This window comes from Rhodococcus huquni (assembly GCF_055231055.1).
The window spans coordinates 229,976-344,323 of sequence record NZ_JBUYWE010000001.1; the positions used below are offsets into that span (position 1 = coordinate 229,976).

Annotated in this window: 107 protein-coding genes, 1 tRNA gene, 1 other RNA gene and 1 pseudogene (2 of these 110 only partly in view); 56 read left to right on the top strand and 54 right to left on the bottom strand. The window is 64.8% G+C overall.

Features of this window, described 5'->3' with window-relative positions:
- Positions 1–242, top strand: partial view of a hypothetical protein gene (locus ACZI8R_RS01090; RefSeq protein WP_463377714.1) — the 3' portion only. 115 nt of this gene lie to the left of the window's left edge; only the last 242 of its 357 coding nucleotides appear in the window; the start codon falls outside the window, past its left edge; its stop codon occupies positions 240–242.
- 167 nt (positions 243–409) lie between these two features.
- Here the strand turns inward: ACZI8R_RS01090 and ACZI8R_RS01095 are convergent, their stop codons facing one another.
- From ACZI8R_RS01095 to aceE, 6 genes are all read right to left on the bottom strand, one after another.
- Entirely contained in the window at positions 410–1,843 is a 1,434-nt protein-coding gene (locus ACZI8R_RS01095) for an acyl-CoA carboxylase subunit beta (protein ID WP_463377715.1), read from the bottom strand.
- Between the two features lie 108 nt (positions 1,844–1,951).
- A complete protein-coding gene (locus ACZI8R_RS01100) occupies positions 1,952–3,199 on the bottom strand; it encodes a KasA/KasB family beta-ketoacyl-ACP synthase (protein WP_463377716.1) in 1,248 nt (415 codons plus the stop codon).
- Positions 3,200–3,207: 8 nt separating this feature from the next.
- Complete coding sequence (gene acpM / locus ACZI8R_RS01105) at positions 3,208–3,519, bottom strand: meromycolate extension acyl carrier protein AcpM (protein WP_463377717.1); 312 nt, start codon at positions 3,517–3,519, stop codon at positions 3,208–3,210.
- A 111-nt stretch (positions 3,520–3,630) separates the two neighbouring features.
- Positions 3,631–4,548 carry an ACP S-malonyltransferase gene (locus tag ACZI8R_RS01110; RefSeq protein ID WP_463377718.1) on the bottom strand — a complete coding sequence of 306 codons (918 nt, stop codon included), beginning with the start codon at positions 4,546–4,548 and terminating at the stop codon, positions 3,631–3,633.
- Between the two features lie 127 nt (positions 4,549–4,675).
- Positions 4,676–5,947: a PucR family transcriptional regulator gene (locus ACZI8R_RS01115; protein WP_463377719.1), complete on the bottom strand. Its 1,272-nt coding sequence runs from the start codon at positions 5,945–5,947 to the stop codon at positions 4,676–4,678.
- A 78-nt stretch (positions 5,948–6,025) separates the two neighbouring features.
- Positions 6,026–8,767, bottom strand: coding sequence for a pyruvate dehydrogenase (acetyl-transferring), homodimeric type (aceE, locus tag ACZI8R_RS01120; RefSeq protein WP_463378183.1), 2,742 nt, complete (start codon positions 8,765–8,767; stop codon positions 6,026–6,028).
- A 363-nt stretch (positions 8,768–9,130) separates the two neighbouring features.
- On the opposite strand from aceE, the gene ACZI8R_RS01125 reads away from it, so the two are divergent.
- From ACZI8R_RS01125 to ACZI8R_RS01140, 4 genes are all read left to right on the top strand, one after another.
- Positions 9,131–9,685 carry a hypothetical protein gene (locus ACZI8R_RS01125; RefSeq protein ID WP_463377720.1) on the top strand — a complete coding sequence of 185 codons (555 nt, stop codon included), beginning with the start codon at positions 9,131–9,133 and terminating at the stop codon, positions 9,683–9,685.
- 170 nt (positions 9,686–9,855) lie between these two features.
- On the top strand, positions 9,856–10,281 hold the full coding sequence (locus tag ACZI8R_RS01130; RefSeq protein ID WP_463377721.1) for a DUF3052 domain-containing protein: 426 nt from the start codon (positions 9,856–9,858) through the stop codon (positions 10,279–10,281).
- A gap of 29 nt (positions 10,282–10,310) precedes the next feature.
- Positions 10,311–10,775: a peroxiredoxin gene (locus ACZI8R_RS01135; RefSeq protein WP_463377722.1), complete on the top strand. Its 465-nt coding sequence runs from the start codon at positions 10,311–10,313 to the stop codon at positions 10,773–10,775.
- Positions 10,776–10,806: 31 nt separating this feature from the next.
- A tRNA-Val gene (locus ACZI8R_RS01140) sits at positions 10,807–10,881 on the top strand.
- A gap of 26 nt (positions 10,882–10,907) precedes the next feature.
- Here the strand turns inward: ACZI8R_RS01140 and ACZI8R_RS01145 are convergent.
- Positions 10,908–11,504 carry a dihydrofolate reductase family protein gene (locus tag ACZI8R_RS01145; protein ID WP_463377723.1) on the bottom strand — a complete coding sequence of 199 codons (597 nt, stop codon included), beginning with the start codon at positions 11,502–11,504 and terminating at the stop codon, positions 10,908–10,910.
- Positions 11,505–11,683: 179 nt separating this feature from the next.
- On the opposite strand from ACZI8R_RS01145, the gene ACZI8R_RS01150 reads away from it, so the two are divergent.
- From ACZI8R_RS01150 to ACZI8R_RS01160, 3 genes are all read left to right on the top strand, one after another.
- A complete protein-coding gene (locus ACZI8R_RS01150; protein ID WP_463377724.1) occupies positions 11,684–12,124 on the top strand; it encodes a VOC family protein in 441 nt (146 codons plus the stop codon).
- Positions 12,125–12,244: 120 nt separating this feature from the next.
- The gene (locus tag ACZI8R_RS01155) at positions 12,245–12,484 is read left to right on the top strand and encodes a hypothetical protein (protein ID WP_463377725.1); all 240 of its coding nucleotides are present in this window, start codon (positions 12,245–12,247) and stop codon (positions 12,482–12,484) included.
- Positions 12,485–12,582: 98 nt separating this feature from the next.
- Positions 12,583–13,587, top strand: coding sequence for a cobalamin biosynthesis protein (locus ACZI8R_RS01160; RefSeq protein WP_463377726.1), 1,005 nt, complete (start codon positions 12,583–12,585; stop codon positions 13,585–13,587).
- On the opposite strand, the gene ACZI8R_RS01165 is transcribed toward ACZI8R_RS01160, so the two are convergent.
- From ACZI8R_RS01165 to ACZI8R_RS01175, 3 genes are all read right to left on the bottom strand, one after another.
- Positions 13,504–14,409 carry an SURF1 family cytochrome oxidase biogenesis protein gene (locus ACZI8R_RS01165; protein ID WP_463377727.1) on the bottom strand — a complete coding sequence of 302 codons (906 nt, stop codon included), beginning with the start codon at positions 14,407–14,409 and terminating at the stop codon, positions 13,504–13,506. The two genes, ACZI8R_RS01160 and ACZI8R_RS01165, sit on opposite strands and share 84 nt — an antisense overlap.
- A 93-nt stretch (positions 14,410–14,502) precedes the next feature.
- Entirely contained in the window at positions 14,503–14,988 is a 486-nt protein-coding gene (locus ACZI8R_RS01170; protein WP_463377728.1) for a low molecular weight protein-tyrosine-phosphatase, read from the bottom strand.
- Positions 14,981–15,661, bottom strand: coding sequence for an HAD hydrolase-like protein (locus tag ACZI8R_RS01175; protein WP_463377729.1), 681 nt, complete (start codon positions 15,659–15,661; stop codon positions 14,981–14,983). The genes ACZI8R_RS01170 and ACZI8R_RS01175 overlap by 8 nt, the downstream gene beginning before the upstream one ends.
- Before the next feature lie 77 nt (positions 15,662–15,738).
- On the opposite strand from ACZI8R_RS01175, the gene cobC reads away from it, so the two are divergent.
- The 4 genes from cobC (at position 15,739) to ACZI8R_RS01195 (ending at position 19,835) form a co-directional block, all read left to right on the top strand.
- Entirely contained in the window at positions 15,739–16,788 is a 1,050-nt protein-coding gene (cobC, locus tag ACZI8R_RS01180; protein WP_463378184.1) for an Rv2231c family histidinol phosphate aminotransferase CobC, read from the top strand.
- Between the two features lie 11 nt (positions 16,789–16,799).
- Complete coding sequence (locus tag ACZI8R_RS01185) at positions 16,800–17,927, top strand: Nif3-like dinuclear metal center hexameric protein (RefSeq protein WP_463378185.1); 1,128 nt, start codon at positions 16,800–16,802, stop codon at positions 17,925–17,927.
- 76 nt (positions 17,928–18,003) lie between these two features.
- Positions 18,004–18,741 carry a zinc ribbon domain-containing protein gene (locus ACZI8R_RS01190; RefSeq protein WP_463377730.1) on the top strand — a complete coding sequence of 246 codons (738 nt, stop codon included), beginning with the start codon at positions 18,004–18,006 and terminating at the stop codon, positions 18,739–18,741.
- On the top strand, positions 18,738–19,835 hold the full coding sequence (locus ACZI8R_RS01195; protein WP_463377731.1) for a bifunctional RNase H/acid phosphatase: 1,098 nt from the start codon (positions 18,738–18,740) through the stop codon (positions 19,833–19,835). The genes ACZI8R_RS01190 and ACZI8R_RS01195 overlap by 4 nt, the downstream gene beginning before the upstream one ends.
- 11 nt (positions 19,836–19,846) lie before the next feature.
- On the opposite strand, the gene ACZI8R_RS01200 is transcribed toward ACZI8R_RS01195, so the two are convergent.
- The 3 genes from ACZI8R_RS01200 to ACZI8R_RS01210 are packed head-to-tail and all read right to left on the bottom strand — an operon-like array spanning position 19,847 to position 22,438.
- Positions 19,847–21,097 carry an SLC13 family permease gene (locus tag ACZI8R_RS01200; RefSeq protein ID WP_463377732.1) on the bottom strand — a complete coding sequence of 417 codons (1,251 nt, stop codon included), beginning with the start codon at positions 21,095–21,097 and terminating at the stop codon, positions 19,847–19,849.
- Positions 21,098–21,104: 7 nt separating this feature from the next.
- A complete protein-coding gene (locus ACZI8R_RS01205) occupies positions 21,105–21,632 on the bottom strand; it encodes a DUF1697 domain-containing protein (protein WP_463377733.1) in 528 nt (175 codons plus the stop codon).
- Between the two features lie 17 nt (positions 21,633–21,649).
- A complete protein-coding gene (locus tag ACZI8R_RS01210; protein WP_463377734.1) occupies positions 21,650–22,438 on the bottom strand; it encodes an alpha/beta hydrolase in 789 nt (262 codons plus the stop codon).
- A gap of 91 nt (positions 22,439–22,529) precedes the next feature.
- Between ACZI8R_RS01210 and rnpB the strand changes: the two genes are divergently transcribed.
- The 3 genes from rnpB to ACZI8R_RS01225 all read left to right on the top strand — a co-directional run bounded on the left by rnpB (position 22,530) and on the right by ACZI8R_RS01225 (position 24,859).
- Positions 22,530–22,951: RNase P RNA component class A (rnpB, locus tag ACZI8R_RS01215), an RNA gene on the top strand.
- A gap of 274 nt (positions 22,952–23,225) precedes the next feature.
- Complete coding sequence (locus ACZI8R_RS01220; protein WP_463377735.1) at positions 23,226–23,411, top strand: hypothetical protein; 186 nt, start codon at positions 23,226–23,228, stop codon at positions 23,409–23,411.
- 41 nt (positions 23,412–23,452) lie between these two features.
- The gene (locus tag ACZI8R_RS01225) at positions 23,453–24,859 is read left to right on the top strand and encodes an RNB domain-containing ribonuclease (protein WP_463377736.1); all 1,407 of its coding nucleotides are present in this window, start codon (positions 23,453–23,455) and stop codon (positions 24,857–24,859) included.
- 87 nt (positions 24,860–24,946) lie between these two features.
- Here ACZI8R_RS01225 and ACZI8R_RS01230 read toward each other — a convergent pair whose 3' ends face one another.
- Both ACZI8R_RS01230 and ACZI8R_RS01235 read right to left on the bottom strand, forming a co-directional pair.
- A complete protein-coding gene (locus tag ACZI8R_RS01230) occupies positions 24,947–25,486 on the bottom strand; it encodes an alkylhydroperoxidase, AhpD family (protein WP_463377737.1) in 540 nt (179 codons plus the stop codon).
- A gap of 3 nt (positions 25,487–25,489) precedes the next feature.
- Positions 25,490–26,077 carry a peroxiredoxin gene (locus ACZI8R_RS01235; protein ID WP_463377738.1) on the bottom strand — a complete coding sequence of 196 codons (588 nt, stop codon included), beginning with the start codon at positions 26,075–26,077 and terminating at the stop codon, positions 25,490–25,492.
- 194 nt (positions 26,078–26,271) lie between these two features.
- Between ACZI8R_RS01235 and ACZI8R_RS01240 the strand changes: the two genes are divergently transcribed.
- Entirely contained in the window at positions 26,272–27,186 is a 915-nt protein-coding gene (locus ACZI8R_RS01240) for a hydrogen peroxide-inducible genes activator (protein ID WP_463377739.1), read from the top strand.
- A 32-nt stretch (positions 27,187–27,218) separates the two neighbouring features.
- Here ACZI8R_RS01240 and ACZI8R_RS01245 read toward each other — a convergent pair whose 3' ends face one another.
- Positions 27,219–27,968, bottom strand: coding sequence for a LysR family substrate-binding domain-containing protein (locus tag ACZI8R_RS01245; protein ID WP_463377740.1), 750 nt, complete (start codon positions 27,966–27,968; stop codon positions 27,219–27,221).
- 57 nt (positions 27,969–28,025) lie between these two features.
- Between ACZI8R_RS01245 and ACZI8R_RS01250 the strand changes: the two genes are divergently transcribed.
- Both ACZI8R_RS01250 and ACZI8R_RS01255 read left to right on the top strand, forming a co-directional pair.
- Entirely contained in the window at positions 28,026–28,427 is a 402-nt protein-coding gene (locus ACZI8R_RS01250) for a DUF5997 family protein (protein WP_463377741.1), read from the top strand.
- A gap of 99 nt (positions 28,428–28,526) precedes the next feature.
- Positions 28,527–29,540, top strand: a complete 1,014-nt coding sequence (locus tag ACZI8R_RS01255) for a linear amide C-N hydrolase (protein ID WP_463377742.1) — start codon at positions 28,527–28,529, stop codon at positions 29,538–29,540.
- A gap of 21 nt (positions 29,541–29,561) precedes the next feature.
- Here ACZI8R_RS01255 and ACZI8R_RS01260 read toward each other — a convergent pair whose 3' ends face one another.
- From ACZI8R_RS01260 to ACZI8R_RS01270, 3 genes are all read right to left on the bottom strand, one after another.
- On the bottom strand, positions 29,562–32,066 hold the full coding sequence (locus ACZI8R_RS01260) for a DEAD/DEAH box helicase (RefSeq protein WP_463377743.1): 2,505 nt from the start codon (positions 32,064–32,066) through the stop codon (positions 29,562–29,564).
- 50 nt (positions 32,067–32,116) lie between these two features.
- Positions 32,117–33,154, bottom strand: coding sequence for an alpha/beta fold hydrolase (locus ACZI8R_RS01265; RefSeq protein ID WP_463377744.1), 1,038 nt, complete (start codon positions 33,152–33,154; stop codon positions 32,117–32,119).
- Positions 33,155–33,255: 101 nt separating this feature from the next.
- Positions 33,256–34,194: a proteasome assembly chaperone family protein gene (locus ACZI8R_RS01270; RefSeq protein WP_463377745.1), complete on the bottom strand. Its 939-nt coding sequence runs from the start codon at positions 34,192–34,194 to the stop codon at positions 33,256–33,258.
- 313 nt (positions 34,195–34,507) lie between these two features.
- On the opposite strand from ACZI8R_RS01270, the gene ACZI8R_RS01275 reads away from it, so the two are divergent.
- From ACZI8R_RS01275 to ACZI8R_RS01290, 4 genes are all read left to right on the top strand, one after another.
- Positions 34,508–35,593 (top strand): S-(hydroxymethyl)mycothiol dehydrogenase, encoded by a 1,086-nt coding sequence (locus tag ACZI8R_RS01275; protein WP_463377746.1) that lies wholly within the window; start codon positions 34,508–34,510, stop codon positions 35,591–35,593.
- Positions 35,590–36,216 (top strand): MBL fold metallo-hydrolase, encoded by a 627-nt coding sequence (locus ACZI8R_RS01280; RefSeq protein WP_463377747.1) that lies wholly within the window; start codon positions 35,590–35,592, stop codon positions 36,214–36,216. Before ACZI8R_RS01275 ends, ACZI8R_RS01280 begins: the two co-directional genes overlap by 4 nt.
- 50 nt (positions 36,217–36,266) lie before the next feature.
- Entirely contained in the window at positions 36,267–36,968 is a 702-nt protein-coding gene (locus ACZI8R_RS01285; RefSeq protein ID WP_463377748.1) for a DUF5642 family protein, read from the top strand.
- A 156-nt stretch (positions 36,969–37,124) separates the two neighbouring features.
- Positions 37,125–38,282 carry a DUF4192 domain-containing protein gene (locus ACZI8R_RS01290; protein WP_463377749.1) on the top strand — a complete coding sequence of 386 codons (1,158 nt, stop codon included), beginning with the start codon at positions 37,125–37,127 and terminating at the stop codon, positions 38,280–38,282.
- Here ACZI8R_RS01290 and galE read toward each other — a convergent pair whose 3' ends face one another.
- Both galE and ACZI8R_RS01300 read right to left on the bottom strand, forming a co-directional pair.
- Positions 38,283–39,278, bottom strand: coding sequence for a UDP-glucose 4-epimerase GalE (galE, locus tag ACZI8R_RS01295; protein ID WP_463377750.1), 996 nt, complete (start codon positions 39,276–39,278; stop codon positions 38,283–38,285).
- Positions 39,279–39,971, bottom strand: coding sequence for an iron-dependent transcriptional repressor DtxR (locus ACZI8R_RS01300; protein ID WP_463378186.1), 693 nt, complete (start codon positions 39,969–39,971; stop codon positions 39,279–39,281).
- A gap of 168 nt (positions 39,972–40,139) precedes the next feature.
- Here ACZI8R_RS01300 and ACZI8R_RS01305 point away from each other — a divergent pair, with 168 nt between their 5' ends.
- Both ACZI8R_RS01305 and ACZI8R_RS01310 read left to right on the top strand, forming a co-directional pair.
- Positions 40,140–41,411 (top strand): acetoin utilization protein AcuC, encoded by a 1,272-nt coding sequence (locus ACZI8R_RS01305; RefSeq protein ID WP_463377751.1) that lies wholly within the window; start codon positions 40,140–40,142, stop codon positions 41,409–41,411.
- A complete protein-coding gene (locus ACZI8R_RS01310) occupies positions 41,404–44,103 on the top strand; it encodes a bifunctional acetate--CoA ligase family protein/GNAT family N-acetyltransferase (RefSeq protein WP_463377752.1) in 2,700 nt (899 codons plus the stop codon). The genes ACZI8R_RS01305 and ACZI8R_RS01310 overlap by 8 nt, the downstream gene beginning before the upstream one ends.
- A gap of 102 nt (positions 44,104–44,205) precedes the next feature.
- Here ACZI8R_RS01310 and ACZI8R_RS01315 read toward each other — a convergent pair whose 3' ends face one another.
- The 3 genes from ACZI8R_RS01315 to ACZI8R_RS01325 all read right to left on the bottom strand — a co-directional run bounded on the left by ACZI8R_RS01315 (position 44,206) and on the right by ACZI8R_RS01325 (position 47,259).
- Positions 44,206–45,177: a sigma-70 family RNA polymerase sigma factor gene (locus tag ACZI8R_RS01315; RefSeq protein ID WP_463377753.1), complete on the bottom strand. Its 972-nt coding sequence runs from the start codon at positions 45,175–45,177 to the stop codon at positions 44,206–44,208.
- 171 nt (positions 45,178–45,348) lie between these two features.
- Positions 45,349–46,848, bottom strand: a complete 1,500-nt coding sequence (locus tag ACZI8R_RS01320; protein WP_463377754.1) for a DUF7782 domain-containing protein — start codon at positions 46,846–46,848, stop codon at positions 45,349–45,351.
- 51 nt (positions 46,849–46,899) lie between these two features.
- Entirely contained in the window at positions 46,900–47,259 is a 360-nt protein-coding gene (locus ACZI8R_RS01325) for a DUF3099 domain-containing protein (protein WP_463377755.1), read from the bottom strand.
- Between the two features lie 124 nt (positions 47,260–47,383).
- Between ACZI8R_RS01325 and ACZI8R_RS01330 the strand changes: the two genes are divergently transcribed.
- Complete coding sequence (locus ACZI8R_RS01330) at positions 47,384–47,626, top strand: DUF3039 domain-containing protein (RefSeq protein ID WP_463377756.1); 243 nt, start codon at positions 47,384–47,386, stop codon at positions 47,624–47,626.
- Here the strand turns inward: ACZI8R_RS01330 and ACZI8R_RS01335 are convergent.
- Entirely contained in the window at positions 47,593–48,738 is a 1,146-nt protein-coding gene (locus ACZI8R_RS01335) for a YihY/virulence factor BrkB family protein (protein ID WP_463377757.1), read from the bottom strand. The two genes, ACZI8R_RS01330 and ACZI8R_RS01335, sit on opposite strands and share 34 nt — an antisense overlap.
- A gap of 240 nt (positions 48,739–48,978) precedes the next feature.
- Between ACZI8R_RS01335 and ACZI8R_RS01340 the strand changes: the two genes are divergently transcribed.
- Complete coding sequence (locus ACZI8R_RS01340; RefSeq protein WP_463377758.1) at positions 48,979–50,721, top strand: DEAD/DEAH box helicase; 1,743 nt, start codon at positions 48,979–48,981, stop codon at positions 50,719–50,721.
- A gap of 142 nt (positions 50,722–50,863) precedes the next feature.
- On the opposite strand, the gene ACZI8R_RS01345 is transcribed toward ACZI8R_RS01340, so the two are convergent.
- Positions 50,864–51,058, bottom strand: a complete 195-nt coding sequence (locus ACZI8R_RS01345; protein ID WP_463377759.1) for a DUF7455 domain-containing protein — start codon at positions 51,056–51,058, stop codon at positions 50,864–50,866.
- Positions 51,059–51,288: 230 nt separating this feature from the next.
- On the opposite strand from ACZI8R_RS01345, the gene ACZI8R_RS01350 reads away from it, so the two are divergent.
- From ACZI8R_RS01350 to ACZI8R_RS01360, 3 genes are read left to right on the top strand one after another with little or no spacing between them, the layout of a single operon-like run.
- Positions 51,289–51,660, top strand: a complete 372-nt coding sequence (locus ACZI8R_RS01350) for a DUF952 domain-containing protein (RefSeq protein ID WP_463377760.1) — start codon at positions 51,289–51,291, stop codon at positions 51,658–51,660.
- A gap of 53 nt (positions 51,661–51,713) precedes the next feature.
- On the top strand, positions 51,714–52,196 hold the full coding sequence (locus ACZI8R_RS01355; RefSeq protein WP_463377761.1) for a cation:proton antiporter regulatory subunit: 483 nt from the start codon (positions 51,714–51,716) through the stop codon (positions 52,194–52,196).
- A gap of 6 nt (positions 52,197–52,202) precedes the next feature.
- Entirely contained in the window at positions 52,203–53,381 is a 1,179-nt protein-coding gene (locus ACZI8R_RS01360; RefSeq protein WP_463377762.1) for a cation:proton antiporter, read from the top strand.
- Positions 53,382–53,480: 99 nt separating this feature from the next.
- On the opposite strand, the gene ACZI8R_RS01365 is transcribed toward ACZI8R_RS01360, so the two are convergent.
- Positions 53,481–53,882: an aldo/keto reductase gene (locus ACZI8R_RS01365; RefSeq protein ID WP_463378187.1), complete on the bottom strand. Its 402-nt coding sequence runs from the start codon at positions 53,880–53,882 to the stop codon at positions 53,481–53,483.
- Positions 53,883–53,987: 105 nt separating this feature from the next.
- On the opposite strand from ACZI8R_RS01365, the pseudogene ACZI8R_RS01370 reads away from it, so the two are divergent.
- Positions 53,988–54,200 (top strand): annotated as a pseudogene (locus tag ACZI8R_RS01370) (hypothetical protein); the annotation flags it as partial.
- Here ACZI8R_RS01370 and ACZI8R_RS01375 read toward each other — a convergent pair.
- Entirely contained in the window at positions 54,184–54,861 is a 678-nt protein-coding gene (locus ACZI8R_RS01375) for a MerR family transcriptional regulator (protein ID WP_463377763.1), read from the bottom strand. The pseudogene ACZI8R_RS01370 and the gene ACZI8R_RS01375 sit on opposite strands and share 17 nt — an antisense overlap.
- Before the next feature lie 65 nt (positions 54,862–54,926).
- Between ACZI8R_RS01375 and ACZI8R_RS01380 the strand changes: the two genes are divergently transcribed.
- A complete protein-coding gene (locus tag ACZI8R_RS01380; RefSeq protein ID WP_463377764.1) occupies positions 54,927–56,126 on the top strand; it encodes an MFS transporter in 1,200 nt (399 codons plus the stop codon).
- Positions 56,127–56,483: 357 nt separating this feature from the next.
- On the opposite strand, the gene ACZI8R_RS01385 is transcribed toward ACZI8R_RS01380, so the two are convergent.
- Entirely contained in the window at positions 56,484–57,833 is a 1,350-nt protein-coding gene (locus ACZI8R_RS01385; protein WP_463377765.1) for an RNA polymerase sigma factor, read from the bottom strand.
- A 121-nt stretch (positions 57,834–57,954) separates the two neighbouring features.
- Complete coding sequence (gene ppgK, locus ACZI8R_RS01390) at positions 57,955–58,707, bottom strand: polyphosphate--glucose phosphotransferase (RefSeq protein WP_463377766.1); 753 nt, start codon at positions 58,705–58,707, stop codon at positions 57,955–57,957.
- 139 nt (positions 58,708–58,846) lie between these two features.
- Here ppgK and ACZI8R_RS01395 point away from each other — a divergent pair, with 139 nt between their 5' ends.
- A complete protein-coding gene (locus tag ACZI8R_RS01395; protein ID WP_463377767.1) occupies positions 58,847–59,734 on the top strand; it encodes an inositol monophosphatase family protein in 888 nt (295 codons plus the stop codon).
- A 14-nt stretch (positions 59,735–59,748) separates the two neighbouring features.
- Here the strand turns inward: ACZI8R_RS01395 and cei are convergent, their stop codons facing one another.
- The gene (cei, locus tag ACZI8R_RS01400) at positions 59,749–60,438 is read right to left on the bottom strand and encodes an envelope integrity protein Cei (protein WP_463377768.1); all 690 of its coding nucleotides are present in this window, start codon (positions 60,436–60,438) and stop codon (positions 59,749–59,751) included.
- Between the two features lie 498 nt (positions 60,439–60,936).
- On the opposite strand from cei, the gene ACZI8R_RS01405 reads away from it, so the two are divergent.
- The gene (locus ACZI8R_RS01405; protein ID WP_463377769.1) at positions 60,937–61,239 is read left to right on the top strand and encodes a DUF4193 domain-containing protein; all 303 of its coding nucleotides are present in this window, start codon (positions 60,937–60,939) and stop codon (positions 61,237–61,239) included.
- Between the two features lie 60 nt (positions 61,240–61,299).
- Here ACZI8R_RS01405 and ACZI8R_RS01410 read toward each other — a convergent pair whose 3' ends face one another.
- On the bottom strand, positions 61,300–61,797 hold the full coding sequence (locus ACZI8R_RS01410) for a DUF3093 domain-containing protein (RefSeq protein WP_463378188.1): 498 nt from the start codon (positions 61,795–61,797) through the stop codon (positions 61,300–61,302).
- A gap of 134 nt (positions 61,798–61,931) precedes the next feature.
- Here ACZI8R_RS01410 and dut point away from each other — a divergent pair, with 134 nt between their 5' ends.
- Both dut and ACZI8R_RS01420 read left to right on the top strand, forming a co-directional pair.
- Positions 61,932–62,402, top strand: coding sequence for a dUTP diphosphatase (dut, locus tag ACZI8R_RS01415; protein WP_463378189.1), 471 nt, complete (start codon positions 61,932–61,934; stop codon positions 62,400–62,402).
- Between the two features lie 2 nt (positions 62,403–62,404).
- Positions 62,405–63,316: a DUF3710 domain-containing protein gene (locus tag ACZI8R_RS01420; protein ID WP_463377770.1), complete on the top strand. Its 912-nt coding sequence runs from the start codon at positions 62,405–62,407 to the stop codon at positions 63,314–63,316.
- Here the strand turns inward: ACZI8R_RS01420 and ACZI8R_RS01425 are convergent, their stop codons facing one another.
- The gene (locus ACZI8R_RS01425; protein ID WP_463377771.1) at positions 63,317–64,024 is read right to left on the bottom strand and encodes an alpha/beta fold hydrolase; all 708 of its coding nucleotides are present in this window, start codon (positions 64,022–64,024) and stop codon (positions 63,317–63,319) included.
- 162 nt (positions 64,025–64,186) lie between these two features.
- Here ACZI8R_RS01425 and ACZI8R_RS01430 point away from each other — a divergent pair, with 162 nt between their 5' ends.
- Both ACZI8R_RS01430 and ACZI8R_RS01435 read left to right on the top strand, forming a co-directional pair.
- A complete protein-coding gene (locus ACZI8R_RS01430) occupies positions 64,187–64,564 on the top strand; it encodes a single stranded DNA-binding domain-containing protein (RefSeq protein WP_463377772.1) in 378 nt (125 codons plus the stop codon).
- 45 nt (positions 64,565–64,609) lie between these two features.
- Positions 64,610–65,299: a DUF3159 domain-containing protein gene (locus ACZI8R_RS01435; RefSeq protein ID WP_463377773.1), complete on the top strand. Its 690-nt coding sequence runs from the start codon at positions 64,610–64,612 to the stop codon at positions 65,297–65,299.
- Here ACZI8R_RS01435 and ACZI8R_RS01440 read toward each other — a convergent pair.
- Positions 65,273–65,932: a potassium channel family protein gene (locus ACZI8R_RS01440; RefSeq protein WP_463377774.1), complete on the bottom strand. Its 660-nt coding sequence runs from the start codon at positions 65,930–65,932 to the stop codon at positions 65,273–65,275. The two genes, ACZI8R_RS01435 and ACZI8R_RS01440, sit on opposite strands and share 27 nt — an antisense overlap.
- Before the next feature lie 67 nt (positions 65,933–65,999).
- A complete protein-coding gene (locus ACZI8R_RS01445) occupies positions 66,000–66,665 on the bottom strand; it encodes a potassium channel family protein (RefSeq protein WP_463377775.1) in 666 nt (221 codons plus the stop codon).
- A gap of 140 nt (positions 66,666–66,805) precedes the next feature.
- Here ACZI8R_RS01445 and ACZI8R_RS01450 point away from each other — a divergent pair, with 140 nt between their 5' ends.
- The 4 genes from ACZI8R_RS01450 to ACZI8R_RS01465 all read left to right on the top strand — a co-directional run bounded on the left by ACZI8R_RS01450 (position 66,806) and on the right by ACZI8R_RS01465 (position 72,310).
- Positions 66,806–68,800 (top strand): APC family permease, encoded by a 1,995-nt coding sequence (locus ACZI8R_RS01450; protein ID WP_463377776.1) that lies wholly within the window; start codon positions 66,806–66,808, stop codon positions 68,798–68,800.
- 14 nt (positions 68,801–68,814) lie between these two features.
- Entirely contained in the window at positions 68,815–70,083 is a 1,269-nt protein-coding gene (locus ACZI8R_RS01455; RefSeq protein WP_463378190.1) for a class I SAM-dependent RNA methyltransferase, read from the top strand.
- A 124-nt stretch (positions 70,084–70,207) separates the two neighbouring features.
- Entirely contained in the window at positions 70,208–70,684 is a 477-nt protein-coding gene (locus tag ACZI8R_RS01460; protein WP_463377777.1) for a MarR family winged helix-turn-helix transcriptional regulator, read from the top strand.
- A 69-nt stretch (positions 70,685–70,753) separates the two neighbouring features.
- A complete protein-coding gene (locus ACZI8R_RS01465) occupies positions 70,754–72,310 on the top strand; it encodes an MDR family MFS transporter (protein WP_463378191.1) in 1,557 nt (518 codons plus the stop codon).
- A 68-nt stretch (positions 72,311–72,378) separates the two neighbouring features.
- Here ACZI8R_RS01465 and ACZI8R_RS01470 read toward each other — a convergent pair whose 3' ends face one another.
- From ACZI8R_RS01470 to glsA, 3 genes are all read right to left on the bottom strand, one after another.
- Positions 72,379–73,218: an ABC transporter permease gene (locus ACZI8R_RS01470; protein WP_463377778.1), complete on the bottom strand. Its 840-nt coding sequence runs from the start codon at positions 73,216–73,218 to the stop codon at positions 72,379–72,381.
- A 2-nt stretch (positions 73,219–73,220) separates the two neighbouring features.
- A complete protein-coding gene (locus ACZI8R_RS01475; protein ID WP_463377779.1) occupies positions 73,221–74,177 on the bottom strand; it encodes an ATP-binding cassette domain-containing protein in 957 nt (318 codons plus the stop codon).
- A gap of 95 nt (positions 74,178–74,272) precedes the next feature.
- Entirely contained in the window at positions 74,273–76,102 is a 1,830-nt protein-coding gene (gene glsA, locus ACZI8R_RS01480; RefSeq protein ID WP_463377780.1) for a glutaminase A, read from the bottom strand.
- Positions 76,103–76,304: 202 nt separating this feature from the next.
- Here glsA and dxs point away from each other — a divergent pair, with 202 nt between their 5' ends.
- Complete coding sequence (gene dxs, locus ACZI8R_RS01485; RefSeq protein ID WP_463378192.1) at positions 76,305–78,239, top strand: 1-deoxy-D-xylulose-5-phosphate synthase; 1,935 nt, start codon at positions 76,305–76,307, stop codon at positions 78,237–78,239.
- On the opposite strand, the gene ACZI8R_RS01490 is transcribed toward dxs, so the two are convergent.
- Together ACZI8R_RS01490 and ACZI8R_RS01495 are read right to left on the bottom strand one after the other, a co-directional pair.
- Positions 78,240–79,679 carry a sugar porter family MFS transporter gene (locus ACZI8R_RS01490; RefSeq protein WP_463377781.1) on the bottom strand — a complete coding sequence of 480 codons (1,440 nt, stop codon included), beginning with the start codon at positions 79,677–79,679 and terminating at the stop codon, positions 78,240–78,242.
- Between the two features lie 114 nt (positions 79,680–79,793).
- Complete coding sequence (locus tag ACZI8R_RS01495; RefSeq protein ID WP_463377782.1) at positions 79,794–80,801, bottom strand: iron-siderophore ABC transporter substrate-binding protein; 1,008 nt, start codon at positions 80,799–80,801, stop codon at positions 79,794–79,796.
- A 307-nt stretch (positions 80,802–81,108) separates the two neighbouring features.
- On the opposite strand from ACZI8R_RS01495, the gene ACZI8R_RS01500 reads away from it, so the two are divergent.
- The 6 genes from ACZI8R_RS01500 to ACZI8R_RS01525 are packed head-to-tail and all read left to right on the top strand — an operon-like array spanning position 81,109 to position 87,884.
- Positions 81,109–81,888, top strand: coding sequence for a GntR family transcriptional regulator (locus tag ACZI8R_RS01500; RefSeq protein ID WP_463378193.1), 780 nt, complete (start codon positions 81,109–81,111; stop codon positions 81,886–81,888).
- Positions 81,888–82,115, top strand: a complete 228-nt coding sequence (locus ACZI8R_RS01505) for a 4Fe-4S dicluster domain-containing protein (RefSeq protein ID WP_463377783.1) — start codon at positions 81,888–81,890, stop codon at positions 82,113–82,115. The genes ACZI8R_RS01500 and ACZI8R_RS01505 overlap by 1 nt, the downstream gene beginning before the upstream one ends.
- A gap of 24 nt (positions 82,116–82,139) precedes the next feature.
- Positions 82,140–83,567: an ABC transporter substrate-binding protein gene (locus tag ACZI8R_RS01510; RefSeq protein WP_463377784.1), complete on the top strand. Its 1,428-nt coding sequence runs from the start codon at positions 82,140–82,142 to the stop codon at positions 83,565–83,567.
- Positions 83,564–84,418 carry an ABC transporter permease gene (locus ACZI8R_RS01515; RefSeq protein WP_463377785.1) on the top strand — a complete coding sequence of 285 codons (855 nt, stop codon included), beginning with the start codon at positions 83,564–83,566 and terminating at the stop codon, positions 84,416–84,418. The genes ACZI8R_RS01510 and ACZI8R_RS01515 overlap by 4 nt, the downstream gene beginning before the upstream one ends.
- Entirely contained in the window at positions 84,415–85,191 is a 777-nt protein-coding gene (locus ACZI8R_RS01520) for an ABC transporter ATP-binding protein (RefSeq protein ID WP_463377786.1), read from the top strand. The genes ACZI8R_RS01515 and ACZI8R_RS01520 overlap by 4 nt, the downstream gene beginning before the upstream one ends.
- Positions 85,191–87,884, top strand: a complete 2,694-nt coding sequence (locus ACZI8R_RS01525; RefSeq protein ID WP_463377787.1) for a fumarate reductase/succinate dehydrogenase flavoprotein subunit — start codon at positions 85,191–85,193, stop codon at positions 87,882–87,884. The genes ACZI8R_RS01520 and ACZI8R_RS01525 overlap by 1 nt, the downstream gene beginning before the upstream one ends.
- Positions 87,885–87,914: 30 nt before the next feature.
- On the opposite strand, the gene ACZI8R_RS01530 is transcribed toward ACZI8R_RS01525, so the two are convergent.
- Entirely contained in the window at positions 87,915–89,159 is a 1,245-nt protein-coding gene (locus ACZI8R_RS01530) for a KasA/KasB family beta-ketoacyl-ACP synthase (RefSeq protein ID WP_463377788.1), read from the bottom strand.
- A 39-nt stretch (positions 89,160–89,198) separates the two neighbouring features.
- Between ACZI8R_RS01530 and ACZI8R_RS01535 the strand changes: the two genes are divergently transcribed.
- Positions 89,199–89,777 (top strand): TetR family transcriptional regulator, encoded by a 579-nt coding sequence (locus ACZI8R_RS01535; RefSeq protein ID WP_463377789.1) that lies wholly within the window; start codon positions 89,199–89,201, stop codon positions 89,775–89,777.
- A gap of 6 nt (positions 89,778–89,783) precedes the next feature.
- Here the strand turns inward: ACZI8R_RS01535 and ACZI8R_RS01540 are convergent, their stop codons facing one another.
- The 5 genes from ACZI8R_RS01540 to ACZI8R_RS01560 form a co-directional block, all read right to left on the bottom strand.
- Complete coding sequence (locus tag ACZI8R_RS01540) at positions 89,784–91,418, bottom strand: hypothetical protein (RefSeq protein WP_463377790.1); 1,635 nt, start codon at positions 91,416–91,418, stop codon at positions 89,784–89,786.
- A 101-nt stretch (positions 91,419–91,519) separates the two neighbouring features.
- Positions 91,520–93,274 (bottom strand): molybdopterin-dependent oxidoreductase, encoded by a 1,755-nt coding sequence (locus ACZI8R_RS01545; RefSeq protein ID WP_463377791.1) that lies wholly within the window; start codon positions 93,272–93,274, stop codon positions 91,520–91,522.
- A gap of 124 nt (positions 93,275–93,398) precedes the next feature.
- Complete coding sequence (locus tag ACZI8R_RS01550) at positions 93,399–95,507, bottom strand: 3-hydroxyacyl-CoA dehydrogenase NAD-binding domain-containing protein (protein WP_463377792.1); 2,109 nt, start codon at positions 95,505–95,507, stop codon at positions 93,399–93,401.
- A gap of 2 nt (positions 95,508–95,509) precedes the next feature.
- Entirely contained in the window at positions 95,510–96,724 is a 1,215-nt protein-coding gene (locus ACZI8R_RS01555; RefSeq protein ID WP_463377793.1) for a thiolase family protein, read from the bottom strand.
- Positions 96,725–96,884: 160 nt separating this feature from the next.
- Positions 96,885–98,123, bottom strand: coding sequence for an HRDC domain-containing protein (locus ACZI8R_RS01560; protein WP_463377794.1), 1,239 nt, complete (start codon positions 98,121–98,123; stop codon positions 96,885–96,887).
- A gap of 136 nt (positions 98,124–98,259) precedes the next feature.
- On the opposite strand from ACZI8R_RS01560, the gene ACZI8R_RS01565 reads away from it, so the two are divergent.
- Positions 98,260–99,111 carry an alpha/beta fold hydrolase gene (locus tag ACZI8R_RS01565; RefSeq protein ID WP_463377795.1) on the top strand — a complete coding sequence of 284 codons (852 nt, stop codon included), beginning with the start codon at positions 98,260–98,262 and terminating at the stop codon, positions 99,109–99,111.
- On the opposite strand, the gene ACZI8R_RS01570 is transcribed toward ACZI8R_RS01565, so the two are convergent.
- Positions 99,059–100,459, bottom strand: a complete 1,401-nt coding sequence (locus tag ACZI8R_RS01570; protein WP_463377796.1) for a WS/DGAT/MGAT family O-acyltransferase — start codon at positions 100,457–100,459, stop codon at positions 99,059–99,061. The two genes, ACZI8R_RS01565 and ACZI8R_RS01570, sit on opposite strands and share 53 nt — an antisense overlap.
- An 82-nt stretch (positions 100,460–100,541) precedes the next feature.
- On the opposite strand from ACZI8R_RS01570, the gene ACZI8R_RS01575 reads away from it, so the two are divergent.
- Positions 100,542–101,801 (top strand): alpha/beta hydrolase fold domain-containing protein, encoded by a 1,260-nt coding sequence (locus ACZI8R_RS01575; protein WP_463377797.1) that lies wholly within the window; start codon positions 100,542–100,544, stop codon positions 101,799–101,801.
- Here the strand turns inward: ACZI8R_RS01575 and ACZI8R_RS01580 are convergent.
- On the bottom strand, positions 101,781–102,371 hold the full coding sequence (locus ACZI8R_RS01580; RefSeq protein ID WP_463377798.1) for a DUF3000 domain-containing protein: 591 nt from the start codon (positions 102,369–102,371) through the stop codon (positions 101,781–101,783). The genes ACZI8R_RS01575 and ACZI8R_RS01580 overlap by 21 nt on opposite strands.
- Positions 102,372–102,551: 180 nt before the next feature.
- Between ACZI8R_RS01580 and hemE the strand changes: the two genes are divergently transcribed.
- The 4 genes from hemE to ACZI8R_RS01600 are packed head-to-tail and all read left to right on the top strand — an operon-like array spanning position 102,552 to position 108,000.
- Complete coding sequence (hemE, locus tag ACZI8R_RS01585) at positions 102,552–103,619, top strand: uroporphyrinogen decarboxylase (RefSeq protein WP_463378194.1); 1,068 nt, start codon at positions 102,552–102,554, stop codon at positions 103,617–103,619.
- Entirely contained in the window at positions 103,616–104,968 is a 1,353-nt protein-coding gene (locus tag ACZI8R_RS01590) for a protoporphyrinogen oxidase (RefSeq protein ID WP_463377799.1), read from the top strand. The genes hemE and ACZI8R_RS01590 overlap by 4 nt, the downstream gene beginning before the upstream one ends.
- Positions 104,969–104,972: 4 nt before the next feature.
- A complete protein-coding gene (gene hemQ / locus ACZI8R_RS01595) occupies positions 104,973–105,668 on the top strand; it encodes a hydrogen peroxide-dependent heme synthase (RefSeq protein ID WP_463377800.1) in 696 nt (231 codons plus the stop codon).
- 7 nt (positions 105,669–105,675) lie between these two features.
- The gene (locus ACZI8R_RS01600; protein ID WP_463377801.1) at positions 105,676–108,000 is read left to right on the top strand and encodes a molybdopterin-dependent oxidoreductase; all 2,325 of its coding nucleotides are present in this window, start codon (positions 105,676–105,678) and stop codon (positions 107,998–108,000) included.
- On the opposite strand, the gene msrB is transcribed toward ACZI8R_RS01600, so the two are convergent.
- The 4 genes from msrB to ACZI8R_RS01620 all read right to left on the bottom strand — a co-directional run bounded on the left by msrB (position 107,997) and on the right by ACZI8R_RS01620 (position 112,248).
- Complete coding sequence (gene msrB, locus ACZI8R_RS01605) at positions 107,997–108,416, bottom strand: peptide-methionine (R)-S-oxide reductase MsrB (RefSeq protein WP_463377802.1); 420 nt, start codon at positions 108,414–108,416, stop codon at positions 107,997–107,999. The genes ACZI8R_RS01600 and msrB overlap by 4 nt on opposite strands.
- A gap of 21 nt (positions 108,417–108,437) precedes the next feature.
- The gene (locus ACZI8R_RS01610) at positions 108,438–109,751 is read right to left on the bottom strand and encodes a glycosyltransferase family 87 protein (protein ID WP_463377803.1); all 1,314 of its coding nucleotides are present in this window, start codon (positions 109,749–109,751) and stop codon (positions 108,438–108,440) included.
- Between the two features lie 61 nt (positions 109,752–109,812).
- Positions 109,813–111,366, bottom strand: coding sequence for an alpha/beta fold hydrolase (locus ACZI8R_RS01615; protein ID WP_463377804.1), 1,554 nt, complete (start codon positions 111,364–111,366; stop codon positions 109,813–109,815).
- A gap of 60 nt (positions 111,367–111,426) precedes the next feature.
- The gene (locus tag ACZI8R_RS01620; protein ID WP_463377805.1) at positions 111,427–112,248 is read right to left on the bottom strand and encodes a pyrimidine reductase family protein; all 822 of its coding nucleotides are present in this window, start codon (positions 112,246–112,248) and stop codon (positions 111,427–111,429) included.
- Between ACZI8R_RS01620 and zapE the strand changes: the two genes are divergently transcribed.
- Entirely contained in the window at positions 112,247–113,263 is a 1,017-nt protein-coding gene (zapE, locus tag ACZI8R_RS01625; RefSeq protein ID WP_463377806.1) for a cell division protein ZapE, read from the top strand. The genes ACZI8R_RS01620 and zapE overlap by 2 nt on opposite strands.
- Here zapE and ACZI8R_RS01630 read toward each other — a convergent pair.
- Complete coding sequence (locus ACZI8R_RS01630) at positions 113,260–113,817, bottom strand: GNAT family N-acetyltransferase (RefSeq protein ID WP_463377807.1); 558 nt, start codon at positions 113,815–113,817, stop codon at positions 113,260–113,262. The two genes, zapE and ACZI8R_RS01630, sit on opposite strands and share 4 nt — an antisense overlap.
- Positions 113,814–114,348 carry the 3' end of an MFS transporter gene (locus ACZI8R_RS01635; protein ID WP_463377808.1) on the bottom strand. Its footprint extends 773 nt past the window's final position, so 535 of the gene's 1,308 nt are visible here — the last part of the coding sequence; the start codon falls outside the window, past its right edge — the gene reads right to left on this strand; the stop codon is at positions 113,814–113,816. Before ACZI8R_RS01635 ends, ACZI8R_RS01630 begins: the two co-directional genes overlap by 4 nt.

Consider the following 114,348-nt stretch of genomic DNA (forward strand, 5'->3'; position numbering starts at 1 on the left):
TTCACGACTATCAGGACCGGACCGACTACCTGGTGACACCGTTGGATCCCGGAGCCATCATCGGTGACAAGACGACCCGCCCACTCGTCATCAGTCCGTACGGTCGGACGCAGAAGATCGAGTGCCGCGGTGACGGGCACTACGTGGGCATCACCGATTGTCGCCAGTACGACACTTCGGGGGTTGCGCACGATCTGAAGATGCTCAACGTCTTCGCTCGTGCCGTGTGGGTGTACGTCTGACGGTAGGTCCGACGCCTCAGCTGGCTTCGAAGGTTCCCCGAGGCCCCGGTATCAGGCCGAGGCGACTCCGGAGCCGGTTGCGAACAGGACCCCTGCAATGCAGGCGCTCGTAGCGAGACCTCCCATGACTGGCACTCGCTACCTCACTGCTCGCATCCGAAGTCCGGTCACAAGGGGATGTTCTTGTGGCTTCCTCGTGCGGGGGCGGCTGCAGCCAGTGCTGCTGCGACCACGCTGCGTGTCTTCGCGGGATCGATCTCCTCGTCCACGACGCCGATCTCGACCGCGCGGGCGACCCCGCCTGCGATGGCCTCGTGCTCGACCGCGAGACGGTCGTGCAGAGCTTCACGCTCTTCTTCCGGCGCGGCGGCGAGTGCTCGCTTGTGGAGGATGCCGACGGCAGCCTTAGCGCCCATCACGGCCACCTCGGCGCCGGGCCACGCGTACACGGCAGTGGCACCGAGCGCCCTGGAGTTCATGGCGATGTAGGCGCCGCCGTAGATCTTGCGGGTCACCACGGTGACGCGGGGGACGGTGGCCTCGGCGAAAGCGTGCAGCAACTTGGCGCCGCGACGGACCACGCCTTCCCACTCCATGCTGACGCCGGGGAGATACCCGGGAACATCGACGAGAACGACGAGTGGAATGCCGAACGCGTTGCACAGGCGGACGAATCGCGCCGACTTCTCGGCGCTCTCGGAGTTCAAGCACCCGCCGAGGCGAAGCGGGTTGTTGGCGATGACGCCCACGGTCCGACCGCCGAGACGACCGAAGCCGGTGACGATGCTGCGGGCGTAGTTTCCCTGCAGTTCTTCGAAGCTGGATTCGCCTTCGACGTTGTCGAGAAGCTCGTGCACGATCGGGCGCACGTCGTACGCGCGCTTGGCCGATTCGGGCATGAGGGCGCGGAGATCTGTGTCGCCGTGCTCGGCGGCAGTCTGGTCGAAGTCACCCTGTTCGGCGATCATCGTCACGAGACGCCGGGCACGATGCAGGGCGTCGTCCTCGTCACGGGCGGCGATGTGAGCGACACCGGACTTCTTGGTGTGCGTATCGGGTCCACCCAGCGAGACCATGTCGACCTGTTCGCCGGTCACGCTGCGAACCACGTCCGGGCCTGTCACGAAGACACGCCCTTCGGGCGCCATGATGACGATGTCGGTGAGCGCCGGCCCGTAGGCGGCGCCGCCCGCGGCGAAGCCGAGAACGACGGAAATCTGTGGGATGCGGCCGGATGCCCGCACCATGGCCTCGAAGACGAGCCCCACTGCGTGGAGCGCCTCGACGCCTTCGGCGAGACGAGCGCCGCCGGAGTGCCAGAGACCGACAATCGGCATCTCTTCGTCGAGTGCTGTGTCGATTGCCTTGACGATGTGCTTGCAGCCGTCGACGCCCATCGCGCCACCCATGACGGTGGCGTCGGAGCAGTACGCGACGCTGCGAACGCCGTCGATGGTGCCGGTCGCGGCGAGTACGCCGGACTTGTCGGGCTCGTGGAGTGTGGTGACAGTGCCGGCGTCGAAGAGACGCTCGAGGCGAGCCAGGGGATCGCGCGGATCGGTCGACTGATCAGATTTCGTCGACGGTGCCAAAATTGTCATCGCGTCCTCCTGTAGCGGGCCCTCACTTGGGCTGTCGATGAGTGGAGATTCCGCGTTACGCATCGTGCGGAATCTCCACCCGCGATCTAGCTGTTTCGAGCCGAGTTCTTATGCTCGGCCGAAGGCGAGCGCGACATTGTGCCCACCGAACCCGAACGAGTTGTTGAGCGCGAAATCGATCTGGCCGGTTCGGGCTTCGCCCTTGACGACATCGAGGTCGATTTCTGGATCCTGATTCTCGAGATTGAGCGTGGGCGGAATGATTCCGTCACGCACACTCAGGACCGTGAGCACCGATTCGAGTGCGCCGACGGCGCCGATCGAGTGCCCCAACGCGGACTTGGGTGCGTACACCGCGGCGTGATTGCCGACAGCAGAATTGATGGCGTTGGCCTCTGCAGTGTCGCCGATCGGAGTTGCCGTGGCGTGTGCGTTGATGTGCTGAATGTCCTGCTTCGTCAGCCCGGCCGTCTGGATGGCCCGTGTCATCGCCCGTGCAGCGCCGGCTCCCGAGGGATCCGGAGCGACGATGTGGAATCCGTCCGACGTGATACCCGCGCCCAGAAGACGAGCGTGGATGGTCGCGCCGCGAGCCTTGGCATGCTCTTCGGTCTCGAGGACCATGAGCGCGCCTGCCTCACCGAAGACGAATCCGTCGCGATCCTTGTCGAACGGACGCGAAGCACCCTTCGGGTTCTCGTTGTTGGTGCTCAGCGCACGCATCATCGCGAAGCTCGCGATCGGGACGGCGTCGAGGTATCCCTCGACACCACCGGCCACGATGATGTCTGCGTCGCCCATGATGAGCATCCGGTAGGCGTGAGCGATGGCCTCGGAACCGGAGGAGCACGCCGAGACCGGGGTGATCACACCGGCACGAGCTCCGAGTTCCAGCCCGACCGTTGCGGACGGGCCGTTCGGCATGACCATCTGGACGGAGAACGGAGACACCTTGCGGTAGCCACCGGTCTTCATCTTGTCCACGGCCTCGACGAGAGCTTCGCCGCCGCCGAGTCCCGTTCCGATGACGACACCGAGACGGTCCTTGTCGACCTCTGGACTGCCGGCCTCCGCCCAGACCTTGCGGCCGAGGACGATTGCCAAGCGCTCGACGAAGCTCATTCGCCGTAGTTCGACGCGGGAGAGCGACTCGTCGGGGGACACCTTGAGGTGCCCACCGATCTTCACCGGAAGATCGTTCTCTTCGATGAAGGCGTCGTGAAGGACGTCGATGCCGCTCTCGCCGGCGAGCAAGCCCTTCCACGTGCCATCCACATCTCCGGCGACCGACGTCGAAGCAGCAAGGCTCGTGACGACGACGTTGGGGAAATTCCCGTTACGGGTTGCGGAAGTCACGGTTGGGCTCATTCCTCGTCGTTCTTGGATGCTTCGAGCTTTGCCTTCACGGCCTCTGCCTCGGCGCCACCCTCGGCCTCGAGCTTCTGGATGTAGTTGACTGCGTCACCGACGGTGCGGAGGCTTGCGAGGTCCTCGTCGGGGATCTTGACGCCGTACTTGTCCTCGGTCTGGACGGCGATCTCGACCATGGACAGGGAGTCGATGTCGAGGTCGTCGACGAAGGACTTCTCGGTGGTCACCTCGGAGGGTTCGATGCCGGTGACCTCCTCGATGATCTGTCCGAGCTCGGCAACGATTTCTTCCTGGGTGAGTGCCACGGGGTGGCTCCCTTCTGGTTCGGTGTAGATGATCAATTTCCAGTTGTGCGGGTTCGAGCCGGTCGGCTCGGACCCGCGGGCCCGGCGCGCACCTGGGGTGCGCGCAGCAAACTAACCGACTTTGCTGAGCTCGGCCAGTGCGGGAATGTCCCCGGGGGTCTTGAGTGCCAACGTCGGCGTGCCACGCATTTCACGCTTGGCGATGCCGACGAGTGTTCCGGCCGGGGGAAGTTCCGCGATCGCGGAAATCTGGGCGTCACGCAGAGTTGCGGTGCACAGATCCCAACGCACAGGTTTGGTGACCTGCGCGGCCAGCTTAGTCAGAGCGTCGGAGCCGGACGCGACCGCCGCGCCGTCCGCGTTGGACAACAGGGTGCGAGTCGGCTCGGACGGGGTGATCTTGGCGGCGGCAGCGGTGACCGCTTCCTGCGCGGGCGCCATGAATCGAGTGTGGAAAGCGCCTGCGACCGGCAGGCTGCGCACGCGAGCCTTCTCCGGCGGGTTCGCGGCGAGTTCCTCGAGTGCTGTGAGGAGTCCCGCAGCGACGATCTGACCGGCAGCGTTGCGGTTGGCGGGTTCCAGTCCGAGTTCGTCGAGTCGGCTCAGGACAGCTTCCTCGTCGCCGCCCAATACCGCAGACATCCCAGTGGGTTCCAAGGCGCAGGCCTTGGCCATCTCGGCACCGCGAACGGCAGCGAGTGCGACCGCGTCATCGGCGGTGAGTACACCGGCAACCACGGCGGCTGCGAGTTCGCCGACGGAATGGCCTGCGGCGATCGTGTCCGCGGGAACGAGTCCCTGACGCTCGATCTCCTCGTAGGCGAGCAGGGCAGCTGCGACCACGAGAGGCTGAGTCACCGCAGTATCGGTGATCTCCTCCGCGGTTGCGGTGGTGCCGAGGCGAACGAGGTCGAGGCCGGCAGCCTTCGACCAGAGTTCGACTCGATCCTGTGTGCCGGGAAGCTCGAGCCAAGGGCTGAGCATCCCGGGTGTCTGAGAGCCCTGACCCGGGGCGAGCAACGAAATCACTACTCAAGAGAACACCGTGACACCTGTGATGCGAGATGTCGTAGGGAATGAACTCTGACGACCAGATTTGTAGGGTTTCCACAAATTCCCAAGTGGGAGCCCGACATCGCAAGTAGGGGTCCGGGCGTTACAGCACCACTTCTCCATATGTGAAGGGTGTGACTGCTGTTAAACGGGGGGTCGTTTCGTGATGGGATTGAGTCAAACGACCGACAGTGGCTGCAACCCTGAGCACGTACGCATCACGGGGATTCGTAGGTTCCCGGCCAGTAACTTCCGCGATTCTCTTGAGTCGATACCGGACAGTATTTGGATGAACAAACAGCTGCCGAGCGCACGTCTCGACGGCGCCACCGCAGTCGAGGTACGCGTCGAGCGTGTCGGTGAGGACGGAACCTGCGGCGGAAAGCGGCGCTACCAGGGTGTCGTTCAATGCAGCTACTGCCGCCGAGTCACCCAGCAACGCTCGTTCGGGAAGCAACTCGGCTGCGAAGACGGGGCGCGGGGCTCCGCGCCAACCCGACACGGCCTGCATTCCCGACAACGCCTCGACCGCGCTGAAGTGGGCAGCACCCAGAGTCGGCGTGGTCGGCCCGATGACCACCGGCTCGTCGGCGAACTTGGTGAGCAGATCGACCATGAAAGGTGAACGACCTGCAGGTTCGTGGAGTTCGCCGCTCACCACCATGACCAATCGCGAACCCTGAACCACGGCCAGGGCGGCCCGTTGATGTTTCTCGGCGATCGTGTGGACGGTCCCGACCACCGAGACGCGCTCGTCGGGCGGGGGAGTGCCGACTATAACGGTGGCCGGCGCGGTCGCGTCCCAATTCAGGGTCGCTGCTCGCGAGAGCATGTCGGAGCCGGTGTCGCCGCGAACCACGGCGTCGACGACCAATGCCTCGAGGCGCGTGTCCCAGGCGCCGCGCGACTCGGCGGCGCTCGCATAGACGGACGCGGCGGCGAACCCGAGTTCACGTCCGTATCGAAGTACCGCCTCGGTGAGAGCGACGAGCTGCTGGTCGTTCCGGGCGAGCGCGGGCAGCCACTGCTCGAAGAACTCCATGGCGACCCGGACCATGTCCACCGTCTGTCTCAAGGTGAGGCGGCGGGCGAGGTCTTGCGGAATCACCTGGAACGCGTCGAGGCTGAACCGAATGTCGTTCTCGGGGTCCTTGAGCCATTCGAGAAAGTTCACGACTGCGGTCTGTACGAGCAGTTGCACGTTGGCTCGCTGTGAGGCGTCGAGATCGTCGAAGAACGGGAGCTGGTCTTGCATCGTCGTGACGGCCTCGGTCGACAGACGCCCCGAGAACTGCTTGACCCGCCGCAGCAGTGCATCCGGCAAGGGGTCTCGCGTCTGCTTTCGGCGGGATACCAAAGGGCTCTGCTCTGCCATGATCACGAACCTACGCCCACCGCCGTGCGCTGATGAAGCAACACGGCGGTGGGCGTGATCGTTCGTACCTGCTACGAGTCAGGAGACCCCGGGGTCGCTCGTCTGCTCGGGTGCGGCATGCACGTCGTCGATTCGGTACCGACTCGCGGCTTCGACGGCCTTCGACGGTTCGATCGAACCGTCCTTCCCGAGCGCGACGAGAGTCGCGACCGCGATGGACTCTGCATCGACGTTGAACACCCGCCGCGCAGCGGGGCGGGTATCGGAGAAGCCGAATCCGTCCGTGCCCAGAGTGGTGTAGTCGCCCGGAACCCACTGGCGAATCTGATCAGCGACGGCGCGCATCCAATCCGATGCGGCGATGACGGGTCCCTCTGCGGACGACAGCGCCGTGGTCACGTACGGAACCGGCTCCTCCTGGCCGGCCGAGAGCAATGCGGTCTTCTCGCATTCGACTCCGTCGCGGCGCAGCTCACCCCACGACGTGACGGACCAGACGTCGGCCTGCACGCCCCAGTCGTCGGCCAGAAGCTGCTGCGCACGCAGTCCCTCGGGCATCGCGACGCCGGACACCAGAATTTGCGCCTTCGGTCCCGATCCGGTGGCTTCCTTGTATCGATAGATGCCCTTGAGAAGGCCCTCGACGTCGAGACCTTCAGGCTCTGCCGGCTGTACGTAGGGCTCGTTGTACAGCGTGATGTAGTAGAAGATGTTCTCGCCGCCGAACCCCTCGACGCCCTCGGTGCCGCCGTACATGCGCCGCAGACCGTCCTTGACGATGTGCGCGATTTCGTAGGAGAACGCGGGGTCGTAGGCGACAGCTGCAGGGTTGGTGGACGCCAGCAGCAGCGAGTGGCCGTCGGCGTGCTGCAAGCCTTCGCCTGTCAGCGTCGTGCGACCGGCAGTCGCACCGAGTACGAATCCTCTGGCCATCTGGTCCGCTGCAGCCCACAGGCCGTCGCCGGTGCGCTGGAAACCGAACATCGAGTAGAAGATGTACAGCGGGATCATCGGCTCGCCGTGCGTCGCGTAGGACGACCCCACTGCCGTGAACGACGCCGTGGACCCGGCCTCGTTGATGCCCTCGTGCAGGATCTGCCCGGTCTCGCTCTCCTTGTAGGCGAGCATCAGATCGGCATCCACGGCGGTGTAGAGCTGACCGTTGCGGTTGTAGATCTTCAGTGAGGGGAACCAGGAGTCCATCCCGAACGTGCGTGCCTCGTCCGGGATGATCGGCACGATTCGCTTCCCGATCTCCTTGTCACGCAACAGTTCTTTCATGATGCGCACCAACGCCATCGTGGTGGCAACCTGCTGTTTCCCGGAGCCCTTGCGGACGACGTCGTAGGTCTTGTCCGGTGGCATCGGCAGTGGGGCCGCGTTGGTGTTGCGGGACGGGAGGAAACCGCCGAGCGCGCGGCGGCGCTCGAGCATGTACTGAATCTCCGGTGCATCGTTGCCCGGGTGGTAGTACGGCGGCATCTTCGGGTTCTTCTCCAACTCTTCGTCGGAGATCGGAATGCGCTGCTGATCGCGGAAGTACTTCAGGTCTTCCAAGGTCAGCTTCTTCATTTGGTGCGTCGCATTGCGGCCCTCGAAGTGCTTACCGAGCGTGTAGCCCTTGATCGTCTTGGCGAGGATGACGGTCGGCTGACCCTTGTGCGCCATCGCGGCCGCGTAGGCGGCGTGGATCTTGCGGTAGTCGTGGCCACCGCGCTTGAGGTTCCAGATCTCGGCGTCGGACAGGTCCTTGACGAGGCTCTTCGTGCGCGGATCCCGGCCGAAGAAGTGGTCGCGAACGAAGGCGCCGTCATTTGCCTTGTACGTCTGGTAGTCGCCGTCCGGGGTCACGTTCATCAGGTTGACGAGAGCGCCGTCCCGGTCGGCGTGCAGCAGTGAGTCCCATTCGCGTCCCCACACGACCTTGATGACGTTCCAGCCGGCGCCGCGGAAGAAGGATTCGAGTTCCTGAATGATCTTGCCGTTGCCGCGGACGGGGCCGTCGAGGCGTTGCAGGTTGCAGTTGACCACGAAGGTCAGATTGTCGAGACCCTCGGTTGCCGCGACGTGCGCGAGGCCACGCGACTCGGGTTCGTCCATCTCGCCGTCGCCGAGGAAGGCCCACACGTGCTGCTCGGAGGTGTCCTTGATGCCTCGATCGTGCAGGTAGTGATTGAATCGCGCCTGGTAGATGGCGTTCATGGGGCCGAGCCCCATGGAGACTGTGGGGTACTCCCAGAAATCGGGCAGCAGCCGTGGGTGCGGGTAGGACGGCAGACCGCCGCCTTGATCCGCATGGCTGTGTTCCTGACGGAACCCGTCGAGTTGGTCGGCTTCGATTCGTCCTTCGAGGAAGGCGCGGGCATAGATACCGGGGGAGGCGTGTCCCTGGATGAAGATCTGGTCGCCGCCGCCGGGATGATCCTTGCCGCGGAAGAAGTGGTTGAAGCCCACCTCGTACAGGGCGGCAGAGGACGCGTACGTGGAAATGTGACCGCCTACGCCGACACCCGGACGCTGCGCCCGAGTGACCATGATCGCCGCATTCCACCGGATGAACGCCCGGTAGCGGCGCTCGACCTCCTCGTCACCGGGGAACCAGGGCTCGTTCTCGGTAGGAATGGTGTTCACGTAGTCCGTGGACGTCAATGCCGGCAGTGCGACGTGCTTCTCGCCCGCGCGCTCGAGCATGCGCAACATCAGATAGCGGGCCCGGGTCGGCCCGGAGCGGTCCAGCAGGCCGTCGAACGACTCGAGCCACTCGTGGGTCTCGTCCGGGTCGATGTCCGGCAGGTACGACGCAACACCCTCTCGGATCACGCGAACGCGTTCACCGTGTGGCGCGGGTGCGTCGCCACGACCGGCATTCTCGTTCTTCGCTCCGCCGGGTGTGTTGGCGTTCGAGTGCGAAGCGGGCTCCTGAATCAGGTCTGACAAGGTTGCTCCTCTTTGTGGTTGAACACCTGGTGCGGTGTCCGTTCCATGCGATCGGGCCTTGGTGGGCTCGATCCGTCGCCTCTTCGATAGGTATGGCGCATGCCTCATCTTTCCCCATTGCGTGAGCGTCGGCACGCCCCCCTTCGGTTACTCGCCGGTAGTGTTTGCGCTGGTAAGGATGAAGCTTGTTGAATCGGGCGGATGCCGTCGCACGGTGGCATGCCGCCGAGACAGGAGGGGAGATCGATGGGGAGCCACACACCACGTGGTCGCAGGGCGGGCACACCTCGCTTCGGCGTGGCGGCGTCGGCTGGTGCCGTGCTCGCAGGGTTCGCGCTGATTTCCGGATGTAGCACGGCCGTCGACGGTATGCCCCGCCAGAACGACGCCGACGCATCCGAATATGCGGCAGAGGCGACGTCGTCGTCCGCTGCTGCATCGTCGTCGAAGGCTGCAGCAGACGCCCAGGCAGTGGTGGACGATGCGTGCTCCGAGTTCTATGAACAGTCGAACACTGCGGTCGACCAATACAACCTCTTCATCGATGCTGCGAACGGCGATGCGCCCGACACCGATGCGAAGGCGTCGGAAGCGGCAGGTGCGCTGCGGTCCGCTGCCGATGTCGCTGGAGGGCAAGCCGCGAAGGTGCCGCCCGAGTTGGCTCGTTTGTTCACCGACTACGCGAACACCTATCGGGATCTGGCGGGTGCTGTCGACGGTGGACAGACCGGTGATGCGCTCAACGATCTGGCGCACCGCGGAGACGACATCAAGGACGCTATCGGTGCGGAATGTCCCTAGACGCCGCCCGACACCGTAGTGTCGAGACGAATGACGGTTTCGTGCATTTATGGAACTTTTCCGCGTGGTCGGCTTGCGCGAACGCCGTCGAGCATGTTCGCTTCACATATTGATCTTCACCCATACGGTGCCCGGATACTCGGCGCCATCGACAAAAGGAGGACCTCACCGTGGTCGCCGCGGCGGACGCCCAGAGCTATGTTCAGAAACTCGGAATCACTGCCGAAATGGTGGTACAGGAACTGGGCTGGGACGAGGACACCGACGACGACCTGCGTTCAGCGGTCGAGGAGTTGATCGGTGGCGAGATTCTGGAAGACGATTCAGACGAGGTGATCGACGTCGTGCTGCTGTGGTGGCGCGACGAAGACGGTGACCTGGTCGATGCCTTGATGGATGCCATCGGACCTTTGTCGGACGAGGGCTTCGTGTGGGTCCTCACCCCGAAGACAGGGCAGCCGGGGCACGTGGAACCGAGCGAGATTGCAGAATCCGCTCCCACGGCCGGCCTGACACAGACGTCGGCCGCCAACCTCGGTCAGTGGTCGGGTAGCCGATTGGTGCAGCCGAAGTCTCGGCCGTCCAACAAGCGCTGACCGACACCTTCTTCGATCAAGGATCTGACATGCCACTGGAAGTGGGCAGTGCTGCCCCGGATTTCACGCTCAAGGATCAGAACAACCAGGAAGTGACGCTCTCGGACTACCGAGGCGCGAAGAATGTTCTCCTGGTGTTCTATCCGCTGGCCTTCACCGGCACGTGCCAAGGTGAATTGTGCAAGGTTCGTGACGAACTGCCGAAGTTCGAGAACGACGACACTGCCATTCTGGCAATTTCGGTCGGAGCTTCGCCCACGCACAAGATCTGGTCGGCAGAGCAGGGATACACCTTCCCGTTGCTGTCGGACTTCTGGCCACACGGTGAAGTTGCGCAGGCCTACGGGGTCTTCAACGACAAACTCGGCTTCGCCAATCGCGGAACTTTCGTGATCGACAAAGAAGGCGTCGTTCGATTCTCCGAGATGAACGGTCCCGGAGAGCCCCGTGACCAGGGAGCTTGGGAGAAAGCGCTCGCCGCGCTAGAGTCCTGATGCGCGTTTCGGCGGATTCCGCCGGACGTTCGGGCGTGTAGCTCAGTGGTAGAGCTCTGGTTTTACACACCAGCGGTCGGGGGTTCGAAACCCTCCGCGCCCACCAAGTTCGAGAAGTAATGCAGGCTGCGCTCAGGCGTATTCGGGGCGGCCACCCACGCGGTAGGTCAGGGCGACGATGCCCGTGCTGAACACTCGGGAGTCGATCAGGTCGAGGCCGAAGTCGGTGCCCCGATCAGGGAACAGGCGGGTGCCTTCGCCGACGATGACCGGAAACTGGATCAGGTTCAGCTCGTCGACCAGTTCGTTTTCGAGCAGCCACCGAGCCAGGGCTGCGCTACCCACCACGAGAAGTTCGCCGTCGGTGTGCGCCACGAGCTCGCGCACGCGGGCCGCGACGTCGCCGGAGATGACCGTCGTCTGCTCCCAGGCCGGGTCGGTCACGGTGGTGGAAACCAGGTACTTCGGCTTCGAGCTGATCGCCTCGCCGAAGCTGCCATCGTCGCTGCGGGCACCCCAGAATGCTTCGAACAGAGAGTATGTCTTCCGGCCGAGCAGGAACGCGGCCGGTCGCCGCCAGGTGTCGAGGATGTATTGCACGGCCTCGCTGTCGTTGAGTGGGAGCGCCCAGCCGCCGCGAGTGAAACCGGGGTCCATCTCCTCGTTGTTGCCGCCGTTGGCCTGGATGACGCCATCGAGGGTGAGCTGCATGCTGATAGTGAGCTTCACGGCGAGTTCCCTTCGTGCACTCTGTTGTTCGCCACCCTATCGAGAGGACTCGGTGTGTGGTCGCACTTCCCGTCAGGCCGCGTGATCTGCTGACAAGCGTTCGATGTGATGTCGAGATCCCAGGCCGGGTTCCGTCCCAGAATCGACATCGTAAGTACGACAATTCGAAGATGGACCCCATGGCACACGTAAAACGCTTCGATCACATCGGCATCACCGTCGCAGACCTTGCTTCGGCTACGGCATTTTTCGTCGGATTGGGTCTCGAGGTGGAGGGCACCGGTTCGGTGGAAGGTGAGTTCGTCGAGACCGTCTGCGGTATCCCCGGCGCGCACTGCGAGATTGCCATGCTGCGGCCGCCCGACGGCGGTTCGCGGCTGGAGCTCTCGTCCTTCGTCAAGCCCGACCACGTGCCCGGGTCACCGGCGGCGATGGCCAACGAGTTGGGACTGCGCAACGTCTCCTTCGAGGTCGGTGATCTACAGGCGGCCGTCGACGCGGTGGCCGCAGACGGATACGGACTCGTCGGTGGGATCGGCGAGTACGAGAACAGCGTGCGGATGGCCTACGTGCGGGGGCCCGAGGGGATCATCGTGTCCCTGTTCGAGCAGATCGGCTGATACGCCCTGACGCGAACGCGATCAGGAAGCTGACAGCGTGATCGAAGAGTGGTGCCAGCGGGGGTGGGCATCGTGGGGTTCGTCGGCAGAAGCCGGCGCACACACCAGCAGGAGGATCCCATGAAATCCGTCGTCACCAAGGTCGTCGCCACCAGTGGTATCGCGTTGGCATCACTGGGTATAGGAGCTGGTGTTGCCAGTGCCGCCCCGGTCGATCACCAGCCCGCGCCGACTCAGCAGCAGCAACATCAGCCGACTCCGCAGCAGCAATATCAGCCGGCTCCGCAGCAGAACCATCAGCAGCAGGCTCCGCAGGGTCACGGTTTCTGGATCTTCGGCACGTGGGTGCCCCTGCCCTGAGGGGGTTGCCTCGAATTGGGTGGGTGCGGTTCGTCGGATTCTGCGAACGGCACCCACCTGTCGGGGAGCGACAGTCGCTCACACGGTAGAACTACGTGGTGTCCTGGAGAAATGACGGTGTCGCCCGCGCAGCGGGTCTGCTGATCGGATTCGCCGCCGACCGCGTTCTGGGCGACCCACTTCGATTTCATCCTGTGGCCGGATTCGGAACGGTCGCTGCGCAGCTGGAAACCAGAACCTACCGAGATTCGAAGCCGGCCGGAGTCGTGCACGTTCTTGCTCTTGTCGGCGGTGTCGCGGTGAGCGGCGCCGCTGTCGAGGCGATCGCGCGACGGGCCGGGTGCGGCGGCGGGGTCCTCGTCACCGCGCTCGCGACATGGTCCGTTCTCGGTGGCACGTCTTTGGCACGCACCGGCGACGATATGGCTGCGTTGCTCGAGTGCAACGACACGGTGGGAGCGCGAGAGTTGTTGCCGTCCTTGTGTGGACGTGATCCGAGCGGGTTGGGCAACGATGCGCTGGCGCGGGCCGCGCTCGAATCGGTCGCGGAGAACACCTCGGACGCGATGGTCGGCGCTGTTCTCTGGGGCGCCGTGTGCGGACTCCCCGGCCTCGTGGGCTATCGGGCTGCGAACACTCTGGACGCGATGATCGGTTACCGATCGCCGAAATACACGAACTTCGGGTGGGCGGCCGCTCGGTGGGATGATGTGGTGAACCTGGTGCCATCGCGGCTCACCGGCGCGCTCACGACAATATTTGCACCATCGGTGGGCGGTAGCGCCTCGGCAGCATTCCGGGCGTGGCGACGCGACGCCGCCGAGCATCCGAGTCCGAACGCGGGAGTCGCCGAGGCGACTGCCGCAGGAGCTTTGGGTGTCTCGCTGGGCGGACGAACCGAGTACTCCCACGGCGTGGAGATGAGGCCGACCCTGGGAAGAGGCGATTCGCCCACAGCGAGTGACCTTCGCCGCGGCGCCCGATTGTCGCGGGCCGTGCAGATCGGTGCAGCGGTGGGATCAGCGGCGCTTGCCGTAGCGATCGGCGAGCTTCGCCTCCGTCGTCGTGAGCGTGGAACCGGGTTCGGGGGCCGGCGCCGGTGACGAGGTCGCGTCGTTTGTGACAGCGTCGGGTTGCTCGTCCTTCGCCGGATCCTCGTTCGGACTCGGCGGCTCGGCCGCCGCGGCCTTCTCCTTGCGACGTTCGAGCCATTCCGCGCGAACGAAGTAGGCAAGGCCGAGTGGCGCCATGATCCCGAAGGCCAACCACTGCAGGCCGTAGGACAGATACGGTCCGGCATCGAGCTGGGGCATCGGAATGGTGCCGAGACCGCCCGGCTGATCGGGTTCGAGCTGGACGTACGCGTTCATGAGTTCGGTGCCGGTCAACACTGCGACCTGTCCGGCGTCGATGAAGTAGACCTGCTTCCGCCCGGCCTCCTCGAACGGCTCCTTGCCCGGCACAGTGCCTTCGGACATTCGGACGCGACCGTCGAGTGTGTGATTTCCGCTGGGCGCCGGGTCGATGGGGGGCGCTTCGGTTCCTTGGAGGGGACGCACGTAACCGCGGTTGACGAGGATGGTTCCACCGTCGTCGAGCCGGAACGGAGTGAGCACCTCGTACGCGGGTTGGGACTCGATGGCGCGCAGCCGGACGAGGACATCGCTGTCGGGCACATACGACCCCGTCGCGGTGATGCGCCGCCACTCCGAGTCGTCGTGGGGGGTTCCGTCGTCGAACAGCGACTCGATCGGGACGGGGTCCGCCTCCACCGAGTCCGCGATCTGCTGATTGCGTTGTTCGGTGGTGGTGTTCTTGCCGAGCTGCCACGGCGCGAGGACCGTGAAGCAGAGAAATGCGAAGGCGGCGACCACCAGAGCCAGTACCACCCAGCCCGGACGCAACAGGAACTTCAGTCTTCGCACGCCTCCACGTTAGCGGTCTCGCGGTCTGCGGCGTGTTCGTGGGGCCTGCAGGTGTGAGCCCGATCCCTGCGACAGTCGAGGTGGTCCATCGAATTACTCGAGGCGCTGTCGAATCCAGTTCAGCATGCCCGGGACAGCCGCAACGATCTCGTCGTGTACGCGCTCGAAGTCCTCGAGTTCGCCGTAGTAGGGGTCGGCCACCGACTCGGAGTCCGCATTCGCATCGAAACTGCGCAGCAGTCGTCGGCGCTCGGAGGGGACGCCGAGGGCCGCCAGACGCTGATCGTGGCCGGTTGCCATCGCGACGATCAGGTCGGCATCGAGGTGAAACGCCTCGACCTTCGCTGCGGTGTGACCTGTCGGGTAATCGTGCGCTTTCAGGACCATGTTCGTGCGTAGGTCGGCTTCCCGGCCCACGTGATAGCCGGTGGTTCCCGCGCTGCTCACCGTCACGACGTCGTCGAGGTGCTCGCGCCGAACATGCTCGGCGAAGATCTTCTCCGCCATCGGTGACCGACATATGTTGCCCGTGCACACGAAGGTGACGTGCAGGGGAGTGGCAGGGCTGCGGTCAGACATGATCGGCCAGGATCCTTCCGAGTTCGGTGGTGTCGGACACCGTCCAGCGCGCGCGCATCGACTCTTCGGGCGCGCCGTACCCCCATTCGACGAACACGGTCGGAATTCCCCAGCGCGCGGCCCCGTCGACGTCGTGATCGCGATCGCCCACCATCACCACATCGGGAGTCGCGCCCGCGACTGCTTCGGTGCCCAGCGCAGCGAGGGAATGGGCGATCACGTCCGACTTCGCACGGCGGCTGCCGTCCTCGCTGGCACCGCCGATGAACTCGAAGCGATCGGCGAGACCGAAGTGCTCCAGGATTCGCACCGCGATCTTCTCGTTCTTCGATGTCGCCACCGCGAGCCGCGCCGGCGATCGGCCGACCTCGTCGAGCAGATCGCCGATCCCCCCGAACACTGCGTTGTCCATCCACCCCGAAGAGTCGTAATGCTCGAAGTACGCGGCGATCGCCCGATCCACCGTCTCGTCGTCGAGACCGAACGATCGGAAGGTGTCGACCATCGGTGGCCCGACCACGCGGTCGAGCATCGCCTCGGTGGGCTCCGGCATCCCCACGGCGGCGAGCGCTCGTCGGAAGCCCTCGTGGATTCCCGGTGCCGAATCCGTGAGGGTTCCGTCGAGGTCGAAGAGCACGATGCGAGTGGGGGTGGGGGTCGATTCGTCAGGCACCACCGCATTGTCCTACACGGCGGGTCGGGCGGCAGAGGGTGTAGTTGGGCGGCGCTGACCTCAGGGGGTGTCCGGGCATCGTAGGCTCGGTTGTTGTGAGGACCCCCGCTGCCGACGTCGACGCACTGCGCCATCACGGCGATGTGGAGACGGCCCCGGATCTCTTGGACTTCGCCGTGAATGTTCGAGGCGCCGCCCCACCGGAGTGGTTGAAGCGCCGTCTCGTCTCCGCGTTGGACACGTTGGGTTCGTATCCTTCCGCCGCCGCCGATCGACGTGCTCGCGAGACCGTTGCGCGGAGGCACGGCAGGTCTCCCGACGAGGTTCTTCTGCTGTCCGGTGGCGCCGAGGGCTTCGCGATGTTGCCACGGCTCGAACCGAGCCTGGCGGCACTGATTCACCCGTCGTTCACGGAACCCGAGTGGATGCTTCGTGAGGCGGGAGTTCCCGTTGCTCGGGTGATTCTGGAACCTCCGTACCGGTTGGATGCGGACGTTCCTGCCGAAGCCGATCTCGTGGTCCTCGGCAACCCGACCAACCCCACGTCGGTGCTGCATTCGGCGGCAGACATCCACCGACTTCGACGGCAGGGGCGGATCGTCGTGGTCGACGAAGCCTTCGCGGACGCGGTCCCGGGAGAAGCCGAGTCGTTGGCGGGGGAAGCGCTTCCCGATGTCGTGGTGTTGCGAAGCCTCACCAAGACCTGGGCACTGGCAGGCTTGCGATGCGGGTACGCGCTCGGGCATCCCGACGTGCTTCGTCGGCTGCAGCACGGGCGAGCCCACTGGCCGCTCGGAAGCCTGCAGATCGAGGCGATCACGGCGTGCTGCGAACCGTTCGCGGTCGATCTGGCGCGCCGTCATGCCGAGGAGATCGGGACTCAGCGCAGCGAGATGGGCGCGCGCCTGACTTCACTCGGCGTCGACGTCCACACACCGGCCGCCGGCCCTTTTCTGCTGCTGAACGTGCCTCACGGCGGCGAGGTGCGGCGCGAATTGCGACAGCGGGGGATCGCTGTGAGACGTGGCGACACGTTCCCCGGGCTGGGCACCGATCATCTACGCGTGGCGGTCCGAGCCAGTCCCGAAACCGACGTTCTGTTCGAAGCGTTGAAGGAGATCTTGTGACGGAACAGCGAATGTTGCGAGTGGCGGATGTCATTGCCGAGCTCGAGCATGCGTACCCACCGGCGCTGGCCGAATCCTGGGACTCGGTAGGACTCGTGTGCGGTGATCCTGCCGATGCCGTGACGAAGGTGCTGTTCGCGGTGGACCCCACCGCCGCGATCGTCGACGAGGCGATCGAGTGGGGAGCGGAGTTGCTCGTCACGCATCACCCGCTTCTGCTCCGCGGTGTGGACACCGTGGGTGCACACACCCCCAAAGGGGCGTTGATTCACAAGTTGGTTCGGGCCGGCTGCGCGTTGTTCGCGGCTCACACCAACGCAGACTCCGCTGATCCGGGGGTGTCCGATGCTTTGGCTGCGGCCCTCGGGCTCACCGTCACCGGCCCCCTCGACCCGCAGCGCGGCGAGCCTCTCGACAAGTGGATGGTGACGGTTCCGAGTGAACACGCGTCGGAGGTTCGATCGGCCATGTTCGCGGCGGGGGCCGGCCGCGTCGGCAACTACGAGCAGTGCAGTTGGTCGACCGGGGGATACGGACAGTTTCTGCCGGTCGGGGCGGCGACCCCAGCGATCGGTGCCGTCGGTGAGCTCGAGAAGCTCCCCGAGGATCGCGTGGAAATGGTCGCACCCGGTCACCTGCGGTCGACGATCCTCTCCGCGTTGCGCGCAGCCCACCCGTACGAGGAGGTGGCGTTCGACGTGATCGAGATGGCGGCACTGCCGAGCACCCGTGGCCTCGGCAGAATCGGCGTTCTTCCTGCGCCCGTCTCGTTGCGCGAGTTCACGGAGACGGTGGCGACCGCATTGCCGAAGACGACATGGGGCGTGCGCGCCGCCGGTGACCCCGATCGACAGATTCGGACCGTGGCCGTGTGCGGGGGTGCTGGTGATTCGTTCCTCGACCGGGTAGGCAAGCTGGGTGTGGACGCATACGTCACCTCGGATCTGCGTCACCATCCGGCAGACGAACACCTGAGGACCGGAGGCCCCGCGTTGGTCGACGTTGCGCACTGGGCGAGTGAATTTCCGTGGTGTGGCCAGGCGAAAGATGTGCTCGACGACGCGTTCGGTGATGGGGCTGGACTGACGGTTCGCGTTTCCGGCGTTCGGACGGACCCGTGGACGCACAGCGCACGGTGACGGCCGATCAGCGGGGTACGGTTGCTACAACCGTCTTCGGATTCAAGTCAACAGCAGACAGCAGGAGTTACCACGCGTGAACGTCGAACCACAGGTGCAGTCCAAGCTTCTCGAACTCGCCGGCGTCGATGCAGAGCTGTCGAGGATCGGGCATCGACGCAAGACTCTCCCCGAACAGCAGGAAGTCGAGCGTCTCGAGGCCGAACGGGTGACGCGTAAGGACGCGGCCGTGGCCGTGGAGATCGTGCTGGACGACCTCGATCGAGACATTCGCAAGCTCGAGGGCGAAGTGGATGCCGTGCGGAAGCGTGAGGACCGCGATCGAAAGTTGCTCGAGAGTGGCACCGTGGGCGCGAAGCAACTGACGGAACTCGAACACGAACTCGGTAGCCTCGTGCGCCGCCAGGGTCTCCTCGAGGACGAGCTCCTCGAGGTCATGGAACGGCGTGAGGCATCGCAGGCGGACCACGAGCACGCGGGCGCGCAGCTGTCTCAGATCGAGGACGAGCTGATCGACGCCCGCCGTCGCCGCGACGACGCCGTGGCGGATCTGGATTCCACCGAGCAGTCGCGGACGGCCGATCGAGCGCGGCTGGCCGAGGGCTTCCCGGAGGAGCTCACTGCTGTGTACGAAAGGCAGCGGGCGTCCAACGGGATCGGCGCGGCGCTGCTGCAGGCGCGGCGATGTGGAGCCTGCCGGATCGAGCTCGATCGCGGTGAGATCGCGCGCATCGCCGGTACGGCTCCGGAAGCCGTCGTCCGATGCTCCGAGTGCGGCGCGATATTGGTGCGCACCAAGGAGTCCGGTCTGTGAGTTCGACCCGAGTCATCGTCGAGGCCGACGGCGGTTCGCGAGGAAATCCGGGACCGGCCGGCTATGGCGCGGTGGTGTTCGATGCAGACGACCGCAGTGTTCTTGCCGAACGGATGGAAGACCTCGGTATTGCGACCAACAACGTCGCCGAATACCGCGGTCTCGTTGCCGGCCTCACCGCGGCTGCCGAACTCGGAGCGGTGGACGTGACCGTCCGCATGGATTCCAAGCTGGTCGTGGAACAGATGTCCGGACGGTGGAAGGTCAAGCACCCGGACATGATTCCGCTGCAGCGCCGCGCCGCGGAGGTGGCAGCCGGGTTCGAACGCGTCACGTATACCTGGATTCCACGTGTCGAGAACGCGCACGCCGATCGCCTGGCGAACAAGGCGATGGACGGTGAATCTGCGCCCGTATCGTCAGAGCCGGACACGGCCGCGAAAAGCGCTCCCGCGTCGCCGGCATGGATGGGTGATGTCGGTACCCCCACCAGAATGCTGTTGCTACGACACGGACAAACACCGTTGTCGGTGGAACGCCGGTATTCCGGTCGCGGGAATCCTGACCTCACCGACCTGGGCCGCGCACAGGCGAAGGGTGCGGCGACGAGGTTGGCATCGCGCGGCGGGATCGACGCGATCGTGTCCTCACCCTTGGGTCGCGCGCGGCAGACGGCTGCGGCTGTCGCCAGCGCACTCGACCTTCCCGTGGTCGTTCACGACGGATTGACCGAAACCGATTTCGGCGCCTGGGAGGGACTCACCTTCGGTGAGGCGGCCGAGCAGTACCCCGAGGACCACCGGAAATGGTTGTCGGACACTGCGGTCCGCCCGCCTCGAGGGGAGAGCTTCGACGAGGTTCGTACCCGTATCGTGGCCGTTCGCGACGAACTGATCTCCGAGTATTCGGGTCGCACGATCCTGGTGGTCACCCACGTCACGCCCATCAAGACCCTGTTGCAGTTGGCCCTGGATGCGGGGCCGGCCCTGCTGTACCGGTTGCATCTCGACCTGGCGTCGTTGAGTATCGCGGAGTTCTACCGCGACGGCGGAGCATCCGTGCGGCTCGTGAACGACACGTCGCACCTGAGCTGAGCCGGATTCGGTCACACCACGATCCACAGGGCCGTGACGGCGGCAACCAGGGTGAGTGGTGTGGTCGTGAGCCCCAGCAGGGTGTAGGTGCGAAGGTCTGCCGGCGCCCCGGATCGGGCAGCCACTCGTCGCCAGAGCATCGTCGCCAGTGATCCCACATAGGTGAGGTTGGGGCCGAGGTTGACGCCGATGAGTAGGGCGAGAATCAGCGGTGCGGGCGCCTGAGGTCCGAGCGCGGCCAGGAGTAGCAGGGTGGCCGGGAGATTGTTGATCAGGTTCGAGGCGAGGGCCGCCACCACAGCGATTGTGAGCAGGGAAACGAAGTCGACCTGCGACGGTAGGAGATCGGCGACCTTGCTACCGATGGGGCCGTCGGCAACGCCCGCGACCACCACCCCCAGCAGAAGAACGAACCCGCAGAACCACAGATCCGCCGAATAGAGAATTCGACGAATCCTGGTGCGGCCGCTGCGTAGAGACGGGGTGGCCAGAATCATCGCGCCCACGAGGGCCGGCCAGAACGGTGAGAAACCGAAGACACCGCTGAGCCCGAATCCCACCAGGGTCGCCGAAATGACGACGAGGGCGAACACGGGTGTCGGCGCAGGAGGTATCTCCGAGAGAACTTCCGGGGGCGACCCGGCGTCCGTGCGAGATGAGGACAGTCGGCGGCGAAAGAAGAGCCGGAGCGCGGTGTACTCGACCCCGATCGTGACGAGCCATGGCAGCGCCATCAGTGCGGTGAAGTGCGCGAAGCCGAGTCCGGTGGCAGAGAACGCGATCAGGTTGGTGAGGTTGGACACCGGAAGCAGTGTGGAAGCGCTGTTGGCCAAGTGCGCCGTCGCATAGGAATGCGGCTCGACGTTCACCTTGGTGGAGCGTGCCGCCGCGATGACGGCGGGCGTCAGCAGAACAACGGTGGCATCGAGACTGAGAATCGCAGTGGTGGCCGCGGCGACCACGAAGACCCACGCGAGCAGTCGACGTGGCGAACCTCGCGAACGGCGCCCGAGTATCGAGGCCAACCAGGTGAACACTCCCATCGCATCGGCGAGGTGCCCGAGTACGAGAATGGCGACGAGGAAGGCAACTGTCGGTGCCATGTCGGTGATTTTGTGCCACGCGCGGTCCGGCGAGACGAGCCCGACAGCGACGGCGACAGCCGCTGCGGGTGCGGCCGCGACGATCTCCGGCAACTGTCGTGGCCGCACCACGGCGAACACGAGAACCGCTGCGACCAGCGCAACCGCCAGGATCGTCAACAGCGGGTCATTTCAGAAGTTTCCGAAGCGTCCGAATATTTCGGGTGGTGGTGACGGCCTTGAACTTGGATTTGCCCGACGTCTTCCCGAATCGACTCTTCAGCGTGTGCCCGCGTTCGACCTCCCAATACACGACACCGTCGCCACTCTGGACCTGTTCCTCGGCGGGGTCGAGGTCTGCGCTGCCTTCGAGGAGTTCGCGAAGAGGCTCGGCACCGTCCACGAACACCACGTACGCGTGCCAGCCTTCCCGGTCGGGTTCGAAAGGATATGCGGCCACGATGGTCTCGACCACTCGAACGTCGAGGACGAAAACCCATGCGTCGTATCCGAAGCGATCCGCCAAAGCCGATTCGATGGTTTCCTTCAACCCGCGACCGTCGGACGTGGGCGCGTCGAAAAGCACGTTGCCCGAGGCGAGCACTGTGCGCACCTCGGTGAATCCGAGACTCGAGAACACGTCGCGGAGGTCGGTCATCTTGATGTTGATGCCGCCCACGTTGATGCCTCGAAGAAGTGCGCTGTACCGGGCCATTCTCAGACGATAGACCTTCAGCCCGGCAGCTTCATCCGAGCGCGGGCGATGGACAGTGCGGCTCGGGTAGGTCCGCGTCGGTCGCTCCACCGAGGTAGTTCGACGGGTGTGCGGGTGGGATCGATCGTGCGAGCGTTCAGCAACCCGGGATCCGAATCCGTGCTCAGCGTGGTCGCGACGAATCGGCGCACCAACTCGTCCCAATCGCCGTGTCGCTCCAAGAGCGGATGCCCGTCGTCGTGGACCAGGAACTCGGCGGCCGTGATGCCCGACTCCCGAAGACGTCGAACGAACTCGGTCGTGGCGCGCGGGCTTGTGACGCTGTCGTGTTCGCCGTGGGCCGTGACGATCCACGTGTCCGAGGGCGATGTGGGGGTGGGGATCGGATCCGTGTCGGGCAGCCATGGTGCGAGCGCGAGGACGCCCCGCACTCGTGCGTCGTCCGCGCACTGTACGACGGTGCGACCGCCCATCGAATGCCCCACGAGAACGACTCGTCGCACGGAGGTGGGCAGACCGTCCAGTACTTGGCGAAGGTCTTCGAGTGGGTGCGAGGAATCGCCGTTCCACCCGCGGTACCGATATCGGATCAGTGCGACCGCGGATTCGGGTGCGCCTCGGTGTGCGGCACGAACGAAGGGCCACATTCGCAAAGCGGCCGGTCGACGTGAATGAGCCCGGGCGTACGAGTTCTCCTGACCGCCGTGCGCGAGGATCACCAGATCACTGTCGTCGCGATCACCGTGCAGGTAGTCGAGGCGCGGCAACGGCGACCGCGCCTGGTGGGGAGGAGGACTGGTCGGCACGGACCAATCCTACGAGCCCGATCGCGTACCGGCCGGTGTGTCACCTGCGTGCACGTGCACTGGAAGCCGACGAGTACGCTGTCCGGGCGGACGAGTTGGCTGGGCGGCCGCGGCTCGGGGAACCGGCACCCGCTTCGGCGACGTGTTCAGGCCCCGGATCGAGGAAAGTCCGGACTCCACAGAGCAGGGCGGTTGTTAACGGCAACCCGAGGCGACTCGCGGGACAGTGCCACAGAAAACAGACCGCCTGCCTTTCGGGGCAGGTCAGGGTGAAACGGTGCGGTAAGAGCGCACCAGCACCCCGGGTGACCGGGGTGGCTAGGTAAACCCCGCCCGGAGCAAGGTTGAAGATCGCACTCGCGAGAGTGCGGTTGCGCAGGTGATCGAGGGCTGCTCGCCCGAGCCTGCGGGTGAACCGCTCGAGGTACCCGGCGACGGTGTGCCCAGATGGATGGTCGCCACCCGGCGCGCGAGCGTCGGGGACAGGATCCGGCTTACACGCCGACTCGTCCGCCCACGACAAAGCCCCCGCCGAATCGGCGGGGGCTTTCGTGTGGTCTCCGTCAGACGGGGTTGACCATCAAAACCTGGGCCCAGTACGAGGCGGCGTCGGCGCCGAGGTACGGAAGTAGCTGATCGAAGATGATCGTGGACATGCTTGCTCCATTCTCTGTGCGGGCAGTAGAGAGAATAACAGCTGAGGCGCTGTTCACAACCTCGGCGACGCCGAGAGAAGTTTGTTCCCGCTTTCCGGGACGGGGCGCAGTTTGGTGGGAGACTGATCGGCATGAGTGATGAAGACGACCTTTGGTACTACAACGTCGAGGACGGCTCGGTGGCGCAGGGAAAAGCTGCTTCGTCGATGTCGCGTATGGGGCCGTACCCTGACCGGGCGTCCGCGGAGAAGGCTCTCCAGATCGCGGCGGAACGAAACAAGGAAGCCGATCGCGACGACGACGATTGGAAGAACTGACCGGCTCACCGTGACGGGGGCCGGGGAACGGAGTGAGCGGCGTGCCGTTTAGTCGGATTGTTGCGCGAGATATCGATTTCGAATCGATACGCACCGAGTTCGACCTGGTCGAGGATTTCTCGGAGGCGGCCACGGACGAGGCGCGCTCCGCCGTCGACCGGTTCGCCGGTGAGCGTGAGGACCGGACGGATCTGGCCCTCGTGACCATCGATCCGCCGGGGTCGATGGATCTCGATCAGGCGATGCACGTCGAACGCACGGAAAGCGGATTCGTCCTGCACTACGCCATCGCCGACGTGGGAGCGGTAGTTCGGCCGGGTGGGGTGCTCGACACCGAGACACGTCGGCGTGGGCAGACGTTCTACCTGCCCGACGGGTCGATTCCCCTGCATCCCCGTCAGTTGTCGGAAGATTCTGCGAGCCTGCTTCCCGATCGCGACCGCCCCGCGGTGCTCTGGCGTATCGAACTCGACGCGCGAGCGGAGCCGGTGTCGTGGTCGGTGTCGAGAGCGCTTGTCAGGTCGGTGGCGAGGCTGGACTATGCGACCGTTCAATCCGACGCCGACTGCGGACGGCTCCACCCGTCGATTGCGGCGCTGCCGGAGTTCGGTAAGCGTCGAATGGCAGCGGCGATCACTCGTGGCGCGATCGAGCTGAAGCTGCCCGAGCAGGAGGTGGCGAAGCGCGAGGACTCGTGGCGCATCGTCGCGGCGCCGCGCACCGAGGCCGACGACTGGAACGCCGAGGTGTCGTTGCTGACCGGTATGTGCGCTGCTCGGATGATGCTCGACGCGGGGATCGGACTGTTGCGGACGTTGCCGCCGCCCGAGAAGGGTGCACTCGACGCACTGCGTGACACCGCACTCGCCCTTGGTATCGCCTGGCCGGACCGCAAGGGTGCGGGCGAAGTTCTCGCCGGACTTGATCCCAACGAAGCCACCACACTTGCTCTCATGAGCGAGGCGCCGGCCCTTCTGCGCGGGGCCGACTACGTCGCCTTCGACGGGACGGCTCCGGAGTTGTCGGTCCACTCGGCGATCGGCGCCCCGTACGCGCACGTGACGGCCCCGCTGAGACGACTGTCCGACCGCTTCACGAACGAAGTATGTCTCGCGGTCGGCGCCGGCAACAGCGTCCCGGACTGGGCGCGCGAAGCCCTGCCGGCTCTCCCGAAGGTCATGTCGGCCTCGGATTCGGTGTCCAACAAGGTCGAGCGGGCATGTATCGATCTCACGGAGGCGATCATGCTGGCGGATCGCGTCGGTGAAGTGTTCGACGCGACCGTGCTGCGGTCCCGCGAGAAGAAGCGAGCGGCAGAGGTTTTCGTGCCGTCGGTGATGGTGATCGCGAAATGTGCGGGTGACCCCAGGGAGGGTGGGCAGGCCAAAGTGCGTCTCACGACGGCCGATGTCGCGGATCGCAAGGTGGAGTTCGCGTTTCCGGGCTGACCACTGGGCAGACGTAGCCGCTACCGGCACGAAGAAGGGCTACCCGCGATCGCGGGTAGCCCTTCTTCTTCGAACAGGTCGAACAGGTCAGACGGTCGCGCCGTCCAGCGTGCGACTGGTCTCGACGGCCTGTGCAACGCCGGCCACGATGGACGCGGCACGGATGGCCTCGAAGATGACCTCGCGTTCGATGCCCTCCTTGCGGAGAGTGGCCTCGTGCGCCTCGAGGCAATGGTTACAACCGTTGACAGCGGACACCGCCAGCGACCAGAGCTCGAAATCGGCCTTGTCGACGCCCGGGTTGCCGATGATGTTCATCCGCAGGCCCGCACGCAGGTCGTCGTACTTTCCGTCGAGGTAGCCCTTGGTGCGGTAGAACACATTGTTCATACCCATGATCGAGGCTGCTCCGAGTGCGGCGTTGTAGGCCTCGGCCGACAACGTGTCCGCTGCCTCCTCGGCGATTTCCTTCAACGTCGTCGCCGACTTGCTCGCCGCGGCGGTGGCCAGAAGGGTGCCCCACAGCTGCTGCTCGTTCAGGACGGTGGTCCGAGCCAGGGAGCTCAGGTTCAGCTTGAGATCCTTGGCGTATTCGGGGAGTGAGTTCTTCAGGTTTTCGACAGTCATGGTTTACACGCTCGCGTTCAGCAGTTCGCCTGCGTCGATCGTCGGGTCGCCCTTCTTCCAGTTGCATGCGCACAGCTCGTCGGACTGCAGTGCGTCGAGAACGCGCAGTACCTCTTCGACGTTGCGGCCGACGGAACCTGCGGTGACGGAGACGAACTGGACCTCGTTGTTGGGGTCGACGATGAAGGTGGCGCGATCGGCGACACCGTCTGCGTTGAGCACGCCCGTGGCCGAGGCCAGTTCACGCTTCAGATCCGAGAGCATGGGGAAGGGGAGGGTCTTCAGGTCCTCGTGCTGTGCACGCCACTGGAAGTGCACGAACTCGTTGTCCACGGAGGCGCCGAGCACCTGTGCGTCACGGTCGGCGAACTCCTCGTTCAGCTTTCCGAACGCGGCGATCTCGGTGGGGCACACGAAGGTGAAGTCCTTCGGCCAGAAGAAGACGACGCGCCACTTGCCTGCGTGATCATCGCTGGTGACGGTGGTGAAGTAGTCGTCGGGCTGCTGTGCGTCGACCTTGGAGAGGTCGCCGCCGATCACTGCCGTCAGATTGTATGCGGGGAACTGGTCGCCGATTGTGAGCAGAGCCATGTGTCTCTCGTCCTCCTGCTTGTCTTGTGAACATCCGTTGAACGCGCATGACCGCACGACTGCGATCACGATTGAATTGGGTACCGGAACGGGTCTGGTCGAATGATCTACCGACCTGCGTTTTCTGGTGTGACTCCATTCTGCCTCGAGGTAGGCAAAAGGTAAAGGCGATGGATTCCACTACACTGATAGGTATGTCTGATCAGACTTATCAGCCGACACTCTCACAGCTGCGTGCGTTCGTCGCCATCGCAGAATGCAGGCACTTCGGTACTGCCGCAGTGCGATTGGGTGTGAGTCAACCCACACTGTCGCAGGCGTTGGCGTCACTCGAAACGGGCCTCGGTGTGTCGCTCATCGAACGCAGCACGCGGCGAGTTCTGGTCACTGCAGCAGGCGAGCGACTACTGGGTCAGGCGAAGGTGACCCTGGACGCTGCCGAGGGATTCGTTGCCGCTGCTGCGGGCGTGGGAGACCGCCTCTCCGGGCCACTGCGAATCGGTCTCATCCCGACCGTTGCGCCGTACGTCCTGCCGTCGCTGTTGCCTGCTCTGCGTACCGAGTTGCCGACGCTCGTGCCACACGTAGTGGAGGACCAGACTGCGCGCCTCCTTGCCGCACTGCGAGAAGGTTCCCTCGATGTTGCGGTGTTGGCACTGCCCTCGGACTTTCCCGGACTTGTCGAAATCCCGCTCTACACGGAATCTTTCGTACTCGTCGTGCCCGCGTCGCATGCGCTCGCAGGTACCTCGGGACTCTCGCCCCGCGCGCTCGACGATCTGCCGTTGCTGCTTCTCGACGAAGGGCATTGCCTGCGTGACCAAACCCTCGATCTGTGTCGGTCTGTCGATGCACGTCCGAACCTCGGGGGCGACACCCGGGCAACGTCGTTGTCGACGGTCGTGCAGTGCGTTGCGGGCGACCTCGGGGTCACGCTCGTCCCCGAGTCGGCCGTAGCCGTCGAAACAGGCAGGGGGCCGCTGGCGACGGCGACGTTCGCAGATCCGCGGCCGGGGCGGACCATCGGTTTGGTGTTCAGGTCCTCGAGCGCGCACGCCGAAGGCTATGCGCAACTGGCGGAACTCATTTCCGCGGCGGCGAAGCAGTGAACCCTCATAAGCAGTGAGTTCGCACCGGTGAGTCAGCGACGCCCACGCGGTCGACTCTTGCCGCCCCGGCGGGGGTTCCCGGTTCGGCGGCCGGCCGAGGGCTTGTCCGGATGCTTGCCGACCGGGTTCTTGCGGACGGGCTTCCTCTTGGGGGTCTCCTTCTCGGTGGACGCTCGTCCACGGGAGCTGTTCACCGTCCGTCCACGCACGATGCCGATGAACTCCTCGACGAGTTCGGTCGTGTGGTCCTCGCGCCACGACAGGGCAATCCGGGACTCCGGGGCACCCGTGATCGGTCTGTAGGTGAGGTCTTTGCGGTGGTGCAATCGGGCGAGTGACTGGGGGAGTACCAGAACTCCGATGCCGGCCGCCACGAGTTCGACCGCATCGGCGGTGGACGAGGGGCGATCGGCGGCAGCGTTGCCGGGCGGCGCGGGCCAGACGAGACAGTCGTCGAGCGGGCTCAGGACGATTTCGTCGGCCAGATCGTGCACGCCGATCTCGTCCGCGGCGCAGAAGACGTGGTCCTTCGGTACGACCACCACGGTCGCTTCCGTGTAGAGCGGAATGGCGCTGAGGTCCGGTTCCCGTTCACCGAGCCGAACGAGCCCCACGTCGGCCGAACCGTCGATCAGACGGCCGTTCGCCTCGGCAGCGGGCACAGACGTGAACTCGAGCCGGGTATCCGTGATGCGTTCGTTCCAGACCCGTACCCACTTGGTCGGTGTCACGCCCGGAACGTACAGGAGTCGAAACGGGGTGCTCTCGGGCGTGTCGGTCACGTCGCCAGAGTACCGGGATGGTCGGAAGCGGTCCGCATCATCGTTATCCTTGAACACATGAGTCAGACCGACAACGCCCAGACGATGAAGCCTGCGACCGCAGCCAAGAAGCTGGGTGTGTACCTCGAAGCCACACCGGCGGAATTCCAGGAAGGTGTCGTTTCCCGGGCGGAGCTCTCCGTCCTGCAGAGCGATCCGCCCGAGTGGCTGACCGAACTGCGCGAGAAGGGGCCGCACCCACGCCCTGTCGTCGCCGCGAAGTTGGGCGTGTCGATCGCCGGCCTCGCGCGAGGCGGAGTGACCGAAGCCCTCACCACCGAGCAGATCGACGCACTTCTGGCAGATCGCCCGGAATGGTTGCAACAGGAGCGATCGACCCAGGCCGCGGTACGCCAGGAAAAGGTGCGGATCAAGGAGAAGGAAGCGTCGCGTCGCGACCAGCCTCGACGTCGTTCCTAGCCGAGCTCCCTGAAGCGGCCACTGGGCAGGTCACGGAGTTGTAAAGTCGATCTTGGTAATCCGGTCTCACGGCGGGGTGTCGGAAAGCGGTGATCGTGGATGTGCACCAGAGTCATCTGGCCTGACGCGGCGGGTTCGGTACTGGTCGGCCGCAACATGGACTTTCACAAAGACCTCATGACCAATCTCTGGAGTCTGCCCCGCGGCGTCGAACGGGACGACGGCGTGGCCGGGGAGCTGACCTGGACATCGAAGTACGGCAGCCTCGTGGTCGGTGCCTTCGACCTCATGTCGGTCGACGGACTCAACGAAGCCGGGCTGGCCGGTCACATCCTGTGGCTCGCCGAGTCGACCTACGGCGAGCGCGACGAGGCGCGTCCTGCATTGAGTCAGGCCGTCTGGCTGCAATATTTTCTCGACAACTTCGCCACGGTCACCGATGCCGTGGACTGGATACGTCGGACCGATGTTCAGGTCGTCCAGATGCCGGACCCGACCGGCGGTGATCCGCCGACCATTCACCTCGCACTCGACGATGCCGGCGGGGGTTCCGCCATCGTCGAGTACATCGACGGCGCTGCGCGGATCTATCACGATTCCTCGTATCGCGTCATGACGAACTCACCCACGTACGACCGACAGATCGAGTTGCTCGGTCACTGGGAGGGACTCGGCGGCGACCACCCGCTACCGGGGGATACCGACGCAGAGCATCGGATGGCCCGCGCCGCCTACTACTCGAGTCGGCTGCCGCAACCGGCGAGCGGAACCGAAGCCATCGCAAGCATGTTCAGCGTCATTCGTAATGCTGCACAGCCGTTTCGCATCCCCGACCCAGGAAAGCCCGATGCCTCCCAGACGATCTGGCAGACCGTCACCGACCTCACGAACAGAAGGTTCGTCTACGAGTCGACGACACGCCCCAACATCGTGTGGGTCGATCTCGACGATCTAGATTTCACCGACGGTGCACCCCAACTGAAGCTGGATCTTCAGAGCAAACTCGCGATCGAAGGTGGAATCGCCGGCGACGTCGGTGGTCAGTTCGAGGACAAGGGGCCGATGACGTTTCTGTCCTTCGATCTCCTGCGCGAGCTGGGAAAGTCGCACTAGCCCGACCGTCCCGACGACCGGCTAGCCCTCGACGATCGAGAGTTCGTCGAACACGATTTCGCCGGCAGCGTCGGATTCGGGCAGGTCCACGACCGCGACCAGTGCCCATCCGTGGTCGCCCTCGGGGTCGTCGAGTACCTGACGCACCCGCCAGAACTCGGAATCCGTCGACACCTGGAACAATTGCGGGCCGCGTGCCGACGGCACGGTTCCGATCGTGGCGTACTCCTCGAAGTACGGATCCAACTGCTCTGCCCACTCTGCGGCGTCGATTCCGTCGTCGAGCCCTTCGAGCTCGGCCCAGCGTCGACGTGCGGCGAGGTCGACGCGCCGGAACATCGCGTTGCGGATCATCACCCGGAATGCCCGGGTGTTGGCCGAAATCGGCCGTGGCGTGTCTGCTCCGAACGCGAGTTGTTGCTCGTCCGATTCCTTACCGGGATCAGTCAGGGATTCCCATTCGTCGAGCAGACTCGAATCCACCTGACGGATGAGTTCGCCCAGCCACTCGATGAATTCTTCGAGTTCCTCCGTACGTGCTTCCGTGGGAACAGTCTGGCGCAGTGCACGATACGCATCGGCGAGGTAGCGCAGAACCAATCCCTCGGACCGTGCGAGTCCGTAGTGGGACACCAATTCCGTGAAGGTCATGGCCTTCTCGACCATGTCGCGCACCACGGATTTGGGGGAGAGGGCGAACTCGGAGATCCACGGGTGCCCGTCGCGGTACGTTTCGAAGGCGGGAACGAGAAGATCTTCGAGTGGTTTCGGCCACGTCACCTCCTCGAGCAGCTCCATGCGTTCGTCGTACTCGATTCCGTCGGCCTTCATCTGCGCGACGGCCTCGCCGCGAGCGGCGTGCTGTTGGGCCATCAGGATCTGTCGTGGATCGTCCAACGTCGATTCGATGACGGATACGACGTCCAGCGCATAGGAATCGGATTCGACGTCCAGGAGTTCGAGCGCCGCGAGGGCAAAGGGCGACAGTGGCTGATTGAGGGCGAAATCGCGCTGTAGTTCCATCGTCAGGCGGGCCATCCGCCCGTCCTCGTCAGGTTCGTCGAGGCGTTGGACGATTCCTGCATCGACCAGGCCTCGATACAGCGACAGCGCCTTCAGGATGTGCTTGCGCTGCGCGGGGCGCGTCTCGTGATTGTCTTCGAGCAGATGTCGCATCGACTGGAAGCAATTGCCCGGACGGGCGATCACGTTCAGCAGCATCGAGTTGCTCACACCGAATCTGGAAACCAGTGGCTCCGGCGCTGCGGCCACGAGGCGATCGAAGGTGGGCTCTCCCCAGGACACGAAGCCTTCGGGGGCCTTCTTGCGTTGTACTTTTCGCTTCTTCTTCGGGTCGTCCCCGGCCTTCGCCAGAGCGCGAATGTTCTCGACCTCGTGTTCGGGCGCCTGAACGACGACAGTGCCGAGAGTGTCGTAGCCGGCGCGACCGGCGCGGCCGGCGATCTGATGGAACTCCCGAGCACGCAGGTGTCGGGTCCGAGTGCCGTCGTACTTGGTGAGCCCCGTCAGCAACACTGTTCTGATCGGCACGTTGATGCCCACTCCGAGAGTGTCGGTTCCGCAGATGACCTTGAGGAGGCCGTCCTGTGCCAGCCGCTCCACCAGCCGGCGATACTTCGGGAGCATGCCCGCGTGGTGGACGCCGATTCCGTGTCGGACCAAACGAGACAGAGTCTTGCCGAATCCGGTCGTGAACCGGAAACCGCCGAGCGCTTCGGCGATGGCATCCTTCTCGGCGCGAGAACAGAAGTTGACGCTCGTGAGGGCCTGGGCCCGCTCCAGGGCGGCCGCCTGTGTGAAGTGGACGACGTAGACGGGCGCCTGGTTGGTGGTCACCAACTCCTCGATGGTTTCACCGACGGGCGTGGTCGCATACGAAAACATCAGGGGTACAGGACGTTCGGTACCGGCCACCACCGTCGTGGGTCGACCGGTACGCCGGGTGAGGTCCTCCGAGAAGAAGCTCACGTCGCCGAGAGTCGCCGACATGAGAAGGAACTGGGCGTGGGGCAACTCGACGATCGGCACCTGCCATGCCCAGCCTCGATCGGGTTCTGAATAGAAGTGGAACTCGTCCATCACGACCTGACCGATGTCGGAGTTCGCACCCTCTCGCAACGCCAGATTCGCAACGATCTCGGCGGTCGCGCAAATGATGGGCGCCCGCGAGTTCACGGCGGCATCACCCGTCATCATTCCGACGTTGTCCGCGCCGAACACCTCGCACAGGGCGAAGAACTTCTCACTCACCAGCGCTTTGATCGGCGCCGTGTAGAACGTGCGTTTGCCCGCCGCCATCGCATAGGCGTGCGCACCTATCGCCACCAACGATTTTCCGGAACCGGTAGGTGTGGCCAGAATGACGTTGGCACCGGACACCAACTCCATCACGGCCTCTTCCTGGGCCGGGTACAGCGACAACCCGCGTTCCGTTGTCCAGGTGGTGAAGGCGTCGAAAACCGAATCCGGGTCGGTGTCGTCGGGCAGAAGGTCGGGAAGAAGCACCGATACAGGCTATCCCGCCGACGGACCCCGTCCGCACTGACCGCAGCGGATCAGGTGGCGCTGCGTTCGTCCGAGCCCATCGCATCGAGTACCGCCATGCGGGTGCTCGCGCTCCCACTGATAGCGGCCTCACCGATTCCGCCGAGCAGCATCTGCCGCCACCGATTCTCGTCGAACTCCGACGGCGTGGTGGCGTCGAGGAAGCTCTCGACCACCTCGAGGAAGCGCATGGGCTGGTCGCGGAACGGAAAGTGGCCCGAACCCCGAAAGATGTGGAGACGCGAGCTGGGCATCGCCGCATGGGCGAGATGAGCGTGCTCGACCGGGATCACGACGTCCTGATCGCCCCAGATGATCTGGACGGGCATGTTCTCGGTCATGTAACAGCGATCGAGCATCGTGACGACCTGGCCTCGCCAGTCGACCACGGCGCGAAGCGTACGAAGATACGCGGCGTGCGCGGTCGGGTCGGGGAGGTCGCCCAGGATCCGGACCAGGTCGGGAGTGTCGTGGAACAGCCCGCCGGGTCGCAACGGCGAACCGTTCAGCTGACTCAGCAGGTTCCCCGCCGTACGCAGCCCGGGCATGACCCCAGGCAGGCGGAGCAGCTTCATGGCCTCGTTGAGTACCGGAACGGACGCCATTCGCAGCAGAGGATGAACATCCTTCGTCACCCCGCCCGCCGAGACGAGAATCAGACGCTCGACCATCTGCGGATACTGGTACGCGAACTGCATGGCGACGCCGCCGCCCAGTGAATGGCCCACGACCGTGACGCGATCGATGCCGAGTGCGGTGAGTAGGTCACGCATTCCGTTCGCGTACGCCGCGACGGAATAGTCCGCGCGTGGTTTGTCCGAGCGACCGTGGCCGAGCAGGTCCGGGGCGATGACACGATGATTCTTGGCGAGATGGGGGATCACCTCGGACCACGTGGCCGAATTGTCACCGATGCCGTGCAGCAGGAGAAGGGCGGGACCCTCGCCGGCGATGCGGAAGGCGCGCCGGTATCCGTGAATCGTCCGAAATGCCATTCGCGCTTCTTCGTCGGGCACGGGTCTGAGTGGACGAAAGCGGGTGGTGTTCATCACGCCTCCTGTCACGCTTCCTGGTGGTCGACAGCAACAGGGTAAGCGAGTTCCATGACGATTGTTCGTTCGCGAGTGAACGTCCGGTTTCGGTGGGGGACTCAGTTCCCGTCGTCGGGGCGGTCGTCGCGTGCCTGCTCGGCGAGGAAACGCTCGAACTCCGCACCGAGTTCGTCGCCACTGGGCAAGTCCTCTTCTCTCGCCAGGAGCGTCGACTTCTGCTCCTGTGCGGTCACGAAGGCGTCGTACTGGCGCTCGAGGGCGTGAACCACAGTTTCGACTTCCTCGTTACCGGCGATGTGCTCGTCGATCTGCTCGCGGACGCGCGCGGCTGCCTCGCCGAGCGCACTCAGCGGCAGGTTCAGGTCGGCGATCTCCGCGACGTTCTCGAGGAGCGTCTCCGCCGCCGACGGAAAGTCGGTCTGCGCGAGGTAGTGAGGCACGTGCACGGAATACCCGATCGAGTCGTGCCCGTGCTGCGCCATCCGCAGTTCGATGAGGGAGGAGGCACTACCGGGGATCTGAAGCTCGCCCGCCCAGCGGTGTTGCTCCTGGATCAGATCCTTGTTCGTCGAGTGCGCGGTCAGGCCGAGAGGGCGTGTGTGCGGCACTGCCATCGGTATGGCACTCAGGCCGACCGTGCGGCGGACGTCGAGCTGTTCGGCCAGCAGCCGGACGGCGGTGGTGAACCGCTCCCAGCGCAGATCCGGCTCCAGGCCGGCCAGGAGGAGGAACGGCGTACCGTCCGTGTCCTTCACCGCGTACAGGTTCAGTTCGGGCTGCTCGTAATCCGAGAAGTGGTCCGCCTTGAACGTCATCGTCGGCCGCCTCGATCGGTAATCGATCAACTCGTCGATCGCGAACGACGCGACGAGTTCCGTCTCGAGGCTGTCACGGAGGTGTTTCGTGGCGAGACGCACGGCGTGGCCGGCATCGGAGAACCCCTCCAGGCCGTGGACCAGCACGGGACCCAATCCGTCCGCCGAGGACAGCTGCGGCGCCGGAAACTCCAGCTCGTACATCTTCGACTGCTCGGTCATCGCAGGCCCCTTATCTGTGCGTGTCTGCTCTCAGTGTCCCCCACATCGTCACCGGATCGAAAGTTCGGCCCCGCTTGCTACTGGTGGGTATGTCTGTACGGAACGTCCGCTCACACCCTGAAAATTCCCCCAGACCCCGCGACAGGTGTTCGCCCAGAGCGGATCGACGCCGTGCGCGACACCGACGAACGTATGCGTCGGTACTGATGGATTGTGGCAGGGTGGGGGCGCCGGTGATCGGCAGGACCGAGGGTGGCCCGCACACAATTCGCGAGCCCTGGTTCGCAAGGACAACGGAACGGCGGAGGTAGTCATGTCGCAGAGCGTTCGAGCAGTGGTTGCGAAGGCGAAGGGGGAACCCGTCACGATCGAGACCGTGATCGTACCGGACCCCGGGCCGGGCGAGGTCGTCGTCGACATCGCAGCGTGCGGCGTGTGCCACACCGACCTGCACTACCGCGAAGGCGGCATCAACGACGAATTTCCGTTCCTGCTCGGACACGAGGCCGCGGGCGTGGTGGAGCAGATCGGCCCGGGTGTCGATCACGTCGAGGTGGGGGACTTCGTCGTCCTGAACTGGCGAGCGGTGTGCGGCAATTGCCGCGCGTGCAAACGGGGTAGGACCGAGTACTGCTTCGACACGTTCAATGCCGACCAGAAGATGACCCTGACGGACGGAACGGAACTCACTCCCGCACTGGGAATCGGTGCATTCGCCGAGAAGACACTCGTTCACCAGGGGCAGTGCACCAAGGTGGCACCCGATGCGGATCCTGCGGTCGTCGGTCTGCTCGGCTGCGGCGTGATGGCCGGTCTCGGCGCGGCGATGAACACCGGAAAGGTCGGGCGCGGGGACTCCGTGGCCGTCATCGGTTGCGGCGGCGTCGGTGATGCCGCAATTGCCGGAGCCAGGCTCGCGGGTGCTGCCAAGATCATCGCGGTGGACACCGATGCCGGAAAACTGGAGTGGGCGAAGGATCTCGGTGCCACTCATGTCGTCGACGCCACGAAAGCGGATGTCGTCGAGGCCGTGCAGGAACTGACGGGCGGGTTCGGTGCCGATGTGGTGATCGACGCCGTCGGTCGTCCCGAAACATGGAAGCAAGCCTTCTACGCGCGAGATCTGGCCGGCACCGTCGTGCTCGTCGGAGTACCCACACCCGATATGACGCTGGACATGCCGCTCATCGACTTCTTCAGTCACGGTGGCTCACTCAAATCGTCCTGGTACGGCGACTGCCTACCCGAGCGTGACTTCCCCATGCTGGTCGACCTCTATCAGCAAGGCAGGCTGCCTCTCGACAAGTTCGTCACCGAACGGATCGGACTCGACGAGGTCGAGGCCGCGTTCGCGACGATGGGTGAAGGCAAGGTCCTTCGGTCGGTGGTGGTCCTGTGACGCTGCGCATCGACCACGTCGTCACATCCGGCACGTTCAGCCTGGACGGTGGCACCTGGGATGTGGACAACAACGTCTGGATCGTCGGCGACGACAACGAAGTCGTGATCGTCGACGCCGCGCACACAGCCCAGCCGATCATCGACGCAGTTGCCGGTCGTACCGTACGTGCCGTCGTGTGTACCCACGGCCACGACGATCATGTGACGGTGGCACCCGAACTGTCACAGGTTCTGGACGCACCGATCCTTCTGCACCCGGGCGACGACATGCTGTGGCGGCAAACGCATCCCGATGTCGAACACCGTGAACTCGACGAGGGACAGAGAATATCGGTGGCGGGCACCGATATTCAGGTGATCCACACTCCGGGGCACTCTCCGGGGTCCGTGTGCCTGTATCTGCCCGAAGCGGGTGACCTCTTCAGCGGGGACACCCTTTTCGAGGGAGGACCCGGGGCCACAGGCCGTTCCTATTCCGACTTCCCGACCATCGTGGACTCGATCCGACACCGCCTCCTCGAACTGCCAGGGGACACCGTCGTTCATACCGGCCACGGGCCGTCGACTCGAATCGGCGCGGAGTCCCCCCACCTGGAAGAGTGGATTGCCAGGGGGCACTGAACGGCTGGTCGGCTCCGAACGAGAAGTGACACCGAACAACAGGAGGCTCTGTGACGAGTAGGCGACGCACGAAGATCGTTGCGGTCTGCGCTGCGGCCGGTCTTTCCTCCGTCGCCCTTGCGTCGTGCGGAAGCGATGTGTCCGGTGTCGCCGAGCCGGTCCAGAGAGCGTCCGGCGGATCGTCCGAGCAGGAACTGTCGAAGCTCCTGCTCGAACCAGCCGAGTTTCCGGGAGGATTCGAAGCCGTGGTTCTGCCCCCGCAGGCAGTTTCCATGGCTGCACCCGACCTCACCGGTGTTCCACAGAATGCGAAGGTGGAACCTGCGAGATGTGTTCCACCAGAGCAGGAGTACGGGCCGACGAGTACCGCCATGGCAGTCGGGACCGACAACGCCACACGCGCCACGATCACTGTCGAACTGACCAGGGCCCAGGCGACGATCGACGAGTTGGAGGATCAGGCGACCGATTGCTCCAGCTTCACTGTCACCGCGAGTGGAGCGAAATCGACGGTGAAGACCGACGTCGTTCCGCCACCACCGATCGATGCGGACGACACCTCGGCGCTGCGCCGCTCGGTCTCCTCCGGCGAAGGAGGTGGTGAGGTCGTTCAGTCGATGACCACATTGATGGCGGAGGTGGGGGATGTGCGCATCTCGGCCACCATGATGTCGTTCGGGCCGGACAAGCCCGAGATGGGTCCCCTCGACGAGGCGTTCACCGCTGCAGTTCAGAAGGTCCGGCAGTCCTGATCGGGCGGTAACGCATGCCACCGACACGAAGTCGTCGGGCCCTGGCGTGCAGAAGCGAATTCTGCTGTTGCGCACAACGCGGCGCGATTTCCCCAACAGAGTTGTCGGACACGATTCGGGCGATATCGCGGCGGCGGCGCAGTGCACAGTTCGTGCATGACTTCTTCCGCGTTCTCCTACGACTCCACATCCGACGCCTCGAGTCCGTTCCACACACTCGCGCAGACCACCGTCCGGCTCTCGGAGCCAGGGGATCTGATCGCTGCGGTGCCCGCATTGCTCGGCTTCACTCCGACCCGTTCGATCATTGCGATCTGCCTCTCGGGCGAAACGCGACCCACCGTCGGTGCTGTGATGCGCCACGACCTCGTGGTCGACGAAGGCTGCCCGGGTCTTTCGTTCGAGATGAGAATGGTGGTCGAGCAGTTCGCGACGGTCTGTGGCCGCGAATGCGCTTCTGGAGTGTTGGTCGTGTTCGTAGACGACCGTTTCGACAGTTTCGGGGCGGATGCCGTCCGCCGCAGTTCGGTGGTCGATGTCGTCGAATCCCTCGAGGAGGCGGTGAACGTCCACGGGGTCGAACTCCTCGACGCATTCGTCACTTCGCGAATCTCCGAGGGTGTGGACTGGTTCAGCTTGCTGCCGGGCGGGGATAGCGGCTGCCAGTCGGATCCCGTTGCCTCTCACGTCGCGATGGCTCAGGTGCTGGGCGGCCGTGTGATTCGGTCCTCGCGGAAGGAACTGGAGGATGTGCTTGCCGTCGATCGATCACCGGAGCGGTCCAGAATCGGTACTTTGATCGACGCAGCCTTCGATTCGGCTACCGACTCACGCGAACTTCGGGGGGACCGCCGCGATCCATGTAGTGGCCATAGGCGGGAGTTGCGCTTCGTGCTTGAACAGATCGGGAGCGTCGGGTCCGGCGACGAGCCGTCGAGAGAGGTATGCGCGCAGTTGGCGTTGGCGCTTGCCAACGTGACGGTACGAGACTGCCTACTCGCGCTCGCCGTCGGAGAATTGGCCGATCGCGCGGAGCATCTGTGGACACTGCTGGCGCAGCGACTGCCCGATCCGCATCGATCCGCTCCCGCAGCACTCCTTGGCTTCAGTGCCTATGTGAGAGGCGACGGCCCGTTGGCCGGAATTGCTTTGAGTGCAGCGCTCGACGCCGATCCGGATCACAACTTGGCGCGAATGCTCGACGTCGCGCTTCAATCCGGACTTCGACCCGACATCGTTCGTGAACTTGCCGACGTCGGATTCGGATGCGCCGCCGAACTCGGCGTCGATCTGCCTGCACCGACGGATCGGTGATCAGCGCTGGGCAGAATGCGAGCGATCACCGAGGTCGCGCAGAAACGTCCATGCGTCGGCCACGATTTCATCGAGGTCCGTGTGGGTGGGCTGCCATCCCAACTCGGCGATCGCTCGATCACTCGACGCGATCAGGACGGCGGGATCGCCGGCTCGCCTGGGCGCATCTTCGACCGCAATGGGAAGGCCGGTGACACGTTCGCAGGCCGAGATGACCTGCCGGACACTGAAACCCGCACCGCTTCCCAGATTGTATATCCGGTGCCGCCCTGGAACCGAGGATTCCAGGGCAAGCAGGTGCGCCTCGGCGAGATCGAGAACGTGGATGTAGTCGCGAACCGCGGTTCCGTCCGACGTGGGCCAGTCGGTTCCAAAGATCGAAATCTTGTCACGCTGGCCCAGAGCTACCTGCAGAACCAAGGGGATGAGATGCGTTTCGACCACACGATTCTCGCCGGCTGCCTTGTAAGCCCCGGCAACGTTGAAGTACCGAAGGCTCGTTGCGGCCAACGAGTGTGCGACCGAGTAGGACGTGATCGCGTGGTCGATCGCAAGCTTGGTGGCGCCGTAGGGATTTGTGGGACGGGTCGGATCCGCCTCGGTGATGGGGGAGCTGTCCGGCTCCCCGTAGGTCGCAGCCGTCGACGAGAAGACGAGGCGTGGTGTGCCCGACTCTCGAATCGCCTCGAGCAGGCGAAGCGTGGTAACCACGTTGCCCTGCCAGTACTTTTCGGGCTTCTCGACGGATTCACCGACGAGCGATTGAGCCGCGAAATGGAGAACTCCGTCGAACCCCGCGGGATGCTCCGCCGAACCGAGGACAGAGCCTGCAAGGTCCGCTATGTCCCCTTCGATGAACTCGGCACCGGCGGGGACGGCATCGCGGTTTCCCGTCGACAGGTCGTCGACGACGACGACCTCGTGTCCGCGCTCGACAAGGACGGTGGCGCAGACGCTACCCACATAACCGGCACCGCCGGTGACCAGAAGTTTCATTTATCCCTGAACTCGCTTGACCTGTACGGCGTGTGCCATCTCTTCGGGCAGATCGACGGGATCGTGACCGGGCACGCTGATCGTGACCGCGCCGGGCTTCGTTTCCACCGTGACGCGTGCGTCGGGTACGACACCGGCGTCACGCAGCTGAGAAATGATCTCCGGGTCGGACTGAACGTGCTCGGCGAGACGACGAACCACAACGGCTGTGGGTGCGCCGGCGGGCACCTCGGTGAGCCGGATGAGGTTCTCGGTCTGAGCGGTGGACTGCGCGAGGCCGAGCTGATCGAGTCCGGGGATGGGGTTGCCGTACGGCGACGTGGTGGGGTTGTTGAGGACCTCGACGAGTCGACGCTCGACTTCCTCACTCATGACGTGTTCCCAGCGGCACGCCTCGGCGTGGACCTCTTCCCACTTGAGGCCGATCACGTCGACGAGCAAACGCTCGGCCAGTCGGTGCTTCCTCATCACAGACACGGCCAGCTCGCGGCCCTTGTCGGTCAGTTCGAGGTGACGGTCACCCGCCACCTGAAGCAGTCCGTCGCGCTCCATGCGCGCCACCGTCTGGCTGACAGTGGGACCGCTCTGTTCGAGTCGTTCGGCGATCCGAGCCCGGAGGGGCACGACGCCCTCTTCTTCCAGGTCGTAGATCGTCCGGAGATACATCTCCGTAGTGTCGACCAGATCCTTCACACTCACACCCCTTCGTCTTACGCGAGTCTACCGGTCGCGACCTGTTCACGGTGCTCCCCGTGAGAAGCGAGTGTCGGTGCGCTCGCAGGTACGAGCGGCAAGGGGGCCAGGCATCGGCGAAGTGTGGGGTAGGTCGCACCCGAACGTGCCGGACAGTAGCGTGAGCACATGACCGCGTCGTCCCGACCTGCCGAGGTCGAATCAGCGCACCGACCCGACCGTGTGGTGGTGTGGAGTCCCGACTATCTCGGATACCGCTGGAGCGCGGACCATCCGATGAACCCCGGTCGGCTCGACCTCACCATGGCCCTCGCCGAGAGCTTGGGGGTGTTGTCCGGGACCGAACTCGTGCGTCCGGCATCTGCGACGGACGCGGAACTACTGCGCATTCACACGTCCGACTACATCGAGGCGGTGAAGCGGGCCGGTCACTCGGGCCACCCCGGGGTCACCGAAGTGGACACGGCGCACGGACTCGGAACCGAGGACAACCCGGTCTTTCCCCAGATGCACGAGGCCAGCGCGACCCTTGCCGGGGGGTCGTTGGCGGCGGCCCGGGAGATTGCCGCCGGCCGCACGCTGCGGGCTGTGAGTATCGGCGGTGGCATGCACCACGCCATGCCGGACCGAGCGTCGGGATTCTGTGTGTACAACGACGTCGCCATTGCGATTTCGTGGTTGTTGGACAACGGTTTCGACCGTATCGCCTACATCGACGTGGACGCCCACCACGGTGACGGAGTGCAACACGCCTTTCTGCACGATCCCCGGGTGTTGACGGTGTCGTTGCATCAACATCCGGCGACGTTGTGGCCCAATACCGGTTGGGTTTCGGAAGTGGGCGAGGGCGCCGCAGAGGGCACCGCGGTGAATCTCCCGTTCTTGCCCGGGACCGTGGACAACCTGTGGCTGCGCGGGTTTCACGCCGTCGTGCCCGCGGCAGTGGCAGCCTTTCGTCCGCAGATCGTGGTGAGTCAGTGCGGCGTCGACAGCCACCGCGAGGATCCGCTGGCGGACCTTTCGCTCACCGTGGACGGCCAGCGCGCAGCGTTTCTTGCGATGCGGGATCTGGCCGACCGGTATGCAGAGGGACGCTGGCTGGCCGTAGGTGGTGGTGGTTACGGGCTTGCCCGTGTGGTGCCCAGGGCCTGGACACACTTGATCGCTGCCGCTCTCGATCGTGACGTGGCGCCCGGACGGACGATTCCGGCGGAATGGGCGGAACGGGCCCGTGCCGTGGTGCCTGGCACCGAGATGCCGACGACGATGGGCGACGGTGGCGATGTGGACTACGTGCACTGGGACGGGCCGGGTGGAGCGCCCGAAACCGGCGTCTCCGCAGTCGACCGGGCGATCACCCGCGTCGACGCTGCGATCATGGCAAGCCGCAGGGCTTGTTTCCCGCTGCTCGGTCTCGACCCGGAGGATCCACGTGACTGAACCGATCGATATTTCGCGACTACAGGAGCGCATCGGCGAAGGACCGCATCCGTTTCCGAGGGCCTGGGTGGCCGACATCCTCGCGTCCGACGGCGGCGCCGTCTCGCTGCGCCCGATCATGCCCGAGGATGCCGATCGGCTCATCGCGTTTCACGCCAAGCTCTCCGAACGCACCCGGTATCTGCGGTATTTCGGACCGTATCCGACGATGTCGAGGCGCGACGTCACCAACTTCACGACGGTGGACCATCGCAATCGTGTCGCTTTCGTGGTGGTGCTCGGCGACGAGATCATCGCGGTCGGCCGGTACGAGCGCCTACTCGACGTGGGTGATGGGAACTCGGCAGAAGTGGCGTTCGTGGTCGCCGATGCCCATCAGGGACGCGGATTGGGGCCGATCCTGCTCGAGCATCTGGCCGGCGCGGCGGCGGAGAACGGTTTGACGCACTTCGTAGCCGAAGTCCTCTCCGAGAATCGGAACATGGTGACGGTGTTCCGCGAAGCCGGATACCAGGTCAGCAGGACATACGAAGGGGGCGTCCTGCGCCTCGAGTTCGACATCGATCCCACCGAAGCCTTGGTATCGGTGCGCAATTCGCGCGAGCGCGCAGCAGAGGCGCGCAGCATGAAGAATGTGCTGAGCCCGCGTTCGGTTGCCGTCATCGGTGCTTCGGGTGACCGTTCGAAGGTCGGCAGCGCGGTACTCGTGAACTTGCTGCGCGGGGCGTTCACCGGCCCCGTCTACCCGGTGAACGCCGAGAGTCGATCCATTCGCGGTGTGCGGGCCTACCAGACCGTTCGCGACATTCCCGACGAAGTCGATCTCGCGGTGGTTGCGGTACCGGCAGAAGCGATCGACGCCGTGCTCGACGACTGTCTGGCCAAGGGTGTGAAAGCGCTCGTCGTGGTGTCCTCCGGATTCAGTGAGACCGGGGAGGAGGGGCGAAGGTCCGAGCGGCGCCTCGTGCACGCGGCGCGCAAACACGGGATGCGGCTGATCGGCCCGAACGCGCTCGGGGTTGCGAACAACGATCCGACCATCTCGCTTAACGCCACACTCGCCCCGGTGCTACCGGCCGCGGGAAACGTGGGCTTCTTCTGTCAGTCCGGTGCCCTGGGAATCGCCATTCTGGACGAGGCGGCTCGAAGTCGAATAGGACTGTCCGCGTTCGTTTCTGCAGGTAACCGAGCCGACGTGTCGGGTAACGATCTACTGCAGTACTGGGATTCGGATCCCACGACCGAAGTGGTCCTGCTCTATCTCGAGAGCTTCGGCAATCCGCGCAAGTTCTCCAGGATCGCGCGACGGGTCGCGCGGAACAAGCCGGTGGTGGCGGTGAAGAGCGGCCGCCACGCAGTTCCACCGGCATTGGCGACGGGCACCGAGATGGACGATTCCATCGTTCGGGCACTCTTCGAACAGTCCGGCGTGGTGCAGGTCGGCTCGATTTCCCAGTTGTTCGACAGCGCTCTGCTTTTCGCCTTCCAACCGCTGCCGGCGGGGCCCCGGGTTGCGGTCGTGGGCAATTCGACTGCGCTCGGCGTGCTGGCTGCCGACGCCGCTCGAAGTGAAGGATTGCAGGTCGGTGGGCCCGTCGACCTCGGACCGCAGGCCGGGCCCGCCGAGTTCGCGAACGGCGTGCGAACCGCAGTGGAGTCCTTCGACATCGATGCCGTCATCGCCGTATTCGTGCCACCTGTTGCGGTCGCGGTCGAACCGTTCGCCGCCGCGCTGAAGGACGCCGTCCGGGCGAGCGACAAGCCGGTTCTTTCGACCTTTCTTGCGGCGGAGGGTGTTCCGGATGCGCTCGCGGTTCGCGGTGCCGACGGAAACCCGATGCGCGGGTCGGTGCCGTCGTACCCTGGCCCGGAACGCGCTGCGATGGCCTTGGCTCGGGCCTGGCGGTACGCCCAGTGGCAGCGCAAACCCCCGTCGAAGGTGGTGCGCCCACCAGCGCTCGATACGGAGCGCGCCAAGGAGTTGGTGTTCGGGTGGTTGGCCGAACCAGCGGCGGCGGACGGCCGTTGGCTCACCGATGTGGAATCCGCACAGCTTCTTGCGTGCTACGGCGTGGCGATCATTCCGTTCCAGACCGTCGGGTCGGAGGAGGAGGCCGTCGCCGCTGCGGAACGATTGGGCTATCCCGTTGCGGTGAAGGCAACGGGTGAGCAGTGGCGCCATCGCCCGGATCTCGGTGGTGTGCGCCTCGATCTGGGCGGTCCGGACTCGGTACGGGCGGCATATCGGGACTTGGCAGCTGTATCCGGTGAACACCTGCTGCACGTACAGCGAATGGGTGCGAAAGGCATCGGATGCGTTGTGGGGGTGCAGGACGACCCGTCGTTCGGTTCCCTGATCTCGTTCGGTCTCGCGGGGGTCATTTCGGACCTGCTCGGCGATCGCGCGTACCGGGTACTACCGATCACCGAGGATGCCGCGGTCGAACTGATCGATGCGCCGAAGGCAGCGCCCTTGCTGTCCGGCTATCGAAGCTCGGTACCGGTCGACAAGGCTGCACTCGTCGATCTGGTGCAGCGGATCTCGGCATTGGCGGACGACCTTCCGGAGGTGCGCGAACTCGCGTGCGAGCCGGTTCTGGCGTCGGCGGCCGGTGCGCAGATCACCGATTCGCGGGTCCGGATCGGACCGGAACCCAACGCGGTCGATCTCGGACCCCGTCGTCTGCGCTGATCGGCAGGACCAGGTAGGGGCGTATCGGCAAAAAGATCCGCGGGCACGCTTCCAGAGGGGGAGGAAGCATGCCCGCGGAAATCTGTGCGGCGCCGAGAGGGGTCAGCTGGCGTAAGAGCGGAGACGCTCGGCGCGATCGCCCTGACGGAGCTTGCCCATAACCTCACGCTCGATCTGACGGACCCGCTCACGGGACAGCCCGAAGAGCTTGCCGATCTGGTCGAGAGTGCGCGGCTGACCGTCGTCCAGCCCGTAGCGAAGTCGAATGACCTGCTGCTCCCGCTCGTCCAGAGTGGACAGCACGCTGCGGACGTCGGTGTGAAGCAGGCCGGCGATGACGGCGCTCTCCGCCGAGGTGGCCTCGGCGTCCTCGATGAAATCGCCGAGCGGTGCCTCCTCGTCGCTGCCGACCGGCATGTCGAGGCTCACCGGGTCACGGCTGTGGTCGAGCAGATCGGCGATCTTGTGGGCGGGAATGCCCGACTCTTCCGCAAGCTCGTCGTCGGTGGCCTCCCGGCCGAGCTGCTGGTGCAGCTCGCGCTTGATACGGGCGAGCTTGTTCACCTGCTCCACGAGATGGACTGGCAGCCGGATGGTGCGGCTCTGGTCGGCCATTCCGCGGGTGATCGCCTGACGAATCCACCAGGTCGCGTAGGTGGAGAACTTGAAGCCCTTTGCGTAGTCGAACTTCTCCATCGCGCGGATCAGGCCGAGATTGCCTTCCTGAATGAGGTCCAGGAGGGGCATACCGCGCCCGGTGTAGCGCTTGGCCAGCGACACCACCAGTCGAAGGTTGGCCTCGAGGAGGTGCGCGCGAGCGGACTCGCCCTCACGGATCACGGTTGCCAGGTCACGCTTCTTCGCGGCGGTGAGTCGTTTGCCGGTTGCCATGACGTTCTTGGCGTAGAGCCCAGCCTCGATTCGCTTGGACAGTTCCACTTCCTCCGCGGCGGTGAGCAGCGCGGTGCGACCGATCCCGTTCAGGTAAACGCGGACCAGGTCGGCTGCGGGGCTCTGCGCGTCCATGTCGGCGGCACTGGGGCGAATGCGAGCGGTGGTGCTGGGGCTTGTCATGACTTGCCTCCTCATCGGTGGTGTCTCATAAGGATCAACGCACCGAGACCGCTGAAAAGTTCCCGAGGGGGCATCCGTGCAACTCGCTTGACCTGCGGTTCTTCGGCAGTCGTCCTGAGAAGTTGCTGAGAAGACGAGATTCGTGCTCGGTACGGGAACACCGAGTGGCGCTCAGATGCCGACCGGCGTGATCAACCCGTGACGAACGAGACCGTGGACCAGCTCCACCGCGGATCCGGACAGATCGGTCGGGTCCTCGTCGTGTGCGTACGCCAGCAGCTCGACGAGTTCGCCGAGGGGGAGCCCGTCCGGCCGCATGCCGGCGACGAGGGCGGCCGCCAGGTCGTCCACCTCGTGCTGCCACAGCGGGCCGTTTCCACGGTGGACGCGGGCGACCACCTGTTTCCACCCCTCTTCGCCGTGGAGGTGAACGCGTTCGAGGGCGGTGTGTTCGTCGACCTCGAATCGCGCATCCAGCACATCGTGGTCGCGCAGCCAGGCGACTCTGTCGAAATAGGCGAGCGCCTCGCGCCCGAGAGGGTCCTCGAACCCGTGGGTGAGGTCCTCGGCCAACAGGTCGGTGGGCGAGTCGGTGCGGCGCAGATAGACGAATCCGAATCCGATTCCGCGGACCCCGGCCTGCTCGAAGTGATCGAGCCAGCTCTCTGCTCGTTCCGCGGACTCCGGCCTGCTCGGATCGAGACCGCCGTCCCGCATCCAGGTGCCCACGTACAGCGTGGGGTCTGCCACATCACGCTGCACGACCCAGGCGTCGACGCCGTGTGCGGGAATCCACGAGGCGACCCGTGTCCGCCAGTCCTCGTCTTCCAGATGCAGCCACGAGGCGAGCAACACGGCAGTGCCGCCCGGTGCGAGGTGATCGACGATGCGCGACACCATCAGTTCGCTCGCACCGTCGAGATCCAGACCGGAGTCACGGTAAGTGTCGACCACCTTCGCCTCGCTGACCACGAAGGGTGGGTTCGCGACGATCTGGTCGAACTGTCGACCTTCGACGGGTGCGAACCAGGATCCCTCGATCAGCTCCATGTCGAGGCCGTTCAGTTCCAGCGTCGCGGCGGTGAGCTCGAGGGAACGCGGATTGATGTCGGTCGCGGTGATCCGGTCTGCGTAGGACGCTCCGTGAACCGCCTGCACGCCGCATCCGGTCCCGAGGTCGAGCAGGGTGCCCACCCGCTGCGTCGGGGTCGCCCTCAGTAAAGACAGAGATGCGTGACCGACTCCGATGACGTGATCTTTCGCCATCGGCCTGGGTCGCATGCTCCCGTCCAGGTCGGAGAATACCCAGCGAGTTCCCGATCCGGTATCGACGGGACGTAGGTCGACTGCCGCTCGAACGTGGGAGCCGCCGAGTTCGTCGTCGCGTTCCAAAAGTCCCGCGGCGAGCGCGTCGGCGACGGTGAGCGGGGCCAGCGCCTCGGCGACTTCGGATTCGGAGCACGCATCTGCCAGGAGGAACAAGCGGATCAGGGTTCCGAGGCCGCCGGCCGCCGCGCTGGCGCGACGCACCGGCACCGGCTCGTTTCGGCCCAACGCCGCGTGAGCCTGCGCCCCGAGCGTCTCGAGGAGAGTGTCGGTGTCGTAGCGGTTACGGATCAGAGCCTGCCCGAGTGGGGAACAGATCGAGGAGAGCGTTTCGCGGGTCGTCACCGGAGCATTGTCGCAGGGTCCGAGCCGGTCACTCCTCGACAGCTCGAACGGTCACTCCTCGACGGTGCGATTGGACGGGGGAGCAATGGCCGTCGCGTCACCGGGATGATGGTCGTATCGACTCGGCTCGTCTTTGCTGCGCGGCGGCCTGTCGTTCGCGATCAGTACCGCAATCCACGGAAGAGGGATGGAAACACCGATGATCGCCATCGAAATCCACGGGTTGCTCCACAGGCCGTATGCGACGGCCGAGAGGATGAGCGCCGGGAATCGCACCGACATGATCAACATGTATTTGCGCACCCGGGCACGGTGCTGTGCCTCGACGGAATCCGCAGCTTCCGTGATGACAAAGGGGTTTTCGGGGGATCCGGCTTCGTGACTGCCGCCGAATCCTGCACTTCGTGCCATACCTCCACTGTTCCACTGTGCGGGTCCGATTGCACATCTCCAGTTCGGCGGGGACGTGTACCGGTGGTTGGGCAGGGGTGCTCCGTTGATGCGATGTACGGGGTGCGTGCGGCATGATTGTCTCGTGAGTACTCAGATAAAGGAACGTCCCGACGTCAGCACCGACGAGACGACCGACGACGACACCCCCAAGGTCTTCCACTACGTGAAGAAGAACAAGATCGCCGAGAGCGCGGTCATGGGGACGCACGTGGTCGCGCTGTGCGGTGAAGTGTTTCCGGTCACCAAATCTGCCAAGCCCGGTTCTCCGGTGTGCCCGGATTGCAAGAAGGTCTACGAGGGCTTGCGCAAGGGCGGCGGCGACTGAATCGCTGTCTTCTCGGACTTCGCGTCAGTTCTCGACTCCGCTCGGGAGTCCGGTGACGCCTTGGGTTCGGTGCGCCCCCCGGTCGCCGTCCGGATGGGGCCGGTGGCGAGTCGGCGTGTGATCGTGGTGACCGGTCCGTTCGACGAGTCGTCGAGTGCAGCCTGCGCCGCGATCCACTCCCGCATCTGTTCCAGCCGAGTTGCTCGTGCGGGCCAGAATTCCTGAATGGTCGCATTGAACTCCGCTCCGATCACCACCGAGAATCCGAGGAAGAACGTGAAGAGCAGAAACGCGATCGGTGTTGCGAGCGCTCCGTAGGTGTAGCCGGTCTCGGTGACCCAGGAGAGATACCAGCGCAGGCCGGTGCTGGCCGCCAGGAAGAACCCGCCCGCGACGAACGCGCCGCCGAGCAGCCGATGCCAGGGCAGCGATTTGTAGAGCGCCACCTTGTAGAGCGTGGTCAGCCCCAGGATGAGCAGCAAGCCGACCGCTGGGTAGTAGAACGTGTCGACGATCTCGGCGCCGGTGGAGCGCCAGGACATCGGCAGGACCTTCCCGACCAGCGTGGGCCCGAGCGCCACCAGCGGCAATGTGAAGACCGCCATGACGAGAAACATCACGTAGAGCAGAAGTGCGAAGAACCGCTGCCAGACCGGATGGCGAGCGTCTTGTTGACCGTGCGCCTCCACGATGGAGTCGACGAATGTCGAGATGGCCGAAGAGCCGGCCCAGAGCGACAGGACGAAACTCAGTGACACGATCTCGGGTCGTCCACGTCGGAGAACGTCCTGCACCGTGGGCCGGATGATCTGGTCGACGACGCTGTCGCTGAAGATGCTTCCGCTGAAGCTGATGATCTTCGATTGAATGATGTCCACGGTGTCCGGACCGAACCATCCACCCACGTAGCCGAGCATCCCGAGGAGACCGAGCAGGAGCGGCGGCAGTGAAAGGGTCTGCCAGAAGGCTGCGGTCGCGGCCTTCGCGAAGATCGAATCGTCCCAAGCTTTGGAGAGAGTCCGGCCGAGCACGCGCAGCACGGTTCTCACTGGGCGTCGAGATTTCCGTACAGCGGTTGCGCCTCCCGGACTCTTTGCAGGCGATTCGCTCATGATGGTTCCAGCATCCCGTACGACACGCCCGGATGCCCACTGCGGGTGCCGCCGTGTCGCAAATCGTCTGCCAAGATCTGATGCGAATCGTGTCCGCGGCGGCGGTTAGGCTTCCTGCGTGAAGATCCCCGCCACACAGTCCGTGTCGGCGCCGGACCCGATACGCCACCAACATCCGATACCCGAACATCACGGACAGAGGAGCGCGGTACCAAGTGTCATCCCAGCGGAGGACTGCCTGTGAGTGCTGAAACAGCTTCTGCAGAGATCACACCCATCGCCGTCGGCGCCGGAAGTGGATCGTTGCGTGCGTGGCAGCGGCGCGCGCTCACGAAGTACCTCGCCACCGGCCCGAAGGACTTTCTCGCGGTCGCGACGCCCGGTGCAGGAAAGACCACCTTCGCTCTCAGGGTTGCGTCGGAGTTGCTCCGCGACAGGACCGTCGATCAGATCACCGTGATCGCGCCCACCGAGCACCTCAAACATCAGTGGGCGGAAGCAGCAGCACGTGTCGGAATGGCACTTGATTCGCGCTTCTCGAACTCCACGGGGCAAACCTCGAGCGACTTCCAGGGTGTGGTGTTGACATACGCGCAGGTGGCTTCGCACCCCTTCAAACACCGGGTGCGCACCGAGTCGCGGCGTACGTTGGTGATCCTCGACGAGATCCACCACGGCGGAGACGCGAAGAGCTGGGGCGAGGCCATCCGTGAGGCGTTCGACGGGGCGACTCGGCGACTGGCGCTCACCGGTACACCGTTCCGTAGCGACGACAGTGCCATCCCGTTCGTCAACTACGAGCCCGACCGCGAGGGGCTCATGCGTTCCAAGGCGGATCACTCCTACGGGTACTCGGACGCGCTCGCGGACGGCGTCGTGCGGCCCGTCGTGTTCTTGGCGTACTCGGGCGAAGCGCGCTGGCGGAACAACGCCGGCGAGGAATTCACCGCCCGGCTCGGCGAGCCGCTGAACGCCGAGCAGACCGCTCGCGCGTGGCGCACCGCTCTCGATCCCGCAGGGGAGTGGATTCCCGCTGTTCTCCACGCGGCGAACACGCGCCTCGGACAGCTGCGTGAGGGCGGCATGCCGGATGCCGCGGGACTGGTGATCGCGACCGATCAGACCGTCGCCAGGGACTACGCCCGGCTGCTCACCGCGGTGACGGGTGAAGAGCCGTGCGTGGTTCTGTCGGACGATCCGACCGCGTCCAAGCGCATTGCAGAGTTCGGTGCGAGCACCCAGAAGTGGATGGTCGCCGTTCGCATGGTGTCGGAAGGTGTGGACGTCCCGCGTCTCGCCGTGGGCGTCTATGCGACGAGTGCCTCCACCCCGTTGTACTTCGCCCAGGCGATCGGCCGTTTCGTGCGTGCCCGGCGTCCGGGCGAGACCGCGAGTGTGTTTCTGCCCTCGGTGCCGGTTCTGCTCGACCTCGCCAGCCAGCTGGAAACCCAGCGCGATCACATCCTCGGCAAACCGCATCGTGAGAAGGAAGGGTTCGACGACGACCTTCTTGCAGATGCGAACAAGCAGAAGGACGAGCTCGGCGAAGAAGAGAAGGCCTTCACCTCGATCGGAGCCGATGCCGAACTCGACCAGGTCATCTACGACGGGTCTTCGTTCGGGTCGGCCACTTTTTCGGGGAGCGACGAAGAAGCCGACTACCTGGGACTGCCCGGACTGCTCGATGCGGAGCAGATGCGCGCACTGCTGCGGCAGCGTCAGCAGGAGCAACTGGACAAGGAGCCGGCCGCACCGGCGGCACCCACTCCGCCCCCTCAGGTCGCCGAGCGTGCCGCTACCGCAGGGCAGCTGGCCACGCTGAGACGCGAACTGAACTCGCTGGTGGCAATGCACCACCACCGCACCGGCAAGGCGCACGGGATCATCCACGGCGAATTGCGAAGGATCTGCGGTGGGCCGCCGACGGCGATCGCCACGGTCGAACAGCTGACGGAGCGGATCGCGACGCTGCGTAAGTGGTGACGTCCTCCCGAGGGGCCTGACACGAAGAACGGCGGGTGAATCACCGAGGTGATTCACCCGCCGTTCTTGTTCGAGCTGTACTGCGTGTCGAGCTGTTAACGCATGTGGTGAGCCGCGAACGGGTTCACCCGGGCTGACGTCGTCAGACGGTCGCTTCGTCTTCCGAGACGATGGTTGCATTCATCTCGCGAAGTCGATCCGCGTGCTCGTTGGCGTGGTGATTGCAGAAGAGCAGTTCGCCTCCCGTGGGAAGTACTGCTCGTACGCGAGCTCCGGCTCCGCACCGGTCGCACCGGTCGGCTGCAGTCAACTGCGGGGTGGTCAGTGTTCCGGGCATGACTCCTCCGTACTGGCTCTGGGCTGTTGCCTGTTGCCTGGGGCCTTGGTCCGCCGCACCGGGACGGCGCGGTAGATCTACTCTGTCAGACGTTTGGGCTTTACGCGTTGTTCCCGTCGGCGTTTCTCTCTGTTGCCACCGATAGTAAACATGCAGGACAAGCGAAGATGCACCGAGGTGCGTTCGCTCACAGCTGATTTGCCGTGCGCTCCGGCACTAGCCTTGGGGGTGTGAACCGTCCCACAGCAGGTGACTGCCCGTCCGTTCTCGTCCACATCAGCACTCGCGAGGAGTGGGCCACCGCCCAGCAGCGAGGGCAGCACGTTCCCGAGGCCTTCGCTCGAGAAGGTTTCGTACATCTGTCCGCACCGTCTCAGGTCCACCTTCCTGCAAACCGGCTGTTCGCCGGTCGCACCGATCTGGTTCTGCTGAGAATCGACTCCACTCGGGTCGACGGCCCGCTCCGTTGGGAACCGGGTGTGCCCACCGACCCGGACTCGATGTTGTTCCCGCACCTGTATGGGCCGCTGCCGGTCCACTCGGTGCTCTCCGTCGTCGAGTACCTTCCTGGCGCCGACGGTCGCTTCGCACCGCACTCCTGATCTTCCCTGCGCGTCGTGCTCCTGCTTCTCGCACCAGGTCTACCGTTGAGGGCATGAACGTCGAAGTGACACCGCTGCCCGGTATCGGGGTCCGTAAGGACTTCGTTCTCGCGTCCGGTCGGCGGATCGGAGTCGTCACACATCGGGACGGCCGAACGGATCTCATCCTGTCCAAGGAGGGCGATCCCGACGCCTGCGTCGCATCACTTCCGCTGTCGCCCGAGGAAGCTGCTGCGCTCAGCAATCTGTTGGGGGCACCACAACTCGTCGCCCAACTGGAGGAGGAGCACCGGGACCTACCGGGCATCCGAACCCGACAGCTCTACGTCAAGGACGGCTCCCGGTACGACGGGCGCGCACTCGGCGAGGCGGCGATCCGAAGTCGAACAGGTGTCTCTATCGTCGCGGTGATGCGCGCCGGACAGATCGAGCCGTCTCCGACACCCGACTACATCCTCACCGGCGGTGACCTCCTGGTGGCAGTCGGTACCGCCGATGCCCTCGACAACGTGGCCAAGCTACTGCTCCACGGCTGATTCCAGGTGGACACGACGACCCTCTCGCTCATCGAACTGGGGGCGGTGTTCTTCGGGCTCGGCGTACTCGGTCGCCTGGCGACGAAGTTGGGCATCTCGCCGATCCCGTTCTATCTCCTCGGCGGCCTCTGCTTCGGATCCGGCGGGTTCCTCCGACTAGGCGACATCGACGAGTTCGGCCACCTCGCCGGCGAGATCGGCGTCGTACTCCTGCTGCTGTTGCTGGGGCTCGAATACACCGCCCCCGAGCTGATGACCGGGCTGCGTCGCACTCGGGTCGCCGGCGTTCTCGACATCGTGCTGAATGCCGCGCCGGGTGTCGTCGTCGCGCTGGTGCTGGGCTGGGGGCCGGTAGGAGCGACGGTGATGGGCGGCGTCACCTACATCTCGTCGTCGGGGATCATCGCCAAGGTTCTCGGTGATCTGGGCCAACTCGGCAACCGCGAAACCCCGGTGGTGTTGTCGATTCTCGTTTTCGAGGATCTGGCGATGGCGGTGTATCTGCCCATCCTCACCGCGCTTCTGGCAGGTGTGAGCCTCGTCGGTGGGCTGGAAGCCGTGGCAATCTCGCTTCTCGTCATCACCGTCGTGCTCGTGATCGCGCTGCGATACGGACGATACGTCTCCGCTCTGCTCGACAGCCCCGAGAACGAATCGCTGCTTCTCAAGCTGCTGGGTGCCGCCCTGCTCGTCGCGGGCATCAGCTCGGCCATGCAGGTGTCGGCCGCGGTGGGCGCCTTCCTGCTCGGCATTGCGATCTCCGGGTCCACCGCCGTGAACGCGAGTCGCGTCCTGGAGCCGCTGCGTGATCTGTTCGCCGCAATGTTCTTCGTGGTCTTCGGACTCAACACCGATCCGAGTTCCATCCCGCCGGTTCTCGGTTGGGCAGTTGTTCTCGCCGTCGTGACCACCGTGACGAAGGTGATCACCGGAGTGCTCGCAGCGAGATGGCAGGGGATCGCCAAGATGGGGCAGGCACGTGCGGGCGCGGCCCTGATCGCGCGTGGAGAGTTCTCGATAGTCATCGCCGGGCTGGCAGTGTCGGCAGGAGCGGTCGACGGTGAGCTCGCGGCGCTCGCGACCGCTTACGTCCTGTTGATGGCCGCGATCGGTCCCATCGCGCCGCGTGTCGTCGAGCCGGTGATGAGGATGTGGTCCCGGGCGTTCGCGTCGCGCGCTGCATGAGCGCGGTGTGATGGCGCAGTGTGAAGCTTGTCGGCATCGGTGCGTTGTAGCGCTCATTCGCTTCGAACAGGGTTTGCACGCCGCGGATGTTCGGCAGAGTCAGGCCTCGTCGATGACGATGCCGAAGCTCTCGAAGTCCAGCTCGTCGGGGATCATCGTGTCGCCGATGTGCAGCGAGTCGATCTGGGCCAACTCGTCCGTGGTGAGGGCGAAGTCGAAGACGTCGAAGTTCTCTGCAATGCGCTCTGGGTTCACGGACTTCGGGATCGCGGACCTGCCCTGCTGGATGTGCCAGCGCAGCATGACCTGGGCGGTGCTCTTGCCGTGGCGTTCCCCGATTGCGGTGATGGTGGGGTCGGTGAGCGGGGTGGTGGTCTCACCGGTGTAGTGGCGGATGCCGCCGATAGGCGACCAGGTCTGGGTGAGGATCCCGTGCTGTGCGTGGGCGGCCTGCAGTTCGGAGCGCGTGTTGTAGGGATGCAGCTCGATCTGGTTGTGGATCGGCCTGGAGGGGCTGCGGCCTCATGGGGAAGGGGCGCTGCCATTGCCGATTCCGCCTCTGACCACGGAACAGACACACACGCTGCTCGGGGCAGAGATCACGGCATGACAGGATCTCGTGACATCGAGGTGCGGGGTGCCCGCGTCCACAACTTGAAGAACATCGACGTCGATGTGCCTTTGCGCCAGCTCGTCGGCATCGCCGGCGTCTCCGGATCCGGCAAGTCCTCGCTGGCGATGGGTGTGCTGTACGCGGAGGTGCGACGGCACGCACAAGAAGCTGCAACGCCGCTAAGGGCAGTCAGGCGAGCCGGTGCATGAACGCTCGCTGCTGATCGTTCACGTGCCGTTCGGTCAGCTCGAGAAGAAGGTCGGCGTGTTCCTCCTGGCCCTCGGGCAGATAGGGGGTGAGCTCGTCCACGAGGTGCCTCAGGTCCTCCGCGAGTCGGTCGAGTTCCTCGGCGGCAGTGCCCTCGTCGATGGCGTCGAACCGTTCCTGGACCGTGTCCAGAGCTGACGTGATCTCGGGGCGCCGGAGGACCTCCGTGAGGCGGTCCGCGTGGTCCCCGCTGCTGTAGAGGTGGGCGAAGAGGGTGGACACCGGAACGTCCTCCGGCCTTCTGACCAGTGCTGATGCCAGTCTCGAGAGCCCCAGGTGGCGCCCCTCGCGGGCTTCGGCAAGTCTTTCGCGCTGGCGGTTCAGGCTCTCGATCTGCCGGCGCAGGGCCTCGTCCACCTCATCGAGCTGGGCATCGATGGAGGCTCCGGCGGCGTCGGTGATGACGGCACCGGCCTGCATCAGGGGGAGGCCGGACTGCGAGAGCTGGCGGATCCGGATCAACGCCACCAGGTGGTCCACGGTGTACTCCCGATAGCCGTTCGATCGGCGTGCAGGCTCCGCCAGGATGCCCTTCTGGTGGTAGTAGCGGATGGTCCGGACGGTGACGCCGGCCAGATCGGCGAGCTCTCCGATGCGCATGGCTGTTCATTCTCCCATGACGGGCGGCTTGACCCCGACGCGAGGTCATGGTTTGTGATCGTCGCATGGGACGAATCATCTTCTTCTACTTGACCTCCTACGGCACCTCACTCGTGGGCAACTCGATCACCGCGATCGCCCTGCCCCTCGTGGTGCTGTTCACCACGGGCAGTCCGCTCAGCGCGGGATTCGTCGCCATCGCCGCGGCCCTGCCTGCAGCCTTCGCCGGGCTGCTCATGGGTTCGCTGGTGGACCGGATCAACCGCCGAACCGCCGCCTTCCTGTCCGATGTCATCTCGGCCGTCGCGCTGCTCGTCCTGCCGGTCATCGACCTCACCGTCGGGCTGAGCCTGGGGTGGTTCATCGCGGTGGCGATCCTGAACTCGTTCGGCGACGTCCCCGGGATCACCGCTCGAGAGACCATGGTCCCGGCCATCGCCGGAGCCGCCGGCATGAGTTCCTCGAGACTGATCGGCTTCAAGGAGTCGTTGTCCGGGGTCTCGCTGCTGCTGGGCCCGGCCATCGCCGGCATCCTGGTCTCCGCGCTCGAACCGGTCACGGTGCTGTGGATCACCGCCGGACTGGCAGGAATGGCCGCACTGCTCACTCTCGGGATCCCCCGGCAAGCAGCGGTGCTCGGCGGGGAGGGGCAGGCCGCCCGCTCCGCCCAGCCGAGCCGATCGATATTCCACGGACTGGTGGTCATCTTCCGCTCGCCGCTGCTGCGCGGACTGGTCCTGCTGGGGATGGCCCTGGCCGTGGTGCTCGCGGCCACGCAGGGCATGGTGCTCCCGGTCCACTTCGCGTTCCAGGCGGAACCGCAGTTCGTGGGATTCGTGCTCAGCGCCCTGGCCGCAGGACTCCTGGTCGGCGGCGGGTTCTTCGCGGTGCTCGGTCAGCGCATCCCGCGCCCGGTGTGGTTCGCCACCGGTCTTCTCTTCGTAGCGGTGGGCCTCTCCGCCATCGGCTTCCTGGGCCCGGTCTGGGCCATCTTCACCGGGGCGGCGATCGTCGGCCTCGGCGGCGGCTGCATGAACGCCATCATCGGTCTCGCGTTCATCGAGAACGTTCCGGACTCCCAACGCGGCACCGTGCTGGGTGCCCAGAACGCCATCATGACCCTGGTTCCCGCACTGGGCATCGGCGTGGCCGCCGTCCTCATCGAGATCAGTGGCCTGACCCTGGCGGCCGCCGTCCTCGCGGCGCTGTGGATCCTCTCGGCGATCGCCGCTCTCCTGAGTCCTCGACTTCGTCGCATGGCCTAGAAGAGGAGGCCGATGCACGGGCGGGAACCGACAGCGCACCACCGCGCGGTCAGCGGCTCAGGCGCACCAGCACGCCGCGTTCGAACTCCCGGGTCTCCACCAGGGTGAGCCGCCCGCCGGTGTGCTCCGTGTCGTGGCAACCGGCACCCCGGCAGAAATCGCCTACAACCCGCAGAGCATCACGGGGTGTTACCTCGCGAAGCATCTGGACTGACCAACGCTCCTGTTCGGGGAGACGATGCTGTGTTCCCCCGAACTCTTCGAGGAACCGACGAGCCACACTGCACGCGACTGAAACGCAATGATCCCCACCGGGCGTTCCCGGTGGGGATCATTGCGATCGAGCAAGCGAGCGAACTAATCCAGGTAGTCGCGCAGGACCTGTGAACGGCTCGGGTGACGCAGCTTCGACATCGTCTTCGACTCGATCTGACGAATACGCTCGCGCGTGACGCCGTAGACCTGGCCGATCTCGTCGAGGGTGCGGGGCTGGCCGTCGGTCAGGCCGAAACGCAGGCGAACCACACCGGCTTCGCGCTCGGACAGCGTCTCCAGTACCGACTGCAACTGGTCCTGCAGCAACGTGAACGACACGGCGTCGACCGCGACGACGGCCTCCGAGTCCTCGATGAAGTCACCGAGCTGGCTGTCGCCCTCGTCGCCGATGGTCTGGTCGAGCGAGATCGGCTCACGCGCGTACTGCTGGATCTCCAGCACCTTCTCCGGCGTGATGTCCATTTCCTTGGCGAGTTCCTCGGGCGTGGGCTCGCGGCCCAGGTCCTGAAGAAGCTCACGCTGGATACGGCCGAGCTTGTTGATGACCTCGACCATGTGGACGGGAATGCGGATGGTGCGGGCCTGGTCCGCCATGGCGCGGGTGATCGCCTGACGGATCCACCAGGTGGCGTACGTCGAGAACTTGTAGCCCTTGGTGTAGTCGAACTTCTCGACCGCGCGGATCAGGCCCAGGTTGCCTTCCTGGATGAGGTCGAGGAACGCCATACCGCGACCCGTGTAGCGCTTGGCCAACGACACGACGAGTCGCAGGTTCGCCTCGAGCAGGTGGTTCTTGGCTCGATTGCCGTCACGGCAGATCCAGCTGTAGTCGCGTCGCTGGGCGGCAGGCAGCTTCTCGCCGGCGTCGGCGATCTCCTGCATCCGCTGCGTGGAGTAGAGGCCTGCCTCGATGCGCTTGGCGAGTTCGACTTCCTCCTCGGCGTTGAGGAGAGCGACCTTGCCGATCTGCTTGAGGTAGGCGCGGACGGAGTCCGCGGACGCGGTGAGTTCGGCGTCCTTGCGAGCTTGACGCAGGGCTTCGGACTCTTCTTCGTCCCAGACGAAGTCGCCCGAAGCCTTGTCCTTCTCGGTGGGCTCGGAGGTGCCGTCCTCTTCGTCTTCGGCGACCGCGACGACCTCGACGACCTCGGACGCAGCAGCGGCCAGATCGCCTTCGCTGGCGTCCATCTCCTCGATGTCGGATGCCGGTGCGTCGGCATCCGGATCGGCAGTCTTTCCTGCGGTCTTCTTTGCAGCGGTCTTCTTCGCGGGTGCTTTCTTTGCAGCGGCCTTCTTGGCCGGTGCCTTCTTCGCGGCCGCCTTCTTGGCCGGTGCTTTCTTGGCCGGGGCGGTACCGTTTACCGCATCTGCGGCCGGTGAATCCGACACTGACTCGGTCGAGTCAGTCTGACGTGTATCCGTGGCTGCCACGTACGCCCTTTCGTGACGGTGTCGTGCGGCGTCACGCCAGAGTGATCATCCGGCGGAGAGGTCTGTTGGTTTCGCCGGCGCGCAGCCGGGCTCCCCCATTGTAACGACCGAATCGGAATAGTCAGGGAGCGATACCCTGATCCGATGCCAAGGCGGCGCCCACGATGCCCGCGGTGTTGAGCAGAGCAGCAGGTACGACCTCGGTTCGATTCGTCAGATGAGGGATCCATTTCTGGTGCTTCCGGCTGATTCCACCCCCCGCGATGAAGAGGTCCGGACACATGAGATTCTCGATCGCCTCGAGGACCCGGCTCACTTCTTTCGCCCAGTCCTTGTAGCTGAGATCCTTGTCCTCCTTGACCGAGGAGGCCGCGCGATGCTCCGCCTCCTTGCCGCCGACTTCCATGTGTCCGAACTCGGTGTTGGGCAGAAGTACACCGTTGTGCAGGACTGCCGAACCGATGCCGGTACCGAAGGTGACGAGCACGACGACGCCGGCCACGTCACGCCCTGCACCGAGCGCGTCCTCGGCGATACCGGCGGCATCTGCGTCGTTGAGGATCGTGACGTTCCGGTCCCCGAGCGCTTCCGAAAAGAGTGCCCGTGCGTCGGTATCGATCCATGATTTGTCGATGTTGGCCGCGCTGCGTGCGATTCCCTTCGTCACGACACTCGGCAGGGTGATACCCAGTGGTCCGTCCCACCCGGCCTCCGCGGCGATTTCGGATGCGGTTCGGGCAACGGCGGCGGGGGTAGCGGGCTGGGGAGTCGCGATCTTGATTCGCTCGCCGATCAGCTCGCCGGTCGTCAGGTCGACCGTGCCCCCTTTGATTCCACTTCCTCCCACATCGATACCGAACCCGGTTCTGGTCATGCGTGCGCTCCTGTGGTTCGAACGGATCGTGACGGCATCTCGGTCGATCGCAACAGTAATCGCTGGGCGCCGATCACGGATGCCCACTCCGCCTTTCTGGCGGTGGAGATGTGGGTCCCGTGTGTGATCCGATGGTCACGTGCAGCAACCAGAGAGCGGACAGAAATCGAACGACCCTCGTGACCTGTTGGTCGTCGCACTCGAGATAGCGCGAGAGGCAGCTCAGCACGTGCGTGCGCGGCGCCGGGAGGTGTTCGGGGACGTGGGTACGTCGGCAACGGCGGGGGAGTCCGTGGAGGCGAAGAGCACGCCTACCGATCCGGTCACCGTCGTCGACACCGAGACCGAGCGCCTCATCCGCGACCGGCTCGCGCGGCTACGGCCGGAAGACTCGATCCTGGGCGAGGAGGGTGGGGGACACCCAGGCTCGGTCGATGGCGTGCGATGGGTCGTCGACCCGATCGACGGCACAGTGAACTTTCTGTACGGAATTCCCGCGTTCGCGGTGTCGATCGCTGCGCAGGTGGACGGTGTCTCGGTGGCGGGCGTCGTCGCCGACGTGGCAGCCGACACGATCTATTCCGCGGCGCTCGGCAGCGGGGCCCGCCTGACAGATTCGAACGGTGTCGACCATCGCCTGACGTGCAATCCGGTGACCAGTGCGTCGATGGCTCTGCTCGCCACCGGATTCGGCTACGGGCGTGAGCGCCGCCGTGTGCAAGGCCGGCTGATTGCCGAGATTCTGCCGCAGGTGCGTGACCTGCGGCGTATCGGGTCGGCCGCGCTGGATCTCTGCATGGTCGCGGCAGGCCGCGTGGACGCCCACTTCGAGCATGGACTCAACCCGTGGGACTGGGCCGCCGGTTCACTGATCGCCACCGAGGCGGGCGCAAGGGTTCGGATTCCTCGCGCCGACTCCGAGGGGTCGGCCGGTGAGGTCGTGGTGGCCGCAGCGCCCGGAATCGCCGAGGAGATCGACGCGATCCTACGGTCGGCAGGAGCACTCGCTCCGATTCCCGCCGACTGACAGCCTGCGATCGATCAGCAGCGTGCGCTGCGCGCGGCCTCGAGCAGGTCGATGTCCAGTGCAGCGGGCTGCGAGCCCGGAGGCGGGTCCTGCAGCGAGCGCAGCACCTCTTCGGCATCCGCGTTCGGTGCGATCGACCGGAAGTAGGTGCCGAGTGCAAGGTCGACGGTGTCGTCGGTGCGTTCGTCCTGGATCAGTTCCGAACACGGTGCGATGAGCCAGACCGCGCTCGCGGCCGCGAGACCGTTCTCGCCGAAACGCAACTGGCCCTGGCACTGCAGGTTCTGATCGACATAGACAGGGTCGTTACCGGCTTGTACGTCGGGGGCGCTGGCAAAGCCGTAGTCGCTGAGTTGCGCGGCGACCTGTGCGGCCTGGCCGTGCTCTCCGTTGGCGTTGAAGACTCGAACCTTGGTTGCGGACAGCGCGGCAGGCTCGGCGTCCCTGAGGACGTTGCTGTCGACCTTCTCGCCGAGCGGTGCGGGTTGCTCTGCGTCCGTCTCGCCGGGCTTGGTCGCGGCTTGCGGCGGGTTGCACGCCGCGGTGGTGGATGATTCCGTCGTCTTGGCCAGCACCCCGATCCACACGATCGCGCCGAGCAGTGCGAGTACCGAAAGCACCACGATGATCGGCGCGGATCGGCGCCGCCGGAACGGGCGACCGCGGTCGTCGTTGGAACTGCCTTCGGTAATCAGTGAAACCACGGCGTGCCTCGACCTCTCCTATTACGCGTGAACGTGTTGCGCACCGATTGTTGCGCACCGATTATTTGCGCACCGATACAGTGCCCGGCCCACCGTATGCGGCCCAGCATCGGCACCTACCTTAGAGGTCCCCGATCCGTAGTCGCAGCAACCCACCGCGCTGTGGAATGTCACAGGTTGCTCTGGGGTTGATGACGATTAGCAGACAATTTGCGCGATCCGAGGATTCGGTTAACGGTTTCGGCCTCGCTTCGGCTACTGTCTGGCGGCCCGAGCAGTTCGAGACATCGAACGAGGAGGGTGGATCGGCGGCACGAATGAGGCGTAGATCATGTATTCCGGAGTGGTTTCCGGGCACTTTTCGAGCAGCTGCAGCGTTGATCAGCGGCAGGGTGTGATCTGCACCGAGGCGGCTTCTCGTCCGGACGACCGATCGATACGCGATTCGGTGTTCGGCACGAGGCCGGGATACACGGAAGAGGATGAGGGGAAGACGACATGGCTACTGATTACGACGCACCACGGCGTACGGAGTCGGACGAGGTTTCGGAAGATTCGCTGGAGGAGCTCAAGGCGCGACGCAACGAGGCTCAGTCTGCAGTTGTCGACGTAGACGAGTCGGACACTGCCGAATCGTTCGAGCTGCCCGGAGCCGACCTTTCCGGCGAAGAACTCTCCGTCCGGGTCGTCCCGAAGCAGGCCGACGAGTTCACCTGTTCGAGCTGCTTCCTGGTGCATCACCGCAGCAGGTTGGCAAGTGAGGCCGGCGGACAGTTGATCTGCATGGACTGCGCTGCATAATTCCACGATCTGCGGCGGTCGGCCGACCGCGCAGCGCGGGACGGCCACGCCGCACGGACGTCAGGCGGGGAGACGTGCGCCGTCGATCGCGGCGAGGAGCGCGGCCGGTCGGCGGGTGCTGACCAGCCAATACGGAGTTGGGTCCTCAGGGTCGTCGAGCACGACCAGAATCATCGTCTTGACCCAAGCTCGGTGCTGAACGAACGCAGCCGGGTCGAGTTGCCGGCCGAGTGCTGCACTCTTCGCGGAGGCAGGAACCTCGGCTGCTCGGGCGATGACATCGACAGGCAGGTGCGCTTCGCCGACTCGAAGATGGTGGCCGTCGGCTTCGTCGACCACCTCGACGCGTAGACGACTCATCCAGAACATGGCCCAGATCGGGATCGGAAGCACCACGACATAAGGCAGCCAGGCGCGTAGGCCCGGCGCCCCCATGTGTAGCTCCGCAGCCAGCAGCCCGGCCACGAAGAGTGCAAGCACCCACCACCAGATCGGCACCCACAACCGCTCCGAGTACACGGCTGCGGGTTTGTCGGCCGATGTCCGGTCCGGTGGAATGACGTCGGGGCTTGGAGATTGTGGCACGCCCCCAGGATACCCAGGCCGCTCGGAATGGGCTGCGAGTAGGCTCGGTGCACGTGACGGACGTATCTACCACCCCACTGCATCCAGGCGCTCGGCATGCCGGCGCGGTGCACTCCATTGCCCTTCGGCGACTCGATCCAGACCTACCTGTACCCACGCGTGCGCACGAGGGTGACGCGGGTGTGGATCTGTACAGCACCATCGACGCGACCATCGAGCCCGGTCGCCGCGTGCTCGTCGGCACCGGGATCGCGATCGCGCTCCCGATCGGCACCGTCGGTCTGATCCACCCACGCTCCGGGCTCGCGGCCAAGTCGGGGCTTTCGGTGGTGAACACACCGGGAACCGTCGACGCCGGCTATCGAGGTGAGATCAAGGTGTGCCTCGTCAATCACGACCGGGACCAGCCCATCGAGATCCGCCGTGGTGATCGAATCGCGCAGCTGCTGGTGCAGCGAGTCGAACTCGTCGCATTCGAGGAAGTGGAATCCCTGGACGAGACCGTCAGAGGCGATGGCGGATACGGGTCGAGTGGTGGACACGCCAGTCTCGTCGAGCCCGCCACGGAAGGAGCGTGATCATGTTCGGGCGCCGTAAGAAGAGTGACGACGACGATCAGGCCGGTGGATTCTTCGACGAATCGGAATCGGCCGAAGACTTCGACGACGATTACGACGCCGAAGGGTACGTCGAGGGGGACGACCTCGACTACGTCGAGCAGTCGGACGAAGGCCCTTACGACAGTGAGCAATTCGAGCCGGACGACGACCTGTCGGTCGGTGTGAACGGGCAGCGCCTCGATCTGGGGTCGGTGCTCGTGCCGATGCCGCCCGGCTCGCAGTTGCAGGTCGAGATGGCCCAGAACGGCACGCCCCAGGCCGTGCACGTGGTGACTCCGGCCGGACGAGTCACGGTCGCCGCGTACGCGGCACCGAAGTCGCCCGGACAATGGCGGGAGGTCGCCGGCGACCTTGCCGAATCGTTGCGCAACGACAACGCGACCGTCACCATCGAGAACGGTCCGTGGGGTCGCGAGATCCTGGCCGTGACACCGAATGCCGACCTTCGATTCATCGGTGTCGACGGGTACCGATGGATGGTGCGGTGCGTCATCGCGGGGTCGAGAGGGTCGAATGCCGCCGACTCTGCGCTGGTTGCCGAGGCCCGCGAGATTCTCCGGGACACCGTGGTCAATCGTGGAACCGACCCGCATCCGGTTCGTACGCCACTGCCTGTCGTGCTGCCGGCCGCGCTGGCGGAGCAGTTGGCTCAGGCGCAACAGGCTCAGCAGCAGGGAACCCAGCAGCCGGAGCAGCAGCAGGCCCCCGCCCAGCAGCAGGCCCCGACACAACGGCAGGCTCCGGCCCAGCAACAAGCTCCGGCCCAGCAACAAGCTCCGGCCCAGCAGTCCGTGCCACAGGCACCGCAGCAGCAGCCTCAGCAGCAGCGACGCGGCGAGTCGGGTTCCGCGATGCAGCAACTGGGTCGCTGATCAGCCGACGAGGTCGGTGAGGGCGGCGAAAGCTGCTCGACCAAGGATCGAGGGATCGGCACCGATCTCGTCGAGAGTCAGCGTGGTCAGGGCTGCCCGGGGGATCCGGGCAGCCCATTCCCGCGCGACGCGGATCGGATGTACGGCGTCGTCCACCGCCGCTGCTATGCCCACCGGAACTGTCAGCGCGGCGAGCCCTGCCTCGTCCAGCGCGTGATACTCGGCGGCTTCGTGCAATGCGTGCGGGAGGTCGGGCCACTGTGATCGCCACGATTTCGCCAGTTCGCGGCCCAGCCATGCCGGGCTCGAATCGATCATGTCTGCCGTGACGGTCTCGAGTCCGTGCTCGCGTAGCCGTCCGGCGGTGAATCGTGCGCTTGCGGCAGCAGGGGCTTCGTGAGGGCGACCCGTCCAGGCCGGAAGCGCTGCCAGGACTCCGAACGTCGTCTCCGGATGCCGGGATGCCCATTCCAGCGCCACCGCGGCCCCGATCGAGACGCCGCCCACGAGGATGGTTCCCGACTGCTCCGTCGCAGTTCGCAGTGCGTGGCGATAACTGTCGACGACTCGTCGTGGATCCGGCTCGACCGGAACGACACGGATCCCCGCAGCAGCGAGCGCAGGTGTGAAAGTGCGGTCGACGAAGTCGGCGTCGGACCCGGTTCCGGGGAGTACGACGGCGGTCGACGGTAGGTGAATCCGGTCCATCGAAACGATCTTGCCCGGTGTCCCGAATCACTCCTCGCTCGGTATCTCGAGCGCACCCGCACCGGTGTGGTTGTCGGTGAGTTTTGGGGTTACAGTTGCGATTAGAGAAGGCCCTACGAGCGGCACGACGATCTCGTGTCGCACATGCTCCAGGAGCGCGCAATGGCACCCGCCACGGCAGGATATTTTCGTCGGCTCACCCGCAGACTCACCGAGGATCTCGAGGAGTTGGACGCCGAAGAGATGGCCGAGACCTCGCAGGCTTCGGGCGCTCAGCGCGCCTGTGACTGCACTCGCGGCGAAGAAGTGACGATGCTGGGACGGTTGCGCAGTGTCGAGGCGTGCCCCAAGGCCGCCAACGCAAGTATCGAGGCAGACTTCTTCGACGGCACCGACGAGGTGCAGCTGGTGTGGATAGGACGTCGTCGTATCCCGGGAATCGAAACAGGCAAGAGCCTGCTCGTCCGCGGACGGATCGGCGATCGCGGCGGGCGCAAGGTCATCTACAACCCGTATTACGAGCTTCGCGACGAATCCTAGAGCTTCCCGAATTTCGTAGGGCGCTCGATATGGCACCCTTGGCAGGTGACCGAAACGAAAAATCAGTCCATTCTCGAGCAGATGGGCGGTGTGAGTGGACTCGTCTATTCCACGCTCCCCATCCTGATTTTCGTGCCGGTCAACAGCATCTGGAACCTCACGGTCGCCATCTGGGCGGCATTGGGCGTCGCAGTCGCCATTCTGGTGTGGCGGCTCATCCGACACGATCCGATTCAGCCCGCGATCTCGGGCTTCTTCGGTGTCGGCATCTCGGCGTTCATCGCATACCGCACCGGTGATGCGAAGGGGTACTTCCTGTACGGGATCTACATGAGCCTTGCGTACGGTGCGGCGTTCCTGATCTCTGTCGCCGTTCGCTGGCCCCTCGTCGGCCTCATCTGGGGCTTTCTGAACGGTCATGGCAACGCGTGGCGAGAGCATCGCGGTGCAGTACGGGCCTACGACATCGCAACGGCAGCGTGGGCTTTGGTGTTCGGTGCCCGCTACCTGGTTCAATCGCAGCTCTACGACTCGGATCAGACCGGGTGGCTGGCAGTTGCACGTATCGCGATGGGATGGCCGCTGGCCGGTCTGGCTTTCGTGGTCACCATCTGGGCCGTGCGTCGTGCGGACCGAATCGTCGCGCACAACACACCCGTCTCGGAGACGGTCGACGACAATTCGGACGAGGAAGAAGCCGAGAACCTGTCAGGAAAGTCCGACGGCGGCGCGTAGCTCGTCCTCGACCTCCACCGACGCGACGAACAGCAGTTCGTCGCCACCTTCGAGGGGATCGTCCTGTTGCGGCACGATGACGCGACCGCCCCGCAAGATCGTGACGAGTGCGACATCGCGCGGCAGACGTAGCTTGCGGACCGGTTTGCCTGCGAGCGCTGTCGTGTCGGGCAGCGTCACCTCGACCAGGTTCGCCTGACCCTGACGGAACGTCATCAACCGGACGAGATCGCCGACCGATACTGCTTCTTCGACCAGAGATGCCAGCATTCGAGGGGTGGAGACTGCGACGTCCACGCCCCAGGAGTCGTCGAAGAGCCACTCGTTGCGTGGATCGTTGACGCGCGCGACGACACGTCGGACGCCGAACTCGGTCTTGGCGAGCAGGCTCAGGACGAGATTGGCCTTGTCGTCGCCGGTGGCTGCGATGACGACTTCGTACGTCTGCAGTTCGGCGGTTTCGAGATTGCTGAGTTCGCACGCGTCGGCGTGGACCCATACCGCCTCGGGCACCGAGTCCTGCTCGACGTGTTCGAGTTTGCGTTCGATCAGCATCACTTCGTGTTCGCTACGAAGGAGCTCCCGGGCGATGGATCGGCCGACGGCTCCCGCTCCGGCGATTGCAACTCTCATCGGACTGTTCCCCTCGGGTAATCGTGTGCTCTGAACGCTGGTGTGTGGGAGATCATGTGTGGAAGGTTCAGTCGTCGGACGGCGGGGGATTGCCGGCCAGTGCGACGGCTTCGGCAACTGTCCCGGACACGGCTGCGATATACACCTGATCGTCGGCCTGAATGATCGTCTTGCGATCGGGAAGTACGCCGCCGCCGAACCGGATGATGAAGGCGACGCGTGAACTCGTGGCCGCCTCCAAGGCGATGACGGACTTGCCGGCCCAATCCTCGTGGAGCACCAGTTCGGCTACCGCCACGGTGCCGGACGGGTCGCGCCACTTCGCGGTCTGGCTGTCGCGAGTCAAGGTGTGCAGGAAACGATCGGTGGACCAGGGGACCGTTGCGACGGTGGGAATCCCGAGGCGTTCGTAGACCGCGGCTCTCTTGGCGTCGTAGATGCGGGCCACGACGCGTTCGACGCCGAATGTCTCCCGCGCCACCCTGGCCGCGATGATGTTCGAGTTGTCGCCCGACGAGATCGCCGCGAATGCCTCTGCGCGTTCGATTCCTGCCTTCACGAGGACGTCGCGGTCGAATCCCATGCCCACGACCGTCGTTCCCGAGAAATCGGAGTCGAGGCGGAGGAACGCGCTCGAGTCTCGGTCGATGACCGCGACCTCGTGCCCGATGCGGGTCAGCGAGTTCGCGAGCGATGCGCCCACTCGACCGCATCCCATGATGACCACGTACACGTGTGCACTCCGTTCCTGACGTCGATCGTCCCGATGGAACGGTACCGGTCCTGACGGAAAGAACAAGCAAGGTCGGACCGCAATTCGGACACTTGGTCGGGCGGCGAGTCATCTGCGTGGCGGAGGGATACGCTTTGGCGGTGTCAAAGCTCTCGACCGCAGCGAAGCGGTTACTACTGGGCAGGCCGTTCCGGAGCGACACGCTCGGGCACACCCTCCTCCCGAAGCGAATCGCCCTCCCGGTGTTCGCCTCCGACGCCATGTCTTCGGTGGCCTACGCGCCGGAGGAGATCTTCCTCGTTCTGTCTGTGGCGGGCATCTCGGCATTCGCCTATACACCGTGGATCGGGTTGGCGGTTGCGGCCGTGATGCTGGTGGTCGTTGCGAGTTATCGACAGAATGTGCACGCGTACCCCTCCGGCGGCGGCGACTACGAGGTCGCCACGGTCAACCTGGGTCAGAACGCAGGTCTGACGGTCGGCAGCGCGCTGATGGTCGACTATGTGCTGACGGTTGCTGTGTCGATTTCGTCGGCTGCCTCCAACATCGGTTCGGCCATCCCGTTCGTGGCACATCACAAAGTCTTGTTCGCGGTGGCGGCGATCGTGCTGCTCACCGCGGTCAATCTTCGAGGGATCAGAGAATCGGGAGCGGCCTTTGCCGCACCGACGTATGCGTTCATCGGCGGCATGGCGGTGATGTTGGTCTGGGGTCTGTTCCGGATCTACGTCGAGGGCGACGATCTGCAGGCGGAATCCGCCGGTTTCGATTTGAAGGCCGAGGATTCGCATCTGTACGGCGTCGCCTTCGCCTTTCTGATCGCGCGGGCCTTCTCGTCCGGTTGCGCGGCACTGACAGGCGTCGAGGCGATCAGCAACGGCGTCCCCGCATTCCGCAAACCCAAGTCGAAGAACGCGGCATCGACGTTGTTGATGCTCGGTGGAATCGCCATAGTCCTGCTGATGGGGATCATCATTCTTTCGCAGAAGGTGGGGATCGTGTACGCGCACGATCCGGCTACTCAACTCACCAATGCTCCGGAGGGCTACCACCAGAAGACCCTGATCGCGCAGTTGGCGGAGACGGTTTTCAGCGGTTTCCCGGTGGGGTTCTATTTCATCGCGACGGTGACGGCGCTGATTCTCGTGCTCGCCGCGAACACCGCGTTCAACGGCTTTCCGGTCCTGGCATCGGTTCTGGCGCAAGACCGGTTCCTTCCTCGGCAACTCCACACCCGCGGGGATCGGCTGGCCTTCAGCAACGGAATCCTCTTTCTGTCCGGTGCGGCGATCGTGTTCGTGGTGATCTTCGAAGCCGAGGTCACGAAGCTGATCCAGCTCTACATCGTGGGTGTGTTCGTGTCGTTCGTCCTCAGTCAGACGGGCATGATCAGGCACTGGACGCGTCATCTGAAGTCGGAGACCGACGAGGCTGAGCGCCGTCACATGACTCGCTCGCGCATCATCAACTCGATCGGTCTCGGGATGACGGCCGCAGTTCTGATCATCGTTCTCCTGACGAAGTTCGCGGCCGGTGCCTGGATCGCCATAGTTGCGATGGTCGCGATCTTCGTGGTGATGAGGATGATCCGGAAGCACTACGACAGCGTCGCGACGGAACTCGAGGAGCAGGAGTGGGACGGTGTGCTGCCGAGTCGCACCCACTCCATCGTGCTCGTCTCGAAACTGCACATGCCGACCATGAGAGCGCTCGCGTACGCCCGGGCGACGCGTCCGGACACGTTGGAGGCGATCACCGTCAACGTCGACGAGCCCGACACCCGAAAATTGGTGCGGGCGTGGGAGAAGAGTGATGTGACGGTTCCACTGAAGGTCGTGGAATCGCCGTATCGCGAGATCACGAAACCCGTGCTGGACTACGTCCGGCGCGTGCGTCGAGATTCTCCACGGGACGTCGTGACGGTGTTCATTCCGGAGTACGTCGTCGGCCACTGGTGGGAACAGATTTTGCACAATCAGAGTGCTCTCCGTCTCAAGAGTCGGCTTCTGTTCCAGCCGGGAGTGATGGTGACGAGCGTTCCGTGGCAGCTGAGTTCGTCGGAGAAGACGAAACCGCTCACTGTCGACCACACGGCGGGTTCCATCCGCCGGGGTTACGACGCGCAGGACAAGTGAACAGGCGAATCGAGTTGAGCGAGAACTGGTTGGACCGCACCTTCGAGATCGATCTCGGGAAACCCGGACACGGGGGATTCGTTGTCGGCAGGCACGAGGGAAGGGTGGTGTTCGTCCGTCACGGTCTGCCGGGCGAGCGCGTGCTCGCCCGGGTGACCGAGGACCGCGGCGGTTCGTTCTGTCGTGCGGACGCAATAGAAATCGTCGATGGTTCGAGTGATCGGGTGGATCCACTGTGTCCGATCTCGGGTCCAGGGGGTTCGGGGTGCTGCGACTATTCGCATGCTTCGCTGCCTGCGCAGCGTGAAATGAAGTCCGCCGTCGTAGGAGAACTCCTCGGGCGGATCGCCGGTATCGAACGTACCGTCACGGTGGAGGAGTTGCCCGAGACCGCCGGTGGGGCCGGATGGCGCACCCGGGTGCGACTTGCGGTGGATGGGGATGGCCGGGCGGGCTTTCACCGGTATCGAAGTGCAGAAATCGTGACCGACCTCGTCTGTCCGCAGATGCCGTCGGCGGCGTACGAGGGCGTGGGGGAAATGCGTTTTCGCCCGGCTGCCGAGGTGCAGGTGACGCTCGACTCGGATGGGGTTCGACACCTGGTGGAGATTGCGCCACCTCGAGATTCGAAGACGGGCCGGACACGTCCGGGCCGGCGCGGAGCGATGGCTCGTCGTGCGGCACGCGGCGCGCGGCGGCCGGAGCGCGTAGTTTCCGGAAGTGGGCGCGCAGTCGAACGCGTGGGCGATCGAACCTGGACGTTGTCGGCAACCGGTTTCTGGCAGGCCCACCGCACTGCCGCGAGTACCTATGGAGCGGTCGTATCCGAATGGGCGCAATCGCCGACCGGATCGGCAGCGTGGGATCTGTACGGGGGAGTGGGGGTGTTCGCCTCGGTGCTCGCCGATGGGGTGGGTAGCGACGGCACGGTCGACTCGGTCGAGTTCTCGCAGCAAGCCGTAGCAGACGGGCGTGCTGCATTGGCGGATCGAGCGCAGATCGCGATGCACGAAGGTCGAGTGGAGCAGCAGATCGGGAGCCTGACGCAGCGACCGCGAGTGGTGGTGCTGGATCCACCGCGCGCAGGCGCGGGCCGCGCCGTGGTGGAGTCGGTCGCACGGGCGCAGGCGACCAGAGTGATCCACGTCGGGTGTGACCCCGCCTCGTTCGCCCGAGACCTCGGTCTTTATCGAGAGTCCGGATATCGGGTGGAGGAAATCCGGGCGTTCGATGCCTTCCCTCTCACGCATCACGTCGAGTGTGTGGCGTTGCTCACCCGCTGATCTTCGTCCGCTCGAACCGCTGGTCGAGGCGTACTTGTCCGAAATGTGAATCTATTGCTTAGCGAATGCAACTATGTGTATAGTTGCTTGCTGCAAGTACTTGAATTCGTGTCGGGAGTCGCAGTTGTCCGTTCAGCCAGATACGACCCAAGCCCTCGTCGACGCGGTGTTTCTGCTCGGGCGTTCCCTTCGGAACTTGTTCGCCAACGAGGCTGATGCCGTCTTGCCGACCGCAATGCTCGGAGTTCTCTTCGTCCTTGCCGGCCGGGGGGAGTGCCGGCAGAACGAGTTGGCATCCGATCTGTTCGTCAGTCAGTCGTCGCTCAGTCGGCAGGTTTCCGATCTGGTGGACGGCGGGTACGTCATCCGTGAAACAGATCCCGAAGACAGACGCGCGTCACGAGTGCGCGTATCGGCATCGGGGATGGAAGTTCTGCGCATCACCAAGGAGCGGCGCGCACGACGTCTACGAGAAATGCTCGAGGGCTGGTCTCAAGAAGAGGCAGATGCAGCGGTCGATTCGGTGAATCGACTCAATACAACGTTTTGCGCGGTGCACCACCAGCGCGAACTCGCAACTTATACAGATCTCGGGAGATAAGAACTTATGTCAGTGTCCACAGGGCAAGAGCCCAACGGGGCAGCGGAGGTCGGGGACACGAACGTCGCCATGACCCACCGCGAGATCCTCGAAGCGTTGACGGGCTTGATCGCAGCCCTTTTCACGGCGCTACTGAGCACCACGATCGTCGCCACGGCGCTGCCGACGATCATCGGCGATCTCCACGGGACTCAGACTCAGTACGCGTGGATCATCACCAGCGCGCTGCTGGCGAACGCCGCGTCCACCCCGATCTGGGGCAAGCTGGCCGACCTTTTCAACAAGAAGGTCCTGGTTCAGACAGCAATCGTCATTTTCGTCGTCGGTTCGGTCATCGCCGGACTCGCGCACAACGTCCCGCTCCTGCTGGCGGCACGCGTCGTGCAGGGCATCGGTATGGGTGGTCTGACCGCGCTCGTCGTGGCGATCATCGGCAGCATCATTCCGCCTCGTGACCGTGGCCGTTACCAGGGCTACATGGGCGCGGCGATGGCCGTGTCGATGTCCGGTGGACCCATCCTCGGCGGAATCATCGTCGACAGCCCGCTCGGCTGGCGTTGGTGCTTCTACGTGTGTGTTCCGCTCGCCGTCATCGCTCTGTTCCTGCTGCAGCGCACGCTGCACCTGCCCACCGTTCGCAAGAAGGACGTGTCCATCGACTGGTTGGGTGCCCTCCTGCTCACCGCAGGTGTCAGCATCCTCCTGATCTGGGTGTCCTTCGCGGGCAAGGCCGGCTACTACGGATGGGCGTCCAAGGAAACAGTGATGTACGTCGGGGCAGGCGTGCTGCTGCTGATCCTCACCGTTGTGGTCGAGGCGAAGGCGAAAGCACCGATCATGCCCCTGAAGATCGTCACGGAGCGCACCACAGGGCTCGCGATCATCGCCTCGATCTCCGTGGGTATCGGCTTGTTCGGCGCCACCACGTTCCTTACGCAGTACTTCCAGACTGCTCGTGGACACACCCCGACCGCTGCAGGTCTGCTCACCATCCCGATGGTGGCCGGCATGCTGGTGGCATCGGTGGTCTCGGGTCAGCTGATCTCGAAGTACGGTCAGTGGAAGCCGTACATCATCGCGGGTGCGGTGTTGTTGCTCGGCGGATTCGGCCTGCTCTCCACGATCGACCACGCCACGAACCTGGCAGTCGTCGGAGTGTTCATCGCGATCGTCGGTCTCGGCACCGGCATGTTGATGCAGAACCTCGTTCTGGCAGTACAGAACACGGTCAGCGTGTCCGACATCGGCGCAGCCAGCAGTGTGGTCGCCTTCTTCCGCACGTTCGGCGGTGCGATCGGTGTGTCCGTCCTGGGCTCCATTCTCGCGACCCGCGTCTCGGATCTGTCCGCCGAGGGTTTCGCGAAGATCGGGATCGATCCGAGCCAGGCCAGCGCGGGCGGCGGCAACCTCGACTTGAAGGCACTGCCCGGCCCCGTCGCCGAGGTAGTGAGGTTCGCGTACGGTGACGCCACCGGACGCATCTTCCTTGCCGCAGCCATTGCCGCGGTGGTCACCCTCGTCGCAGTGATCCTGATTCCGAACAGGCCGTTGCGGAAGACGATCGACATCGAGCGCGAGCCCGAGGTCGAGGTCGACTCCGAGTCGGAAGATCTCTCGGTCCGCTAGCGGTATCGACCGGAAGCACGAGAGGCGGGCAACGACAGAAGTCGTTGCCCGCCTTTTGCGTCCGCTCGTCAGGTTTTCCGGTTGTACAGACGCATCGTCAGGGGCCCGAAGATCACGATGAAACCTGCGCACCACACCAGCACGAGCGTCAGCTGGCCGGAATCGACGACACCGTCCATCAACCCGCGAATCGTGGTGACCAGGTTGCTGATCGGATTGACAGCCACAAAGGCCTGCAGCCATCCCGGCATCGTTTCGGGGTCGACGAAGATGTTGCTGGCGAAGGTCAGTGGGAACAAGATGAACATCGAGACACCCATCACGGCCTGCTCGGTGCGCATCAGCATCGCGAACATCGTCCACACCCACGAGAGGCTGAACGAGAACAGCAGCAGAAGGGCGACCGAGACGATCACGCCGATGGGTCCTCCCGACGGCCGAAATCCCAGGACCAGTCCGAGGATCAGCACGATCACCGAGGCGAGGGTGTAGCGAGCCAAGTCCCCGATGAGAGCACCGACCAGCGGCGAAGGTCGCCAGATCGGAAGCGACCGGAAGCGGTCGAACACGCCTTTCTCGATGTCCTTGTTGAGCGTGAGGCCGGTGTACATCGTGATCATCACGACGGTCTGCACCAGAATCCCCGGCAACAGGAACTGGATGTATGCGCTCGTGGACCCTGCGAGCGCGCCTCCGAAGAGATACGTGAACATCAGGGTGAACATGATCGGGAACATGGTCACGTCGAACAACTGCTCGGGGACGTGCTTGATCTTGAGCAGCGCACGCCACCCGAACGACAGGGATGTGGACAGCGCGGAAGGCCTGCTCGGACGGGGCCCGGGCATGTGGAGGACATCGGCGACGGCGGGCTTCGAGCCTTGCTGTCTCTCGGTTGTCGAGGTCATGATCAGTTCTCCTCGGAGTGTCGCCCGGTCAACGAGAGAAATACTTCGTCGAGGCTGGGCTGGCCCAATGCGAATGTGCTGACGGTGATCCCGGCCTCGTCGAGTGCCGGCAGTGCCCGAGCGACACGCTTCGTGTCGTCGATACGAGCGGTGAGTGCCGCAGGATCGGATTCCTCCTCGACTGGAACGTCGAGGACCTGCCGGAGCAGGACCGCCGCCTGAGTGCGGGTGGCAACATCGGCGACCCGGACGTGCAGCGAGCCCGACCCGACCGAGGCCTTCAGTTCGCCCGTGGTGCCCTCCGCGATCACTCGTCCTCGGTCGATCACGGCGACGCGGTCGGCCAGTTGGTCTGCCTCGTCGAGGTACTGCGTCGTCAGGAGAACGGTGGTCCCGCCCGCCACCAGTGATCGGACGATCTCCCACACCTGATTTCGGCTACGTGGATCGAGTCCGGTCGTCGGCTCGTCGAGGAAGATCAGTTCCGGTGTGACGATGATGCTCGCCGCGATGTCGAGGCGTCGCCGCATCCCGCCGGAGTAGTTCTTGACCTGACGGCCACCGGCCTCCTCGAGGCCGAAGGCGGACAAGAGTTGGTCCGAACGGGACCGGGCCGCCCCGCGCGAGTAGCCGTAGAGACGCCCGAGCAGCAGCAAGTTCTCCGAACCGGTCAGATCCTCGTCGAGCGACGCGAACTGCCCCGTCAGCGAGACTTTGCTGCGCACGGCATCGGGATCGGACGCGACGTCGTGGCCCAACACTGTCGCGCTCCCACCGTCCGGCGGTAGGAGGGTGGCCAGCATGCGGATTGCAGTCGTCTTGCCGGCGCCGTTCGGCCCGAGGACCCCGTAGACCCCGCCTCTCGGAACGTCGAGGTCGAGACCGTCGACGGCGAGATTGTCGCCGAATCGTTTGACCAGTTTGTTGGTGCGTATCGCCAGTTCTGCGTCTGAACGCATGGGCCTGCTTCCGATCGGTCGGATTGATGCCGTACAAGAATGTCCGATTTTCCCGGTACGGGCAATTGTTTTGTCCATTGCTCCGTGATCCGAGCTCAGCGGGTACGACCCACGTCTCCGGCCTGCATGAGACTGCGCATGGTCTGTTCCACCTGCTCGTAGGCGCCCGCGGCGATCCGCTCGACGAGGGCCAGCTTGAGATCCGGCTCTCGTGCTGCGAGGGCTGTGTAGCTGTCATAGGAGAGGACCGCTGCGGTAACCGGCGTGTCGGCGCGAAAATCGTTGAGAAAGCGAGTTCCGAGAAACATGGTCATCTCGCCGAACGTCATCCCAGCCGAGAGGGTCATGATGCGGTGAGTCGTCCCGGTTCCGTCTGCCATCGTGGAACTCACCCGGCCGCCGAGGAGAAGGAACAGCCCGGATGCCGAATCCCCGCGCCGGACTATGTACTCGTTCCGATCGAAGTGGCGGATCTCCAGATCGTGAGTGATCCTGCCGAACTGTTCCTCGTCCAGCCCGTCGAGGACGGGGTGGTCTCGTAGCTCGATCACGGGATCGGAACGAAAAGTGGTGCAATGAGTTTCGAGAAGCACGTCCTCGCACCATTGCAACGCCGAGTCGAGGTCGACGAACACTCGGCCCTGGCGCCCGGACAGATCGGACTGCAGATTGCCGAGTAGACCGGTGGGGTCCACGAGCGCCACGGCACAGTCGTGCGCCGACAGTTCCTCTCGCAACAGGCCGATCATGCGCCGCGCTACTTCGCTGACGTCGTCAACCTTGCGGACGTCGACGACTACGGCTTCGACGCCGTCTTCGATGTGACCGATCTCGCGGACGGCGGTCTCGGCGCCCGCGAACAGCAGATCGCCGTGCAACTCGTAGACGCGGCTCTTCTTTCCGACGTCGTCCAGGACTGCGCGCTCGGTCGCCGTTCGGCGCATGCGGGAAGGAGCGTCGGAGACGCTGTAGCGGGCGCGGACCGCGGCGCGCGCTGCTCTCGGGACGTGAAGGAAGTGGAGTTCGAGCTCCTTGGAGAGCGCTTCGCACGCGGCGACACCGCGAACACTGTTTCCGTGTTCGTCGAGGCGCGGGGAGAAGACGGAGACGCCGATCTGACCCGGGAGAACCGCCAGAATTCCGCCGCCGACCCCGCTCTTCGCGGGGAGCCCCACATCGGTGATCCATTCGCCGGCGGAGTCGTACATTCCGCAGGTGGTCATCACGCTCAGCACATGCTCGACCAGGTCCGGTGCGAGCGCCGATTCGCCGGTCACTGGGTGGAGGCCGTTGTTCGCGAGTGTCGCAGCCATGAGACCGAGATCGCGGCAGGTCACGTCGAGAGAACACTGTCGGAAGTACAGATCGACCACGTCGTCGGGATCGTCGGTGATGATGTCGAACGAGCGCAGCATGTGGCCGATCGCTCGGTTGCGATGACCGGTCCGTGCTTCGGATTCGTACACAGGCCGGTTGAAGTCGAGCTCCCGGCCCGCGTATCGAGAGTAGGCGGCGCGGATTCTGTCGAACTTCGCGGCGACATCCGGCCCCTCGATCAGGGATGCCGCGGTGATCGCGCCGGCATTGATCATCGGGTTGCGTGGCCGTTCGGTGTTGGGATCGAGACTGATCTCGTTGAACGGTTCTCCCGACGGCTCCACGTCGATCTTCTCCGTGACCGCCGCGATACCGCGATCCTGGAGGGCGAGGGCGTAGGTGAACGGCTTCGAGATCGACTGGACGGTGAATGGTCGGCGGGTGTCACCGACTTCGTAGACGTAGCCGTCCACGGTGGCCAGACAGACGCCGAAGGAGTCCGGCACCACTGCAGCCAGTTCCGGTATGTAGTCGGCTACGTGGCCGCCTTCGTCGTGTCGTGTCATCTCGAACACTTTGCGGATGAGCGAGTCCACCACATCGGCCATGCGTCAACGGTAGTGGTACGGACGTTGGCACGAGGGCTTACCACCTTCGGTCGACGTGTCGATTCGCATACGGTGTGACGACTGATCGAATCGCTCCGTAGACTGGTTCGGGTCGGTTCACCTCGAAACCGCACCGATAGTTCGATTGGACGGTTTTGTCCGAATGCACGGTATTTCCGAAAGCACGGAGGGAGCGATCTCGTTGGGTGTTCTTGCCCGAGTCCAGACGCCTGACGATTTGCGGCACCTGAGTCCGGTGGAAATGAAAGAGCTCGCGGGCGAGATCCGCGAGTTTCTCGTGCACAAGGTCTCGGCGACGGGTGGGCACCTGGGGCCCAACTTGGGCGTCGTCGAGTTGACCCTGGCTGTGCATCGTGTGTTCGATTCGCCGAACGATCCGGTCATCTTCGACACGGGTCACCAGGCGTACGTCCACAAGATCGTCACCGGACGCAAGGACGAGTTCGACTCGCTGCGAAAGCGGGGCGGCTTGTCCGGGTACCCGTGCCGGGCCGAGAGCGAGCACGACTGGGTCGAGTCCTCACACGCTTCGGCCGCCTTGTCCTACGCGGACGGGTTGGCCAAGGCCTTCGAACTGACCGGCCAGAGCAGGCACGTGGTTGCCGTCGTGGGCGACGGCGCCCTCACCGGTGGAATGTGCTGGGAAGCGCTCAACAACATTGCTGCCGGACGTGATCGTTCGGTGGTGATCGTGGTCAACGACAACGGCCGCTCCTACGCGCCCACCATCGGTGGCTTGGCAGATCACCTGGCGGCTCTGCGGATGCAACCCGGCTACGAGCGGGTGCTCGACAACGGCCGACGCATCGTCAAGAAGCTGCCATGGGTCGGTCGCGCGGCGTACTCGGTGCTGCACGGCATGAAGGCGGGCCTGAAAGACGCGGTGATCCCCCAGGTGATGTTCACCGACCTCGGTATCAAATATCTGGGCCCGGTCGACGGTCACGACGAGGCCGCGATGGAAGCGGCCTTGCAGCGGGCGAAGTCCTTCGGTGGTCCCGTGATCGTGCATGCGGTGACCCGCAAGGGCATGGGGTACGCGCCCGCCGAGAATCACGTGGCCGATCAGATGCATGCCACCGGTGTGATCGATCCTCTCACCGGAAAAGCGACCACCGTCTCGGTTCCGGACTGGACGTCGGTGTTCACGACCGAGCTGATCGAGCAGGCCGCCGAACGCAAGGACGTCGTCGCGATCACCGCGGCGATGCCCGGACCCACCGGCCTCGCGGCCTTCGGTGAGAAGTTCCCCGACCGCCTCTACGACGTGGGTATAGCCGAGCAGCATGCAATGACCTCCGCTGCCGGACTGGCACTCGGTGGGTTGCACCCGGTCGTGGCGATCTATTCGACATTTCTGAACCGCGCGTTCGATCAGCTCTTGATGGATGTGGCGTTGCTGGATCTGCCGGTCACCCTCGTTCTCGACCGGGCCGGTGTCACGGGCTCGGACGGCGCGAGTCACAACGGCATGTGGGACCTCTCGTTGCTCGGGATCGTTCCCGGTATGCGAGTTGCGGCTCCTCGTGATGCCGCGACGTTGCGTGAAGAACTGGACGAGGCTCTCGCTGTGTCCGACGGACCCACCGCACTCCGCTACCCGAAGGGTGCCGTGTGTGAGGACATCCCGGCGGTGCGCCGCCTCGGGGGTGGCGTCGACGTCCTTCGCGAGCCGGCGGGCGGTGAGGGTGATGTACTCATCGTCTCGGTCGGTGCGTTCGCGGAATTGGCGCTCACCGCGGCGGATCGCCTCGAACAACAGGGAATTCGGGCTGCGGTCGTCGATCCGCGATGGGTGTTCCCGGTCGCAGAATCCGTGGTCGAGTACGGGCGCGGCTTCTCGATGGTGGTCACCGTCGAGGACAGCGGTCTGCACGGCGGTGTCGGCTCCACGGTCTCGGCAGCATTGCGCGGAGCCGGAGTCGATGTACCGTGCCGCGATCTCGGCGTTCCCCAGCGATTCCTCGATCACGCCTCGCGGTCCGAGATCCATGCGGAACTCGGCCTCACGGCTCAGGATGTGGCCCGTCAGATCACGGGATGGGTCGCGGGGCTCGGTGCGCGCGACACATCGGTGGTCGAGCACACGGACGACGTCGAGAAGTCCGAGCGCTGATCAGCCCGCTTCTTCGAGTGTGCGGCCCCGTGTCTCCTTGACGAACCTGAGGACGAAAGCGGTCGACAACAGGGCCATCGCCGCGTAGATGCCGTAGGTGAGGGACAGGTTCCAGTCGGCGAGCGACGGGAACGTAGCGGACACGATGAAGTTCGACACCCAGTTCGCCGCCGTCGCAAGTCCGACCGCGACGGCGCGAATTCGGTTGGGGAACAACTCGCTGATCAGGACCCACACCACGGGACCCCAGGACAGCGCGAAGAAGAAGACGAACGCATTCGCGGCGATCAGTGCGATGGTTCCATTGGTGTCGGACAGCGTGGCAACCGACTCGCCCTCGGCGTTTCTCGTGATCTCCGCGGAGTGGAAGCAGACGGCGGCTGTACCCAACGAGAGAGCCATACCGATCGAGCCGGTCAGCAGTAGCGGTCTGCGTCCGATCCGGTCGATGACTGCGATCGCCACGAACGTACCCACGATGTTGACGAGCGCACTGACCACGCTGATCAACAGCGACCGATCCTCGCCGAAGCCGACTGCCTGCCACAGCGTGCTGGAGTAGTAGAAGATCACGTTGATGCCGACGAATTGCTGAAGTGCCGCCAGTCCGATTCCGATCAGAACCAGCGGCCCGACCCCGAGCTTCTTCGAGAACAACGATTTCACACTCGGGCGTGCGCGGTCCTCGCCCAGCGACGCTCTGATCTCTTCCATCCGCTTCGTCACGACCTCGTCGGAGCCGCCTTCGAGGTCCTCGATGATGCGGCGCGCTTCCTTCACCTTGCCGTTGGCGACGAGGAAACGCGGTGACTCGGGGATCGTCAGTGTCATGAGCAGGTAGAGAAGGGCGGGTACGGCAGCGACCGCCAACATCCACTGCCATGCCGCGATCCCGAGCAAGTTGTTCCCGGCGCCGCCTGCCGCCGAAGAAAGGGCGTAGTTCACGAGTTGCGAGATCGCGATTCCCATGACGATGGCGAGCTGGTACATGGATCCGAGTCGCCCCCGCATCGCGGCCGGCGAGATCTCCGCGATGTAGGCGGGGGCGATCACCGACGCCAGACCGACGGCGATACCGCCGACCGCTCGCCAGAGCGTCAGGTCGACGATGCCGAACGGAAAGGCGGAACCGAGCGAACCGATGATGAAGAGGACTGCGGCGAGCTGCATGACGCGGATGCGGCCGAGTTTGTCTGCGAGACGACCCGCGAGCCAGGCGCCGACGGCAGCGCCGATCAGCGTGAGCGACACCGCGAGTCCTGTTGCGCCGGCCCCGATGTCGTATCGGTCACGAATCGCGCCGACCGCTCCGTTGATCACCGCGGTGTCGTATCCGAAGAGGAAACCACCCAGCGCAGCGGTGGCTGCGAACAGGACCGCGTGCGCCGCATCGGCGTTCGACGAATTGGAACCGAGTTCTCGTGACCCGCTGTAGGTCATTCTTGCCTCCGTGTGCGACGACTGTGCCTGATGATCCGAGATCGCATCACTTCCGGACGTTACGCCCGAACCGGCTCGGCTTTCGTGAATTCGTCGACCGACACGGCGTCTACGTCAGGCGCCCGCCTTGTTCGCTGCCTCGGACAGTTGCGGAGTGATCTTGTCCAGCACCCAGGGCGTCGAGAGAACGCTGGCCTGGCTCAGTCCCGCCACGACCTTCGTATCGGACAGCGGCACCACGGTGCCGCGTCCGAGCGCTCCGAGGTTCGCGTATGCGGGATTCGACGAAAGAGTTTCGTCGTCCGGCACGAAAGCAACCACTACGTCCGCATCGACATCTGCGATGTTCTCGACGGAGATGTCGGTGAAGAACTTCCCGTCGGAGTCTTCTGCCAGCTTCTCCACCCCGGGGGCGTTCACGAAACCGAGTTCCGTCAGCGTCTGCACCCGAGGGTCCGTCGGCATGTAGACGCTCACGGAACCGGTATCGGGAAGAATGCTCACCACCGAGATCGTCTTGCCTGCGAACTCGGGATGTGCTGCGCCGGTGTCGGTGAGCTGCTGGGTGAGATCGGCGACGAGTTGGTCGGCCTCGTCGCTCTTTCCGAGAGCCTTCCCGACGAGCGTGGTCTGGTCTTGCCACGTCGTCTGCCAAGCCTTGTCCGGGTAGGCGACAGTGGGCGCGAAGGCCGAGAGTTGGTTGTAGGTGTTCTGGTCGAATCCTTCGTACGGTGCCAGCACCACATCCGGTGCGAGCCCCGCGACCTGTTCGACGGGCACCGAGGTCTCGGCATCGAGGAGGGTCGTTGATTCGGGATCGAATCGGTCCGCCGCCCAAGGCATCACTCCGTTGTCGTCGGCACCGTAGGTGTATCGGGGCATGCCGACCGGAGTTTCACCGAGTGCGTACACGACGTCCTGAGCGTTCCAGCCGAGCGTGGCGATTCGTTCCGGCGCAGATTCGATGGTCGTCTCGCCGAATGTGTTCTCGATGGTGACCGGAAATCCGCCGCCCTGCGATCCGGTGCCGGAATCCGAGTCGCCCCCCGAAGAGCAGCCCGCCAACAGTGTCGCCGCAGCGATGGCGATGGCGGCGGTGCGTCTTGTCGACGATGTGGTCATGCGCGACTCCTTCGAAAACCGAAACTGGTTGAAGGTGAGCCTAACCTAGGGTGTCGTGTCCATGGCGGCGTCGGCCCCGATTTGGAATCAGCGTGAATCGAATAGGCAGCGGACGGCGTAGGTGGCGCATTCCGGCAATTCGTCGGCGTCTCCGCAGTTCACGGAAGGGCCCGGACGTTGGCCGGTGGCCTATTCGAACGAGGTGGAGGGCCGGGCACTTCGCTCGTGATTCGAGGTGCCCGATCGGCATTAGCGTAACTCTTCGTCCAGCTCACACCAGCTTTCCGAAGGAGGTCATGCAGTGGCCCTGGAGGTATCCCATTTGCCCTCCGCGGGTACGGGCATACGTCGATCACGCGCAGACGACGCCCGGCGGTTCGCGGACCTGCTTCGCCAGCAGATTCACGCCGACCCCTATGGGGACCGTGGTCTGCCTGTGGAGTCTGTGCTCGCATCCGAGTTCGGAGTCTCACGCAATGCAGTCCGTGACGGTCTCGCCCAACTCAAGAACGAGGGCCTGATCGCTCGTGGGCCGCGCGTGGGAACGCGGGTGGCACGGCGAAAGTACGATCACGGACTCGACGCGCTGGTCGGTCTCAAGGAGACACTGAAGGGTCACGGTGAGGTCCGGAACGTAGTCCGTACCGCCACCCTGATCACTCCGCCGCCGGCGGTGGCCAGGCGTCTCGAGTTGGCACCGGGGGAGTCCGTCGTCTACATCGAGCGGTTGCGGTACCTGGGTGATCTGCCGTTGAGCTTGGACCTGACTTATCTGGTTCCGGATATCGGGGCACAGGTGATTCAGCGGGATCTCGAGACCAACGACGTCTTCGCGTTGATCGAAGAAGCCTGTGGCGGGCGATTGGGCGGCGCGGACCTCACCCTCGAAGCAGTGGATGCCGATGCGCATTCGGCCGCCAACCTGGAAACACCGGAAGGGGCCGCGCTTCTTCTGCTGGAACGACTCACCAGGCTCGAGGACGGCCGGCCCGTCGATCTCGAGTACATCCGCATGCGAGGTGACCGCATCACGATGCGGACGAGCCTCGGCAGAGAACCTGACACCGCCGAATGGGAGTGCATCTGATGGCACAGGTCAACCAACGAACCGACGTACCCGTCACGATCGACGAATCTCTGTGCATCGAGGGATGCACTCTGTGCGTCGAAATCTGTCCCCTCGATTCACTGGCGATCAACCCGGACAACGGCAAGGCGTTCATGCACGTGGACGAATGCTGGTACTGCGGCCCCTGCGCCGCCAGATGTCCCACCGGCGCCGTCTCGGTCAACATGCCCTATCTCCTTCGCTGACAAGTGATTCCCGGAAAGTCCGACATGAAACGTTCACTCTCTCTCCTCTGCATCACCACCGCCGTCTCGTTGGTCGCCGGGGGATGTTCGCTCGGGGAATCCACTGCGGGCGAGTCCGGTGTCCGAGTGGTGGTGGGTTACCAGTCGAAGACGATCAACACCGTGACTGCTGGAACGCTGCTTCGCGCACAGGGATACCTCGAGCAGCGTCTCGAGGAGATCACGAAGCGGACCGGAACCGAGTATTCGGTGGAGTGGCAGGACTACGACACCGGGGCGCCGATCACGGCCCAGATGGTGGCCGAGAAGATCGACATCGGCTCGATGGGCGACTACCCGATGCTGATCAACGGCTCGCGTACACAGGCGAATCCAGGCGCGAAGACCGACCTGGTGTCGGTCACCGGGTACAACCCGAAAGGCGCTCTGAACATGGTGGTCGTGCCGCCTGATTCGCAGGCCACGAATCTACGGGACCTGGAGGGCCGGAAGATCTCGGCCAGCGTCGGTTCCGCGGGGCACGGGACTCTCGTCCAAGCGCTCGACAGGGCGGGAATCGACCCGAGCGGTGGGGTCGAGATACTCAACCAACAACCCCAGGTCGGCTCGTCTGCTCTCGAATCCGGGCAGGTTTCGGCACTCTCGCAATTCGTCGCCTGGCCGGGTCTGCTGGTCTTCCAGGACAAGGCGAAGTTGCTGTACGACGGTGCCGAGCTGAACACCCCGACGCTTCACGGTGTGGTCGCCAGACAGCAGTATTCGCAAGACCACCCCGAGGTTCTCGACGCATTCCTGCGCGCTCAGATCGACGCGACCCGATTCATTCAGGACGAGCCGCTCGCGGCTTCACGAATCGTGGCGGAGGACAGCGGGTTGCCACAGGAGGTCGTGTATCTCTACAACGGGCCTGGCGGCACGTCGTTCGACACGACGTTGAAACCGGCCTTGGTCGACGCACTGAAGAACGATGTGCCGTACCTGAAGTCGATCGGAGATTTCGCTGACCTGGACGTCGACGGTTTCGTCGACGACGCGCCGTTGCGTGCCGCGTTCGCGTCGGAGGGCGCGGACTACGAAGGTTCGCTCGCAACGACGGCGAACCCCACCGTCGTGGAAGGGGTCGATCCGATCTGTGACAGGCCGGCCACCGACCCGAATCTTGCCGGCGAACTCTGGATGGACGGTTCGACCACTACCCAGCCGGCTGCTGATCCGACGTGCCTCCTGCGTGCCGTGAAACAAGCGCAGGCGAGCGGTGCCGACGTGCGCGCGGCGTACGTCCCGGACGCCGAACTCGGAACCAGATGGTTCGCGGACAAAGCGGTGTGGGTTCGGGACGGCGAGACTTTTCTGCCCTTCACCACCGATGCCGCAGCGGCCAGGTACAGAACAGCCCATCCAGGTAGTGCTGTCGTCGACTACGACCGCGCAGTCGAGGAGGTGCGGCCATGACGACCATCGACCGGATCGAAACGGTCACCGGGCCCGCCCCGGACGTGAAGACCACAAGGGTGGTCCGAGGCGGTGCGCCGAGGTGGCGATCGAGAACGATTCGCGTGACGTCCGTGGTGGCCGCGATCGCACTGTGGCAGTTGCTGACCGCCAACGATGTACGCCTCTGGCTGCGGTTCGACACGCTGCCCACTGTCACCGAGGTGGTGTCCGCGTTCGGCACCCAACTGCAGTCCGATCTCTTCTATCTGGATCTCGCGCAGTCGCTGATCCGGATCCTGACCGGTTTCGGTCTCGCGACCGTGGCGGGGGTTGCCGTCGGAATCGCTCTCGGCCGTTCCGAGGTGTTCGCCGACATTCTGGGGCCGCTCACCGAACTGGCCCGGCCGATCCCGGCCATCGCCGTGGTGCCGGTGGCGATCCTCCTGTTTCCCAGTGACGAGGCGGGAATCGTCTTCATCACCTTCGTCGCCGCGTTCTTCCCGATCATGGTGAGCACACGGCACGCGGTGCGAGCACTGCCCACTCTGTGGGAGGACTCGGTTCGTACCTTGGGCGGCGGCCGCGTGGACGTGCTGCTGCGAGTGGTGCTGCCTGGAATCCTGCCCGGCGTGTTCGGAGGGCTCTCCGTCGGTATCGGTGTGGCCTGGATCTGCGTCATTTCCGCCGAGATGATCTCCGGCCGCCTCGGTATCGGATACCGAACCTGGCAGGCGTACACCATCGTCGACTACCCCGGCGTCTTCTTGGGAATGATCACCATCGGAATTCTCGGCTTCGTCACGTCGGCGAGCGTCGAATTGCTGGGGCGGCGTGCGACACGCTGGCTACCGAGAGGAGAGCGCGGATGACGGGCGCTGCCACCACCTTGGGAATGTCGTTGGAGCTTTCGGACGTGACGCTGTCCTACACCGGTGAACCGGTGATCGATTCGCTGTCGCTGAACGTGGTGCCCGGGGAGATCCTGGTGCTCACGGGTCCGTCCGGTTGCGGAAAGTCGACGGTGCTGCGCGCACTTGCGGGGCTGCTGACTCCGGACTCGGGGCGCGTGACCGCCGACGACGAGATCGTGACGTCGACATCCAGGGACCGTGCGGTGGTGTTTCAGGAGAACGCCCTGTTGCCTTGGCGCACAGTCCGTTCCAACGTCGAGCTCGCACTTGCCCTGCGAGGAGCGCCGAGAACGGGACGACGCGCCGCGGCAGATCGCTGGATCGAAGAAGTCGGGTTGACCGGTTTCGGCGACTTCCTGCCCAAGAACCTCTCGGGAGGAATGCGGCAACGCGTGCAGCTTGCTCGCGGACTGGTCGGCGCCCCTCGCGCGGTGATGATGGGCGAACCCTTCGGTGCGCTCGACACCCAGACGCGTTCGGTGATGCAACGGCTGTTGGTCGAAACCTGGCGAACCCATCCGACGACGGTCGTGTTCGTCACCCACGACGTCGACGAAGCCGTGCTGATCGGCGATCGAATTGCCGTCCTCGGTAGGGCAGGAGAACCGCTACGTACGGTGGTCGATGTTCCGCATCCACGTGATCGCGACTTGGTCGACCATCCGGCAAACAGGTCGGCGCGTGCCGAAGTACTTCGCGCACTCGACCATTCGAATTCAGTGGAGAAATAATGGACATTCCCGAACTCGACCAGACGATTCGACTCGACTGTGACGTGCTGGTCATCGGCGGTGGCACAGCCGGAACGATGGCGGCGCTGACGGCGGCGGAGAACGGCGCGAACGTTCTCCTGCTGGAGAAAGCTCACGTTCGGCATTCCGGTGCGCTCGCAATGGGCATGGACGGAGTCAACAACGCTGTCATTCCGGGGAAGGCCGAACCGGAGGACTACGTCGCCGAGATCACGAGAGCGAACGACGGCATCGTGAACCAGCGCACCGTATACCAGACTGCCACGCGTGGATTCGCCATGGTTCAACGCCTGGAGAAGTACGGGGTGAAGTTCGAGAAGGACGAGTACGGCGAATACGCAGTGCGCCGCGTTCACCGGTCGGGTTCGTACGTCCTTCCGATGCCGGAGGGAAAGGACGTCAAGAAGGCGTTGTATCGCGTACTGCGGCAGCGCAAGATGCGCGAGAAGATCCGTATCGAGAACCGATTGATGCCGGTCCGGGTGCTGGTGGACGGCGGGCGGGCAGTCGGAGCCGCCGCATTGAACACCAGGACGGGCGAGTTCGTCGCGGTCGGCGCAAAGACCGTCATTCTGGCCACCGGCCCATGTGGCCGATTGGGTCTGCCGGCCTCCGGCTACCTCTACGGGACGTACGAGAACCCGACGAACGCCGGCGACGGATACTCGATGGCGTACCACGCCGGTGCCGAACTCAGTGGTATCGAGTGCTTCCAGATCAATCCGTTGATCAAGGACTACAACGGTCCGGCCTGCGCATACGTTGCGAATCCGTTCGGCGGGTACCAGGTGAATGCGGAAGGGGAGCGCTTCGTCGATTCCGACTACTGGTCCGGTCAGATGATGAGTGAAGTAAAGAGCGAGATCGAGTCCGCGCGTGGCCCCATCTATCTGAAGGTGAGCCACCTACCGGAGGAGACTCTGGACACGCTCGAGTCGATCCTGCACACCACCGAGCGGCCGACTCGTGGAACGTTCCACTCGAATCGAGGCCACGACTACCGAACTCATGACATCGAGATGCACATCTCGGAGATCGGGTTGTGCAGCGGGCATTCGGCGTCGGGGGTGTGGGTCGACGAGAACGGCGCGACCACGGTCCCCGGACTCTATGCGGCAGGTGACCTTGCCTGCGTGCCACACAATTACATGATCGGAGCGTTCGTGTACGGCGACCTCGCCGGTGCGCACGCCTCCGGAACTCTGTCCGAGGTGGCAGCTCCGGGAGACCTTCCCACTGAACAACTGGCCGCGGCGCACGAGCTGATCTACCGCCCACTTCGCAATCCGGACGGTCCGCCGCAACCGCAGGTCGAGTACAAGCTTCGCCGGTTCGTGAACGACTACGTCGCACCTCCGAAGACGGCGACGAAGCTGTCGATCGCGGTGGAGACGTTCGATCGCATGACGGACGAAATTGCAGGGATCGGAGCCACGACGCCGCACGAACTGATGCGGTGCGCCGAGGTCACCTTCATCCGTGACTGCGCCGAAACGGCTTCGCGCAGCTCGCTCACAAGAACCGAAAGTCGCTGGGGGCTCTACCACGAGAGATCCGACATCGAAGGGCGCGACGACTCGGAGTGGGGATATCACCTCAACCTGAGGCGAACCGTGGATGGGCAGATGGAGTTTCTGAAGCGCCCGGTGGCGCCGTACTTCGTGCCTGTGCCGGGGCTCGACGACCTTCCTCCAGCGGATCAGAGCGTCGTCCCCGTCTCGCAGCCCGAGCTCGTCGGTGGACGCGCACCGCAGGTGGAGCGTTCGCGGATCGTGAAGCCGGCCGGACCGCCGCCGTCACCCAGGATCGTGTCTCTTCTGGCTTTGGATTCGCCGACCGTGGACGATCTGGGGTCCTACTTGGAAGACTCCGATGCGCAGGTCAGATCGACAGCGGTCGCAGTCCTGACAGAGGGAACACCCGAAGGCTTCGCTCCTGTTCTGGTGCGCGCGTTGGGCGATCAGGACGTAGTCGTAAGGCGTGCGGCGACCGGAAGTCTGCGTGAGCTCGTCGAGGTGCTGCCACCGGATCTCGCGCTGACGGAATATGCGGGATCGGACGATGCCGTGGTGCGGGCCACCGTGATCGATCTACTCCGGGCCCTCCACATCGGCGGCGAGGAGCTGTATCGCACCGCACTCGCCGACTCCGACCACCATGTGCGTATCGAGGCGGTCCGCGCTCTCGTGTCGCTCGACGCGTGGAGGCACGTCGAATTGGGTACGACCGACGAGAATTGTGAGGTTCGAATCGCCGTCGCATACGGACTGGCAACCATCGGGGTCGGCGGTATCGACTCGATTCGTATCCTTGCGTCCGACCGTGATCCGCTCGTGCGTGCTGCAGCTCTGTCGGCGCTTGCAGGCTTGGGGTGTGATGATCGTGACGTGCCACTCGCAGTCGCCGGCCTGAAGGAATCTGCCTGGCAGATCCGGCAGGGCGCTGCCCGCGGGCTGGCGGGTGCGGATCGTGGCAGCGCCGTGGAGCCACTCTCGGCGGCTCTGTCGGATCCTCACCTCGACGTCCGCAAGGCCGCGGTGATCACCTTGGGTGCCTGGGCTTCCGACCCCGAGGCTGCGGACTACCTGCGAGACGCGCTGAAGGACAACGACGCCGACGTGCGAGCGTACGCACGCCGCGCTCTGGAAACGTCGGGGCTCGTCGAGGCGTGACGGGATGCGCCCGCGCGTTCGGCTGGGTGGTCAGGCGTGGCCGATCGCGAGGGTGACGTTGTGGCCGCCGAATCCGATGGAATTGCTGAGCGCATAGTCGATTCGCTGATCACGCGCCGAACCGGCGACGATGTCGAGTTCGATCTCGGGGTCGACGTTGTCGAGATTGAGTGTCGGCGGCACGACTGCGTGCTTCACGGTGAGCGCGGTGACGACGGCTTCGACCGCCCCCACGGCTCCGATCGAGTGCCCGAGTGCTGATTTCGGTGCGTACACAGAGGCGTGGGGTGTAACGGCGGTGATGGCATTGGCCTCGGACCTATCGCCGACCGAGGTCGCGGTCGCGTGTGCATTGACGTGGGCGATGTCTGCGGCCGTGAGTCCGGCGACACGAATTGCTTTCCGCATGGCCCGTGCGGCCCCCTCTCCGTCGTTCGTTGGTGCGACGATGTGGTGGGCGTCGGACGTGATTCCTGCACCGAGAATTCGGGCGTGGATCGGTGCTCGACGGGCTCGTGCATGGCTCTCGCTTTCCAGGATGAGCAATGCCCCTGCTTCGCCGAACACGAATCCGTCGCGGTCTCTGTCGAATGGGCGTGAAGCGCGCTCGGGTTCGGAGTTCCGAGTGCTCATTGCTCGCATCGCGGAGAAACTCGCAATAGGTACCGCGTCGATAGGGCCCTCGAGTCCGCCCGCCACGACGACGTCGGCTTCGCCGTCTGCGATGAGTCGCCAGCCGTGGGCGATCGCCTCGGATCCAGAGGAGCAGGCCGAGACTGCGGTGTGAACCCCTGCTTTCGCACCGGTTTCGAGCCCGATCAGGGCTCCTGGGCCGTTCGGCATAATCATGGGCACCGACATGGGAGACACCTTCCGGTGCCCGTGGGAGCGCATGGTGTCGACTGCGGTCATCAGCGCATCACCTCCACCCAATCCTGTTCCCACCGAAACGGCCAGACGCTCGCCGTCCATCTCCGCGAGCCCGGTGTCGCGCCACAGCCTTCGTACAAGAACGAGAGCCAATTGCTCGACGAAGGACGTCCGGCGTTGCTCGACCCGATTCAAGTGATCAGCGGGGTGCATGTGGAGCTTTCCGCCGATGCGAACCGGTAGGTCGTAGGTGGTGATGAATTCGTCTGTGAGTGACCCGATTCCGCTCGTCCCCTCGAGTAGGAGTCGCCAACTCTCGTTCGCGTCGTCGGCCAGGGAGGTGGTTGCCGAGTATCCGGTCACCACGACGCCGACCCGAGTTTCTGTAGCACTTGCTTCAGTCATGTCATATGAATACCTGTAGCGACCGGTACAGTCAACTGCATGCCAAGACCACTGGATCGTGCACGACGCGAAGAAATACTTGTCGGCGTCGTCGAATTCATCGACAAGTACGGCTTGGCGAATGTGTCACTGCGTCCGCTCGCGGCCGAACTGAACACGAGCTCGCGGATGCTCGTGCACTACTTCGGGACCAAGGAAGAACTCTTGGTGCAGGCGCTGTTCACCCAGCAACCCCGATTCGGCGCAGTGTTCGACGAAGTCCGCGACTCCAAGGCACTGTCGGATGCTTTGTACGGGCTGTGGGCGTCGATGACGACGGGTTCCGACGTGCTGAGCACGCGCATCTTGTTGCAGGCCATGGGTGTCGCGGCAGGTAGGTCCGGGCCGTTCGTCGGATTCGTCGACGAGGCGATCGAGTTGCTGTTGGGTTCTTTGGCGTCCGCTCTGCACCGCTGTGGTCTGCGTGACGAGGATGCCCGAACCGAAGCCACGGTCGCATCTGCCGCATTCAGAGGGTTGTTGCTGGACCGGCTGATCACCGACGACGTTCGGCGAACCGATCGCGCGGCCGCGTTGTTGATCGGGCGGGTTGTGGCGTCGGCAGGTTCGAGTAGCTGAACTCGACTACTTGCGGTTCCACACGCCGAGTTGGCGGGGAATGACGCCCTGGGGGGCGATCTCCAGGCGGTCCGTCGTGGCCTGCACACTGACCTCGTAGATGTCCTTGCCGTCCAGGTGCTCCCGGATGAAGTCGGCGAGCTCGGAGTTTTGCGGATTCCACGGGTCGGCGCCGCGGAGGTTCAGTGCACCTTCGAGACCCCGTGGCTGGTCGGTCAGGCCGTCTTCGCGGGCGATCAGACGCAGTGCGTCAGTGGTGGACAGCTGTACCGCGTATTCCCGGCCCGAAGGAGAGGCGAGTGTGACGTCGTGCTGGGTCTGTGCCCAGTCGAAGTCCTCGGTACGAGCCGTCCAACCTCCGGGCATGGAGCCTTCGTAGGAGAGTGCGCTTTGCGGCGCCAACGTCAGCGACGATTGGTCCCTGGTCGGATCTACTTCGGCGAGTACGGGCTGCTGTAGCGGCCGCTGCGTGGCCGTGAAGTCCCACGCATCGTCGGCGATTGCCTTGTGCCAGTATCCGTTCTGGCCACTGTTGCGACCCTCGACACGCAATACTCGGTCCTCGACGGCGGGACCTGTCTGGCTGATCGAGATGCGGGACGTGATCTCGCCTGGAACTTTCGGCTGGTGCTGCCACCCCTCGGCGGGCAGAGAAATCGCGGCGTACTGCGGATCGACGCGTTCGATCAGTTGGTTGGGCGCCGAGGGTTTGTCGCCCTGCGTCTGCCAGGTGTAGCGCCCAGGAATGTGGTTGGCGCCGGCGATGTCGAGGTCGTACTTGCGCGTGTACATATCGCCGTAGCGGTTGGTCACGAACGTGACCGACCCGGATCCGGATATCGATTCGGAGATGAAGCGGCCGTCCAACGGGCCGCCGATCTCGTAGCTGTGATCGGCCGGTAGCCACGGGTCCTGAAACACGATCCGCGATCCGTCGCCCGCCAGGCTCACCAATTGGACCAGGCCTGCCGTAGTCGGATGCACATGCCCTTCCGCGTCGGTGAAGCTACTCGAGATTCGGTGGCTCAGCGCCCACTTGTCAGGTGCCGCCGCGCCGCTGGGAACGGTCACGCCCGGCCACAGCCAGATGGGTGCGCCGAACGAACGCGTCCAGTTCCACAGCATCGGGCCGGAAAGCAGATTGTCGAGCGAATAGATCCAACCGTCGTGATCGAGAGCGACGAGCATATTGCTGTCGACGGATATCGCCGCTATCCGACCGTCCAGACAACCCGGGGTGTGCACTTTCCCCCAGTGATCGCCCGACTCCCGCGGCCGGGTGTAGATGGAACCGTCACGCAAGGCGAACTCGGCGTAGTCGTTGAAACCTTGAGTGGTGTCGCGGAGGTCGACCGACGTCGGTAGGTCGATTCCGCTCGGTGCAGACGGAAGATCCTCGAATTCGGACAAACCTTTGACGCTCGGCAACGGGAGGAGCAGTCCCGGCAGCGGCACGACGATCTGGTTGGTCCCGATCGCAGGTACGCAATCGAGCGGATGTGAATCTCCCGCACTGGAGCCGGCGCCTGGACCGACGTCGGCAGCTGCGATCGTGTTCGCACTCGAAAGCACGACCACGCTGAGCGCGACGCACAGCGCGTAAACCGACGTTCTTTCGAGTAGATCGGCGACACGCCTCATTGTTCCCCCTCGACTTCCCGGCACGACAGCTTCGTCGGATTATGCATCCTCGAGCGGACCGGGGCGGCCGATCGGCCACGTCCGCAGGGACTCAAAGATTCTCAGATGGACTGGCGGTACCCGAAGAACTCGTGGTCTTCGTTGTAGCCACCGAAACCACCGCCCACTTCGGCGAAGTCGGAAACGAACTCGATGCCGCCTATCCATTTCACCTGTTTGAAGCCGAGTTGGTTCTCGTTGCGTAGCCGGATGGGGGCGCCGTGTCCGTAGGTGAGCGGTGCATCGTTCATGTCGTAGGCGAGCATGACGAGGTGATGGCGCATCTGTTCGATCGGATGCGCGTCGTAGTAGGCCCCGCCGTCGGAACCCTCCGCGAGCGAGTAGAACACGACCCACTTCGCTTCCGGTTTCGGCTGGACCAGGTCGAGAAGTGTTCCCAGCGAAACGCCTTTCCACTTCGCAACTCCGGACCAGCCTTGGATGCAGAAGTGCTGGGTTATCTGCTCGTGGACGGGGAGTCGGTGAATCTCCTCGAGTGACAAGGAGACCGGATTGGTCACCAGGCCGCCCACCTTCAGTCGGTAGTCCCGGAAATCGTTCTCCTGCAATGCCTCGTACTCCGGTGTGTCGGGATACGTCCCGTTGTGCCAGAAGTACGGCGAGATGTCCTTCTCGGTGTATTCGCCGGGGGTGGCGTCCACATGCTCGAACAGCCGCTGGGCGGGCCCGATCAGGGCGAAACCTACACGCTGGACGATTCGTGGGTGACGAAGAGTGAACGGTGTCGCGGCCACCCAACATACGGTGACGAGGAGCAAGGCGATCGAGAAGACGACGAATCCGATCCAGCTGTCGTCGTCTCGGCCGGCGAACATGTGGTTGAGGTTCCGAAGTGCCCCCGTGGTGACGACCAGAGTGACGTGGATGACGATGAAAAGCAGAAACCAGAGCAGCACGAGAAAGTGCAACGATCGCGCAGTCTGAATGCTCAGATACCTGCTCACGAATCGGAAGCGGGTGGACAGTGCCGGCGACATTCCCAGCCCGGTGAGTACGGCAGCGGGCGCGGCGACGAAGACAGTGAAGAAGTACGTGAGCAATTGGAGACTGTTGTACGCGACCCAGCCGTCGGCGGTCGGCCAGTTCAGCGACAGATACTGGATCAGCACCGTGATCGAACCTGGAATCACATCCCAGCTCGTGGGGACGATCCGTCGCCACTGACCCGTGGAGAACAGCAGGATGTAGAAGACGACGCCGTTGAGTAGCCACAGGGTGTCGAGACCCAGATGCCACCATCGAGCGAGCCCGATCGAGTGCCGAATCCCGGGAAGACCGAACTGGCGTGGCAAACCGACCGAATCTTCCTTGGCCGTCCACATGGGGTCCTCGGGAACCGGCTTCGATATCCGAAACCATTCCTTGCCCGGCGTGCTGTTTCGAGTCCAGTACAGCCGCGGGTGATCGGCCAGAATCTGGAGCCCCGCCCGGATCATGAACATCATCAGGAAGAGGTTGAAGAAGTGCTGCCACGCCAACCAGGCAGGTAGGCCGACTGGGGCGTCCGAGGTGACATCACCCGGGTGACGTTGCATGAAGTCTTGCATCGACGGTGAATCGCTCAGCCCCTTCGCGACCGCCACCGCAATGATGAGCAGCACGAATCCGATCGGAATCAGCCACAGCAGGTCGAACCATCTGTTGTGTCCGACCCGGACTCGAGGCGAAATTGCCCGGGTCTCGGGGATTCCGCCCGCCCAGACGGCTCGATCGATGGTGTCCTCACCCGGTTGAAGACGGGACCTGTAGCCGTCGACGCCACCGGTCGGGACGGCAGAGTGATCGTCGCTTCCCATTGCTCACCCCCACGCCGAACATTCGGTTCGCACGTGAACGGCCTACCCCGAAACGACGAATGTCACACCCGTTCGATCGAACTGAACGTGTGTGACATTCGTCGGGGGTGGGAAGGGGGGGGGCTTACTTCACGCTGGCAATGCCAGGCTCGAGGAAGCGCTTACCGTTGACCGCCTCGGAGGTGCCGGTGCGATCCAGGTACGGGGTGATGCCACCGTTCCAGAATCCGAACCCGCCGCCGAGGATGAGGCAGAGATCGATGTCCTCGGCTGCCGCAACCACGCCTTCGTCGAGCATGATCTGGATCTCCTGAGCGAATGCGCGACGCGTGCGCTCGAGGACTTCCTCGGCTGTCGACGCCTTGTCGCCCTGCTTCCACAGCGACGCGACCTCGGGGTCGACTTCCTGCTTGCCGCTGTCCCAGCTCCATACCGCGGACTTCTTGGCCTCGACGAGAGCCTCGAGTCCGGGGGAGTTGTGGAACCGCTCCGGGTACGCCTCGGCCAGCGTCTCACCGGTGTGCAGTGCGACGGCCGGGCCCACCAGACCGAGCAGCGTGAACGGCGTCATCGGCATGCCGAGTTCGGCGATCGCGTTGTCGGCGACCTCGAACGGGGTGCCCTCGTCCACTGCGTTCATGACCTCGCCCAGGGTGCGAATCAGGAGACGGTTGAACACGAAGCCGGGCAGATCCGCAGAACCCACGGCCGACTTCTTGAGTGCCTTGGCGGTGGCGAAAGCCGTTGCCAGGGTTGCATCGTCGGTCTTCTCGCCCTTGATGACCTCGAGGAGGGGAAGAACGGCCACGGGGTTGAAGAAGTGGAAGCCGACGACCCGCTCCGGGTGCTTCAGATCCGCAGCCATCTTCGTGATCGACAGCGAGGAGGTGTTGGTCGCGAGGATCGTCTCCGGGGCGATGAACTCCTCGAGCTCGGCGAAGATCTTCTTCTTCAGGTCCAGGTTCTCGAAGACGGCCTCGATGACGAAGTCGGTCTTCGCGAAGGCGGACTTGTCCAGCGAGCCGGACACCAGGCCCTTGAGACGGTTCGCGGCGTCGGGGGAGAGGCGGCCCTTGCCCTGCAGCTTGTCGATCTCGCTGTGGACGTATCCGACACCCTTGTCGATGCGCTCCTGATCGATGTCGGTGAGGATCACCGGCACCTTCAGCTGGCGCACGAACAGCATCGCGAGCTGGCTCGCCATCAGACCGGCGCCCACGATGCCGACACCGGTGATCTTGCGGGCCAGCGACTTGTCCGGAGCCCCGGCAGGACGCTTCGCACGCTTGTTCACCAGATCGAATGCGTACAGACCGGCACGCAGTTCGTCGGTGAGCAGAAGGTCGGCGAGAGCCGCATCCTCTGCTGCGAATCCCTTGTCCAACGACGCCGGATCCGTAAGGTCCGTGCCCTTGGCCAGTTCGAGCAGCTCGACGGCCTTCACGGCGCCGGGTGCGTAGTTCTTCGTCTTGCCGTCGACAACAGCCTTGGCGCGGGCGATGGCATCGTCCCACGCCTGGCCCTTGTCGATCTCGGGGCGTTCGGGAGTGATCTCACCGGCAAGAACCTTGGCTGCCCAGGCGAAAGACTGCTCGAGGAAGTCGGCGGAACCGAACACGGCGTCGACGACACCGAGCTCGAGGGCCTTCTTCGGGTTGAGTGTCTTGTTCTGGTTCAGTGCGTTCTCGAGAACCACGGTGACCGCGTTCGAGGCGCCGATCAGGTTGGGCAGCAGCTGCGTTCCACCCCAGCCGGGCACCAGACCGAGGAAGGCCTCGGGCAGGCCGAGAGCGCCGGCGCTCGAGGAGACGGTGCGGTAGTGGCTGTGCAGCGCGACCTCGAGGCCACCGCCGAGGGCCACACCGTTGACGAATGCGAACGTCGGGATGGTGGACTCACGCAGACGGCGGAACACCTTGTGGCCCAGCTGCCCGAGCTCGAGGCCCTGCTCGCGGGCCGTGATGCTGGGGACACCCTTGAGGTCGGCGCCCGCAGCGAAGATGAACGGCTTACCGGTGATCGCGATGGCGGTCGGCTTCGCGTCGAAAGCCTCGTCGAGTGCCGCGTTCAGCGACTCGAGTCCGCCGGGGCCGAAGGACGACGGCTTGGTGTGATCGAACCCGTTGTCGAGGGTGACCAGTGCGACCTGGCCGTCGATTCCCGGAACGGAGACGAGCTTGGTGTACGCGTTGGTCACCACTTCGTCGGTGAATGCATTGGCGATGTCGGACATGATTACTTGGCTCCCGAGTTGTAGTCGGCGTGGTTCGGGTTCTCCCAGATGACGCTGCCGCCCATGCCGAGACCGATGCACATGCTGGTCAGGCCGTAGCGGACGTCGGGACGCTGCGCGAACTGGCGGGACAGCTGGGTCATCAGGCGGACGCCCGAGGAAGCGAGCGGGTGGCCGCACGCGATGGCGCCGCCCCACTGGTTGACGCGCTCGTCGTCGTCGGCGATTCCGTAGTGCTCGAGGAATGCGATGACCTGCACGGCGAACGCCTCGTTGAGCTCGAAAAGTCCGATGTCCTCGATCTTCAGGCCGGTGCGAGCGAGCAGCTTCTCGGTGGCCGGGACGGGGCCGTAGCCCATGATCGCCGGGTCGACGCCCTGGTAGGCGAATCCGACCATGCGCATGCCGACGGGAAGGTCGAGCTCCTTGGCGGTGTCCTCACCCGCGAGGATGGCGGCGGTCGCGCCGTCGTTGAGGCCGGCGGCGTTGCCTGCCGTGATGCGACCTGCGGGGCGGAACGGCGTCTTGAGGCCCGCAAGATTCTCTAGGGTCGTGCCGGGGCGAGGCGGCTCGTCCTCGGTGGCGAGGCCCCAGCCGGCGTCCGAACGGGTGGCGACGGGGACGAGGGTGTCGGCGATGTGGCCGGCCTTCTTCGCTGCGTCGTACTTGTTCTGACTGTTCACCGCGTAGGCGTCGGTGCGCTCCTTGGTGATGCTCGGGAACCGGTCGTGCAGGTTCTCGGCGGTGTTACCCATGACCAGAGCGCTCTGATCGACGAGCCGGTCCGCGAGGAAACGGGGGTTCGGGTCTGCGCCCTCACCCATCGGGTGATGACCCATGTGCTCGACACCGCCGGCGATCACGACGTCGTACTGACCGAAACCGATGCCGGATCCGGTGGTGGTGACGGCGGTCATCGCGCCGGCACACATGCGGTCGATGGCGAATCCGGGGACCGTCTCGGGCAGGCCGGCAAGGATTCCGGCGGTGCGTCCGATGGTCAGACCCTGGTCGCCGGTCTGAGTGGTGGCGGCGATAGCGACCTCGTCGATACGAGCGGGGTCGAGCTGCGGGTTACGGCGCAGCAGTTCGCGGATGGTCTTGACGACGAGGTCGTCCGCACGAGTCTCGGCGTACATGCCCTTCGGTCCGGCTTTGCCGAACGGGGTGCGGATGCCGTCGACGAAAACGACGTTGCGTTGGGTGGATGAAGCCACGCGAATTCCTCCTGATGGAGCTGTTTGGTTCCGGATCACGGCCAGGCGTCCGGCCTCGCGGCTCAGACTACTCCTTGCGTTACCCGTGGGTAACTTAACCGTCGTGATGCCTGTCCGAGCAGCAACTCGCCGCTCCCATCAGGAGACGAAGCCCACTCCGCTACTCCGGTCGGAGTGCAGCGCTCAGCACCGGGACCGTCAGCGTTCGTTGCCAGGGGCGGGCGCCGGCCGCGGTGAGGGTCTCGTCCACGACGGACTCGATGCGGTCCGGCTCCACAGGTGACCACTCCCAGCAGAGGCGGCGGACCAGCTCCGGGGTGAGGAGGTTTTCCACCGGTACCGAAACCTGCTCGCCGAGGTCGGTCAGTGCCGCCCGCGCGGCAGTGAGGCGTTCGGCGGCCTCGGGGTCGACCCGTGCCCACTTGTTCGCGGGCGGCGGGCCTGTGGTGACTGGGCGCTTCGTCGGTAGCTCCTCCTCCGGAAGTGCGCGAGCGAACTCGATGGCCTGCAGCCAGTGTCGGGAATGTCGGCGCTGACGCGGCCCGCCGAAGACCGGCAGTGCGCGCAGTTTCTCGATCGTGACCGGGATTTCGTGCGCCGCGGCGATTATCGCCGAATCCGGAAGCACGCGATTGGGGGAGACATCTCTCTTGCGGGCGAGATCCTCACGGGCTTGCCACAGCGACCGGGCAACGGCCAGCTGCCGCGTGTTGTTCAAGGTGGTGACGTGTGAGAGTCGGCGCCAGCGGTCGGGTTTCGGTTTCGGTGGACCGGCGAGCCGGATGTGCTCGAACTCTTGGGCCGCCCACTCCGTCTTGCCCTGACGTTCGAGTTCCGCCGCCATCTCGGCACGCAACTCCACGAGAACCTCGACGTCCAAAGCTGCGTAGTTGAGCCATGACTCGGGTAACGGTCTGGTGGACCAGTCCGCTGCCCCGTGGCCCTTGCGAAGTTCGAATCCGAGCGTGCGCTCGACGATGGCGGCGAGGCCGACCCGGTCGAAGCCTGCCAATCGGCCGGCCAACTCCGTGTCGTAGAGGCGGTCCGGTTCGAGACCTAGTTCCGCGAGGCCGGGGAGATCCTGGTCTGCCGAGTGCAGAATCCACTCGAGGGGGTTGATCGCGGCGGCGAGGGCAGCGAGATCCTCACTGGTGGGGATGGGGTCGAGAAGGACCGTCCCGGAGCCGTTCCTGCGTAGCTGAACCAGATATGCGCGGGCGGAATAGCGAAATCCCGAGGCGCGCTCGGCGTCGACGGCGAGGGGGCCGTCACCGGCTGCCAGGGCCGCGGCAGCCTTGACCACACCTTCCGCCGTGGTGACCACGTCGGGAACTCCGTCCCGTGGGGCGAGAAGCGGAACTACGGGACGATCGTCTTCGCCGTCGGTGACATCGGACATGGTCATCGACTCTACGTCCGTTCGTGATCCTTCGATGAACCGAATCCCCACTCGGACTGGAACAGGTTGCAGAATTGTTGAAACATGTTCTAATTGGGCGTTGTTTGTCCTGGATCAGGCTCCACCGAGGAACAAGATGAAACTCGCATCCGTTGCGCCCGTTCGTGAACTTCCCGCAGGTCGAACGATCGAGATACCCGGGCGGGGCAGCACCTTCGTCGTGGACACGGGGCCGTCGGAGGGCCCCACGTTCATCCTGCTTCACGCCTTGGCCTGCACCGGAATGCTCACTTGGTATCCGTCCATAGCCGAGCTCGCAAGCAAGGGTCGCGTAGTCGTTCTCGATCAGCGCTGGCACGGCAGGGGTATTCGGTCCCCGCGCTTCGAACTCGACGACTGTGCGGACGATGTCGTCGCCCTCGCCGACGTACTCGGCATCGATCGCTTCGTTCCGGTCGGCTATTCGATGGGCTCGATAGTGGCCCAGCTCGTCTGGAAACGTCATCGCGATCGCGTCGAGGGACTGGTCCTGTGTGCGGCCACGGCGCACTTTCAACGGGCATCGCGGGAGAAGATGGCGATGGCAACCATCAACGTGGGTATGGGCGCACTGCGTCCCAAGGCGGGCCCGATTCCGGAGCCGACTCGAACCGAGAGTGATCGGCTGTGGGCGCTGCGCGAGTTCACTTCGACGAGCTACGGCGCCATGGGCCGCGCCATCGCCGAGATCGGGAAGTTCGACTCGACGCATTGGGTGGGGGACATCGACGTACCCACCGCGGTGGTCGTGCCGACTCGTGACCGGGTGATCCCGCCCCGCCGTCAACGGTGGTTGGCCCGGCAGATCGCCGGGGCCGCCACCTACGAGATCGACGGCGGGCACTCGTCGTGTGTGATGCAGGCTCAGCAGTTCACCGAAGGTCTGTCGGCCGCGACTACTTCGGTGCTTGCGCGCGTGCGGCCTCGAGAAGCTCGTCGAGAGCCGTAGGGAAGGCGTCCGCGAGGTCCCACAGCTCGGGCGCAAGTTCGCTGCAGCTGACCAGTCCGACGTCGAGTTTTCCGTCAAGCGACATCACCGTGATGTTGAGTCCGGCACCGTGAAAGACGGGGCCCAACGGGAACATTCCCGTGATCAGCGCGCCCAGGAAGTACAGCGGGACCGGCGGGCCGGGGATGTTCGAGATCACGAGATTGTGGACGACAGGGTGGCGTTCCGCGAGTCGGAGTCGTGCGTAGACCCGCATCGCAGCACCGAACACCGCCGGCGCAGCAAACTGCGACCAGTCCTGCAGAAGGTTCGCGCCGAGGGCCTCGTTGTGACTCTTGACGATCGGGTTTCGCTCGCCGATCGTGCGGAGCCGTTCGGCGGGATCGGAGATCTGGGTGGCCAGCTCGGTGAACATCCCGGACACCTGGTTGGTTCCGGGGCGATCGGACTTGTCGTGGACCGACACGGGCACCATCGCAACGAGCGACTTGTCGGGGAGTTCGCCACGACCGTCGAGATACTCGCGCAGGGCGCCGGCGCACAGTGCGAGCACCACGTCGTTGACCTTCACGCCGAATGCGTTCTTCACCTCTTTGACCTTCTCGAGGTCGAGCGTCGTGTACGCGATCTTTCGGTGGCCGGTGATCGTGCCGTTCAGTGATGTTCGCGGAGCGGTGAACGGTGCCGGCATCGCCTGGCCCTGGCGGGCTCGGCCGATCCATTCGGGGAGGACTGCCAGACTGTCCGGCACCAGGCGGGCCAATCTGGCCGGGCGGGCCGCCACCTTGAGTAATCCGCCGACTGCGATCTCCACACTGCTGGCCTTACCCGCTCCCTCGGGGATCGTCGCCGGGTCACGCCGTGGCGCATCGGGTTCGAGGCCGCAGAGCTCGGACATCATGTTGGCGCCGGTCACGCCGTCGACCCCCGCATGATGCATCTTGGACATGACGGCGACCCGTCCGTTGTCGAGTCCTTCGATGATCCACATCTCCCACAGCGGCCGAGAACGATCGAGCGGCTGACTGGCGATGTGGCCGCAGAGGTCTGCCAATGCGTCGCGCCCACCCGGAGCCGGCACTGCGACGAGGTGGCAGTGCCGGTCGATGTCGAAATCCGAGTCCTCCACCCACACCGGGTGATCCAGATTGAAGCGCGAGTCCTGTAGCTTGCGACGGAATCCGGGCATCGCCTTCGTTCTGGCGGCCAGTTCGGCCTTCAACTTCTCGAACTCGTACCCACCGGGGACCGTCGACCCGTCGAGTTCGATGAGCCCGCAGACGTGAAGGAGTTGCGTGGAAGTTTCCAGGTAGAGGAATGAGGCATCGAGGCCGCTGAGACGCTGCATGACGCAATACTAGAACATGTTCTAGTATTGCGTGCAACGGAATGTCGAAATGGAGTTTTCGATCAGGAATGGAGTGTCTCACATGACTCGATCTTTCGTGCTCAGGCAGGCTGCGAGTGCGGTTCTCGCTGCCAATGCCGTGCGTCCCGTCCCCGGGATGCCGCTGTCGGTGCCCGTGTTCATGTCGGGGTGGCTCACCGCGGAGCTTGCACCTCAGTTGCTGGCGCTGACCGCAACGGACAGCGCCGTACACGTCGCACGGCACGGCCTTCGATCGCGGAGCGACAAGCTGGGCCTGGCGTTGTCTGCGGCAGCGATCGCCACATTGAGCAGCGTGATTGCGACGGGCCGAGGGGCGGCGCACGAATGCGAATCGGCATTGCGCGAGGAATTGGGCGACGACTACGCGGAACGTGACGGCAAGATCGCTTCTGCGGGAGTGCCTGCGTGGCGGCGGATCTACGATCCGTTCTGGATGCGTCGCAAGGGGGTCACGCGTGTACGGGACCTTCGATATGCACCCGGCGGCCGACGATTCCGGTTGAACATCTACCACCGTGACGACGTCCCGTCCGACGCACCCGTGCTGTTCCAGATTCACGGCGGCGGTTGGGTGATCGGCAACAAGGACCAGCAGGGCATCCCGTTGATGCTCGAAATGGCGTCCCGAGGGTGGGTGTGTGTATCGATCAATTATCCGTTGTCGCCGCGGGCGATCTGGCCTGCCCACCTGATCGCAGCGAAGCAGGCGCTGGCGTGGGTTCGGGAGAACATCGGCAGATACGGCGGCGACCCGGACTTCGTCGCTGTGACGGGCGGATCGGCGGGTGGACATCTCACGGCGATGCTGGGACTCACGGCCGACGCCCCCGAGTTGCAGCCCGGGTTCGAGAACACGTCGACCGCGGTGCAGGCCTGCGTTCCGCACTACGGCGTCTACGACATCGCGGGGGACACCGGCATCAAGCCGGTCCTGCAGCGGGTGAAGTCCGGACTCATGCCCATGCTCCTCGGTAAGAATGCGAAGTTTCCCGAGGACTACCGGGCCGCGTCCCCACTGGCGCATCTGCGTTCCGATGCGCCACCGTTCTTCGTGATCCACGGACGCGCCGACTCGTTCATTCCCGTGGCCGAGGCGCGCGTGTTCGTGAACGAACTGCGGGAGGTGTCGGACAACCCTGTCGCATATGCGGAACTGCGCGGCGCCCAGCACGCGTTCGACGTGTTTCCGTCGATTCGCAGCGCGGCCGTGGTGCAGGCGGTGGGGCGGTTTCTCGAGTGGGCATACCGCACCCGCGACGAGCGGGCGGTGGGTGGAGCGTCAGTCTCCGAGACCGTGTAGCGCGGTGACTCCGACCGGTGGCAGGCCCGCTGCGTAGGCGAGCACCTCGCAGAATGCTTCGACATGACCGGCAAGGTCGGAGGATGTCGCAGTCCAGGAGGCGCGCAGCTCCAGTTGGTGTGCGCGCGGCGGCCCCGCGATGTCGCCGTACCGCACCGAACTGGTCGCGGTCACGGTTCCACCGAGCGCCGTGATGGGCTCGGTCTGGGCCTCGAGCGCGTCGACCAACCAACTCCAGGCCACCTCGGGCAAGAGTGGGTCGCCGGCGACGGAGGCGTCGAGATCGGCCTGGATGTAGGCGACCAACCGCATGGTGCCGTTCCAGGCGTCGTCACCCTCGGGGTCGTGGAGCAGGATCAGACGCCCGAACGCATCACCTTCCGACTGCTCGGGTACGTCGGCGGACTCGTCGTGAGTCACCTCGGCGCCGACGGCATAGCTGTACGGCGCCAATCGCTGCGGCGGGCGGATCGGCCCGAGCTCGATGTCACCACGTACCCGCGCCGCGCCCATCGAATCGACGGCGGCGCGGAACTCTGCAGGGGCTACAGCAGATCCGGAAGACGTCACGTTTTCGGACGGTAGACCCCAATTCGGACAGGGTGAAGGAGGCGCGCCGATGTCGCCCCATCGCCTCGCACAGGTGTGTGGCCCGAGCCGGGTTCCGGACATGGCAGCATGAGAGGCGGTCGAAACTAGCCGGTAGGAGCGCGGGAACCGATGAGCGGTATGGAGAGTACGAACGCAGGAATGACCGAACGGGCGGATTACGCTGCTCGGCGAGTGTTGCCGGACGCGCCTTTGCTGGCTGCAGCGACAGGCCGTACGCCGGCGCGTCGGCCGGTGTGGTTCATGCGTCAGGCGGGACGATCGCTGCCGGAGTACCGCGAGATCAGGTCGGGTATCGGGATGCTCGAGTCCTGTTTCGATCCGGCCCTCGTCTGTGAGATCACGATGCAGCCGGTCCGGCGCCATGACGTCGACGCCGCGATTCTTTTCTCCGACATCGTGGTTCCCCTCAAAGCCTCGGGAATCGACCTGGACATCGTTCCCGGCACAGGCCCAGTGGTTGCCGACCCGATCCGCAGCGTCGCCGACGTTTCCGCGCTGCCGAGGCTGGAGGTGGACGAGGTCGGCGCGGTGTCGCAGGCAGTTCGGCTCCTCACCGCCGAACTCGGGGACACACCGTTGATCGGTTTCGCAGGTGCGCCGTTCACGCTGGCGTCGTACCTCGTGGAGGGCGGTCCCAGTCGCAACCACGAGCGGACCAAGGCGCTGATGCACTCGGACGCCAAGACGTGGCACGCCCTGCTCGGCGCACTGGCCGACACCACCATCACGTTCCTGCAGACGCAATTGCACGCAGGTGTCGACGCGGTGCAGCTGTTCGATTCGTGGGCCGGGGCGCTCACCGCTGCCGAATACCGGGAGTTCGTGCTGCCGCACTCCGAGCGGGTGCTTTCCGAGGTCGAGGGTGCGGGCGTCCCTCGGATCCATTTCGGCGTCGGAACCGGTGAGCTGCTCGGTCTGATGGGAGACGCGGGCGCCGACGTGGTGGGCGTCGACTGGCGGGTTCCGCTCGACGAAGCAGTTCGACGCGTCGGCCCGGGCAAGACGCTTCAGGGAAACCTCGATCCGGCAGTGCTGTTCGCAGGCGCCGACGCTGTCGAGAAGCAGGCACGCAGAATCGTCGCGGAAGGCGACCGCGCCGTCGCGGCGGGCGCGGCCGGACACATCTTCAATCTCGGGCACGGAGTGCTGCCGGATACCGACCCGGGCGCGCTGACTGCGCTGGTGGAGCTGGTGCATTCCTTGTGACGGCTCGGGTCGCCGTGGTCGGAGGTGGAATTTCCGGGCTCGTATCGGCGTACCGGCTCAGGCAGCAGCTCGGCCGGGACGCGGAAATCCTTCTCGTCGACGACTCGGACAGGCCAGGTGGGAAGCTCAGGACGACCGACCTGGCCGGTGGTCCTCTCGATGTGGGCGCCGAGGCGTTCCTCGTCCGCCGTCCGGAAGTGCCGGACCTCGCGACCGAGCTCGGTTTGAGCAGTCGAATCGTGCACCCCGGGGTGCGGCGCCCGCTGATCTGGTCGGGCGGGCGATCTCACGATCTGCCCGCACGAACGTTGATGGGAATCCCGTCGGACCCGGATTCGGTGGCGGATCTCGTCGACGAGCGGACCAGGGAGTACATCGCAACAGAGCCGGATCGGCCGTTCGAGTGGCAGCCGGGCTCCGATGTCTCGGTCGCGGAACTGGTGGGTGAGCGCTTCGGTGAGCAGGTCGTGCGCCGCTCGGTGGATCCGCTGCTCGGCGGTGTCTACTCCGGGACGGCCGACACCATCGGAGTCCGTGCGGCACTCCCGACCCTGGCAGAGGCGCTCGATCGCGGCGCCGCGACTCTGTCTGCTGCCGTCGCCGAGGCCATGCCTTCGCCGCGCGAGGGTCCGGTGTTCGGGGCGTTCCGGGACGGCTACGCCGAATTGGTGCGGGCGCTGACCGCCGCCACGCAGGCCGGGTTAGTGAAGGGACGCGCATCCGGGCTTAGGCGCGAGGGTGGCCAGTGGACGCTCGACCCGGTGGGTCGTGTGGACTGTGTCGTTCTCGCCGTGTCGGCGCCGCGTCTCGCCGAACTGCTGGAAGGTGTGGCGCCCGTTTCCTCGGAGATCGCGGGCGGTATCGAGACGGCCTCGTCCGCGGTGGTGGCGTTGGCCTTCTCCGACGAAGCGGTATTGCCGGAGAACTCGGGAATTCTCGTGGCGACGGGGGAGGACCTCACCGCCAAGGCGTTCACGCTGTCGAGTCGGAAGTGGCCGCACCTGGCCGAGCGTGGGGTGCAGACCGTCCGCGTCTCGTTCGGCCGGTTCGGAGACTCCGAGGTCGTGAATCTGCCGGACTCCGAACTGATCGAGTCGGCACGACGCGATCTCGGACACGTCGCCGGTGTCACCGCGAAACCGCTCGACGTGGGCGTTGTCCGATGGCGGGACGGACTGCCGCAGTACGGGCCGGGGCACACGTCGCAGATCGACAAGCTCGAGGCAGATCTGGCAGGTCTGGACGGACTGGAGGTCGCCGGCGCGATCCTGCACGGCGTGGGAGTACCCGCCTGTGTTCGTAGCGCGACGACGGCGGTGACACGGCTGCTTTCCGGAGTGGCAGGATAGGGCCATGGCACGCCTCGACTACGCATCCCTGAATTCGGAAATCCGCTACCTGATGTTCTCTGCCTTCCAGGTGGAGCCGGGTGTTCTCGGCGACGACCGCGAGGCGGCGATCAAAGAGGCCAAGGAGTTCTTCGACGGCCTCGCCGACAAGGGCGTGACCGTCCGCGGTCTGTACGACGTCGCCGGTTTGCGAGCCGATGCGGACTTCATGTTCTGGAATCATTCCGCGAGCATCGAGGCACTGCAGGCCGCGTACGCAGATTTTCGCCGGACCACCGCCCTGGGTCGTGCGAGCGCGCCGGTGTGGAGCAACGTCGCCGTGCACCGTCCGGCCGAGTTCAACAAGAGTCACATTCCGGCCTTCATCGCGGGCGAAGAGCCCGGCAACTACATCTGCGTGTACCCGTTCGTGCGCTCCTACGAGTGGTATCTCCTGCCCGACGACGAACGTCGGAAGATGCTCGCGGATCACGGCAAGGAAGCACGTGACTACCCGGACGTGCGCGCCAACACGGTCCCCGCGTTCGCGCTCGGCGACTACGAGTGGATCCTCGCGTTCGAGGCGCCCGAACTTCACCGCATCGTCGACCTGATGCGTGACCTGAGGGCCACCGAGGCGCGACTGCACGTCCGCGAGGAGGTCCCCTTCTTCACCGGACCCCGTGTCGACGTCGAGAAGCTCGTCAGTTCCCTGCCCTGAGTCGGTCATGACCTCGTCGGTGAACGGACCAGGGGGCGGCCGGCGCTATCGGCACATGGCCCACTGGGGCATGTACGAGGCGGAAGTACGCGACGGTGACGTCGTGGCAGTGCATCCGCACGAGGGCGACTCCGATCCGTCTCCGATCCTGGCCAACATCACCGGTTCGGTGCGGTCGAAATCGCGAGTTTCGGGACCGATGGTCCGGCGCGGGTGGTTGGAGAACGGTCCGGGTCCGAGTACCGACAGAGGCTCCGATTCGTTCGTGTCGGTCGAATGGGACGAGCTGACGCAGATCGTCGGCGACGAACTCGGCCGAGTGGTGGACGAATTCGGCAACAGTGCGATCTTCGGCGGCTCCTACGGCTGGGCCAGTGCCGGCCGATTTCATCACGCGCAGAGCCAGGTTCACCGATTTCTGAACACTATCGGCGGATACACGCGCTCACGGAACAGCTATTCGCTGGGCGCGACGGCGGTCATCATGCCCCGGGTCGTCGGTACCCATTCGACGTTGTTCGAACGGTCCACCTCGTGGCCTGTCATTGCGCGCGAGACCGAACTGATGGTCTGTTTCGGTGGGGTGCCGGTCAAGAACACCGCGGTGAACGCCGGCGGCAACAGCATGCATCCGACGCGAGACGGGCTCGACGCGGTGCGCCGGCGTGGCGGTTCCGTGGTGTCGATCAGCCCGCTACGCGACGACGTCCATGGGCCGTGCGAATGGATCGACCCGATACCGGGCACGGACGTCGCCCTCATGTTGGGTCTGGCGCATGTTCTCGTGTCGAACGGGCTGCACGACAAAGGATTTCTGAGTTCGCATTGCGTGGGGTACCCGACGTTCGAGAAGTATCTGCTCGGCGCCGAGGACGGGGTACCGAAGTCCGCGGCGTGGGCTGCCCGTATCTCGGGAGTCGCCGAGTCGACGATCGTGTCGCTCGCGCGGCGGGTGGCGGCCAAACGCACCCTCGTGACCGTGACATGGTCCTTGCAGCGCGTACGGCACGGTGAGCAAGCGCCGTGGATGGGTGTGACGCTTGCCGCGATCCTCGGCCAGATCGGCATTCCCGGAGGCGGTTTCGGACACGGGTACGGGTCGATGAACGAGCCGGGTCTCGCCCCGGTGCCGTATCGGCTGCCGACGTTTCCGCAGGGCATCAACGCGGTGGACGACTTCATTCCGGTGGCTGCTGTCACCGATCTTCTGTCGAAGCCGGGGGAGATGTTCGACTACGACGGAAATCGGTTCACCTACCCCGACATCAGGCTCGTGTACTGGGCAGGGGGAAATCCGTTCCATCACCACCAGGACATCCCACGACTGCGGCGCGCGCTGGCTCGACCGGACACGATCGTGGTTCACGAGCCGTATTGGACTCCGATGGCGCGTCACGCCGACATCGTGGTGCCGTCCACGACCTCTCTCGAACGAAGCGATCTGAGCTGCACCAGAAACGATCCACTTCTGGTCGCGATGCAGGCCGCGGTGCCGGCGTTCGAGGGTGCCCGTGACGACTACGACACTTTCGCCGCCATTGCGCGACACATGGGCAAGGGGCAGGAGTTCACCGAGGGGCGGACCTCGCAGGAGTGGATCGAGCATCTGTACGGGCAGTGGCGTGAGGCCGTGCGGGTGGACGACCCGGAGGTTCCCGACTTCGAGGACTTCTGGGCGCTGGGCAAGTGGCCCATGCGCACCGAGGACGATCTGGTGCTGTTCGGTGAGTTCCGGGCGGATCCCGTCGCGCATCCGCTGAATACGCCGAGTGGGCGGATCGAAGTCTTTTCCGAGGACATCGAAAGCTTCGGCTACGACGATTGCCGCGGACATCCGCGCTGGTACGAACCGGACGAGTGGTTGGGCGGATCGCGCGCCGCCGCGTTCCCGCTCCATCTGATCGCGAATCAGCCTCGGACCCGTCTACACGGCCAACTCGATCACGGGGCCACCAGCCGGCAGTCCAAGGTGCAGGACCGCGAGCCGGTGAGGATGAATCCGGTCGATGCTGCTGCGCGGCGCGTCGCGGCGGGCGACGTGGTGCGCGTGTTCAACGATCGAGGTGCCTGCCTTGCAGGCGTGGTGGTGGACGCAGACGTCCGCGTCGGCGTCGTTCAGTTGTCCACCGGGGCTTGGTACGACCCTCTCGATCCCGCCGACCCGGACTCGCTGTGTGTTCACGGCAATCCGAACGTCCTGACTGCCGACGTCGGTGCGTCCAAGTTGTCGCACGGTTGCACTGGGCAGCACGTGCTCGTCCAGATCGAACGGTTCGAGGGGGACCTACCGCCGATCAAGGCGTTCGATCCGCCGCGCATCGTGATCCGCTAGGACTCGTCCAGAACGAGACTGACCGAATTGATGCAGTAGCGCTGATCCGTGGGCGTGGGGTAACCCTCACCCTCGAAGACGTGACCGAGGTGGCTGTGGCATTTCTTGCAGACCACTTCGACTCGGCGCATGCCCAACGACACGTCCTCCCGAAGAATCACGGCATCCGAATCGGCAGGGTCGAAGAACGACGGCCATCCGCAGTGCGAGTGGAACTTCTCGGTGCTGCGGAACAGTTCGGCGTCACACGCCCGGCAGCGATAGCTGCCGGCTGTCTCCGTATCCGTGTACTCGCCGGTGAACGGGCGTTCCGTGCCCGCCTCACGGAGCACGGCGTACTCCTCGGGGCTGAGCTTGTTGCGCCACTCGTCTTCGGTGCGGACGACTTCGGGTACGGCCTCTTCACGCGAACTCATGGCTCCACGCTAATACGTTCCTCAAGTCTTGGCAGGAGTCGGATCGTCGTGCGGGGTGATCGTCGTGGTGACGGCGTCGTCACCCGCGCCGTCTGGATCCGGACGGCGCGGCTCCCGCTCCTGGGTCAGGAGGAAGCTCGGGTCGATTCCCTGATCCAAGCGCCCCTCGCGGCGAGCTACCAGGTAGCGGTAGCCGAGAACACCGAAGATGACGATGATCATCAGGCTCCAGCCGAGCGTGGACCGCATGTATTCGGCTGCTCTACCACCGGTGATGAATCGACTCGAGAGCCAACTGTCGTAACTCATGAAGCCGTAGACGGCAAGCCAGGCCGGCCAGTTCCGCATGACCGAATTCTTGAGGACCACCGTCATGATCAGGGGGAAGATCATCATCGAGTAGTACATCTGCCCGAGCGACCCGAGCAGGAAGGACGCTGTGAGCACGAGACCGGTCGTCGTGGCGACGAAGAAGAGTTCGTCCTTGCGGTAGTAGCGGTACAGCAGCCACAGCGACGCCAGCACCATGGCCCCGAATCCGAGACGCATCGCCCACACCAGTGCCGTCGGGAGACCGTAGTAGCGGCCGTTGCCGACGATGGCGCTGTTGAAGTAGTCGCGGGACTCCGTCAGGTAGGGGACCGTGTGGTGGATGAAGTCCATGGGATCGGCGGACAGCGGCCAGGCGATCGCAGTCAGGACCAGCGGAATGCCGATCGCCGTGACGAAGACCTTCCACTGTCCACGCACCAGGGGAAGTATCAGAAGTGGCGCCAGAATCGGTTTGACGGCAAAGGTGAGGCCGATGGCCACGCCCGACCAGAGGTCACGGCGGCGTAGCAGCAGGAGCAGGAACGCCATTTCGCCGAGCAGCACGAGCCCGTTGATGTTGGTGAACACCAAGGTGTTGGTGATTGTCTCGGAACTGAACGTGGCCGCCACCAGAATCGGGGCCGCGATCGACTTGATCCCGAGGTCGAACATCTTCAGCAACAGGTACAGCGCGATCAGAATGGCCGCGGCGTTCGCGATGATGAACAGCCATCGCGACTTCTCGGGGTCGATGACGGCGATGGGGGCCATAAGCAGCGTGCCGGACGGCGGATAGAGGTAGTGCGGGTCCACCCAGTCGAAGTTCGCTGTGTAGACCGGCTTGCCGTTGAGGAAGGCAAGGGCGGCCCGGTAGACGGGACGGTAGTCGTCCGTGATGTTTCCGTTGACGGCCTTGATGACCACGCGGTGCAACACCGTCATCACTGCGATCGGCCACAACGCAAAGTTGATGACCTCGGAGGTGGTGCGCCCAGTGCGCGGCTCGAGTTGTCGAAGGAACACTACGGCACGGTACCCCGAAACGACTCTGCCGGTGACCGGCGACCCGCCCTTACGTCGGAGGTCAGCCAGGGCAGGCGTTGCCGTCGGCTGGTAGTACACCCTCGGCCGCATACGCGGCGATGGACTTTCTCGCGCAGCCGGTGCTCATCACGGGGTGACCGGCGCCGTGCCAGGTGACGGTGGAGGTGGGCGCACCCGCCGCCTCGACTGCGCCAGTGGCCGATCCGACACCGGCGTTTCCGGTGACAGGGTCCGCGACGCCCGAGAGAACGAGCACGGGGGCCGCCAGATCGGTGGGCAGTGCAGGGGGAGCGGTCGCCGGCCACGCACCGCACGCGAGCATTCCCAGCGCATTCTCCGGCCCGAAGACCGGATAGGTGTCCTGCCAGGTTCGGTGGAGTTCGCGCACCCTGTCCGGAGCGGGCCATTGCTGTCCGTCGGAGCATCGAGCAACGAGTTGGCCGTCGCGATGTGTTGCGCTCATGGCGCGCGCGGCCAGACCGGCAAGAGCGCCGGTGTCACCGCCACGAGCGGCGGACAACGTGTCGGCGAGGTCCCGGACTCTCGCCTGATCGTCTGCGGTGGGCGATCCCAGCGTCGCGGCGATCGCCGTCGACACCGCGTTCGCCGATACTCCCGGCAGCGCGCCTTCGCGTGCAGATTCGACGATGCCGGTGACCGCAGCACGTGGATCCGGGCCCAGCGAGCAACCGAGGGCCGCGCATTGACGGGCGAAGACGTCGAGTGCGGCCTCCTGGCCCTGTACCCGCTGCTCGGTGACCGTCACGGCGTCCGCGGTGGCCGCTGTCGGCGAATCCAGAACGAGCCGACCGACCCGGTCCGGGTACTTCGAGGCGAAGCTCAACGCAACCGCGGTTCCGTTACCGGTCCCGATCAGCCCGATTGCAGGCACCTGCCACAGCTCCCGCAACGTTTCGATGTCGTCAGCGGCGTGAGTCGTGTCGAACGCGAGTTCCTGGGGCTGGAGGTAGTCGGTGCACGCGATCGTCGCCTCGCGCCCCAATGCCGCCATTGCGGCCACGCGGTCGCCGCCGTTTGCTGCGCCCGCCGGGGTCAGGTCGGCGATGTCCTTGCGTTCGGCTTCCGTGAGGCACTCGATCTCGAGGGAAGTCCCGATTCCGCGTCGATCCACGGCGACCACCGGGTTGGTGGCGAGCAGATCTTTTCCGCCGGTCGTCATCAGTGTGGCCAATTGGTCGGTGGATGCTCTGTCTGAGCCCGACGTCATGACGAGCGGTGCCGCGTCCGCAGGGGTTTCGGGGGCACTCGCACGGAGCAGGCCGACCTGGAACGACCCGGGCAGTGAGCCGGATTTGTCGATCGGGGACTCGTACTGCCCGCATTCGAGGACGACTCCGTCGGGAAGGGGCCCGAGGCCGGCCCGGTCGAGCACCTGTCGACCGCACTCCGTCCAGGTCACGTCCGCGTGAGGGGCCTCGAGGGCGGGTGGGGGTGCGTCCGGGTTCTCGACCTCGGTGGGTTCCGGCGCCCCTCCGCCCTCGCGTTCCACGGCCACGTGCGGACGTGTGGACGGCCCGGCACCGCACGCACAACACACAGCGAGAACCATTGCGAGCAACACCGATCTGCGCATGCCGCACAGCCTGCCAGGTTCACGTGGCGTACAGCACACGGCCTCGGACGTGCCGCGATCTCACCGACCGATGTGGGTGGACCGTACCCAGCGAAAGAGCAGCGTGCCGTCGTCGTCGGCGAGGATGTGTCGCGGCGTCATGTCGCGTGGGTGCGCGGACTGGGACATGGAGATTCGACCGGCCTGTCCACCGACAAGAACGGGGGAGACGGTGGTACACAGCTCGTCCACGCCGTCGTCGGTACACAATTGCCCGAACAATCCCGGCCCGCCTTCGCAGAGGGCTCGTAGCCAGCCCCGTGCGGCCAGCAGGTCGAGCAGTGATGCCGTGGTGACGTGCGTGTCACCCGTCCGCACGACGTCCGCGCCGGCGGCTCCGAGTCGTTCGAGGACCCCGTCGGCGGCGTCGCGCCCGGTGAGAACGACGGTCGGCACACTCGTCTCGGAGAACAAGCGGGCATCCGGATCGAGATCACCGTGACTCGTGACGACGACTATCGGTGGAACCGGTGCGGCGCCCCGCTCGGATCGTCGCAGCCGAGCGGCCTCGTCGAGGCTCACCCCGCCGTAGTTCTCGGCGCGGGCTGTCCCGGCCCCGACCACCACGACGTCCGCGAGTTCCCGCAAGACGGTGAAGACCCGGTGGTCTGCAGGTGTCCCGAGACCGCCGCTCTTGCCGTCGACGGTCACTGCACCGTCGATGCTGGACACGAAGTTGGCGCGCATCCATGGACGCTCGCTCACCGGGGGATATGCGTAGAGTTCACGGAGAGAGTCGTCCGTGATGTCCGGAGACGCCCCGGTGTCATCCGGTGTGAAGTAGGTCCCATTATCGACACGTCGCACATGAGATATCACAACACGTCGATACCCTCGGTGCATGTCTGCGCGTCTTGTCGATCGAAGCCCCGTGGTGCCCGCCGACCAATTGGTGGGGCAAATGGTGCCGCCGGCGATGTTCGACGAGGTGAGTTTCGCCTCGTACATCCCGGACCCGGCCGAGCCCAGCCAGGCCGAGGCTGTGCAGAAGGCAGAGGACTTCGCGAAGAAGGTCACCAAGATCCGCGGTGGCGGCCGCCGAGGACTGTTCGGTAAGAAGTCGCAGTCGACGGGCATCGGCCTGTACCTCGACGGCGGGTTCGGTGTCGGCAAGACCCACCTGCTCGCGTCGATCTACCACAGCGTCCCCTCGCCGAAGGCGTTCGGAACCTTCGTGGAACTCACCCATGTGGTGGGAGCGCTCGGCTTCAACAAGGCCGTCGAGGAATTGTCCGAGCACAGCGTGCTCTGCATCGACGAGTTCGAGCTCGACGATCCGGGTGACACCATGCTCGTCTCACGTTTGCTGTCGGAGTTGTCCGCGCGTGGAGTGTCGATCGTGGCAACCTCGAACACCCTTCCGGGACAGCTCGGAGAAGGGCGATTCGCGGCTCAGGACTTCCTGCGGGAGATCAAGAAGCTCGGCTCGATCTTCGAGACGATTCGGGTGGACGGGCCGGACTACCGACACCGCGATCTGCCGCCCGCACCGGAGCCGATCTCTTCGGAGGAATTGGCGGAACGTGCCGAATCCGTCCCCGGTGCAACGCTGGACGATTTCGACGATCTGTGCGCCCACCTGAGCACATTGCATCCCTCGCGCTACAACAAGCTCGTCGAGGGGATTCCTGCGGTGTTCCTCGACGGGGTGCATCCGGCGGAGGATCAGTCGGTGGCGCTGCGCATCGTGGTGCTTGCGGACCGTCTGTACGACGCCAGCATTCCGGTGACGGTGTCGGGTGCTCGCCTCGACGAGATCTTCACGCCCGAGATGCTCGCGGGTGGCTACAAGAAGAAGTACCTGCGCGCAATGTCGCGCCTGTTGGCATTGTCGCGTTTCGAGGTTGCGGCCGGCTAGGTCGTTTCCGACGCCTCGTCGGGCGACAGTGATCGCTGCATCACGAAGTCGTGGTGCACCTGTGAGCCGACGTGGAACGTCTTGGTGCCGACTCGTTCGAATCCGTGCTTCGCATAGAAGCGCTGAGCACGCTCGTTGAGCTGGTTGACGCCCAGCCACAGGCTTCGGCGACCGTCCGCGCTCGCTCGGTCGACGATCGACTGCATCAGCGCGGACGAGACGCCGGTTCCATGCTTGCCCGGCACGACATAGAGCTTGCTGACTTCGGTGGTCGGACGCACAGTGATCAGGTTCGCCACCTCGAGATCCGAAGGCTCGGAGTTCACGAGCATGGCATAGCCCACGAGTCCGCCGTGGTTGGTGACCTTGAGAACCGTGCGGGTGGGGTCGGTGAGGTACTCGGAGAAGCGTTCTGCCGACAACACTTCGTCGACGAATGCTGCGATGTCGTCCTGCGTCGCGTCGGGCGGACAAGCCAATGGAAACGTTGCGGCGGCAACGTCGGCTATTGCTTCCGAATCCCAGATTCCGGCGGAATCCACCTGCACGTTCACGCGTCTTCCACTCTGCCTTTCGGTCTTCCCGCCGTATTGCGAGACTCGGCCCCAGGGCCCGGGACCCGTAGCGCGGTTCGAGTTCCATTGTGCGCATCGCTCGGCGATGTCCGCGGGTGATCGGATGTTACCGCTGGTGAGCGCGGCGCAAATGCGGGCGCGAGGAAGAACAGCGCGACGACGAAGACCAGCGGGACCACGAATCCCACTCGGAGGTCCGTTGCGGCGCCGACGGCACCGACCACACCGCCACCCACGAGGGTTCCCAGGTAGTTGAACAGGTTGAGCCGTGCGATCGCAGCATCGGCCCGGCCTGGGGCTGCGGCCCTTCCTGCGGCGCTGAAACACAACGGAACCACCACGGGGGCACCCACTCCCACTATCAGGAATCCGGTGATTGCGACCGCCGGAGACTGGGCGACAACCACGAGCGAGAGACCGACGAGTCCGATCGCAGCACCGGACCTCACAACCGCGACCTCGCCGTATCGGCGCACCCACCAGTCGCCCGTCGACCGCGACGCCAAGGCG

Bases quoted from the DNA above. Each gene is read 5' to 3' on its own strand.
- ACZI8R_RS01095 (WP_463377715.1), bottom strand. From the start codon at position 1,843: ATGACAATTTTGGCACCGTCGACGAAATCTGATCAGTCGACCGATCCG.
- ACZI8R_RS01115 (WP_463377719.1), bottom strand. From the start codon at position 5,947: ATGGCAGAGCAGAGCCCTTTGGTATCCCGCCGAAAGCAGACGCGAGAC.
- ACZI8R_RS01125 (WP_463377720.1), top strand. From the start codon at position 9,131: ATGGGGAGCCACACACCACGTGGTCGCAGGGCGGGCACACCTCGCTTC.
- ACZI8R_RS01135 (WP_463377722.1), top strand. From the start codon at position 10,311: ATGCCACTGGAAGTGGGCAGTGCTGCCCCGGATTTCACGCTCAAGGAT.
- ACZI8R_RS01150 (WP_463377724.1), top strand. From the start codon at position 11,684: ATGGCACACGTAAAACGCTTCGATCACATCGGCATCACCGTCGCAGAC.
- ACZI8R_RS01155 (WP_463377725.1), top strand. From the start codon at position 12,245: ATGAAATCCGTCGTCACCAAGGTCGTCGCCACCAGTGGTATCGCGTTG.
- ACZI8R_RS01170 (WP_463377728.1), bottom strand. From the start codon at position 14,988: ATGTCTGACCGCAGCCCTGCCACTCCCCTGCACGTCACCTTCGTGTGC.
- ACZI8R_RS01185 (WP_463378185.1), top strand. From the start codon at position 16,800: ATGTTGCGAGTGGCGGATGTCATTGCCGAGCTCGAGCATGCGTACCCA.
- ACZI8R_RS01205 (WP_463377733.1), bottom strand. From the start codon at position 21,632: ATGGCCCGGTACAGCGCACTTCTTCGAGGCATCAACGTGGGCGGCATC.
- ACZI8R_RS01220 (WP_463377735.1), top strand. From the start codon at position 23,226: ATGAGTGATGAAGACGACCTTTGGTACTACAACGTCGAGGACGGCTCG.
- ACZI8R_RS01230 (WP_463377737.1), bottom strand. From the start codon at position 25,486: ATGACTGTCGAAAACCTGAAGAACTCACTCCCCGAATACGCCAAGGAT.
- ACZI8R_RS01235 (WP_463377738.1), bottom strand. From the start codon at position 26,077: ATGGCTCTGCTCACAATCGGCGACCAGTTCCCCGCATACAATCTGACG.
- ACZI8R_RS01240 (WP_463377739.1), top strand. From the start codon at position 26,272: ATGTCTGATCAGACTTATCAGCCGACACTCTCACAGCTGCGTGCGTTC.
- ACZI8R_RS01250 (WP_463377741.1), top strand. From the start codon at position 28,026: ATGAGTCAGACCGACAACGCCCAGACGATGAAGCCTGCGACCGCAGCC.
- ACZI8R_RS01255 (WP_463377742.1), top strand. From the start codon at position 28,527: ATGTGCACCAGAGTCATCTGGCCTGACGCGGCGGGTTCGGTACTGGTC.
- ACZI8R_RS01265 (WP_463377744.1), bottom strand. From the start codon at position 33,154: ATGAACACCACCCGCTTTCGTCCACTCAGACCCGTGCCCGACGAAGAA.
- ACZI8R_RS01270 (WP_463377745.1), bottom strand. From the start codon at position 34,194: ATGACCGAGCAGTCGAAGATGTACGAGCTGGAGTTTCCGGCGCCGCAG.
- ACZI8R_RS01275 (WP_463377746.1), top strand. From the start codon at position 34,508: ATGTCGCAGAGCGTTCGAGCAGTGGTTGCGAAGGCGAAGGGGGAACCC.
- ACZI8R_RS01290 (WP_463377749.1), top strand. From the start codon at position 37,125: ATGACTTCTTCCGCGTTCTCCTACGACTCCACATCCGACGCCTCGAGT.
- galE (WP_463377750.1), bottom strand. From the start codon at position 39,278: ATGAAACTTCTGGTCACCGGCGGTGCCGGTTATGTGGGTAGCGTCTGC.
- ACZI8R_RS01305 (WP_463377751.1), top strand. From the start codon at position 40,140: ATGACCGCGTCGTCCCGACCTGCCGAGGTCGAATCAGCGCACCGACCC.
- ACZI8R_RS01315 (WP_463377753.1), bottom strand. From the start codon at position 45,177: ATGACAAGCCCCAGCACCACCGCTCGCATTCGCCCCAGTGCCGCCGAC.
- ACZI8R_RS01325 (WP_463377755.1), bottom strand. From the start codon at position 47,259: ATGGCACGAAGTGCAGGATTCGGCGGCAGTCACGAAGCCGGATCCCCC.
- ACZI8R_RS01335 (WP_463377757.1), bottom strand. From the start codon at position 48,738: ATGAGCGAATCGCCTGCAAAGAGTCCGGGAGGCGCAACCGCTGTACGG.
- ACZI8R_RS01345 (WP_463377759.1), bottom strand. From the start codon at position 51,058: ATGCCCGGAACACTGACCACCCCGCAGTTGACTGCAGCCGACCGGTGC.
- ACZI8R_RS01355 (WP_463377761.1), top strand. From the start codon at position 51,714: ATGAACGTCGAAGTGACACCGCTGCCCGGTATCGGGGTCCGTAAGGAC.
- ACZI8R_RS01375 (WP_463377763.1), bottom strand. From the start codon at position 54,861: ATGCGCATCGGAGAGCTCGCCGATCTGGCCGGCGTCACCGTCCGGACC.
- ACZI8R_RS01380 (WP_463377764.1), top strand. From the start codon at position 54,927: ATGGGACGAATCATCTTCTTCTACTTGACCTCCTACGGCACCTCACTC.
- ppgK (WP_463377766.1), bottom strand. From the start codon at position 58,707: ATGACCAGAACCGGGTTCGGTATCGATGTGGGAGGAAGTGGAATCAAA.
- ACZI8R_RS01405 (WP_463377769.1), top strand. From the start codon at position 60,937: ATGGCTACTGATTACGACGCACCACGGCGTACGGAGTCGGACGAGGTT.
- ACZI8R_RS01420 (WP_463377770.1), top strand. From the start codon at position 62,405: ATGTTCGGGCGCCGTAAGAAGAGTGACGACGACGATCAGGCCGGTGGA.
- ACZI8R_RS01425 (WP_463377771.1), bottom strand. From the start codon at position 64,024: ATGGACCGGATTCACCTACCGTCGACCGCCGTCGTACTCCCCGGAACC.
- ACZI8R_RS01430 (WP_463377772.1), top strand. From the start codon at position 64,187: ATGGCACCCGCCACGGCAGGATATTTTCGTCGGCTCACCCGCAGACTC.
- ACZI8R_RS01440 (WP_463377774.1), bottom strand. From the start codon at position 65,932: ATGAGAGTTGCAATCGCCGGAGCGGGAGCCGTCGGCCGATCCATCGCC.
- ACZI8R_RS01465 (WP_463378191.1), top strand. From the start codon at position 70,754: ATGACCCACCGCGAGATCCTCGAAGCGTTGACGGGCTTGATCGCAGCC.
- ACZI8R_RS01470 (WP_463377778.1), bottom strand. From the start codon at position 73,218: ATGACCTCGACAACCGAGAGACAGCAAGGCTCGAAGCCCGCCGTCGCC.
- ACZI8R_RS01475 (WP_463377779.1), bottom strand. From the start codon at position 74,177: ATGCGTTCAGACGCAGAACTGGCGATACGCACCAACAAACTGGTCAAA.
- glsA (WP_463377780.1), bottom strand. From the start codon at position 76,102: ATGGCCGATGTGGTGGACTCGCTCATCCGCAAAGTGTTCGAGATGACA.
- ACZI8R_RS01490 (WP_463377781.1), bottom strand. From the start codon at position 79,679: ATGACCTACAGCGGGTCACGAGAACTCGGTTCCAATTCGTCGAACGCC.
- ACZI8R_RS01495 (WP_463377782.1), bottom strand. From the start codon at position 80,801: ATGACCACATCGTCGACAAGACGCACCGCCGCCATCGCCATCGCTGCG.
- ACZI8R_RS01505 (WP_463377783.1), top strand. From the start codon at position 81,888: ATGGCACAGGTCAACCAACGAACCGACGTACCCGTCACGATCGACGAA.
- ACZI8R_RS01510 (WP_463377784.1), top strand. From the start codon at position 82,140: ATGAAACGTTCACTCTCTCTCCTCTGCATCACCACCGCCGTCTCGTTG.
- ACZI8R_RS01515 (WP_463377785.1), top strand. From the start codon at position 83,564: ATGACGACCATCGACCGGATCGAAACGGTCACCGGGCCCGCCCCGGAC.
- ACZI8R_RS01520 (WP_463377786.1), top strand. From the start codon at position 84,415: ATGACGGGCGCTGCCACCACCTTGGGAATGTCGTTGGAGCTTTCGGAC.
- ACZI8R_RS01525 (WP_463377787.1), top strand. From the start codon at position 85,191: ATGGACATTCCCGAACTCGACCAGACGATTCGACTCGACTGTGACGTG.
- ACZI8R_RS01530 (WP_463377788.1), bottom strand. From the start codon at position 89,159: ATGACTGAAGCAAGTGCTACAGAAACTCGGGTCGGCGTCGTGGTGACC.
- ACZI8R_RS01535 (WP_463377789.1), top strand. From the start codon at position 89,199: ATGCCAAGACCACTGGATCGTGCACGACGCGAAGAAATACTTGTCGGC.
- ACZI8R_RS01540 (WP_463377790.1), bottom strand. From the start codon at position 91,418: ATGAGGCGTGTCGCCGATCTACTCGAAAGAACGTCGGTTTACGCGCTG.
- ACZI8R_RS01545 (WP_463377791.1), bottom strand. From the start codon at position 93,274: ATGGGAAGCGACGATCACTCTGCCGTCCCGACCGGTGGCGTCGACGGC.
- ACZI8R_RS01550 (WP_463377792.1), bottom strand. From the start codon at position 95,507: ATGTCCGACATCGCCAATGCATTCACCGACGAAGTGGTGACCAACGCG.
- ACZI8R_RS01560 (WP_463377794.1), bottom strand. From the start codon at position 98,123: ATGTCCGATGTCACCGACGGCGAAGACGATCGTCCCGTAGTTCCGCTT.
- ACZI8R_RS01565 (WP_463377795.1), top strand. From the start codon at position 98,260: ATGAAACTCGCATCCGTTGCGCCCGTTCGTGAACTTCCCGCAGGTCGA.
- ACZI8R_RS01570 (WP_463377796.1), bottom strand. From the start codon at position 100,459: ATGCAGCGTCTCAGCGGCCTCGATGCCTCATTCCTCTACCTGGAAACT.
- ACZI8R_RS01575 (WP_463377797.1), top strand. From the start codon at position 100,542: ATGACTCGATCTTTCGTGCTCAGGCAGGCTGCGAGTGCGGTTCTCGCT.
- hemE (WP_463378194.1), top strand. From the start codon at position 102,552: ATGACCGAACGGGCGGATTACGCTGCTCGGCGAGTGTTGCCGGACGCG.
- hemQ (WP_463377800.1), top strand. From the start codon at position 104,973: ATGGCACGCCTCGACTACGCATCCCTGAATTCGGAAATCCGCTACCTG.
- ACZI8R_RS01600 (WP_463377801.1), top strand. From the start codon at position 105,676: ATGACCTCGTCGGTGAACGGACCAGGGGGCGGCCGGCGCTATCGGCAC.
- msrB (WP_463377802.1), bottom strand. From the start codon at position 108,416: ATGAGTTCGCGTGAAGAGGCCGTACCCGAAGTCGTCCGCACCGAAGAC.
- ACZI8R_RS01615 (WP_463377804.1), bottom strand. From the start codon at position 111,366: ATGCGCAGATCGGTGTTGCTCGCAATGGTTCTCGCTGTGTGTTGTGCG.
- zapE (WP_463377806.1), top strand. From the start codon at position 112,247: ATGTCTGCGCGTCTTGTCGATCGAAGCCCCGTGGTGCCCGCCGACCAA.
- ACZI8R_RS01620 (WP_463377805.1), bottom strand. From the start codon at position 112,248: ATGCACCGAGGGTATCGACGTGTTGTGATATCTCATGTGCGACGTGTC.